This window comes from Proteus sp. NMG38-2 (assembly GCF_020640995.1).
Classification (GTDB): domain Bacteria; phylum Pseudomonadota; class Gammaproteobacteria; order Enterobacterales; family Enterobacteriaceae; genus Proteus.
This window is the reverse complement of sequence record NZ_CP085481.1, coordinates 4,148,143-4,263,485: the sequence shown is the minus strand read 5'-3', so window position 1 is coordinate 4,263,485 and position 115,343 is coordinate 4,148,143. Positions and strand designations below refer to the sequence as shown.

General features: G+C 38.7%; 95 protein-coding genes (1 of these 95 running past the window's edge). 39 read left to right on the top strand and 56 right to left on the bottom strand.

Annotation, left to right across the window (positions count from 1 at the left end):
- Positions 1-1,228 carry the 3' portion of an extracellular solute-binding protein gene (locus LG402_RS19900; RefSeq protein ID WP_166540480.1) on the top strand. Its footprint begins 980 nt before the window's first position, so only the last 1,228 of its 2,208 coding nucleotides appear in the window; its start codon lies off the left edge, out of view; its stop codon occupies positions 1,226-1,228.
- Between the two features lie 58 nt (positions 1,229-1,286).
- Here LG402_RS19900 and ytfE read toward each other — a convergent pair whose 3' ends face one another.
- The 3 genes from ytfE to norV all read right to left on the bottom strand — a co-directional run bounded on the left by ytfE (position 1,287) and on the right by norV (position 4,749).
- A complete protein-coding gene (gene ytfE / locus LG402_RS19895; protein ID WP_227336183.1) occupies positions 1,287-1,949 on the bottom strand; it encodes an iron-sulfur cluster repair protein YtfE in 663 nt (220 codons plus the stop codon).
- Positions 1,950-2,149: 200 nt separating this feature from the next.
- Complete coding sequence (gene norW / locus LG402_RS19890; protein WP_227336182.1) at positions 2,150-3,304, bottom strand: NADH:flavorubredoxin reductase NorW; 1,155 nt, start codon at positions 3,302-3,304, stop codon at positions 2,150-2,152.
- A complete protein-coding gene (gene norV, locus LG402_RS19885; protein ID WP_166540482.1) occupies positions 3,301-4,749 on the bottom strand; it encodes an anaerobic nitric oxide reductase flavorubredoxin in 1,449 nt (482 codons plus the stop codon). Before norV ends, norW begins: the two co-directional genes overlap by 4 nt.
- A 190-nt stretch (positions 4,750-4,939) precedes the next feature.
- On the opposite strand from norV, the gene norR reads away from it, so the two are divergent.
- Positions 4,940-6,454 carry a nitric oxide reductase transcriptional regulator NorR gene (norR, locus tag LG402_RS19880; protein ID WP_166540483.1) on the top strand — a complete coding sequence of 505 codons (1,515 nt, stop codon included), beginning with the start codon at positions 4,940-4,942 and terminating at the stop codon, positions 6,452-6,454.
- A gap of 102 nt (positions 6,455-6,556) precedes the next feature.
- Here the strand turns inward: norR and LG402_RS19875 are convergent, their stop codons facing one another.
- From LG402_RS19875 to LG402_RS19860, 4 genes are all read right to left on the bottom strand, one after another.
- Positions 6,557-7,126, bottom strand: a complete 570-nt coding sequence (locus LG402_RS19875) for a molecular chaperone TorD family protein (RefSeq protein WP_227336181.1) — start codon at positions 7,124-7,126, stop codon at positions 6,557-6,559.
- 80 nt (positions 7,127-7,206) lie between these two features.
- Positions 7,207-8,106, bottom strand: coding sequence for a dimethyl sulfoxide reductase anchor subunit family protein (locus LG402_RS19870; protein ID WP_227336180.1), 900 nt, complete (start codon positions 8,104-8,106; stop codon positions 7,207-7,209).
- Positions 8,103-8,744 carry a DMSO/selenate family reductase complex B subunit gene (locus tag LG402_RS19865; protein WP_166540485.1) on the bottom strand — a complete coding sequence of 214 codons (642 nt, stop codon included), beginning with the start codon at positions 8,742-8,744 and terminating at the stop codon, positions 8,103-8,105. The genes LG402_RS19870 and LG402_RS19865 overlap by 4 nt, the downstream gene beginning before the upstream one ends.
- Positions 8,741-11,161 carry a DMSO/selenate family reductase complex A subunit gene (locus LG402_RS19860; RefSeq protein ID WP_166540486.1) on the bottom strand — a complete coding sequence of 807 codons (2,421 nt, stop codon included), beginning with the start codon at positions 11,159-11,161 and terminating at the stop codon, positions 8,741-8,743. Before LG402_RS19860 ends, LG402_RS19865 begins: the two co-directional genes overlap by 4 nt.
- A gap of 447 nt (positions 11,162-11,608) precedes the next feature.
- On the opposite strand from LG402_RS19860, the gene LG402_RS19855 reads away from it, so the two are divergent.
- The 5 genes from LG402_RS19855 (at position 11,609) to LG402_RS19835 (ending at position 30,106) form a co-directional block, all read left to right on the top strand.
- Positions 11,609-12,394, top strand: a complete 786-nt coding sequence (locus LG402_RS19855; RefSeq protein WP_088495979.1) for an AraC family transcriptional regulator — start codon at positions 11,609-11,611, stop codon at positions 12,392-12,394.
- Positions 12,395-13,489: 1,095 nt separating this feature from the next.
- The gene (locus LG402_RS19850; protein ID WP_227336179.1) at positions 13,490-25,018 is read left to right on the top strand and encodes a hypothetical protein; all 11,529 of its coding nucleotides are present in this window, start codon (positions 13,490-13,492) and stop codon (positions 25,016-25,018) included.
- Positions 25,019-25,098: 80 nt separating this feature from the next.
- A complete protein-coding gene (locus LG402_RS19845; RefSeq protein ID WP_166539170.1) occupies positions 25,099-27,240 on the top strand; it encodes a type I secretion system permease/ATPase in 2,142 nt (713 codons plus the stop codon).
- A 274-nt stretch (positions 27,241-27,514) separates the two neighbouring features.
- Positions 27,515-28,630, top strand: a complete 1,116-nt coding sequence (locus LG402_RS19840; RefSeq protein ID WP_208105085.1) for an HlyD family efflux transporter periplasmic adaptor subunit — start codon at positions 27,515-27,517, stop codon at positions 28,628-28,630.
- Positions 28,631-28,642: 12 nt separating this feature from the next.
- Positions 28,643-30,106, top strand: a complete 1,464-nt coding sequence (locus LG402_RS19835; RefSeq protein WP_166539169.1) for a TolC family protein — start codon at positions 28,643-28,645, stop codon at positions 30,104-30,106.
- Positions 30,107-30,167: 61 nt separating this feature from the next.
- Here the strand turns inward: LG402_RS19835 and LG402_RS19830 are convergent, their stop codons facing one another.
- Positions 30,168-31,658: an MFS transporter gene (locus LG402_RS19830; protein WP_166539168.1), complete on the bottom strand. Its 1,491-nt coding sequence runs from the start codon at positions 31,656-31,658 to the stop codon at positions 30,168-30,170.
- 86 nt (positions 31,659-31,744) lie between these two features.
- Between LG402_RS19830 and LG402_RS19825 the strand changes: the two genes are divergently transcribed.
- Positions 31,745-32,299, top strand: a complete 555-nt coding sequence (locus tag LG402_RS19825; RefSeq protein WP_166539167.1) for a TetR/AcrR family transcriptional regulator — start codon at positions 31,745-31,747, stop codon at positions 32,297-32,299.
- A 64-nt stretch (positions 32,300-32,363) separates the two neighbouring features.
- Here LG402_RS19825 and LG402_RS19820 read toward each other — a convergent pair whose 3' ends face one another.
- Genes LG402_RS19820 through LG402_RS19805 form a run of 4 tightly spaced genes read right to left on the bottom strand, consistent with a single transcriptional unit; the run spans position 32,364 to position 36,046 of the window.
- Positions 32,364-33,119: an ABC transporter ATP-binding protein gene (locus tag LG402_RS19820; protein WP_227336177.1), complete on the bottom strand. Its 756-nt coding sequence runs from the start codon at positions 33,117-33,119 to the stop codon at positions 32,364-32,366.
- Between the two features lies 1 nt (position 33,120).
- Positions 33,121-34,128: an iron chelate uptake ABC transporter family permease subunit gene (locus tag LG402_RS19815; protein ID WP_109409031.1), complete on the bottom strand. Its 1,008-nt coding sequence runs from the start codon at positions 34,126-34,128 to the stop codon at positions 33,121-33,123.
- Positions 34,115-35,077 (bottom strand): ABC transporter permease, encoded by a 963-nt coding sequence (locus LG402_RS19810; protein WP_072068902.1) that lies wholly within the window; start codon positions 35,075-35,077, stop codon positions 34,115-34,117. Before LG402_RS19810 ends, LG402_RS19815 begins: the two co-directional genes overlap by 14 nt.
- Positions 35,078-35,086: 9 nt before the next feature.
- Entirely contained in the window at positions 35,087-36,046 is a 960-nt protein-coding gene (locus LG402_RS19805) for a siderophore ABC transporter substrate-binding protein (protein ID WP_109409029.1), read from the bottom strand.
- A gap of 452 nt (positions 36,047-36,498) precedes the next feature.
- On the opposite strand from LG402_RS19805, the gene LG402_RS19800 reads away from it, so the two are divergent.
- The 6 genes from LG402_RS19800 (at position 36,499) to chbG (ending at position 41,858) form a co-directional block, all read left to right on the top strand.
- Positions 36,499-36,825 (top strand): PTS sugar transporter subunit IIB, encoded by a 327-nt coding sequence (locus tag LG402_RS19800; RefSeq protein ID WP_072068900.1) that lies wholly within the window; start codon positions 36,499-36,501, stop codon positions 36,823-36,825.
- Between the two features lie 93 nt (positions 36,826-36,918).
- On the top strand, positions 36,919-38,277 hold the full coding sequence (gene chbC, locus LG402_RS19795) for a PTS N,N'-diacetylchitobiose transporter subunit IIC (RefSeq protein ID WP_109409028.1): 1,359 nt from the start codon (positions 36,919-36,921) through the stop codon (positions 38,275-38,277).
- A gap of 60 nt (positions 38,278-38,337) precedes the next feature.
- Entirely contained in the window at positions 38,338-38,685 is a 348-nt protein-coding gene (gene chbA / locus LG402_RS19790; protein WP_072068898.1) for a PTS N,N'-diacetylchitobiose transporter subunit IIA, read from the top strand.
- Between the two features lie 46 nt (positions 38,686-38,731).
- Positions 38,732-39,544, top strand: a complete 813-nt coding sequence (chbR, locus tag LG402_RS19785; RefSeq protein WP_208105084.1) for a transcriptional regulator ChbR — start codon at positions 38,732-38,734, stop codon at positions 39,542-39,544.
- A gap of 160 nt (positions 39,545-39,704) precedes the next feature.
- On the top strand, positions 39,705-41,060 hold the full coding sequence (locus LG402_RS19780) for a 6-phospho-beta-glucosidase (RefSeq protein WP_166539164.1): 1,356 nt from the start codon (positions 39,705-39,707) through the stop codon (positions 41,058-41,060).
- Positions 41,061-41,096: 36 nt separating this feature from the next.
- The gene (gene chbG, locus LG402_RS19775) at positions 41,097-41,858 is read left to right on the top strand and encodes a chitin disaccharide deacetylase (RefSeq protein ID WP_227336176.1); all 762 of its coding nucleotides are present in this window, start codon (positions 41,097-41,099) and stop codon (positions 41,856-41,858) included.
- Positions 41,859-41,969: 111 nt separating this feature from the next.
- Here chbG and LG402_RS19770 read toward each other — a convergent pair whose 3' ends face one another.
- The 17 genes from LG402_RS19770 to LG402_RS19690 all read right to left on the bottom strand — a co-directional run bounded on the left by LG402_RS19770 (position 41,970) and on the right by LG402_RS19690 (position 63,182).
- Positions 41,970-42,473, bottom strand: coding sequence for an RES domain-containing protein (locus LG402_RS19770; protein WP_227336175.1), 504 nt, complete (start codon positions 42,471-42,473; stop codon positions 41,970-41,972).
- Positions 42,401-42,802, bottom strand: coding sequence for a hypothetical protein (locus LG402_RS19765; protein ID WP_227336174.1), 402 nt, complete (start codon positions 42,800-42,802; stop codon positions 42,401-42,403). Before LG402_RS19765 ends, LG402_RS19770 begins: the two co-directional genes overlap by 73 nt.
- The gene (locus LG402_RS19760; RefSeq protein WP_227336173.1) at positions 42,799-43,728 is read right to left on the bottom strand and encodes a sce7725 family protein; all 930 of its coding nucleotides are present in this window, start codon (positions 43,726-43,728) and stop codon (positions 42,799-42,801) included. Before LG402_RS19760 ends, LG402_RS19765 begins: the two co-directional genes overlap by 4 nt.
- The gene (locus LG402_RS19755) at positions 43,710-44,600 is read right to left on the bottom strand and encodes a sce7726 family protein (protein WP_227336172.1); all 891 of its coding nucleotides are present in this window, start codon (positions 44,598-44,600) and stop codon (positions 43,710-43,712) included. Before LG402_RS19755 ends, LG402_RS19760 begins: the two co-directional genes overlap by 19 nt.
- 235 nt (positions 44,601-44,835) lie before the next feature.
- Positions 44,836-45,345: an outer membrane beta-barrel protein gene (locus tag LG402_RS19750; RefSeq protein ID WP_166539161.1), complete on the bottom strand. Its 510-nt coding sequence runs from the start codon at positions 45,343-45,345 to the stop codon at positions 44,836-44,838.
- A 67-nt stretch (positions 45,346-45,412) separates the two neighbouring features.
- Positions 45,413-45,964 carry an Ail/Lom family outer membrane beta-barrel protein gene (locus LG402_RS19745; protein ID WP_166539160.1) on the bottom strand — a complete coding sequence of 184 codons (552 nt, stop codon included), beginning with the start codon at positions 45,962-45,964 and terminating at the stop codon, positions 45,413-45,415.
- A gap of 247 nt (positions 45,965-46,211) precedes the next feature.
- On the bottom strand, positions 46,212-46,700 hold the full coding sequence (locus LG402_RS19740) for a hypothetical protein (protein WP_227336171.1): 489 nt from the start codon (positions 46,698-46,700) through the stop codon (positions 46,212-46,214).
- Between the two features lie 17 nt (positions 46,701-46,717).
- Positions 46,718-47,401 (bottom strand): hypothetical protein, encoded by a 684-nt coding sequence (locus tag LG402_RS19735; RefSeq protein ID WP_227336170.1) that lies wholly within the window; start codon positions 47,399-47,401, stop codon positions 46,718-46,720.
- A gap of 24 nt (positions 47,402-47,425) precedes the next feature.
- On the bottom strand, positions 47,426-48,982 hold the full coding sequence (locus LG402_RS19730) for a formylglycine-generating enzyme family protein (RefSeq protein WP_227336169.1): 1,557 nt from the start codon (positions 48,980-48,982) through the stop codon (positions 47,426-47,428).
- On the bottom strand, positions 48,972-50,207 hold the full coding sequence (locus LG402_RS19725; protein WP_227336168.1) for an ABC transporter permease: 1,236 nt from the start codon (positions 50,205-50,207) through the stop codon (positions 48,972-48,974). Before LG402_RS19725 ends, LG402_RS19730 begins: the two co-directional genes overlap by 11 nt.
- On the bottom strand, positions 50,188-50,880 hold the full coding sequence (locus LG402_RS19720; protein ID WP_166539158.1) for an ABC transporter ATP-binding protein: 693 nt from the start codon (positions 50,878-50,880) through the stop codon (positions 50,188-50,190). The genes LG402_RS19725 and LG402_RS19720 overlap by 20 nt, the downstream gene beginning before the upstream one ends.
- On the bottom strand, positions 50,880-52,883 hold the full coding sequence (locus tag LG402_RS19715) for a vWA domain-containing protein (protein ID WP_227336167.1): 2,004 nt from the start codon (positions 52,881-52,883) through the stop codon (positions 50,880-50,882). The genes LG402_RS19720 and LG402_RS19715 overlap by 1 nt, the downstream gene beginning before the upstream one ends.
- A gap of 9 nt (positions 52,884-52,892) precedes the next feature.
- Positions 52,893-53,900: a hypothetical protein gene (locus LG402_RS19710; protein ID WP_166539156.1), complete on the bottom strand. Its 1,008-nt coding sequence runs from the start codon at positions 53,898-53,900 to the stop codon at positions 52,893-52,895.
- A 3-nt stretch (positions 53,901-53,903) separates the two neighbouring features.
- The gene (locus LG402_RS19705; protein WP_227336166.1) at positions 53,904-56,612 is read right to left on the bottom strand and encodes a putative virulence factor; all 2,709 of its coding nucleotides are present in this window, start codon (positions 56,610-56,612) and stop codon (positions 53,904-53,906) included.
- A gap of 2 nt (positions 56,613-56,614) precedes the next feature.
- Positions 56,615-59,599 carry a virulence factor SrfB gene (locus LG402_RS19700; RefSeq protein ID WP_166539154.1) on the bottom strand — a complete coding sequence of 995 codons (2,985 nt, stop codon included), beginning with the start codon at positions 59,597-59,599 and terminating at the stop codon, positions 56,615-56,617.
- Between the two features lie 3 nt (positions 59,600-59,602).
- On the bottom strand, positions 59,603-61,078 hold the full coding sequence (locus tag LG402_RS19695) for an SrfA family protein (RefSeq protein ID WP_166539153.1): 1,476 nt from the start codon (positions 61,076-61,078) through the stop codon (positions 59,603-59,605).
- 580 nt (positions 61,079-61,658) lie between these two features.
- Positions 61,659-63,182: a vWA domain-containing protein gene (locus LG402_RS19690; RefSeq protein WP_227336165.1), complete on the bottom strand. Its 1,524-nt coding sequence runs from the start codon at positions 63,180-63,182 to the stop codon at positions 61,659-61,661.
- A gap of 433 nt (positions 63,183-63,615) precedes the next feature.
- Between LG402_RS19690 and LG402_RS19685 the strand changes: the two genes are divergently transcribed.
- From LG402_RS19685 to LG402_RS19660, 6 genes are all read left to right on the top strand, one after another.
- Complete coding sequence (locus LG402_RS19685; protein ID WP_227336164.1) at positions 63,616-64,395, top strand: class I SAM-dependent methyltransferase; 780 nt, start codon at positions 63,616-63,618, stop codon at positions 64,393-64,395.
- A 19-nt stretch (positions 64,396-64,414) separates the two neighbouring features.
- On the top strand, positions 64,415-65,989 hold the full coding sequence (nikA, locus tag LG402_RS19680) for a nickel ABC transporter substrate-binding protein (RefSeq protein ID WP_166539151.1): 1,575 nt from the start codon (positions 64,415-64,417) through the stop codon (positions 65,987-65,989).
- A gap of 62 nt (positions 65,990-66,051) precedes the next feature.
- Positions 66,052-66,978 carry a nickel/cobalt ABC transporter permease gene (gene opp1B / locus LG402_RS19675; protein ID WP_109409007.1) on the top strand — a complete coding sequence of 309 codons (927 nt, stop codon included), beginning with the start codon at positions 66,052-66,054 and terminating at the stop codon, positions 66,976-66,978.
- Positions 66,979-66,980: 2 nt separating this feature from the next.
- On the top strand, positions 66,981-67,850 hold the full coding sequence (gene opp1C, locus LG402_RS19670) for a nickel/cobalt ABC transporter permease (RefSeq protein WP_109409006.1): 870 nt from the start codon (positions 66,981-66,983) through the stop codon (positions 67,848-67,850).
- Positions 67,828-68,643, top strand: coding sequence for an ABC transporter ATP-binding protein (locus LG402_RS19665; protein ID WP_227336163.1), 816 nt, complete (start codon positions 67,828-67,830; stop codon positions 68,641-68,643). Before opp1C ends, LG402_RS19665 begins: the two co-directional genes overlap by 23 nt.
- A 24-nt stretch (positions 68,644-68,667) precedes the next feature.
- Positions 68,668-69,420 (top strand): ABC transporter ATP-binding protein, encoded by a 753-nt coding sequence (locus tag LG402_RS19660; protein ID WP_166539149.1) that lies wholly within the window; start codon positions 68,668-68,670, stop codon positions 69,418-69,420.
- A 51-nt stretch (positions 69,421-69,471) separates the two neighbouring features.
- On the opposite strand, the gene LG402_RS19655 is transcribed toward LG402_RS19660, so the two are convergent.
- The gene (locus LG402_RS19655; protein ID WP_227336162.1) at positions 69,472-69,900 is read right to left on the bottom strand and encodes a hypothetical protein; all 429 of its coding nucleotides are present in this window, start codon (positions 69,898-69,900) and stop codon (positions 69,472-69,474) included.
- A gap of 437 nt (positions 69,901-70,337) precedes the next feature.
- Between LG402_RS19655 and LG402_RS19650 the strand changes: the two genes are divergently transcribed.
- The 9 genes from LG402_RS19650 to LG402_RS19610 all read left to right on the top strand — a co-directional run bounded on the left by LG402_RS19650 (position 70,338) and on the right by LG402_RS19610 (position 80,600).
- Entirely contained in the window at positions 70,338-71,924 is a 1,587-nt protein-coding gene (locus LG402_RS19650) for an FGGY-family carbohydrate kinase (protein WP_109409002.1), read from the top strand.
- A 50-nt stretch (positions 71,925-71,974) separates the two neighbouring features.
- Positions 71,975-73,621: a signal transduction protein gene (locus LG402_RS19645; protein ID WP_166539148.1), complete on the top strand. Its 1,647-nt coding sequence runs from the start codon at positions 71,975-71,977 to the stop codon at positions 73,619-73,621.
- Positions 73,622-73,631: 10 nt separating this feature from the next.
- A complete protein-coding gene (locus tag LG402_RS19640; protein WP_109409000.1) occupies positions 73,632-74,561 on the top strand; it encodes a dihydrodipicolinate synthase family protein in 930 nt (309 codons plus the stop codon).
- 22 nt (positions 74,562-74,583) lie between these two features.
- Positions 74,584-75,636, top strand: coding sequence for a sialidase family protein (locus tag LG402_RS19635; protein ID WP_109408999.1), 1,053 nt, complete (start codon positions 74,584-74,586; stop codon positions 75,634-75,636).
- 20 nt (positions 75,637-75,656) lie between these two features.
- On the top strand, positions 75,657-76,631 hold the full coding sequence (locus tag LG402_RS19630) for a tripartite tricarboxylate transporter substrate binding protein (RefSeq protein ID WP_227336161.1): 975 nt from the start codon (positions 75,657-75,659) through the stop codon (positions 76,629-76,631).
- A 55-nt stretch (positions 76,632-76,686) separates the two neighbouring features.
- Positions 76,687-77,148, top strand: a complete 462-nt coding sequence (locus tag LG402_RS19625) for a tripartite tricarboxylate transporter TctB family protein (RefSeq protein ID WP_151436395.1) — start codon at positions 76,687-76,689, stop codon at positions 77,146-77,148.
- A gap of 20 nt (positions 77,149-77,168) precedes the next feature.
- Positions 77,169-78,689 (top strand): tripartite tricarboxylate transporter permease, encoded by a 1,521-nt coding sequence (locus LG402_RS19620; protein WP_166539146.1) that lies wholly within the window; start codon positions 77,169-77,171, stop codon positions 78,687-78,689.
- Positions 78,690-78,748: 59 nt separating this feature from the next.
- Positions 78,749-79,753 carry a LacI family DNA-binding transcriptional regulator gene (locus LG402_RS19615; protein ID WP_166539145.1) on the top strand — a complete coding sequence of 335 codons (1,005 nt, stop codon included), beginning with the start codon at positions 78,749-78,751 and terminating at the stop codon, positions 79,751-79,753.
- 256 nt (positions 79,754-80,009) lie between these two features.
- Positions 80,010-80,600 (top strand): DUF4291 domain-containing protein, encoded by a 591-nt coding sequence (locus tag LG402_RS19610; RefSeq protein ID WP_109408995.1) that lies wholly within the window; start codon positions 80,010-80,012, stop codon positions 80,598-80,600.
- A 47-nt stretch (positions 80,601-80,647) separates the two neighbouring features.
- Here the strand turns inward: LG402_RS19610 and metF are convergent, their stop codons facing one another.
- Complete coding sequence (gene metF / locus LG402_RS19605) at positions 80,648-81,547, bottom strand: methylenetetrahydrofolate reductase (protein ID WP_109408994.1); 900 nt, start codon at positions 81,545-81,547, stop codon at positions 80,648-80,650.
- A 277-nt stretch (positions 81,548-81,824) separates the two neighbouring features.
- Between metF and LG402_RS19600 the strand changes: the two genes are divergently transcribed.
- Positions 81,825-82,178: a DUF488 domain-containing protein gene (locus LG402_RS19600; protein ID WP_109408993.1), complete on the top strand. Its 354-nt coding sequence runs from the start codon at positions 81,825-81,827 to the stop codon at positions 82,176-82,178.
- 125 nt (positions 82,179-82,303) lie between these two features.
- Here LG402_RS19600 and glpD read toward each other — a convergent pair whose 3' ends face one another.
- From glpD to gntX, 6 genes are all read right to left on the bottom strand, one after another.
- Positions 82,304-83,797, bottom strand: coding sequence for a glycerol-3-phosphate dehydrogenase (gene glpD / locus LG402_RS19595; RefSeq protein WP_227336160.1), 1,494 nt, complete (start codon positions 83,795-83,797; stop codon positions 82,304-82,306).
- 287 nt (positions 83,798-84,084) lie between these two features.
- Positions 84,085-84,843, bottom strand: a complete 759-nt coding sequence (locus tag LG402_RS19590) for a DeoR/GlpR family transcriptional regulator (RefSeq protein WP_006534541.1) — start codon at positions 84,841-84,843, stop codon at positions 84,085-84,087.
- 38 nt (positions 84,844-84,881) lie between these two features.
- A complete protein-coding gene (glpG, locus tag LG402_RS19585) occupies positions 84,882-85,721 on the bottom strand; it encodes a rhomboid family intramembrane serine protease GlpG (protein WP_109408991.1) in 840 nt (279 codons plus the stop codon).
- Between the two features lie 19 nt (positions 85,722-85,740).
- Positions 85,741-86,067, bottom strand: coding sequence for a thiosulfate sulfurtransferase GlpE (gene glpE / locus LG402_RS19580; protein ID WP_166539143.1), 327 nt, complete (start codon positions 86,065-86,067; stop codon positions 85,741-85,743).
- A 179-nt stretch (positions 86,068-86,246) separates the two neighbouring features.
- Positions 86,247-86,825, bottom strand: a complete 579-nt coding sequence (nfuA, locus tag LG402_RS19575; RefSeq protein ID WP_072068863.1) for a Fe-S biogenesis protein NfuA — start codon at positions 86,823-86,825, stop codon at positions 86,247-86,249.
- Between the two features lie 60 nt (positions 86,826-86,885).
- Positions 86,886-87,578 (bottom strand): DNA utilization protein GntX, encoded by a 693-nt coding sequence (gene gntX, locus LG402_RS19570; protein WP_227336159.1) that lies wholly within the window; start codon positions 87,576-87,578, stop codon positions 86,886-86,888.
- 36 nt (positions 87,579-87,614) lie between these two features.
- Here gntX and bioH point away from each other — a divergent pair, with 36 nt between their 5' ends.
- Positions 87,615-88,388 carry a pimeloyl-ACP methyl ester esterase BioH gene (gene bioH, locus LG402_RS19565; protein WP_166539140.1) on the top strand — a complete coding sequence of 258 codons (774 nt, stop codon included), beginning with the start codon at positions 87,615-87,617 and terminating at the stop codon, positions 88,386-88,388.
- Between the two features lie 43 nt (positions 88,389-88,431).
- On the opposite strand, the gene LG402_RS19560 is transcribed toward bioH, so the two are convergent.
- The 6 genes from LG402_RS19560 to yihI all read right to left on the bottom strand — a co-directional run bounded on the left by LG402_RS19560 (position 88,432) and on the right by yihI (position 94,541).
- A complete protein-coding gene (locus LG402_RS19560; protein WP_166539139.1) occupies positions 88,432-88,902 on the bottom strand; it encodes an OsmC family protein in 471 nt (156 codons plus the stop codon).
- A 180-nt stretch (positions 88,903-89,082) separates the two neighbouring features.
- A complete protein-coding gene (locus LG402_RS19555) occupies positions 89,083-89,313 on the bottom strand; it encodes a FeoC-like transcriptional regulator (RefSeq protein ID WP_072068859.1) in 231 nt (76 codons plus the stop codon).
- 19 nt (positions 89,314-89,332) lie between these two features.
- The gene (gene feoB / locus LG402_RS19550; RefSeq protein WP_166539138.1) at positions 89,333-91,660 is read right to left on the bottom strand and encodes a Fe(2+) transporter permease subunit FeoB; all 2,328 of its coding nucleotides are present in this window, start codon (positions 91,658-91,660) and stop codon (positions 89,333-89,335) included.
- 48 nt (positions 91,661-91,708) lie between these two features.
- Positions 91,709-91,945: a ferrous iron transporter A gene (feoA, locus tag LG402_RS19545; RefSeq protein ID WP_036914344.1), complete on the bottom strand. Its 237-nt coding sequence runs from the start codon at positions 91,943-91,945 to the stop codon at positions 91,709-91,711.
- Positions 91,946-92,356: 411 nt separating this feature from the next.
- Positions 92,357-93,802, bottom strand: coding sequence for a DUF4026 domain-containing protein (locus tag LG402_RS19540; protein WP_166539137.1), 1,446 nt, complete (start codon positions 93,800-93,802; stop codon positions 92,357-92,359).
- A gap of 241 nt (positions 93,803-94,043) precedes the next feature.
- Complete coding sequence (gene yihI, locus LG402_RS19535; protein ID WP_109408983.1) at positions 94,044-94,541, bottom strand: Der GTPase-activating protein YihI; 498 nt, start codon at positions 94,539-94,541, stop codon at positions 94,044-94,046.
- Positions 94,542-94,729: 188 nt separating this feature from the next.
- Between yihI and LG402_RS19530 the strand changes: the two genes are divergently transcribed.
- Together LG402_RS19530 and LG402_RS19525 are read left to right on the top strand one after the other, a co-directional pair.
- Positions 94,730-96,202, top strand: a complete 1,473-nt coding sequence (locus LG402_RS19530) for a glycosyltransferase family 39 protein (RefSeq protein WP_227336158.1) — start codon at positions 94,730-94,732, stop codon at positions 96,200-96,202.
- A 2-nt stretch (positions 96,203-96,204) separates the two neighbouring features.
- Positions 96,205-96,753 carry a GNAT family N-acetyltransferase gene (locus tag LG402_RS19525; protein WP_166539135.1) on the top strand — a complete coding sequence of 183 codons (549 nt, stop codon included), beginning with the start codon at positions 96,205-96,207 and terminating at the stop codon, positions 96,751-96,753.
- A gap of 49 nt (positions 96,754-96,802) precedes the next feature.
- Here LG402_RS19525 and LG402_RS19520 read toward each other — a convergent pair whose 3' ends face one another.
- Positions 96,803-97,114 carry a monooxygenase gene (locus LG402_RS19520; protein WP_166539134.1) on the bottom strand — a complete coding sequence of 104 codons (312 nt, stop codon included), beginning with the start codon at positions 97,112-97,114 and terminating at the stop codon, positions 96,803-96,805.
- 80 nt (positions 97,115-97,194) lie between these two features.
- Positions 97,195-98,553, bottom strand: coding sequence for an NCS2 family permease (locus LG402_RS19515; RefSeq protein WP_166539133.1), 1,359 nt, complete (start codon positions 98,551-98,553; stop codon positions 97,195-97,197).
- Positions 98,554-98,856: 303 nt separating this feature from the next.
- Here LG402_RS19515 and LG402_RS19510 point away from each other — a divergent pair, with 303 nt between their 5' ends.
- Positions 98,857-99,153 carry a DUF1778 domain-containing protein gene (locus LG402_RS19510; protein WP_109408979.1) on the top strand — a complete coding sequence of 99 codons (297 nt, stop codon included), beginning with the start codon at positions 98,857-98,859 and terminating at the stop codon, positions 99,151-99,153.
- Complete coding sequence (locus tag LG402_RS19505; protein WP_227336157.1) at positions 99,131-99,643, top strand: GNAT family N-acetyltransferase; 513 nt, start codon at positions 99,131-99,133, stop codon at positions 99,641-99,643. Before LG402_RS19510 ends, LG402_RS19505 begins: the two co-directional genes overlap by 23 nt.
- 56 nt (positions 99,644-99,699) lie before the next feature.
- Here the strand turns inward: LG402_RS19505 and LG402_RS19500 are convergent, their stop codons facing one another.
- The 11 genes from LG402_RS19500 to greB all read right to left on the bottom strand — a co-directional run bounded on the left by LG402_RS19500 (position 99,700) and on the right by greB (position 109,787).
- Complete coding sequence (locus LG402_RS19500; RefSeq protein ID WP_227336156.1) at positions 99,700-100,452, bottom strand: amino acid ABC transporter permease; 753 nt, start codon at positions 100,450-100,452, stop codon at positions 99,700-99,702.
- 1 nt (position 100,453) lies between these two features.
- A complete protein-coding gene (locus LG402_RS19495; RefSeq protein ID WP_227336155.1) occupies positions 100,454-101,191 on the bottom strand; it encodes an amino acid ABC transporter permease in 738 nt (245 codons plus the stop codon).
- Positions 101,192-101,297: 106 nt separating this feature from the next.
- Positions 101,298-102,137, bottom strand: coding sequence for an ABC transporter substrate-binding protein (locus LG402_RS19490; RefSeq protein ID WP_227336154.1), 840 nt, complete (start codon positions 102,135-102,137; stop codon positions 101,298-101,300).
- Between the two features lie 215 nt (positions 102,138-102,352).
- Complete coding sequence (phoU, locus tag LG402_RS19485) at positions 102,353-103,087, bottom strand: phosphate signaling complex protein PhoU (protein ID WP_109408975.1); 735 nt, start codon at positions 103,085-103,087, stop codon at positions 102,353-102,355.
- Positions 103,088-103,101: 14 nt separating this feature from the next.
- Complete coding sequence (pstB, locus tag LG402_RS19480; RefSeq protein WP_006534565.1) at positions 103,102-103,878, bottom strand: phosphate ABC transporter ATP-binding protein PstB; 777 nt, start codon at positions 103,876-103,878, stop codon at positions 103,102-103,104.
- A gap of 29 nt (positions 103,879-103,907) precedes the next feature.
- Positions 103,908-104,810, bottom strand: a complete 903-nt coding sequence (gene pstA, locus LG402_RS19475) for a phosphate ABC transporter permease PstA (protein WP_210812990.1) — start codon at positions 104,808-104,810, stop codon at positions 103,908-103,910.
- A 1-nt stretch (position 104,811) separates the two neighbouring features.
- On the bottom strand, positions 104,812-105,771 hold the full coding sequence (gene pstC / locus LG402_RS19470; protein WP_166539129.1) for a phosphate ABC transporter permease PstC: 960 nt from the start codon (positions 105,769-105,771) through the stop codon (positions 104,812-104,814).
- A gap of 76 nt (positions 105,772-105,847) precedes the next feature.
- Positions 105,848-106,888 (bottom strand): phosphate ABC transporter substrate-binding protein PstS, encoded by a 1,041-nt coding sequence (gene pstS / locus LG402_RS19465; protein WP_166539128.1) that lies wholly within the window; start codon positions 106,886-106,888, stop codon positions 105,848-105,850.
- Between the two features lie 209 nt (positions 106,889-107,097).
- On the bottom strand, positions 107,098-108,438 hold the full coding sequence (gene envZ, locus LG402_RS19460) for a two-component system sensor histidine kinase EnvZ (protein ID WP_227336153.1): 1,341 nt from the start codon (positions 108,436-108,438) through the stop codon (positions 107,098-107,100).
- Positions 108,435-109,157 carry a two-component system response regulator OmpR gene (gene ompR / locus LG402_RS19455; protein WP_036933800.1) on the bottom strand — a complete coding sequence of 241 codons (723 nt, stop codon included), beginning with the start codon at positions 109,155-109,157 and terminating at the stop codon, positions 108,435-108,437. The genes envZ and ompR overlap by 4 nt, the downstream gene beginning before the upstream one ends.
- A gap of 150 nt (positions 109,158-109,307) precedes the next feature.
- Positions 109,308-109,787, bottom strand: coding sequence for a transcription elongation factor GreB (gene greB / locus LG402_RS19450; RefSeq protein ID WP_006534574.1), 480 nt, complete (start codon positions 109,785-109,787; stop codon positions 109,308-109,310).
- Between the two features lie 180 nt (positions 109,788-109,967).
- On the opposite strand from greB, the gene LG402_RS19445 reads away from it, so the two are divergent.
- The 4 genes from LG402_RS19445 (at position 109,968) to LG402_RS19430 (ending at position 114,496) form a co-directional block, all read left to right on the top strand.
- A complete protein-coding gene (locus LG402_RS19445) occupies positions 109,968-112,310 on the top strand; it encodes a Tex family protein (protein WP_227336152.1) in 2,343 nt (780 codons plus the stop codon).
- Positions 112,311-112,790: 480 nt separating this feature from the next.
- Positions 112,791-113,465: a CsgG/HfaB family protein gene (locus LG402_RS19440; protein WP_166539125.1), complete on the top strand. Its 675-nt coding sequence runs from the start codon at positions 112,791-112,793 to the stop codon at positions 113,463-113,465.
- A gap of 24 nt (positions 113,466-113,489) precedes the next feature.
- Positions 113,490-113,843, top strand: coding sequence for a DUF4810 domain-containing protein (locus tag LG402_RS19435; protein ID WP_166539124.1), 354 nt, complete (start codon positions 113,490-113,492; stop codon positions 113,841-113,843).
- Positions 113,840-114,496, top strand: a complete 657-nt coding sequence (locus LG402_RS19430) for a DUF799 domain-containing protein (protein ID WP_109408968.1) — start codon at positions 113,840-113,842, stop codon at positions 114,494-114,496. Before LG402_RS19435 ends, LG402_RS19430 begins: the two co-directional genes overlap by 4 nt.
- The last annotated feature ends 847 nt before the right edge of the window (positions 114,497-115,343 follow it).

The following is a 115,343-nucleotide window of genomic DNA, read 5'->3' as shown; positions in this document are numbered from 1 at the left end:
GGTTATCAGTGAAGATAAAGCGGATATCAGTCTTAATTTACTGATTTTACCTAGCCCTTCAACCAGTGCATTAAAAAAGCTGTTACCCCATTTTTATCGTCAAACAGGGATTAAAGTTAATTTAGCAATTCACCCTTACGATGAAGTGTATCAAATATTAAGTCAGTTACATTTACACCCATATTATGATTTATTGCGTATCGATATGGCCTGTTTTCCTTGGTTTGCAGAAAGAATATTACAGCCATTAGATAAAATCGGTAATGGATTAACAGACTTATTAAATAATTTTTCACTACCTACTCAGCAGAAATTTAGTGTAGTGAATAATGTTGCTTATGCCATGCCTTTTGATGCCAGTGCTCAACTCCTATTTTATCGCAAAGACTTGTTTGAAGATCCTATTCTAAAAAGAATGTATTACGAAAAAACAGGTAATGAATTAACTGTACCGACAACATTTGAAGAATACGATAATGTGACGCAGTTTTTTACTGAGCAACATGAAGAAGGGCAATTAAATTGCCCTATGGGGGCATCAACAACATTGGGTAGCGCGGGGCTGATCGCAACAGAGTATCTATTACGTTATTACGCCAAAGGTGGATGTTTAATAGGAAGTCATAACATTCCTAGATTAGAAATGCCTTTAGCAGGTGAAATATTAGAAGAATATTTAAAACAGTTGTCGATCACGGAGAATATTCATAATAAGTGGTGGAGTGAGTCGGTTAGACAATTTGAGCAAGGGCATCTTGCTATGCTGATCGCTTATATGAATTTATTTAACGATGTCGCACATAGCAATATTTTACCTAAAACAGGTTTTGCACCTGTACCCGGTGGTATTCCACAATTAGGCGGTGGTGTATTAGGGGTTTCACGTTATAGCCAAAAATCACAATATGCAGAGCAATTTTATCGTTGGCTTTATTCCCCAATGGTTATGGATCACCTTATTTTATTAGGTGGAAACAGTAATCATAAAAATTTCAGCCATAATCAAGAAATTAGCCATCGTTACCCATGGATGACGTTGGCTTATCAAGAAATTAATAAGGGAATACGAGAATCTTCGGTGCCTAATGGTAAGTTATTTAATTTACGACAAGCTGAAATTATTATCGGGCAAGGTATTACTAATGTCGTTAATAATATTATGACGATAGACGAGACTATCGAATATATAAATCAGCGTTTGTTAATAGATACTCAAGGTGAGCGGTAAGATTTACTGATTGTTATAAAAATAGCAGGGGATGATGAAATCCCCTGTGTGTACATTATTACTCGCCCGCTAATGCTCTTGGAAATAATAAGTTGTTTTCTAAGCTAATATGATTCATTAAATCGTCAATAAACTCATTAATACCATTATAAAGTACTCTCCATGTGGTGCAGGCTTCAGGTGGTGGTGTGACGTTTTTGGTAATAAATTTAATCACTTCAACAATTTCACCCGCATCATCATGTTCGTGTTCCATAACACTAATGGGTGCTCCAGCTTGGCTTCCCAATCCATTTTTTATCATAGGAAAGAGAATGCGTTCCTCTTTCATCATATGGCTTGTCAGCTCATCTAATAATAGTGTTAATTGGCGAGCTAATCCTTTAGGGGCAGTCGGTTTTGCTTCATGGACTCGTTCTACTTTTTCTGCTTGTAGAATAAGTTCCGGTAATTGTGCTCTGTGTTTGTCGTGGTAGCGAACAATAATAAAATCAATAATTTCACTCAATGGCGCTTGTCGCCAATCTTTTTCTAATGGTTGTTCTGAAAGGGCAATTAATTTACTTTCAATTTCATCAATGTTGAGTCCTGCTTTCTCTGCAGATTTGCTTAATGTTCTTTTTCCTCCACAGCAGAAGTCGAGATTATATTGGCGGAATATGGCACTGGCGCCGGAAATGGATAGGGCCAGTTGGCCTAGTGGTTGATCTCGTAAGTTCATAGTTTCACCTGTTTATACTCGTCATACTTCAAGTTGTAGCGTTGTTGACTGCGTTCATTCGCACTAGTCACATACTTATGTATGCTCCTAGCGACTCATTTACTTGTCGCCTAGCTACACCTCGAATTATTTAGAGTATCTATTTGCGTCTATTTAAGTTATAGCGTTGCTGATTTTGTTTAGCGATATCACTGTTTAAATTAAGCGGATAGTGCTCTTAATAATGCAAAAGCTTCTTTTACTTGTTCTTCCGTTACCACAAAGGCGCGTAATACGTTGTTATCATCAAAGCCTTTGGCGATAACGCCCGATTGTGTTGTATTAATATTCCACGTTAAGTCATTACGTGCGGTTTCACCGGCAAGATGTAGAGGCATTAACGGTGTTTTCACCCGAATAATCATTGGTGGTAAATTCAGTGGAGTATTATTTTCACCTACGAGTGATTTGGCTAAATGCATCGCACTTAATTGTATTGGCTGTAAAAAGGGTAATAAGTTACCGTTGATTTGTGCACAATCCCCTAAGGCATAAATATCATTATTACTGCTTTGCAGATATTCATTTACCATAATTCCACGATCGGTATGTAAACCCGCAAGGTGAGCTAATTCCATATTGGGTATGAGTCCTGTAGCGGCAATAACGCAATCAACCGTTAATTGATGATGTTGATTAAATGTCGCTAAAATACCGTTATCGGTTTGTGTTAATGACTGTAATGGTGATTTCAGCATTAAGCGTACACCTATTTCAGTAAGGCTTGATTGCAAACGGCCACTGAGATCGGAGGGGATCAAAGAAGATAATAATTGTCCTGAAATATCTGCAAGGATCACCTCTTTACCTGCCCGACTAAAGTCCATCGCTAATTCAGTGCCAATTAAACCCGCGCCTAAAATTAATACGCGCTTAGCTTGGTGAATTTGTGCTTCATAAGTTCGATACTCTTGTTGGCTATTAAGCGTAAACATTAACTCATGGCCCGAAATAGCAGGGCAATAAGTTTTAGCGCCAGTCGCTAATACCAATTTATCGTAATACCATTGCTCACCTTGAGTGCTCTGAATACGTTTTTCATCCGTATTAATATCAACAACTTGCGTATAAGGATAAATGGCTAGTTGATATTGTTGTGCAAACTCTTGGGCTGTTTGTTTGGTTAGATCATCCGCATTTTGAGCCTGACTAATAACATGGCTTAAATCCGGCTTGTTATATTCATCAATGCTATCTGAGGCAATGAGAGTAATGGGAATATCTGCATTAAATTTGCGAATATTTTTAACTAATTGGCGCGCAGCGAAGCCCGCACCAATAATAACAATCCCATTATTGAGAAGATCTGTACTCATTTTGCCTCCTTTGCAAGCGCATCAAAGACATCCTTTCCTAATGAGCATTCAGGGCATAAGAAGCTATCAGGAACTTCACTCCATGGTGTATTAGGTTGAACGTTTTGCATTGGTTCACCTACTGCCGGATCGTAAATCCATTGGCACACACTGCATTGCATACGTGGACCTAAATCGATAGCTTCAACACTTGTGGTAATTTCAGGTTGTGATGAGGCAGTGCAACAAGATTGAGTCGCAGGAAGTGGCGCTAAAGCCCATTGGCGTGCAAGTTCACGGCCATATTCACGACAAATTTCTTGTGCTTGCATATCTGGGCGCCATTTGGTTTTTAGCGCTAGTGCGGTTTCAAATCCAGCATCCATTAAGCGGGTTTGAATACGGTCAACGGCACCACCATTCCAACCATAACTCCCGAAAGCAGCCGCTTTTTTATTACGAAAACGTAAGCCAGTCATCTCTTCAAGCATGGCGGCAATTTTTGGCATCATCACATTATTCATCGTTGATGAACCAACAAGCACGCCCTTAGAACGAAACGCACTGGTGATAATGTCATTTTTATCACTTTTGGCGACGTTATAGCTTTTTACAAACACGTTAGGATCAATTTCATTGATACCTTGTGCAATGGCATCTGCCATCATACGGGTATTGTTAGACATGGTGTCATAGAAAATAGTGATACGATCTTCTTGATAGTCTGCCGCCCATTTTAGATATAATTCAACAATTTGTGTTGGATTATCACGCCATACCACACCGTGAGAGGTGGCAATCATATCGACAGGTAAATTAAAGCCTAAGATTTCATTAATTTTCGGTGTTACAAGGCGGCTAAATGGCGTCAAAATATTAGCGTAATAACGTTGGCATTGTTCAAATAATTCGTTTTGATCAACTTCATCGTTAAACAACCGTTCATCACAATAGTGCTGACCAAAGGCATCATTACTAAATAAAATCGCATCACCAGTCAAATAGGTCATCATACTGTCAGGCCAATGTAGCATTGGCGTTTCAACAAAAATTAGTTGCTTGCCATTACCAATATCTAGGCTATCGCCTGTTTTAACGATATTAAAATTCCATTCAGGGTGATGATGATGCCCATTGATTGAATCAATGGCGTTTGCTGTGCAATAAATCGGGGTATTAGGAATAAAAGACATCAACTCAGTGAGTGCACCCGCGTGATCCTCTTCTGCATGATTAATAATAATGTAATCAATCTCTTCCAGATTAATTTGTGTTCGTAAATTTTGTACAAATTCACGACTGAATTTATGGTCAACGGTATCAATAAGCACATTTTTTTCTTCACGTATTAGGTAGCTGTTATAGCTACTACCTAATAATGTTTTGTATTCAGTGCCATGAAAATCACGAACTTCCCAGTCACGTTGTCCAACCCAATTAACATTATTTTTAACATGAATAGCCATTTTGTGTTGTTCCTTCTCATTAATCTTTTCATCGGGATATGTATTGATATAATCAAGAAGCATGCCAGTTTTTATCTTATTGTTTTAAAACAGTTTTTATTTTCATGGCTATTTATATATTGTCAATATGACTATCTTTATCATGTCAAAATGACCATAATAGCGGTCATAATGACTATGAGGTGTTTTTATGGGTTTTTCTGTTGATGTGTTGGCTAAAATTGCCATTGAATTACAAAAAGATGTTGGTCACCAAGATAGATTTCAGCGACTGGTGACCACACTTCGGCAAGTGCTAAATTGCGATGCCGCGGCATTGCTTCGTTATGAGCCTCATCAGTTTATCCCATTAGCCATAGATGGCCTTGTGCCTGATGTATTAGGGCGTCGTTTTTTACTAGAAGGGCATCCTCGTCTTGAAACTATAGCGCGAGCAGGGGATGTGGTGCGTTTTCCCGCGGACAGTGATTTACCCGATCCTTATGATGGCCTTATTCCAGATAGAGAGCATTTAAAAGTTCATGCTTGTGTGGGATTACCATTATTTGCTGGGCAAGATTTAATTGGTACGTTAACACTTGATGGAATGGACCCTCATCAGTTCGATACTTTTAGTGATGAAGAATTACGTTTAATTGCAGCATTAACTTCTGGTGCATTAAATAATGCATTATTGATTGAGCAACTCGAAAATCAAAATATGTTATTTACGCCAACCAATACGTTTAAGCCCACAGTAAAAACAGAAATTATTGGTTTATCGCCTTCGATGATGCAACTGAAAAAAGAGATAGAAATTGTTGCACCCGCAGATATGAATATTTTGGTGAGTGGTGAAACGGGAACGGGTAAAGAGCTGGTGGTCAAAGCTATTCATGAAATGTCTAATCGTGCAGATAATCCGTTAGTCTATTTAAATTGTGCAGCACTTCCTGAGAGTGTGGCAGAAAGTGAATTATTTGGGCATGTGAAAGGGGCTTTTACCGGCGCAATTAGCCATCGTAGTGGTAAATTTGAAATGGCGGATAATGGAACGTTATTCCTTGATGAAATTGGGGAGTTATCATTATCACTCCAAGCAAAATTACTGCGTGTTTTACAATATGGCGATATTCAACGTATTGGTGACGATCGTAATTTGCGCGTTAATGTACGTGTATTAGCGGCAACGAATCGTGATTTATGGGAGGAAGTATTAGCGGGCAATTTCCGTGCCGATCTTTTCCATCGTTTAAGTATCTTTCCTTTGCATGTTCCGCCATTACGAGAGAGAGACGAAGATATTTTGCTATTAGTGGGTTATTTTTGCGAGCAATATCGTCAGCGTTTTAATCTTACGCAAGTGATTATTAGTCCTGAATTGCGCCTTTATTTATTGCATTATTCTTGGCCGGGTAATGTGCGTGAATTAGAACATACCATTCACCGAGCAATTGTCTTAGCAAGAGCTGGAAATAAAACCGATAGCCTTATTTTACAAATTAGCCATTTTGCTTTAGGGGCTGAAAATCCAGTTCACTCTGCCTCTCAAACATTACCTTCTGAAGAAAAGAATTTAAAAGAAGCAACGGATGAATTTCAGCGGGATTTAATTAAACAAGCATTATTACGTAATAACCAAAATTGGGCGGCAACGGCACGAGAATTATCGCTTGATCCGGCTAACTTACGTCGTTTGACAAAACGCTTAGGGCTAAAATCATAATAATTTTAAAAAGGAATGACCTAAACGAAAAAAGGTAATCTGGGTGCGTGGTCCAAATTACCTTAAATAATTATGTTAGGATGATAAGTTGTTAATAAATTTCTATTTTCTGAATGCGTTCACCGTGATGGTTACCAGTTCTGTTAACGTGCTATAAAATTGGCTATACCCACTCATTTTTAATTTATTTAAATAGTGAGGTAGCCATGTAGTCAAATGAAGGGAAAGTAATTCATTAACTGCGTCTTCCCTTTTTTCTGATGCCAATACCGCCGCTTGAAATAACATCAAACCGATATGATCAACAGGCTCTGGAAAAGGCGTATTTACTTTTAAACGTTCCCGTTTTAAAAACTCACTCAATGCAAGGGTAGAATCCCCTTGTAATAAACCTTCAGGATCTAAATAGACCGCCCCCCAAGGAGGGGCTGGTAAAGCATTAGGGCCAACAAAAAGATTTTGCCATTGAGTTTTTAATTGTTCTGTATCGATAGAAGCAGAATTCATTAAACGTTCACACAGACGGCTTTCAATTTTACAAGGCCACTGCGCTGCAAAATCCCCAGTTTTAAAAAAGTTGAGTGCAGTTTTATTGGTGTCATCATCAGGTGGGAATAAATAACAAATTCCCAATAAATTAAATGCAGCCGCATAATAAGAGAGTCTGCTCATAATTTTTGATACTTCCTTAAAACAAACCCCTATCAATGAGGTTTGTTTTTTTATTATTTAAACGACTTGCTCAATGACTACTAGTGAATTGAGTAGAAAACATAACGCAACATAAAGTCAGCGATAATTGCGATAACACAGCCAAGTACAAAAATAGACTCAGTTGATTTACCTTGATTTTTAGGGGCTAAAAATTTCACTAAACTATAGCCACAAGCCAATACTGCAAAGGTTGCTAAGATCCAGCATGTAGTGCGTAACGAACCAATGGCGTAATACACTTGAATAGGCGATAACGGAAATGTCACCGATTTTTGGCTATATAACGTGCTAGTTAAATATTGCTCATAAAAAGGTTGATACAGTAATCGACCAATTAAGCTAAATGCCATTATTCCCCATAACTGCCATTTCCAGCGTATTGGGAAAGAGTCTTGCGGTATTTCAATACCTAATTTACTTCCTACACGTTGTAATACTTTGATCAGCAAAAAGAAAATAGCAGCACCAAGCGTTAACATAGCTCCGAAGAACATCACGTAAGTGTTAGGATCCATCCATGTCAAAATGGAGGTATGGCGATAAATCGACGCCATGCAGTAAATATCAAATAACCCAATCAGAATACTGGTACTTAATAACAGCATTGAGAGTTTGCGAGTGCGCCAGAGCCATAAAAAAGTTAATCCTAAGCAACCGACAAAAATAGCAGTGACGGCGACTTCACGACTTAGCCAAGCAGAAAAAACATTTCTAATGGCATTAGGGGCATTTAATGGCACACCTAAGTGAGTAATTGAAGCGATAGAGCCTAAACCAGCTAACCCACAAATCACAAATAAGGCTAACAACATAAAGCGATAGTAGCTTTTTGCATTGAGATAATGAGAAAGGCGACGAGCAAAAAGCCCTGTTGTTAGTGCAAGACCAATAGTCGCATTCATCATAAATGTGAAGATTAACAATGACCATTCATTCATTTTCTTTCTCCCTTATTATTAATTCCGTCATTATTGGCACCCTGATGTGGGTTAATAACAAGGTTTGGATGCGTTATTTCAGGAGAAGGTAAACCGGTGACATAATCTAAATCGCCATAGCGTTCACGTAGTTCATCAATAGGACCAAATTGAATTGCACCTAAAGGACAAGTTGCAACACAAACCGGTTGTTCACCTTTTTGCTGTAAATCGATACAAAAGTCGCATTTCGACATCTGTTTGGTTTCTGGATTCATTTGTGGTGCGCCATAAGGGCAAGACCACGCACAAGCACCGCAACCGACACATTTGTCTGTATCTACCATGACAATGCCATCACCTTCACGCTTATGCATTGCTGTTGTTGGGCAGTTTTTAACACAAATAGGGTCGTCACAATGGTTACAAGAGATAGACAACGTGTAAGCAAAGACATTATTGACTAGCGCGCCTTTAGGATTGCGAGTATAACCGCCTCCAGTGATTTCATAGACACGACGAAATTTGCGTCCAACATCAAGATTGTTTTTATCTTTACACGCAACCTGACACGCCTTACAACCTGAACAGCGAGCGCTGTCGATATAAAACCCTAGCTGTTTGTTGCTTATAGCGGGATAAACGATAAATTTACTCATGCTTTTGCTACCTCGACCAATAATGTTTGGTGAGCATTGCCGTGTGCCATTGCGGTGCTACGGGATGATGTTAATACGTTGGCACATCCACCTTGATCTATGCCTTTTGCATCAGGTTGCCACCAAGCACCTGCTTGCAAGGCGACGACACCAGGCATAATTCGTTGTGTTAATTTGACGGGAACCATCGTGATCCCACGTTCGTTATATACTTTGACTTTTTCGCCCTCTTTAATGTTTCTATCTTGGGCATCTAATGGGTTTATCCAAAGTTCTTGGCGCTGTACTTCTTGTAACCAAGGGTTGGCAAATTGCGTTGAGTTTGCGCGATTGCGTCCTTTCCATGTAATAAGTTGTAGCGGGAATTTATCCGTCAACGTATCTTCAGGACCTTCAATGGCAGGCACATAATGAGAAAGCGCAGGGATATCGACATTATTCATGTCATATAAACGTTTAGAGAAAATCTCAATTTTGCCTGATGGCGTTGGGAATGGATTATTCTCGATATCTTGGATATTTTTCTCAAACGCCACATTTTGAGTATGAGGACGATGTTTTAAGAGATGACGACGTTTAACTAATAGCTCTTTAAAAGTTGGAATACCGTCTTCGGGACGTTTAACACTGGCATCATCAACTAAGTATTCAATCCAATCGCGATCAGTCTCTTTACCTTCACTAAATTGTTCGCCCACACCTAATTTATCGGCAACTTCACGTAACCAATCATAGTCAGTACGACGTTCAAATTCAGGCTCGATGACTTTTTCAGAAAGAATAATGTAGTCGCCATAACTCCATGTACCACCGATGTTCCAGCGTTCTAAGAAGCTGGTTTCTGGAAGTAAGATATCAGCGTATTTTGCACTTGGGGTTAGATAGAGATCACTACAAACGATAAATTCTACTTTCGATTCATCTTCAAGTACTTTAGCTGCATGAAGAATATCGGTATTTTGGTTTGTCATGTAGTTACCCGCCATTGAGAAAATCATCTTGATTTCAGTATCAAGTTTCTCGGCGTTCAGTAACCCATTTTGTGGTGTGACTAAATTTTTGTCTTCACACGCTTGTACCCAGTTGGTGATATTGATTTTTGCTTTTACTGGGTTGGTTAATAGGCTTGGCCCTGCGATGGTTTTACGCAGTTCAGAGTTTAAAGCCATACCATAGCCAGCAGCCCAACCACCACGAACACCCACATTACCAGTGATAGTGGCAAGTAATGTCGCACCACGTGCCGTCCGTTCACCACAAATATGGCGCTGAGGCCCCCAACCTTGCATCAATGCTGCTGGTTTTGTGGATGCATATTCGCGAGCTAATTGTTTAATAGTATCTGCTGGCACTTTAGTGATGGTTTCAGCCCATTCTGGGGTTTTCTTAATGCCATCTTTTTTACCCATTAAATAGGCAACTAAAGACTCATTTTCACCCACACCTTCAGGCATTTGGTGTTCATCAAAGCCGACAGTGTATTTATCGATAAAGGCTTGATCGTGCAGATTTTCGCTTACGATGACATACATCATTGCATCCATCATGGCGTTATCCGTTGTTGGCAGTAACGGGATCCATTGATCAGCTAAAGAAGAGGCAGTATCAGAATAACGTGGATCAACGACAATAAATTTAGTGCCGTTTTTCTTCATTTTTTGGAAGAAATGGTTTGAATGACCAAAAATAGTTTCGTTAGGGTTATGACCCCATAAAATGACAAGAGGGGTATTTTCTAACGTATCGAGTGTGCTACCACTAGCGGCAGTGCCATAAGTGTAAGGAGTGACGGCAAGGGTATTTCCGTTACTGACCGAGTGATAGTTTTCCAGAAAACCACCCGTAATATTAAACAGGCGACGTAACATATTCGCGCCAGAGAAAATACCGCCAGTAACCCCTGTGCTTAAGCTGACAAAGCGTGATGCAGGACCATATTGCTGGTTAATGCGCTGCATATTTTGTGCAATAAGGGTGGTTGCTTCTTCCCAAGTGATGCGTTCGAATTTACCTTCGCCTCGTTTGCCAACGCGTTTCATCGGGTATTTTAAACGGTCTGGATGATAGACAAATTTACGATAACCACGGCCTCGTACACAGGCACGCATAATTGGCATCTCTTCATCTAGATCAGCATCTGGGCGTGTACTAATACGAGTGACTTTGCCATCTTTTACATGGGCTCGAATATCACATTTACCGCCACAGTCGAAACTACTGCAAGTTGAAACAACGCGTTCGCCATCTTCAGTTTTTATTGGTTTTACTGGAATAGCGTTGTCTGTTGTCGCAGCAAAAGAGTTTGATGCGAGAAAAGGAAGTGTGACTAATGCTGAGCTCGCTTGAATAAAGTGACGGCGGCTAACATCGTTGAGAATGCTCTTTGTATCACTATCGTGATCGGACTGATTGCTCATAATGAACTCTACCTTAAACATAATAGGCGGATCCCGATATACCCGATACTTGATATAAAGAATGTGCGTGATTTTTCTAGGCTATGGATAAAGGGAATGTCTGGTATCCGCTGCATTATTATTGAATGCATAGATAATTGCAGAATGCTTGAATTAACATCTGCGAGAGGGATAGTAGTTGATTAATCTTTTGCCAACATTCTAAAACCAGACAATGACATTCGAATTTCAGCCTATTTACGAGGGGTGTTAAAAGCTCGTTTTTTGATTGTTAATAGGGTTTGTTAAATAGATATCAAGAAGGTTGAAATTTCACATAAGGTTATTTCATTGTTTATTTAAATATATAACGATTTTAATTATATAGACCATTATTTGCCAGTGTGTAGAGTGTGGGATTACTGCTATATTAAAAAGGACGAAAATAAAAAGAGAGTGGTCTAAACTGTGAGAAATGTACCGTTAAAAAGCGTCGATTCACTTGACCGAGATGTTATTGCGCTGGGTACAGACTATTTGCCCAATACGTTATTAGAAACGCATCAACATCGTCGAGCCCAATTTTTATACCCTGCAACGGGTTTAATTGAAGTAAGTACAGATGATGGTGAGTGGGTTATTCCGCCGTCTTGTGGTGTATGGATCCCTCCAGAAACTGGGCATGAAACTCGCATGTTAGATGTGAGTACTCGAAGCTTATATATCGAGCCTTCTGCAGCACCTCGACATAGCAAACAATGTGAAGTTGTCAGTGTTTCCCCTCTTTTTCGCCAACTCTTGCTTGAAGCCGTAGACGTACCCGCAGAATATGATAAAAAAGGGCGAGATGGTCTTTTAATGCAGTTAATCTTATGTGAATTAGCGAAAGCAAAACCGTTACCATTTTTTGCACCTATTCCACAAGACAGTAAATTAGCTAAATTATGTCGTGATTTTATTCGTAACCCAAAAATAGACTCTTTACCGCAACAGTGGGCAGATAAATTACATAAAAGTGAGCGCTCTTTTAGCCGTTTTTTTCGCCAACAAACAGGAATGTCATTTTCACAATGGCGACAACAAGTCTGTTTATTGAATTCATTAACACAAATCTTATCTGGACGCGGTATTACTGAAATTGCCTTTGACTTGGGTTATAACAGTGCCGGTTCATTCTCGACAATGTTCAAAAAACAGATGGGGCAATCGCCTTCTCATTTTAGTATGGATGCGCTGGATATCGATAGGTTTTAGTTGATATCTATAGCAAATATCTAAAATTTGGTTATCAAATGATCTGTGCTCAGTCTTTTATCTGAGTATTTGACATCTCTCTTATTGGCAAAATTCTAGTAATGTAATGCTGAAAAAAGACGAATAAATCAAGGGATCCTTGTATAAGGAGGCTTTTTGTATATCAAAAAAAGAGTAAATCGAATAATAGATATCTTCTATTAAAAATACATTTGAAAGATAAGGCGATACATACTTAAACAGAATAAAAAGTTAAAGTTTTTAATTTAATAGTGAATTATAAAATATAAATTGGAGTGAATGCGGATAAAAACGAGTAAATATACTATCACATTTATTTTTCTTAAGCGTTTTGTTAATTAAATGTTTCTTTTTTGTTGCTTGATTTTGGCGCTTAAAAATAGGGAGGATTTCTCTTTTTTAATTAAACTTGATCAATGATTTAGTTTTAACTTTTTGAATTGGTTGATTGTTTTTAACTGGTACAATCTCTTAACCTGTTTTTTATCTTTTTTTAAAAAGAAATCACTAAGTATATTTAAATGATAATTTAATATTCTAGGTTTCCATGTATTTATATGGCTGAAAATAGCTCTTCTTATAAAATTTTATTTTTAATCGTATTTTTATACCAAATAAGATTATCTGTTTATGATTGTGTGAGGAGTATATAAATAGATTTTTTTGAAGTGTAAAACATATAAATAAGGTATTAAATTAACAAAAAATATATTTCAGGATTTAAAATTATTTGAAATAGCATTAATTGTGAAAACAAATAATTATATCTATATATATGGCTTGGGTTTTACCTCTAAATTAACATCACCTATCTTTTAAAGACTTTAATTAAATAATATTGCTTATATGATACCGATAAGGTTATTTATATGCCTACTTTCATTTGTTTTTATTAAATTTATAAAAGGATTTCCTTTGTTTTTTTAAAGACAATGTAGGTTAATTTCATATTTAAATATGAAGTTAAGATTACTTAAATATGCATAAGGTGTGTATTTTCATAATCTTATATAAATATAACCAATCCTAAAAATGTAATCCAAAAAAGATTGATTATTAACGGTGAGATTATTTATGAACAATCAGACTGGAAATGAAATAAATATAGAGAAAGGCCAAGTTATAAAAATAAGTCGATCGGAAATAAAAACAATCATTAAAGACGATAATAACCTTATTATTGTTAAAAATAACGGTGAGAAATTAGTTATTAATGATTTTTTTAATACATCTGAAAATTACTTTATTGTAGAAATGGATGGTGTTCAATACAAAGCATCCTTAACACCTAATTCAGATAAATTAGAGCTTATTTTTAATAAATTAGATGATGCAACAGATAGTGAAAATTTATTAGGTTTAACTGGTGGCGAATGGTTTTCTATCGCTATTGGTGCTGCCGTTCTTGGTGCAGGGATTGCAATAGCCTCTTCTTCAAGTAGCAGTAGTGGTGGTTCATCAGATCATGTGACGCCACCACAGCCAACTGAAAAAGAGTTAGCTGAAAAACTGATTGTCGATAAATCATTAGATTTGAAGAAAATCATTGATGCTGCAAAAAGCCTTGTTGATAAAGCTGCAGAAGCAACTGAAAAAGCACAAAAAACAGGTGATGAGAAAGATCTAGATTTAGCGTTAGAAGCTCATAAAGATGCAACCACAGCACTTGCTCTAATTGATAAATTAAAAACTGAATTAAATGAATTAATTGAGCAAGGCGAAAAGCTTAATGTTGATTCAAAAATTATAGATCAAGCCAAAGAGCTATTAACAACGAATACTGACTCTCTCGGTAAAACATTAGATGAGTTAGGTAAGTTATTAGAGAAACTGCAATTAGAGTTAGAGCAGAAAAAGGCGATTGATGACACTGATACGGCGATCGACGATCTGCCGGATGATGCGTCTGAAAAAGAAAAAGCCGAAGTTAAAGCGAAGCTGGATAATGCGGCTGAGTTGATTGGTCAGCAAATTACTGATGCCTTAGCGTTAGCCAAAGCGGCAAAAACTGCGGCGGAAAAAGCGCAAGCCAGCGGAGATAAAGCCGATTTAGCCCAAGCGCAAGCCGACCTAAAAGTGGCGCAAGAAGCCGTTGCTAACGCTGAAGCGGTGAAAGCCAAGTTAGATGCGTTGATCAGCAAAGCGAATGCTAAAGGGATTGATACTGCCGATGCACAGTTGGTGGCAGATAAAGCGCAAAGTCAGTTAGATGACGCCAACAGTGCGCTGAATGCGGCTGAAAAAATCATCGACAGCCTGTTAGACGTCGATGTGATTGATGACACTGATACGGCGATCGACGATCTGCCGGATGATGCGTCTGATAAAGAAAAAGCCGAAGTTAAAGCGAAGCTGGATAATGCGGCTGAGTTGATTGGTCAGCAAATTACTGATGCCTTAGCGTTAGCCAAAGCGGCAGAAACCGCGGCGGAAAAAGCGCAAGCCAGCGGTGATAAAGCCGATTTAGCCCAAGCGCAAGCCGACCTAAAAGTGGCGCAAGAAGCCGTTGCTAACGCTGAAGCGGTGAAAGCCAAGTTAGATGCGTTGATCAGCAAAGCGAATGCTAAAGGGGTTGATACTGCCGATGCACAGTTGGTGGCAGATAAAGCGCAAAGTCAGTTAGATGACGCCAACAGTGCGCTGAATGCGGCCGAAAAAATCATCGACAGCCTGTTAGACGTCGATGTGATTGATGACACTGATACGGCGATCGACGATCTGCCGGATGATGCGTCTGACAAAGAAAAAGCCGAAGTTAAAGCGAAGCTGGATAATGCCGCCGAGTTGATTGGTCAGCAAATTACTGATGCCTTAGCGTTAGCCCAAGCGGCAGAAACCGCGGCGGAAAAAGCGCAAGCCAGCGGTGATAAAGCCGATTTAGCCCAAGCGCAAGCTGACCTAAAAGTGGCGCAAGAAGCCGTTGCTAACGCTGAAGCGGTGAAAGCCAAATTAGATGCGTTGATCAGCAAAGCGAACGCTAAAGGGGTTGATACTGCCGATGCACAGTTGGTGGCAGATAAAGCGCAAAGTCAGTTAGATGACGCCAACAGTGCGCTGAATGCGGCCGAAAAAATCATCGACAGCCTGTTAGACGTCGATGTGATTGATGACACTGATACGGCGATCGACGATCTGCCGGATGATGCGTCTGACAAAGAAAAAGCCGAAGTTAAAGCGAAGCTGGATAATGCCGCCGAGTTGATTGGTCAGCAAATTACTGATGCCTTAGCGTTAGCCAAAGTGGCAGAAACCGCGGCGAAAAAAGCGCAAACCAGCGGAGATAAAGCCGATTTAGCCCAAGCGCAAGCCGACCTAAAAGTGGCGCAAGAAGCCGTTGCTAACGCTGAAGCGGTGAAAGCCAAATTAGATGCGTTGATCAGCAAAGCGAACGCTAAAGGGGTTGATACTGCCGATGCACAGTTGGTGGCAGATAAAGCACAAAGTCAGTTAGATGACGCCAACAGTGCGCTGAATGCGGCCGAAAAAATCATCGACAGCCTGTTAGACGTCGATGTGATTGATGACACTGATACGGCGATCGACGATCTGCCGGATGATGCGTCTGACAAAGAAAAAGCCGAAGTTAAAGCGAAGCTGGATAATGCCGCCGAGTTGATTGGTCAGCAAATTACTGATGCCTTAGCGTTAGCCAAAGCGGCAGAAACCGCGGCGGAAAAAGCGCAAGCCAGCGGAGATAAAGCCGATTTAGCCCAAGCGCAAGCCGACCTAAAAGTGGCGCAAGAAGCCGTTGCTAACGCTGAAGCGGTGAAAGCCAAATTAGATGCGTTGATCAGCAAAGCGAACGCCAAAGGGGTTGATACTGCCGATGCACAGTTGGTGGCAGATAAAGCGCAAAGTCAGCTAGATGACGCCAACAGTGCGCTGAATGTGGCTGAAAAAATCATCGACAGCCTGTTAGACGTCGATGTGATTGATGACACAGATACGGCGATCGACGATCTTCCGGATGATGCGTCTGACAAAGAAAAAGCCGAAGTTAAAGCGAAGCTGGATAATGCCGCCGAGTTGATTGGTCAGCAAATTACTGATGCCTTAGCGTTAGCCAAAGCGGCAGAAACCGCGGCGGAAAAAGCGCAAGCCAGCGGTGATAAAACCGATTTAGCCCAAGCGCAAGCCGACCTAAAAGTGGCGCAAGAAGCCGTTGCTAACGCTGAAGCGGTGAAAGCCAAATTAGATGCGTTGATCAGCAAAGCGAACGCTAAAGGGGTTGATACTGCCGATGCACAACAGGTCGCAGAAACAGCTCAAGCACAGTTAGATGACGCACAATTAGCCTTAGAAAATGCTCAGCAAATCATCGACAGCCTGTTAGACGTCGATGTGATTGATGACACTGATACGGCGATCGACGATCTGCCGGATGATGCGTCTGACAAAGAAAAAGCCGAAGTTAAAGCGAAGCTGGATAATGCGGCTGAGTTGATTGGCCAGCAAATTACTGATGCCTTAACGTTAGCCAAAGCGGCAGAAACCGCGGCGGAAAAAGCGTTAATAAGTGGTGATAAAGCCGATTTAGCCCAAGCGCAAGCCGATCTAAAAGTGGCGCAAGAAGCCGTTGCTAACGCTGAAGTGGTGAAAGCCAAGTTAGATGCGTTGATCAGTAAAGCGAACGCTAAAGGGGTTGATACTGCCGATGCACAACAGGTCGCAGAAACAGCTCAAGCACAGTTAGATGACGCCAACAGTGCGCTGAATGCAGCTGAAAAAATCATCGATACATTGACCACAACCGAAAATGGAGGTGGGAATATTGATGATGGTAACGAAATTATTGATGACTTAGATAAAGATACAGCAACAGAAGAAGAGAAAGCTGAAGCGAAAAAAGTGTTAGATGCAGCTTCTGAATATGTTGTTGCATTGGCATTGAAAGCTGATCTTTATGCTGATATGGCTAAAGCTGCCATTGATAAGGCATTGATTAGTGAGAATAAAGTCGATATTGATTTAGCCAAAACGTTATTAAGTCAAGCCAATGAAATATTAAATACGGCGAAACAAGCAAAAGCTGAACTTGATGTCTTAATTCAAAAAGCTCAAGGAAAAGATATTGATATAACTGATGCTCAAATTGATGCAAATAAAGCGCAGGGACATATTGATGATGCAGCACATACACTAGCGAATGTGCAGTTTATTATTGATATGTTAGATAAAGAAACTAATGGTGAAGATACGAATATCTTGGATAAAACCGATGATATTCTTGAAGATTTACCAGAAGATCCAACTGATGCACAAAAAGAAGAAGCTAAAGCATCATTAAATGCAGCTTCTGATTATGTGGTGGGTCTCGCTGAAAAAGCAGAAATCTTGGCTAAAAAAGCTCATGATTCTGCTGAACAAGCTCTCATTTCTGGCAAAGAAAAAGATCTGAACACCGCGCTTTTATTGCAAGAAAAAGCACAAGAGGCAGTTAATAAGGCTCAAGTCGCTAAAGATAAGTTGGATGCGCTAATTACCAAGGCGATAGCTAAAGAAATTAATACAGATGAAGCCCAATCTGATGCACTTCTTTCACAAGAACACATTGATAATGCCAATGATATTTTAAGTCATACACAAAATATTTTGGATATGGTGAATGACTTACTGAAAGAGCAAGATGCATTAGATAAGGCCAATGATCTGATTGATGATTTAACTGAAAATTCAACACCAGATGAATTAGCTAAAGCAAAAGTATCTTTAGATGCTGCTTCAGATTTAGTGGTTAATTTAGCATCGAAAGCAGAACTTTTATCTAGTAGTGCTAAACTGGCAGCAGAAAAAGCATTGATCTCCGGTAGTGCGAAAGACTTTGCTGCCGCTAAGACATTGTTTGCTAAAGCGGATGAAGCATTAGATAAAGCAAATGAAGCTAAAGCAACATTAGATAGCTTAATTGAAAAAGCACAAAGTAAAGGTGTTGATACAGCGGATGCTCAAATTGATGCTGATAAGTCTCAAATCTCATTAGATGAAGCAACTCAAAATCTAAAAGATACACAGTCAATTCTTGATAAGTTACAACTTATTGATGATGCAAAAGATGCATTGGATAAGGGTACTGAGATTATTGATAATTTAGATGAAAATTCATCAGAGCAAGATAAAGAGCAAGCGAAAGACGCGGTTGAATTAGCATCTGAATATGTTGTTACTGTGACAGAAAATGCACTGATATTGGCTGAACTTGCTAAATCAGCAGCAGAAAAAGCATTCAATAGCGGTAAACAGACTGATCTTGTTGAAGCTGAAGCTCTATTAGAGAAAGCAAAAGTTGAATTCTCTCATGCCGAGCAAATAAAAGCAGAGTTAGACCAACTTATTGTTAAAGCACAAGAAAAAGGTGTTTCAACAGAGGTTGCGTTAGATGATGCTCAACAGGCTCAAACGAATCTTGATACAACGCATCAACTGATTAATGATACTGATGCCATTATCCAAGATTTACGTAAAACTGATGATAAAAATCCAATTGATGATGCTAATAGTATTATTGATGATTTGGGTAAAGATGCATCAGAAGATAAGTTAGAAAAAGCCAAAGAAGCGGTTGATAATGCAGTTAAATATGGCTCTGAATTAGCGCAAAAAGCTGAAGCATTGTCAGAAGCAGCAAAACAGGCGGCAGATAAAGCGGCTATCAGTAAATCTGACGCAGATATTCAATTGGCTTACGATGCAGTCGTTGTCGCTCAAGATGCAATTAAATTAGCTCAAGAAGCGCAACAACAATTGGAAAATCTGATTGAAAAAGCGCAGGCAAAACAAGTTAATGTTCAGGATGCAACGGCAGAATTTATCCTAGCGAATGAACATATTGATAATGCGCTAAATCTTGTGGGTGATGCTGAAAATACATTAGCAAATATCAAAGCAGATCTTGATGGTCAGGGTGCATTGGATGATGCTGAAAAAGGCCTTGATGATCTTGATGAAAACTCAACAGATGAAGAAAAAGAGCAAGTTAAAGAGGTTTTAGACACTGCCTCTGAGTATGTTGTGACGTTGGCTGAGAAAGCACAAACACTCGCTTATGAAGCAAAAGTTGCAGCAGAAACAGCAAGTGAAAGTTTAACATCTGACGATGTATTGGCTGCCAAAGCATTATTAGTAATAGCTCAAGAAGCATTTGATAAAGCAAATGTTGCAAAAGAGCAATTAAGCCAATTAATTGATAAAGCAGAAAGCAAAGGCGTTGATACGACAAATGCTGCTACTGATTTAAACATCACGATTGAGCATCTGACAACTGCAGAAAATGACCTTCTTACTTCTCAAAATATTCTGGATAAATTAACTTCAGACATTACAGAGCCTGCATTAGATGATGCAGATACTGCAATTGATGATGTGATTAAAGATCCAACGGATGAGAATAAGGCTAAAGCAAAAGAGAGTTTAGAAAAAGCGGCTGAGTTGGTGGCTGATTTAGCTAAATTAGCTGAAGAAAAAGCGAATATTGCTAAAGATGACGCTGAAAAAGCTAAAGTATCAGGCAATTATGATGATTTATTGATTGCTGAACAGTCAGTTCGTGATGCGACTCAATACATTGAAAAAGCGCAAAATAGTAAAGATCATCTCGATAAATTAATCGAAAAAGCACAAGGTACAGATATTGATCTCATTGTTACAGAAGCGCTAGCTGATCAAGCTGATACCTCATTACTCAGTGCGAATACTGCACTTAATAATGCGCTTGATATTCTCGATAATTTACATAACCAGGAAGGTGATCCTGATTTAATTGCGAATATCAAAAATACGCTGGATAAACTTGATACTGAAATTCTTCAAGCTCAGAAAAAAGGCATAACAGCGAATAGTCAAATTGAAAAACTATTGGAATCAACATCACCTAAAGAACAAGATATTAAGAATGCGAAAGCAGTCTTAAATGAGTTCACTAAAGCTATTGAAAATGCAGAATTAGCTGATGAGAAAGTAAAAGCTGCATTAGATAAAGCCTTAAAAGGTGGTGTAGGTAGTAATGTTATTGCGAAATATGAAGCGACGGAAGCAGAGCTTTTAGAACGCCTCAATGATCTGAAAAAAGAAGCTAATAACCTGAATAAACAGATTCAGGAAATTGAGTCTCATGTTGTATTTGATGATTTAAATACAGCATTAGATAAATTAGATCCAAAAAATAAAGAAAGTATCAATAATTTCAATAAGGCATTAAAAGCAGCTATTGATAATAACAATGAGTTAGTTCAAGAGCTTACGAGTAAAGCCTTAGAAGCCTTAGAAGCCTTAGAAGCAGCACTAAAACTTGCCGAAATGGATAAGTCTAGCGTTGAATATCAGCAGGCTTTACAAGATGTGAAGTATTTACTTAATACTGCTGATGAGCTGTATACATTAGCTAAAGAGAATACCAGCGACTTACAAAAGACTGTTGAAAAAGCGATTAGTAAAGGCTTAACACCAGAAAATAACCCAGAATTTAAAGAATACATTGCCAATATTAAATACTTTGACAATGAAATCAGCAAAGCTGGGGCAAATATTGCGAAAGCGAAGAATGCTATTCCTGATGAAAAATTACCTGATTTTGAAGGTGATGATATCAGTCAATTAGTTGATCATCTTAAAGATAAAATTGGCTCAGGTGATAGTGACGCCATTAATAAAGCATTGTTAAATGTTGATAATGTTATTAATGCGCAATTAAACGAAGTGATTAAAGCGGTAGATAAAGCACAAACAGCTTTTGATCACGCACAGAAAAATCCAAGTCCTGCTAATGTTAAGAACTTTGATAAAGCAGTAAAAGATGCTCAAGATATTATTAATAAAGCTGAGCTGAATATAGAAAAACTGCACAGTGTCATTAATGATGCGGCAAACATTGATGGTGTGGATCAAGGTTTAATTGAACATGCATTAAAAGGTATTAATGGTGCAAATGATACGATTGGTTCAGCGCAAACTACGTTAGATGGCTTAACTCTGAATGCGATTGATATTGATGGTTTAGAAGATAAAGCTAAAGATGCGAATGATGCAATTAATGATCTGGCTAAAGATAAATCACCAGAGAATATTGAGAATGCATTAGCAAAATTAGGTATTTTCAAAAGCGCACTTGATACTGCATTAAATAATGCAAAAACACTCTCTGATGATGCTTTAATGGCAGCGAAACAAGCTGTTAAAACACCAACTGCAGAAAATATTCTGTTAGCAGAGAAAAAACTGGCTAAAGCGCTAGAAGCCAAAGAACAACTGATTGAAGCAAAAGGCTTATATGATGATGTTGTCAGCAATATTAAATCATCAATCAGTGCCGGTTCTTTACAAGATGCTTTATTGAAAACCTTCACTGGTGTTGATAAGCAGTTTGATGAAACAGAAGCGCTTGTTGATAAACAAAATAATGAATCTGAAGTATTGATTGCTCAAGCAAAAGATAATCAACTTACTGAAGAAGATATTATTGAAGCCTATAACGATGCCAAAGCTGCAATAACTGAAGCTGAGGTTGCTGTTAGAAAAGCGGTTGATAAAGCGGCTGAAGCAAAAGAGAACAACATTACTTCTATTCAGCAAGCGATAGCAATTAAAAATAGTGTCATTGCGGCTCAAGATAGTCTGAATAATGCTAAAGATGCAGTAGCAAATGCTTCTAGTAAAGGTGTTCCAGATTATCTTACAGATCAACTCAACAAGTATTACAACTCACTTGATAACAAGCTTGATTATCCAAAAGGGGTTCTTCAGGAAATTGATGCTTACTCACGTATGTCACTCTCTTTAGAGTTATTAACAACTGCGACAAATGAGTATAAAAAAGCCGATGAGCTACTGAAAAAAGACCCAACTTCGGTAATCAAAGATCCTACCGAGTTCTTATCTATCGTAACGGAAGCAAATGCGTTATTAGCTGAAGGTAAAGAGCGTGCTAATAAAGCGAAAGAGTTGGGATTAGACAGTGCAGGCACGACTTATCTTAATAGTGCAGCGCATACTGCTAATGAAACCAAAGTAAACTTAATGAATGAATTCCATGGACAGTTAGGTGAGCAAGCCTTTGCTGACCTCGATATTGTCATGAGTTTACTGCAAGAGTCTGTGTATAACGCACATATCAACTTAGATAAATCAACGCTTTCTAATCATGCTGTCTTTGAAGAGCAGTACAAAATTGCTATTCGTGCATTAAATGATGCGAAAGTACTATCGGAAGAGTACTCCGCGAAAGGCGTTAAAGACGTTAAATTAGCGTATTACAATTATCAAATTGAAGAATTTAGTAAAGAAATTGAAGGTTTCTCAAAAGCATGGAATAGCATCACTCAACTGACGGAAATGACGAATCAGGCTTATGCCTCTTCAAAAGAGCTGTCAGGTATTAAGAGTGCGAGTGAGAAATATGATGCTGTTCAGAAATTAGCTGCAGAACTGAGTGAAGCTTATCAATTAGTTGAGCAATCAATTATTGATGGTGCACCACTGGATATGGTTCAGGCTAATCTGAATAAACTCAACATTTCAGTCAATAATTTGTCAGCTGAAGATCCAATCGTCGCGGCTCAAATATTAATTGATAATGTTGTTTCTGAAGCGAAAAATATTGAGAAGTTACTCAATGCAACAGATACCAAAGAACAAAAAGATTTAGTTTACAACTCGCTTTATACACAGTTACAAACTGCCAATAAAGTGATGACGGAAGCTAAGTTGTCAGGAACGATTTCGAAGATCAAGCTGGCTGAATTGCAGCAAGATTATAACGATGCACTTAACTCTCTGAAAATGTTTGACCCTTATTTAAGTACGGGAGAAAAAACGCAGAAACCAGCGGGTGCATTGGATACAGCATTGGATATTACTGTTACCAATGACGGTAAAATTCATATCGAAGGAGCCCGACTTGTTGATGGTGCGGTCTTTACATTAGGAGGTAAAGATTTACCGTGGTATAGCGCATGGCTAGGTAATATTTCTGGTACTGTCGATAAAACATTTGGTTCAGGTACTGTTCACACTCGTACAGATGGCAGCAAATACGTTGATATTTTTGTAGATAAAGAAACAGCAAACAATATCAAGTCGAGTGGTAACGATTTAAGTTATCTGTATGGCTATCAAAAAGAGTTAGGAAAAGACACCTCAGATATTAGTCGTAGCTTTAAAGTTAAGGATTCTTCAACACCTAAGAATGTCGAAGCATACATCACTGAAGATCATACGATTATGATCACGGGTGACGGTTTGAAAGCTGGTGATGCCTTTACTCTCTATAAAGTCTCAACAAACCTATTAGGTATACGAGATTTTGAAGAAATCGGTAAAGGGCATGTGGCATTACATAACGGTAAATTTGTGGGTGTGGTGACTGAATATTCTGGCGCACATTCATGGGATACCGTTAAAGGGTTAGGTGATTCAAGTAATTTAGCCATTAGTCGTGTTGGTGTTGGTGAAAATGAATCTTCTAAGAGTGCTTCTTTCGGTAAGAAAGAGTCACCAGCCGAAATTCATAGTGATTTAATAACGGGTAAATATGCTGACATTACCACGAAAGATGTGACAGCTTGGGTAGATAACAAAAAACACCTTTACTTGAAGAGTACCAAATTTGAAGTAGGACAACAGATAAAAGTCTATGATTTTTATGATTATAAGACTGTTGTAGGTACTGGCGTTGTTCAAATGATTGGTGGCCAAAAAGTTGTCAAAATTGAAGGCGTAACAACCGACCAATATCCTGATCTGAAATGGATTTATGCTGCAATCGCTTATGAAGGTGGTCAGTGGGAGCATATTCAAAGTGATGCATTTATTCTTGGCAAAAACTATTTATCTGTACAAGGTAATGTGAATTCAAATACACAAGAGCCACCTACAGACCAAGATTCAAATGATGGCATAAACTTTGATGATATCGATATTGATCCTATCGCACCAACTAAACCATCGACAGGCGACACAGATACTGATGTAGATACCGACACAGATACTGACACAGATACTGATGTAGATACCGACACAGATACTGATGTAGATACCGACACAGATACTGATGTAGATACCGACACAGATACTGATGTAGATACCGACACAGATACTGATGTAGATACCGACACAGATACTGACGTTGATACCGACACAGATACTGACGTTGATACCGACACAGACACTGACGTTGATACCGACACAGATACTGATGTAGATACCGACACAGACACTGACGTTGATACCGACACAGACACTGACGTTGATACCGACACAGACACTGACGTTGATACCGACACAGATACTGATGTAGATACCGACACAGACACTGACGTTGATGGAGAAAATAATCTTGATATCGCGGCATTACTTCAGTTAGGTGAAGCCTCAGAAACAATATCGAATGAACAACAAGATAATGTTGAGTTACCTGAATTAAGTGAATTGTTAACGGATGCAAGTCAGGCCAATATTAATATTGATAATATTGTTCCAGCTTCTCAAGAAACAGAACAGGCAATTCAGTCTCCACTTTTTGTTAGTGAAACGACACATGATGGGAATATTGAATCTCATCAGGTTGCAACACTAATAACAGAGGAAGATATGGGGACAACTCATAATATCTAAATCTATAAAAATAAAATAAATAATTAACATCCTCGTGCCAATACGGCATGAGGATGTTTTTCCCATATTAAGGTATTATTATGGAAAATAGTGAAAATAATAACGCTCATTGCTATTTAGAAAATTATAAAGAAGCGATTATAAATATAGCCAATCATTACCGATTAGATTTTTCACCAGAAAATATCAATATCACGGCTAAATGGTATGAGAATAATATTTCTTATGATGACGTAATTAAATTATTAGCTAGACAATGTTGTTTAGTTGCTAAATTTATAGACAGCAAAAAATTTAAATTCAATGTTTGGTCTTTACCTGTTGTTGTTGAAAGTAATGATGGCAGAGTGGGGATAGTTCAAAATATAAAAGGCAATAACGCGACAATATTATTCAGCGGCGATCATGGTCTAGCTATTGATGTTGATATAGACACACTAAAAGAAAATATAAAAAGAATTGCTATTTTTAGACCAATGGTTGATAGACCTGATCCAAGAGTGGATTTATATATTAAACCGACAGAAAAACATTGGCTATGGCGCATTTTATTAAGAGACGTTTCTCCTTATAAATATGTCATTATGGCAACGTTTATTATTAATGTCTTGGGTTTGGCTGGGATCACTTATTCTATGCAAACCTATGATAGGATTATTCCATCACAATCTTATTCAACGATGTTTGTTTTGGTTGTGGGCGTATTAATTGCTTTTATTTTTGATTATATTCTTAAAATGTTGCGTTATGGAGTGATTGATTTATTAGGAAAAAAAGCTGATTTACGCATGTCAGATCGTGTTTATGGGCATTCTTTAAGGATAAAAGACAGTAATCGCCCACCTTCTACAGGTTCTTTTATTTCTCAGTTGCGTGATCTTGAACAAATTAGAGAAATGATGACGTCTAGTACAGTCGCAGCCATTGCAGATTTACCTTTCTTTCTCTTTTTTCTCTTTATTATTTATATGATTGGCGGAATTATTTGTGTCATTCCATTAGCTGGTTTTTTCTTAATGATAACGCCTGGGCTATTAGCACAGAAAAAATTGTTTGTGCTTGCCAACGAAGCAATGAGAGAAAGCACTCTACGTAGTGGCATGATTGTTGAATCAGTTCAAGGGCTTGATGATATCAAAGCTATGCAGGCAGAGTATCGTTTTCAACAGCAATGGATCCATTATACAAAAACGAGTGCTGAAGCCAGTTTAAAGCTAAAACACCTAACACATAAATTAAGTAGTATGGCTTATTTTATTCAAAACAGTGTGTTTGTGGGGGTGATTTGTATGGGAACCCCTTTAGTGATCAGTGGTGAACTCTCCACTGGGGCACTCGTCGCTTCTTCTATATTAAGTTCCCGAATGATGGGGCCTATTTCTCAAATGGCGAATATTATTACGCGTTGGCAACAAACTAAGGTATCAATAAAAGGGCTGACGTCTATTATGGAATTACCAGTTGATCATCCTACGTCTATTAAAAAAGTCCATTTACCTTTTATTAAAGGCCATTATAAATTAGAGAATATTGGTTTTAAATTTAATCAAAATAGCCCAAATTATGCGATTTATATAAATGAATTAGAAATTAAACCCGGTGAGAAAATTGCGATTATAGGTCGCAATGGTGCGGGTAAATCCTCTTTGCTTTCGGCACTTTTTGGTAAGATGGAATATCAAGAAGGAACAATAACACTAGATAATATTGAATTAAATACCTTAGATCCTTCAGATTTACGTAGAGATGTGGGCTATTTAAGCCAAAATGCTAAGTTATTTTACGGTACTGTACGAGATAATGTGACATTAGGAAATCCATTAGCTACCGATGAGGAAATTTATCAAGTTCTTGAGGAAACAGGTGCTGCTGAATTTATAAATAAATTACCAGAAGGGATTAATTATATTATTCAAGAAGGCGGTATTGGGATATCAGGAGGGCAAAAACAGTCATTATTATTAAGCCGTTTGTTATTGAAAAAACCAACGACTTTACTATTGGATGAGCCAACAGCATCTCTTGATGATATTACTGAAGCTAATTTCATTAAGAATATTGAAAAAACGTCTCTTGGAAAAACATTTATTATTACCACGCATAGAAAAAAATTATTAGAACTTGTGGATCGTATTATTGTTGTTTCGGGTGGCAAAATTGTACTTGATAAACCCAAAGCAGTTGCATTAAAAATGCTTTCAGGAGTAACAGATGAAAAATAAAAAAGATAACTCATCGAATGCAGTATCTCCTGATGAGATGAATAAGTTGGTAAAAGAATTAGAAAGTTTAAATCAACAACACAATCAAGGAATACAACAGACCCAAGAAGAAAAAGTGGGATTTTTTAAACGAATAAAAAATCTTATTGCGGATTATCGTTATATTACGAATAAAAAAGATAAAGATCTCTATCTTATTGAAGACAGTATTGGTGATGCTGCTGAATTTGGTTTGATTGATGATACTAAAGCCAGTAGAGCAAATCGTATTATCATGGCTATCTTTATCTTTTTATTTATTATGGTGATTTGGGCTTATTTTGCTGAAGTTGCCGAGGTGACAAAAGGGAATGGGAAAATTATCCCAAGTTCTAAAGAGCAACTTATTCAATCTCTAGATGGTGGGATTGTAACTAATATTTTTGTGAGAGAAGGGGATATTGTTCAAGTTGGACAAACGTTAGCGACATTAGATTCGACAAGAACAGCATCAAGCCTAGAGGAATCACAGGCAAAATATAATACGGCTTTAGCAACATCTATTCGATTAAAAGCAGAGGTTGAACAACATAAAATAGTTAATTTGGTTTTCCCTGAGGAATTACAAACGCAAACTGAATTAATTAATTATGAAAATAAGCTTTATTTGTCTCGCAAACAAAAACTTACTCAAACACTCGCTAATTTGCAAAAGAGTAAGCACATTATTCGTCAGCAATTAAATATTAATAAAGAACTTGCTCGCCAAGGTGCTAGTAGTACCGTTGAAGTATTAAGATTAGAAAAGGAATTGATTGATTTAGAAAGTAAAACACAAGAATACACTTCGGATTTTTATGTTACTGCGCGACAAGAACTCGCGAAAGTAATGGCTGAAATAGATAGCTTAGCGCCTTTAATTAAAGGGCGACAAGATTTTGTACAAAAAACAACTATGATATCGCCAGTTAAAGGTATTGTGAAGAATATTCAAAATTCAACAATTGGTGGTGTGGTTCCTCCAAATGGTATTTTGATGGATATTGTTCCTTTGGAAGATACATTAATTATTGAAGCTAAGATATCGCCAAAAGATATTGCTTTTATTCATCCAGGACAAGAAGCCAAAGTCAAAATAACGGCTTATGATTATGCTATTTATGGCGGATTAGAGGGAACGGTCAGTGTTATTTCACCGGATACGGTGAAAGATGAAGTTAAAAGTGATGTGACGTATTACAAAATATATATCAAAACCGATAAAGATTATTTAGTGAATAAGGCGGGAAAATCATTTTCTATTACGCCGGGGATGATTGCGTCTGTCGAAATAACAACAGGCAGTAAAACAGTATTACAGTATTTAATTAAGCCATTTAATAAAATTAATGAAGCATTAAGAGAACGGTAATAGGTTAATAAAATGAAAAAAATCAAACATACTGTTTTACTAATAGGGTCAGTTTTGTCATTAGGTGGCAGTGGTATACAACAAGCGAATGCAACATTACAAACTGAACCAGTTAACTCTTTTACTCTAGATATTGTGGATATCCATAAGGAGGTAGAGCCTTCTAAACGTTTTTTATCTCAGGGTGTTACAAAATCAATGAGCGTTGCTGATGCTCAATCTAATGTATTACAACCAATGCAAAAAGCGGAAACAGGTATTGAGAAACAGTCGCTGTCTTCTGTGGTGGAATTAGCGTTAAATTGGCATCCATCATTACGAAATAGTGAATATTTAGCAAGAGCGGCTCAAGATATGGTTGATGGATCGCGGGCAGATTATTTTCCACAAGTCAGTGTAGGAATGGATAACAAGCTCTATGAAAATAAAGATCGGTATGGAAATAATAATAAAGGTTCGGATGTTCGTTTTACCATTAGACAAATGGTGTATGACTTTGGGAAAACATCTACAAAGGTGGATTCTGCAGAAATTTCTTTTGCACGAGAAAAAATAGTTTCTTTAAAAAGCCAGCAAGATCTGATTTATCAAGTCTCACAAGCTTACTTCTATACTTCTCTTTATAATAATTTAGTTAATATTGCACAATTACAAGTGGAAGGTTTTAGTGAGATAGAGCAATTAGCGATGAGCCGTTCTTCATTAGGAGCCTCTACACAAGCTGACTATGTACAAAGTAAAAATAAACTTGTTTCAGCACAAGCATTGCTTTATAGCTATAAAACACAGCAAGCGCGCTGGAATGCATTATTACAAAATTACACAAATAATGCGGTGAGCTATTCTCAAATCCCTTTAATTACTGATGCTCATCTTTCTAATATTTGCTATCAATATGCAGATCATGGAGCAGAATCAACCGATATGTTACTTGCTAAATATGATCATGAACTTGCAAAGAAAAATATGGAATATGCGCGATTAGATAATTTCCCAACAATTTATTTGGAAGGTAACTATCGAACAAATATCAATAAAAATGATAATGTTGATTATGATCCTGATAGAAGAGAGATTAAGCTTAACGTGGATATCCCTTTATTTGAAGGGGGCAGTAAATATTCAAAAATGTCCCAAGCCGCTAATGAATTACTCGCTAGCCAATATCAATATGAAACAATAGCGATTAATACAAAGCAGCAATTAAATGTCGCGTTATCTCAAGTAACGGGTAATTTATCTATGATGAATTCACAAAAAGAAAAAATACAAACAGCAGAAAAAACGAGGGATCTTTATTTATTACAATACAAAAGTTTAGGAACAAGACCATTGATTGATGTATTGAACGCTGAGGGAGATATTCATCAATCTAACATTGAATATATTAATAATGTTATTGAGACAAATTTACAAAGTTTAGATTGCTTATTAGCATCTGGAGAAATTAGTCGCGTTTTAAATATTTCAAATTAGATCATAGCGATACCTTTTCAGTGCGATAAAATATATCAGCCTGAAAAGGTATCGCTTAAAATTAATATAAACGCTTATTGCGCAATATAAATGGCAATATAAAAAGACTTAATGCTGTAATAATTGCGGTAGCAACTAATACCACGAAAAAGGCATTTTCAAAGGCTAAATTTGCCTGAGATATCACAAGAGAAGCTACGTCATTTGGCAACTTTTCTGCCACAATCAGGGCTTCGTCTAAACTGTCATAGACAGCATCGTTGATAGCTAATGAATCAGGTAGTATTAGCTTTAAGGTGTACACGGTACTCATCAAACTGCCCATAAATGTCACCCCAATCACGCTCCCAAGCTCATAAGCAACGTCTTCAATGGAGGCTGCCATTCCCGCTTGTTTATCAGCAACACTTAACATAATGGATGTCGATGCGGTGGTAAAAATAACACCTAAACCAAAACCGATTAAGAATAGACTACCGATTAACACCATTGGCGATGTTGTTTGGTAAACGGCAATTAACCACAGATTTCCCACTAGAGTGAGTAGAAATCCGCTGATGATCAGGCGAATTTCCCCTAGCCGTGTTAAAAAATAGCCCGCTAAAGGGGATGCCAACACAGAGCCAATTGGAATAGGTAAGATCACTAATGCTGCATTTAAAGGGGTAAAACCCGCAACAAGCTGTAAACGCTGACTAAGTAGCAATTCAATACCCACAATGATCACCATAGAAAGCACAGCCATCAAAATCCCGATACTAAAAAAGCGGTTTTTAAATAACCCAAAATCAATCATCGGGTGAGTTTGTTTACGCTGGCGCAAGGAAAATAGCGTAAGAAAAATTACCGCAATTACACCTGTAATAGTGACTTCATTCCACTGTGTATAAGGTTTTCCTAGTTCTTTTAAAGCATAAATAGCGCTGATTAAACCTACTAGGATCAGTGCTGAGCTTAAATAATCAATTTTATGGTTACCATGTCCAGCAAACTTAGGAATAAGCCAAATAGAGAATGGTAATACCAAAAGAACAATAGGGACGTTAATTAAGAAGACAGAACCCCACCAAAAATGTTCAAGCAACATCCCACCAATTAAAGGCCCCAAAGCCGCACCGCCAGAGGCAACCGCAGACCAAATACCAATCGCAATAGCGCGCTCTTGTGAGTCGCTAAAGACTTGTCGTACTATCGACAGGGTAGCTGGCATACTCATTGCTGCACCTACCGCTAAAAAACCACGAGATGCAATTAAGGTCGTTGCGGTGGGAGAAAAAGCTGCACACAAAGAAGCGAGAGCGAATAGCGGTAACCCACAAATAAAGAGTGTTTTATGGCCGATCCGGTCTGTGAGCATACCCGCTGCAGGGAGTAATCCAGCAACAATTAACGGGTAAGCATTCATTATCCATAATTTTTCTGATGCACTGGCGTTTAAATCATGAGTTAAACGTGGCAATGCGGTATAAAGCACAGTTACATCAACAACGATGAGAAACAGCATACTAGATACCAAAAGTAATACTATCCAACGTTTATAATCTTTTATCATAGAAATCTCAGTTATTTTTATGTGTATTATTTTTACTAGCGGCTATAATATAAATCCATACGACCGTATTGAAAAGAGGTTTTTTTATGGGACGTCAAAGAACTATTGATAGAGAAAAATTATTAGAAGCGATCTTCGATATCGTGATGGAACAAGGTGCCGCAGCGTTAACGATTGATACTGTTGCAAAAAAAATGGGGATCTCAAAAGGGGGCGTTCAATACTGTTTTAGTAGTAAAGAAGCGATGATTGATGCGATGTTTGATTTCTGGGAAGAGAGTTATGAAACCCAATTTAACAAGATAGTTGAAAAGGATAATTCTCCTGATAATCGTGTTACTGCACATATCCGTGCAACACATCATCACGATAAAGTCTCTTTTGCCAAAGGCGCGAGTTTGATGGCGGCATTGCTACAGACGCCAGAATATTTACAAAGTACAAAAGAGTGGTATCAACAGCGATTGACAGGGTTAGATACAACAACGGAGGCTGGAAAACGTGCAAGACTGGCTTTTTTGGCGACAGAAGGTACTTTTTTACTGCGTTATTTTGGGCTAATGGATATTGATGACGATGAGTGGCAATCCATTTTTGAAGATATTGATTCTGAGTTACTTCAGCAAGGGAAGAGGCAATAAAAAAGCATGTTGTTAATGAGAAGAACAATATGCTTTTTATTGACGATAATTGGGCTAAATAGAATTAGTAATACATAGCAATTAGCTTATTGTCGATCTCTTTAACGTCAACGGGGGTGTCGAAAATATCTTCGATAATGTCTGCTTTCATGATCTCTTTGGGTGAGCCGTGATAATACAGTTGTCCATTACGCATGGCTAAAATATAGTCAGAGTAAACAGAGGCAAAATTGATATCATGAATAACGATAATAATGGTTTTTCCTAATTCATTTGCGGCTTTTCGCAGAAGTTTCATCATTATTACCGCATGTTTCATATCAAGATTATTCAGTGGCTCATCAAGCATGACATATTCTGTATCTTGGCATAGCACCATCGCAACATAGGTACGTTGACGTTGCCCACCCGATAACTCATCTAGATAGCGATGACGAAATTCAGTTAGATTTAAAAAAGCTAATGACTCATCAATGACTTTTTTATCATTGAGCGTTAAACGGCCTTTGCTGTAAGGATAACGCCCAAAGCCAACTAATTCTTCTACGGTTAAACGACTGACGAACTGATTTTCTTGGCGCAGTATTGAGAGGTTTTTTGCCAGCACATCGCTATCTGTTGCAGCAACATCCATGCCGTTAACACTGACCATGCCACTTTCAGGAATTAATAAACGTCCAATAACAGAAAGTAGTGTGGATTTACCTGCACCATTAGGACCAATGATCGAAGTAATACCGCCACGTTGAATTGTTGTTGTAATATTATCGAGAACGGTTATATCTTGATAATGCTTTGATATTTTGTTGATTTCAATCATATTAAAGTCTTCTTAACACCAAGTAGATAAAGAACATCCCGCCGACAAACTCAATCACAACAGAAAGTGTTCCTGTCATTTTTAAACCATATTCTAAAACTAATTGCCCACCAATTAAGGCGATAGTACCCAGTAAAAAGGCAACAGGCATTAAGAAACGGTGTTGGCTACTGCCACTGATATGGTAAGCAAGGTTAGCGACAATTAAACCTAAGAAGGTTAATGGACCGACTAAAGCGGTCGAAACAGCCACTAAGACAGAAATCAGTAATAAAATATAAGTGGTTTGCTTGCGGTAATTAATACCAAGGTTAATCGCATTCGCTTGGCCTAATGCCATTACATCAAAACTATAGCGCATCCGCCAAAGTAAAATACCGACGACAACGATAATGGCTAAAGCGCAAAAGATAAGATCAGGGGTTGCACGGGTGAAGGTGGCAAACATGCGACCTTGTAAAATGGAGAATTCATTAGGGTCCATCAAACGTTGTAATAGTGTGGCTGAACTACGAAATAACGTACCTAAGATAATCCCAATCATCAGGACTAAATTGATGTTAAAACGTACTGAGCTAAACAACCAACGATAAAGTACAACCGAAAATAGCACCAATAATGTTGATTCTAAAAAGAATTTTGATAAGTTCAACATCCATGACGCGGGCATATCGCCTTCAAAAAAGACAAACACGGTTTGTAGTAACACAAACAGAGCTTCTAAACCCATTAATGAAGGAGTCAAAATACGGTTGTTAGCAATGGTTTGAAACAGAATCGTCGACACACCAGCTGCAAACGCCACCACAATCATGGTGAGAATAATGTAGGCACGGTGAGTCAGAATATAAGAGATATTGCCGTTTAGGTTTATCGTCATAAATAACACAATAGATAATAACGATGCCCCTAATAATAACCAGATACGAGACATGGGCGAAAGGCGCATTTTCTTATGTTCGGCAGCGCCAGTACATTTGCTAATTATGGCTGAATTAACTTTTTGCATAACGTTGCTGCTTTAGTAGTAAAAAAAGGAAAATAACGGCACCCACAGCGCCTAAAATAACACTGGCAGGAATTTCAAATGGGTAGCGAATAAGTCGGCCAATTACATCACACAATAAAACAATCGCACCACCACTCAAGCAAACCCACGGAATGGTTTTACGAATATTATCACCCATCACTAAGCTCACTAGATTGGGGACAATCAAGCCAAGGAAAGGTAATGCCCCAACAACAGACACAACAACACCACTAATCAGTGCAATAATGGATAATCCAATGATCATCACTTTACGGTAATTAAGTCCCACATTAATGGAGAATTCACGTCCCATTCCAGCCACAGTAAAGCTATCAGCAACCCAACATGCCATTAGCGCAAGCACACCGACAAGCCATAAAAGCTCATAGCGGCCTTGTAATACACTTGAAAAATCGCCACTTGTCCATGCGTCTAAAGATTGCAATAAATCGAAATAAACTGCTAAAAAGATAGTCAACGCACCGATAACAGCGCTAAGCATAATCCCCACTAAAGGCACTATTAATGTCGTTTTTAAGGTGATCCTTTGCAGAAGCAACATAAATAATAAAGTACCAAGCAGGGCGAAAACGGTCGCTACCAACATTTTGGTAAAGATGCCAGCCGCAGGAAAGAGCAGCATAACGACTAATAATCCAAGGCTTGCAGATTGAGTGGTTCCCGCAAGAGAGGGTTCGACAAAACGATTCTGGGTTAGCAGTTGCATAATTAAGCCTGCAACACTAATGGCACCACCGGCGAGTAATAATGACAGGGTTCTTGGAACACGACTGATAAAGAAGATATCACGCATATCGGGATCAGAAAAAAGCGAAGCAGGAGTAATATCTCCTGCGCCGACAAATAGACTGATCATTGAGAGGATAGCAACAAGTCCTATCCCCAATGATAAATGGAACGTTTTCATTCAGTTACTTTATTTTTTTTGATCCAGCGCTTGATTGATAGTATCCATTAAACGAGAGTAAGTTTGGATCCCGCCAGAAATATAAATAGAGCTTGCATCAAGATAGATAACTTGGTCTTTATTCCAAGCATTTACTTTTCTGACCAGCGCATTATCAAGGACTTGTTGTGCAGGTTGTGAATCTTCACGACCAATTGCAGCGTCACGGTCGATAACAAACATCCAGTCTGGGTTAAGTTTTAACAGTAATTCAGAGTTGACGATGTTGCCGTGTGAACCTGGGCTATCAAAAACATAAGCAGGTTCAAAACCTAATACATCATAGATAAAGCCAAAGCGAGAGCCTGGGCCATACGCTGATATTTTACCACCACTGACTAACACAACCATCGCTTTACCAGCATCCGGTGTTTTGGCTTTTACAGTATCAATTTTACTATTGAAATCAGCCAGTAATTTTTTGGCTTGCTCTTCTTTGCCAAAAATTTGACCTAATGTTGTTGTGCGTTCAGCAAGGCTTTCGACAAAACGTTTAGGGTCGATATCCATTGAAATCGCAGGCGCAATTTCACTTAATTTTGCATATGCATCGCGAGCTCGGCTACCACTTAAAATTAAATCAGGCGCTGTTGTGCTGAGCTTTTCATAGTTTGGCTCGAATAACGCACCTTCATTGATGTAGTCGTTCGGATTGGTGTATTTTTCTAAGAATTTAGGTAAATGAACATTAGTTTGTGGCAGACCAACAATAGGAGCACCTAATGCATCAATAATATCAAGGGTTTCCATATTCATCACAACCACTTTCTGTGGGTGAGCTGGGATTTCAGTTGTCCCTTGAAAATGTTCAATCGTGAGAGTTTGTTTCTCTGCTGATTGTGCTGTTGATGTGTCTTGAGCGTTATCACAACCAGCGATAACAAGTGAAGAAAGCAGTAAAAACAGTGGGCTTAATGACTTTTTAAACATTCTCTTTCCCATATTGTTGCAACACGAAATAAGACGGATCTTTACAGCAGTGGCTTAAATGTCGATCCACAAAGAAGATGATAATACCATCAAAAGTATAAAGAGTAATGATACTAATTCACATTCTCATAATAATAAAGGGTTAACTTGACTAAAATGGCGAAATTTTGCGAGAGATCATTAAAGGAAAATAGAGAACAAATTTTGTGACGTGAAAGAACTCTTAAGATTATTTGCTCAATTTGTGAAGAGTGTCAAAAGAGCAGGTCAAGGAGAGACAATTCTTAACCTGTAAGAAATATCGTTAACTAGTATCATTGCGTATACTTCATTCAAGCAGAAACAATCCTTATTTTAATCTTACTTCGGTTTCTGTACTGACACAGTAATGAATGCACAAGAGAAAGCCTTGTTATCTCTAGGGTAAATCGTTGCCAACTCAAGAGGGTTTTATGCAAAAGAAATATATTTACTTATTTTGTTCTGCTGGCATGTCAACATCCCTTCTCGTGACCAAAATGCGAGCACAAGCAGAGAAATATGATGTGCCTGTGGTCATTGAAGCTTTTCCTGAAACTTTAGCTGCACAAAAAGGGCAGGATGCGGATCTGATTTTGCTGGGTCCACAAATTAGCTGGATGTTACCTGATATTCAAAAATTACTCCCGAATAAACCGGTCGAAGTGATCGATTCTCTGTTATATGGAAAAGTAGATGGCTTAGGCGTGTTAAAAGCCGCTGTCGCCTCTATTAAAAAAGCATCTGCAACAACAAATTAATTTTATTTTTTTATTATTTAATTTTTTATTCCAGTCAAAGAGCGAATTTTTCAGCAAGCCGAGCAATTAGCGGCATTTAAAGGGTATTTTTCTATGAGTAAGTTCATTGGTTCACTTGAAAAGGTACTCCTTCCTTTTGCGGTTAAAATTGGAAAGCAACCTCACGTTAATGCGATTAAAAATGGCTTTATTCGTTTAATGCCGTTAACCCTTGCAGGGGCAATGTTTGTACTTATCAATAACGTTTTTCTTAGTTTTGGTGATGGCTCCTTTTTTTATTCTCTAGGTATCCGCCTTGATGCGTCAACAATAGAAACACTCAATGGTTTTAAAGCTATTGGGGGGAACGTCTATAACGGTACATTAGGCATAATGTCGTTGATGGCGCCATTCTTTATCGGAATGGCATTAGCAGAAGAGCGAAAAGTTGATCCGATTGCGGCAGGCTTACTCTCTATTGCTGCCTTTATGACGGTAACACCTTACAATGCAGCTGGCGCTTATGCTGTTGGCGCTAATTGGCTTGGTGGGGCAAATATTATTTCAGGTATCATTATTGGTCTTGTTGTGGCTGAAATGTTTACCTTTATTGTGCGTCGTAATTGGGTTATTCGATTACCTGATAGTGTCCCTGCTTCTGTTTCACGTTCTTTCTCTGCGTTAATTCCCGGTTTTATTATCTTATCAATTATGGGGATTATTTCGTGGGGATTAGCGACGTATGAAACAAACTTCCATCAAATTATTTTAGACTCTATCTCAACACCATTAGCATCAATGGGTTCTGTTGTAGGTTGGGCATACGTTATTTTTACCTCTCTACTGTGGTTCTTTGGTATTCATGGTTCACTGGCACTTGCAGCACTTGATAGTGGTATCATGACACCATGGGCATTAGAAAACGTTTCTATTTATACTGAATACGGTTCAGTAGAAGCCGCTTTAGCCGCAGGTAAGACGTTCCATCTCTGGGCAAAACCAATGTTAGACTCCTTTATCTTCTTAGGCGGTACAGGGGCAACACTGGGACTTATTATTGCAATCTTTATCGCATCTCGTCGTGCGGATCATCGCCAAGTTGCTAAACTGGCATTGCCAGCAGGTTTATTCCAAATTAATGAGCCGATTATTTTTGGTTTACCTGTGATTATGAATCCAGTGATGTTTATTCCTTTTATTCTTATTCAACCTATTCTTGCTGCAATTACTGTGACGGCTTATTACTTAGGGATAATCCCACCGGTAACAAATATAGCGCCATGGACGATGCCAACGGGATTAGGTGCATTCTTTAATACTAACGGTAGTATCGCAGCACTGTTATTAGCGCTGTTTAACTTGGGTGTAGCAACACTGATTTATCTTCCTTTCGTTATCATCTCAAACAAAGCACAAACTGAAATTGAGAAAGAAGAGAGTGAAGAGGATATTGCCAATGCATTGAAATTTTAAGTCATAGAAAAAGGAGTGCAGAGGTTTCTCTGCACTTTTTAGAGTCAAAGAGGATATACCATGTTAGATATTGAAAATGCCGTTGATAGCAGTGCTACAGAAGATGAATTTGAAGAGATAATCATGGGTCTTATCATTAATTCAGGCCAAGCACGCAGCGTAGCCTATGGCGCTTTAAAAAAAGCCAAAGAAGGCGATTTTGAAGGCGCTAGAAAGTTAATGGAGCAATCTCGCGAAGCATTAAATGAAGCCCATAAAATACAGACACGTTTAATTGGTGATGACCAAGGTATCGGGAAAACGAAAGTCAGTTTAGTTTTAGTCCATGCACAAGATCATTTAATGACTTCAATGTTAGCTAGAGAATTAGTGACAGAATTAATCGAGTTACATGAAAAGATAAAATAAGGTGAATACTGTGGTGGAGTCATTGAGAGCACAAAGCGAAATACGTATGGTCTATGAAGATCAGCTATTTAATGGCAAAAATTTTCATGTCTTTATTTATAATAAAACAGAAAGTGTCAGCGGATTGCATCAACATGATTATTATGAATTCACCATTGTTTTAACAGGGCGTTATTATCAAGAGATTAATGGAAAAAAGGTTTTATTAGAGCGTGGTGATTTTGTTTTTATTCCCATAGGCTCTCACCATCAGAGTTTTTATGATTTTGGTGCAACACGCATTTTAAATGTGGGAATTAGTAAAGCTTTTTTTGATAAACATTACCTCTCGTTATTACCTGCTTATTTTATCGCTTCACAAGTTTATGAATTAAAAAATGAATTTCTTTCCTATATTGAATCTGTTATTGGCTCTTTGAATTTTCGCCATACGGAATTTAATGAATTTATTGAAATTGTCACCTTTAATGTGGTGAACAGGTTACGACACCATCGAGATAATCGTATTGAAGATGATATTCCTTTATGGCTAAGAGATACCGTAAGCGAGATGCATGACAAACAAAAGTTTGGTGAAAATGCATTGGTTAATATGGTGATGCTATCAGGAAAATCACAAGAGTATTTAACACGGGCAACACGGCGTTATTACGATAAAACGCCTATGCAAATTATTCATGATATTAGAATTAATTTTGCGAAAAAACAGTTAGAAATAACAAATTATTCGATAACCGATATTGCTTTTGATTCTGGCTATAGTAGCCCAAGTCTGTTTATTAAGACATTTAAGAAAATAACATCATTGACGCCAAATAGTTATCGAAAAAATTTGTGCAGTATTAAAGAAACAAACTAATTCATTATTAAGCGTAAAAAATTAATCAATAATAAAGATTGATTTTATTTGAAATAGAGAGAAAGAAGAAAATAAGCTTATTTTTTTCAGGGCTCTTTACGTCTTAATTTCGCCATTAATACACAAATAACAGCATTATTGTGCTGTATGGGAGTATTTTATGAGTCATAAATTAAAAATCGTTACCATTGGTGGTGGAAGCAGTTATACGCCTGAATTGTTAGAAGGTTTTATTAAGCGTTATCATGAATTACCAATCACTGAATTATGGCTGGTGGATGTAGAAGAAGGAAAAGAGAAGCTTGATATTATTTTTGAGCTTTGCCAACGCATGGTAAAAAAAGCGGGTATTCCTTTAACCGTTTATAAAACCCTTAATCGCCGTGAAGCGTTAAAAGATGCTGATTTTGTCACAACACAATTGCGTGTTGGTCAATTGAAAGCAAGAGAGCTTGATGAGTCGATCCCGTTAAGTCACGGCTATTTAGGACAAGAAACTAATGGTGCGGGCGGGCTATTTAAAGGGCTACGCACGATCCCTGTTATTTTCGATATTATTAAAGATGTTGAAGAAATTTGCCCTGATGCGTGGATCATTAATTTTACCAATCCAGCGGGCATGGTGACTGAAGCGGTTTATCGTCATACCAACTTTAAGAAATTTATTGGGGTTTGTAATATCCCAATTGGCATGAAGATGTTTATTACAGATGTTCTTAAGTTAACAGATAAAGATGAACTCTCCATTGATTTATTTGGTTTAAATCATATGGTGTTTATTAAAGATGTCATTGTAAATGGCCAATCCCGTTTTCCTGAATTATTGGATGGTGTCGCTTCAGGAACATTAACCGCAGGCTCGGTGAAAAATATTTTCGATTTACCTTTTAGTGAAGGGCTAATCCGTTCTCTTAATATGTTGCCGTGTTCTTATTTGCTTTATTACTTTAAGCAAAAAGAGATGTTGGCTATAGAAATGGGTGAATACTACAAGGGTGGAGCTCGCGCTAAAGTAGTGCAGAAAGTCGAGAAACAATTGTTTGAATTGTATAAAGATCCTGATTTAAATATCAAACCGAAAGAGTTGGAATTACGTGGTGGTGCCTATTATTCTGATGCGGCCTGTGAAGTGATTAATGCTATTTATAATGATAAACAAGCTGAGCATTATGTGAATATTCCACATCATGGTCATATTGATAATATTCCCGCAGATTGGTCAATTGAAGTGACTGCAATTTTAGGTCGAGAGGGTGCTAAACCTCATCCTCGTTTAACACATTTTGATGAAAAGGTAATGGGATTAATTCATACCATTAAAGCCTTTGAAATTGCAGCCAGTAAGGCGGCTATTAGCGGTGAACTAAATGACGCTTTATTAGCGATGAATTTAACGCCATTAGTACTTTCCGACAAAGATGCAGAGGTGCTTACACGTGAAATGTTATTAGCACATAAAGCACATCTACCTCATTTTGCTAAAGCAATTGCTGAGTTAGAAAAAGCCTCTCATTAATTGTCGGCAGATAAATATAAGTGATAAGGAGACAGAATGGCTGGTTTATTGATTGTGAATGCGGATGATTTTGGGCTTAGTAAAGGCCAAAATTACGGTATTGCAGAGTGTTTTCGCCATGGTGTTGTTAGCTCAACAACGGCACTTGTCAATGCTGAGGGAATTGAACACGCAGCACAATTGCGTCATGAGTTGCCTGGCTTAGGTGTTGGGCTTCATTTTACTTTGACGATGGGTAAACCACTGTCTCCTTTACCTTCTTTAACACGTGAAGGTGTATTAGGGAAATGGGTGTGGCAAATGGCGGAAGAGGGTAATTTACCGCTTGATGAAATTCGTGTTGAGCTTAACGCACAATATCAGCGTTTTATTGAGATCTTTGGTTGTGCTCCCGACCATATTGATAGTCACCACCATGTGCATATGTTTAAGCAAATTTTTCCTATTGTGGCGGAGTTTGCCAAAGAAAAGTCATTACCAATGCGGGTTGATAGACCGTTAGCACAAAAAGAAGGAATTGATACCCAAGGTGTGATAAGTAGTGATGGTTTTGATAGTCAATTTTATGGTGATGAAATCACTCAAGCTTTATTTTTAAAGGTACTTGATGAATCAAAAGCGCGTCATGAGCTCTCTATTGAAGTGATGACACATCCTGCTTTTGTCGATAATCCATTGCGTGCAAGTGGTTATTGTTTTCAGCGTTTAACAGAGTTGGAAGTGTTAACGGATCGCGCTTTAAAGCATGCCATTTTGGAAAGAGGTTATCAGCTAGGAACGTATCAAGATTTAATGTAGTGGGTTTTTAGACAATCGGTGTCTGTGTTTATTCCCTAGTGTGGGTCTTTTTGAATTATTTAGCCTCTATTTTTATAAAGTAGAGGCATTTTTGTTTTATGAAGAAAAAAACTAAGTTGTAATTTTTTCAAACGAATGGACTATTTCTGTTATTTTATAAGATATTGGTTCTTCAATCGTAAAACATAAGTCATCATAAAAAACAAAATTTTTACCCATGCCAAATGAACTTTCAAATATTATTCCATCACAGTTACTAAAACTTTTTAAAAATTCACACAAAAACTGAGTAGGAATATAATCTATATTAGAACTTTCTGGTCTAACAGGTTTGGATAATTCACTAGAAAGCATTTCTAATAAATTTAAAATACTTATAACATTGTTGTATTTCTTTTCATCAAAAGAACATATTGATATTTTTTTTCTTGGAGATGTTAAGTCAATTAAAGAAACATCTTCTTCTAAAATCAGTTTAGATATATAAATAATGCTAGTATTATTAGGTCTAACTTCAGAAATACAAGTTTCTTCGTTATTAGCTAAATATAAGTAGGATATTCCAATCGGATTTGCGTGGCCTGCTGTAGCATTTCTTGCAGGGGGCTTTCCCATTTGCTTATATGACCTAAATAATCTTCTTTTAATAGGTATTTTTTTATTATATATTCGTTTCCTAATATTTCACCAAGTAATTTTTTTGTATTATGTATTTTTTCATTAAAGATATTAAAAGTATTTTGTAGAATATCAGATAATAACTCCCCTTTTTCGCTTTCAACTACAATTCCTAAAAAAGGTTCAAAAAATCGAGATAAATCTTTAGGATTTATTGTAAATGCATTTTCTTTTTTACAATATCCACATCTATCATTAGTATGATTAAGGCCAATAGTTCTAATGATGGCAGAATCATGAAAACAATTAGAACAGCATAGTGTCATTTATCCACCTCAATATTAGAAGATAAATAATTACAAAGAGTTTCGATATGATGCTCAATGGAGATTTTCTTTAGTTGGCCAAGTCCTGGAAAATGTTTTTCATTATATAAATATGCAAGCTCCCTGGTTCCAAGTGTATTATCAAAAGTATTAGGATATGAATTTATAAAATTAATATATCTAGTTAAGGCTTCATGGAACTTACCGCCAGGGTTTGCTGGGCTATTACTTTTCTCAGAAGAAAAGTGTCTAATAAACATTTGGTTATAGTCTTTTTCTATATAAGAAAGGTGTATTGTTACCACATAAGCAGGACCTCCCGTTTCAGAATATTCAGCGCCAACAATTGCATAGTCACTGAAACCAATAACATTCGGTCTAGTCAAATAATTAATATGTAAATTGGAAAAACTTGAACGTTCTTTATAATCAGAATTTCTTGCTTTCTTTTGAAAAGGATCATCTATTAGAATAATGTTATTCTTTAATTGATAAAGTTCATCATCTACAGTTTGTTTTGGAATGATAGAGTAAGTAGCACGATTTAAATATTGGAAGTGTTTTTTCTCAAGGATATCAGCGATAAATATAGCATTTACAGTAGGCAATTCATTAAGTACTAAACTATAGTTAATTGTATTATCTGCTATTTTTGCACATGGGATAAATTTAATCTTATTATCCATTGAAGATAATTGTATAATTAAATTAATACGTTCGTTTTCAAAATCACCTAAGTTTGGATTAATAATAATTATTGGGGTAATATTATTTTCATTTAATTCTTTAATTGTTCTTACTAGTGGTAATAAATTCTTTCTAACTGGCTCTATTATAGGTTTATAAATTTTATTATTTAATAAAGGTGCTAATTCACGTAATGCATTAAGTTCGAACTGCTTACCTCTTATAAAAGGGAAGTACATAAATCATCCTTACTTAGATATAAAGATAAAGTATTTCTAAAAACTTCTTGTTGAGCTGGAGATAACTTGAAGCTAATAGCCGAGTTAATTAATGATGATGGTAGTGATTCGAGCATGGAAAAATTTACTTTTCTATATTTTTTTAGTGCAGCTATATATAGTTTTCTTATGTCATCATTTGATGATTGATTGAAAATAGATAAACAGTGATTAAATAAATACATATTTGATGATGCTATTTTTCTATTTGATAAATTTTCAGCAATATATACGTATTCTGCTTTTCTTAATGAATTAATCATTAGTTCTCTATCAATGTCTACTTTTATTTTATTAGCTTTTCGAATTTCTATCAGTGCATCTCTATTGGTTAATTCAATAATTCCAACATTTTCAGGAACTATAGATATTACTTTTTGAGTATGACTTTTATCACATACAACATATACTTTTTCAAAGATCTTGAGGTAGGTTGATATTTGTTCTGGTAATCGAACTAGAGAATCAAATTTAGTTTTTATTTCATAACAAGTAGTACATCCATTCACGATGACACAATCGGCTTTGTTATTGCCTACTCTCAATTCTGTTATCATGGTTGCGTTGTTATTGTGTTTTTTTAAAAATAGTTTTTGTGCAACAATATTCTTAAAAAAATATTCTGATTTATAATCTTTTTTACATTGTTTAAATGTTGATTCAAAGATATCAGCTATTTTTATAGAGTGATTATTTAATGAAAGATAATTATTGATTAATGTATAAAGAAATGAAAAATCACCTTGAATAATCTTATGAATAGATTGACTCGTAAAAAGTTGTGAAGCCATTTTACTTTTAAGTGAATTGTGTTTCTTTGATCTATTATTCATTTCAATATATATCCGATAATTATTCATAATTAATTATGATTGTATCATAATACTACTCGCTAAATAAAAAACATTTTTTATTAAAATTCATGAGGTTAATTAAATATTTTATATTTAATAACTTGAAAATGAAAACTTTATACTAAATAGGTATAAAATCTAGAGGGTAATCTAATAATTGAGAGAATAATTAGAAAATAGAATTTAACAATGAAATAAAAATTATTCTTATTAATCAAAACCGATAACCAATACTGGCGATAAGTGCTTTGCTTGGATGGCTTTTTCCTTCCATTTTGAAATAACTGCCCTCATAGCCTAAAGTAAGTGTAATATTTTGTGGTGATGTTAACGTGATACCCGTTCCCCAACTTACTGATTCAGATGAGTGATCTTTATTTATATTTTCTGGTGTTTGATAACTCATACCACTTACCCCAATAACGCCGTATAGTTCAACGAAAGGTGTTAATGCATAAGCTGGACCCATTACAAGTGAGGCATAACGTAATCTCTCATTATGAGATAACGATCTGTGAGCTATCGTTCCTGAAAGTTGTAGAGAGATTTTTTTATTCGTATTAGTAAATTGATACTTCATATTGATCCCATTAACTGTGGGTAAATCTTTTATTTTGATATGAGCGTAGCCAATGGAAACTAGAGTATCACTGTTTTTTGCATAAATTGATGTGGTGAAAAATAAAGAAAAAGGTAAGCAAGCTAATAATAAAATATTTTTCATAAATATAGTTTTAAATTATAAGTTAATAGAAAGCACATATCATAAAATAATATGTGCTTAAGTTTATTTAAAAACGATAACCGATATTAGCAATAAAACCATCTAAAATAATTCGATTGTCGGTATCTTTAAATTTAAAACGGCTATTTTCATAACCAAGAGAGATTGAAACCATTTCAGCTGGATTAATGATTAAGCCTGCGCCCCAACTAAATGCATTTTTCTTTAATTTTTTTAATTCTGAGCTTTCAGATTTAAATTGAATTTGGCTCATACCCGCAGTGCCATAAACACTAATAAAATCATTTAGACGTAATGTAGGGCCCGCCATTACAGAGTAATAACGTGCATTGACATCTTTAAAGAAACTATTAACAGGCTTATTCAAATCATATTCATTTTGAGCATAAGTAGCTGTTGCTAAAATACCAAATTGTGAATTTATTTCTTGACGAATAGAAAAGACACCTCCGTGCATTGGATTCTGACCCGCCATTTTGACTTGTGCATAACCCGCTGAAAGTGTGGTTTTATCTAATTTAAAATCATTTTGAGCATAAACAGAAGAGGTAGTTAATAAGCCACTAATAAATAAAGTTGATAATAATTTTGTTTTCATTAGTTATATCCCATAAATAAAAAACGGAGAACGTATTATGAAGCGGGGGGATTATAATAATGAGTTTGTTTTTAATGGAATAAAAAAGAGCACATGTATTTAAATAAGGTTATTTTATTAAAGTGTCTAATTAACTATTAAATAATTAACATAAATTAATTCTAATTAGTAATAGAAATCAATAATAAAATAAAGAAGTAGATATAAAAGGGCAAGGCTCTCTATTACCTAGAGAGCCTTTGAGGATTTATTTAAGACCTAGATCACTTTGTAGACTAATGACTTGATTTTGTAAATTCTCTAATTCAAGCTGTTTTTCCATCACCGATTTTGATGGGTTGTTTTGTGCCGCTTTCATTTGCTTATCAATTTCATTGATCTGCTTTTGAATATCATTTTGCCCTTTGGTTTTTTGGCGAATTTGATTTAACAGATTATTCATTGATTGACTTAATGCACGTTGACTAGCTTGTTTACTTTTTAGATCTGCATTGGTCTGTTGTTTTTCTTTCTCAATGGCAGCAAGAACGGCTTTAAACTCGGTGTTTAATGCTTGTTCATTACCCAAAATCGCTTTTTTTTGTTCAATGCGATTGTCATAAGTCCCTGAATAATTACAGTTAAATTTGGTAATTATACTGACATCACCCGTTGTTGGGTCACAATCAGCGGGATTGGTGACACAACCGCTTAAGAGTAAGGTCATGCCAACAAGGGAAAGAGGTAAAAATTTCATTATCATCCTTTTTAACGTTAACTAAGTTTTATTGCTGTACGTTGGGTATAAAGGCTATCAAGTTCTTCCTGTAAAGAGGTTACTTGTTGTTTCATCCCATTGATTTGTTTATCAAGCTGTGCCGTCTTTAGGCCATCTTGACGACTTTGCGCAGCGATATCACGCCATTCAGCTTCACGTTTTTTCATATCGGCTAAACGAGAGCGAAGTGCTGCAATATTGGCATCAATGCCTTTTAATTGTTTTTCAGCAGCGGCTTTATTAAGGCGTTGTTGTTTCATATCTTGCTCAATTTTTGCCAACGCTCTTTTATCGTCGTTGATTACGGCTCTTGCCGTATTTGAGGCACTTTGTAGGCGTTGATTCTCTTTTTTCACATCCTCTATCATCGAGTTGAGCATTTCTTCTTTCGAGGCGTAGTTTTGGCGCTTATTGTCTAAATAGGCATTTGCACCAATACCGACACCACAACCTGCGACCGCCGCGATAATCATACAGGCGCCTTTGTTATCAACATTAGCTACTAGGCAACTTAATGCACCAATAGCTGCACCACCAGCACAAGCCCCAATGCCAGATTTACTGAAAAACTCCATATCACTGTTATTTTTCAAACGTGGATCAGCACCACTATTACTTTGACACCCTGATAAAGCAAGTACGGCACTAATGCCAAGTACAGCCATGAGTCGTTTATTCATACCACACCTATCCCAAAGTCTCTGTTATTGTTTTTTGCACGCTTCAAGCCATTCATTCCGTGAAACTTTACCGTTAGCCCAATATCCTTGGAGTCCCTGCATATATGTTGAAAGGTACGTATTTAAATTCGATTTACCTCTGGCTTCCATTAATTGGCGTACAACGTCAATTTGCGGTTTAACTAAAGAGGCATCATATGTGGTTGCCATATCCACTAATGTGTCTGCGTAATAGCTCACAACAAAGTCGAGCGTTTTTTTATGTTCGTTAACTTGCTCTTGACGTCGTTCACATGTGGCATCTTTAGTGCCTGGAGGGCAGTTTTTTTCATGTAATGCGATTAATCTGTCATAGAACTCGCCATCATCTTTTAATTTGGTGCATAAAAAAGCACCTAATTGTAGTGAGGTTCGGATGGCTTGATCTCGTTGTTCATCTCGTAGTTGTGCATTTGCCCGCAAGCTATTTTTTAATTCAGCTAACTGTTTTTTCAATGCTTCATCTTGTACTTGGGTCGAGAGTGTATTTAGGCTATTGATAGAGTTATCGCTATTAGTTTTTGAGTTGTTGCTTGCTGGTTTCTCATTGCCTAATTGCTGCCACTCTTTTTCTATCTCTTTGATTTTATCGCGAGATGTTAATGCTGGAGCAACAATGGCTAAACGAAAACCAGTATATTTATTTTTATTCGCACCCGTATTGGTGTAATAAGGCTCTTCTTGACGCCATGAACTGCGCATATCACTCTCTGGTGTTAGATAACTACCACCACGTACAATAAATCCACCTGCTTGTCCGTGTAAGCGGTCGAGTTTATTTAATCTAAAAGGCTCAAACATCATTTCAGCAACATTACCCAACATATCATGTAAGCCTAATGGGTTGGGTGATAACAAACCGGTGAGTTGTAATGAACCGTTAGAGGATTGACTGCCTGCTGACCAAATATAATTTTTGGTACCTTCTGGCATTGGAAAACGCACATCACGAAACTCGGAGGCTGAGACTTTTAAACCGCCACGTGCCGCAAATTCCCATTCCGTTTCTGTCGGTAATCTTGCAAAACCTTTTGCGCCATCTTCAACGGGTAATGCTTCTGGATGATGGCTTCTTAGCCATTGATTATATTGATCAGCGAACTGCATGGCTTCATACCAGCTAATATTCACTTTCGGTAAACGTAATTTATTTGAGGCAACCGGACACTCTTTACCATTAATGGTACTTTGCATGGCGTTATATTGCAGATCGGTAACGGGATATTTCGCCATAAGGTAATAACGGCCTTTTTCTTTGCCTTTTAGTGGGAAGCTACCCGCAATATGTTCAGCTCGTGATTGCTCTAAATAACCCCATTCATCACCTTCTTGCCCTAAAGTTACGCTGTAGTCTTGTAAAGGCTGGCTGAGAGGGATAGTAACTTGGCGAAAGACCATTGAACCTTCACAAGGGAAAGGCAAGATCACATCATCAGGTAAGGCTTTTTGGTTAACGAATTTGTCATCCCATTTGGCCGATGCCGTAAAACTGCTAGATAACAGCGCGAATGATAAAGTTAAAAGCGATAAATTAAATTTCACGTAAGCTCTCCGCAGGTTCAATTGAAACGGCACGTAATGCGCCAATACTTGCCACCACTAAGGCCACAAGTAAGGCACTGCACATAGCAATCAATAAATCCCCCAATGTTAACTGGCAAACAAAGGCTTGTTCAGGTAAATGGGTGCCTAATAATGTGGTAAATAAGGTGCTACCAATGCCATAAAGCCCAAGGGCTAAAATAAAGGCAACGCTCGTTAATAACAGTGCTTGCAATACAATATATAAAGAAACAGCAAATTGACGAAAACCCAGCAGGCGTAGGACTGCCATATCTTTGCGTTTACGGTCAATATTGGCAAGAAAGGCACCAATTAATGAGGCAATACAACCTAATAGTGAGACCCAAGCAATGACAGAGAAAATAACGTTAAGGACATAACTGATTGCTTTTACAGAGTCTATTTGGCTTTTTTGTGTCATCACATCAATGTGTTGTTGTCTAAACCAATCATCTAGTGGTGCAATGGCATCTAAATTTTTTGCATAAAGGCGAGCTTTAGCAAACTGGGTTCTTGGTTTTGCCTCAACACCTTGTGTAATACCAAAAAGAGGGGCTTGATAACCATCTCGGTAATCTTCCATCGCCACTAAAACATCAAGAGAAACAAAGGCTGCAGCTCTTGAAAATTTACTATCACTGATAATGGCAGCAACAGTAAAGGTACGTTTGGCACGTTCATTGACGCCATTAAGCTTACGGCTGATAAATAAGCGCACACTATCGCCTACATTCGCCTGTAGTTTTTGTGCAGCATTGGCAGAGAGCACTAATGTGTCTACATTTTGGGGTATAGCCACACCCTCTAATAAAGGATCGTTCTCTGCTGTTGGTATGATTTCCGCATTATCAATAAAATGTTGTCCATCAATCATAATATCGGCTTGTGTGTTTAAGCTACGTGTTAATGGGATAACAAAACGTACTTCATCTTTCTGCGCAATATTATTAAACCAACTTTGTGGATAATTACCATTGCCTAACATACGTATTTCAAGGTTACGAGGATCATTTAGCAGTTGATTATGAAGCTGCGTCACGATGCCATTCTTTAACCCAAACAGCAGTAGCAGTGGTGCAATAACCGAGACTAAAGAGAACACAATACATAATGCGACTTTGCGATCATAAATTAAGTCGCGCCAAGCGAGTGAGCTGAGTAAGCCTAGGCGATTAGGATTGGCGCTATTGTTTGATAAAGACACTACCGCCTCCTTCGAGTTGTGCATGATAGTGGCTAAACCCAAAACGCTCGACTAAAGACCAATCGTGGCTAACAACCAGTGCAGAGATCTCCAGTTGTTTTACCATCTCTACAATGAGTGCATACAGCGCTTGCGCATTATGGGGATCAAGGGCTGCTGTGGGCTCATCAGCAAGTAATAAAGCGGGCTCGTGTGCAATGGCGCGAATAAACGCTGCGCGTTGGCGCTCACCAATGGAGAGTTGGCGAGGAAGACGAGTTAACAATGGGCGTAATTGCAGATGGTCAATTGCGTGATCAAGCCAAGCGGAGTGTGGCGTTAATCCCAGCATTTTGCGAGGTAATTGAATATTTTGCATGACGGTTAAAAAGGGAAGTAATCCGCCACTTTGGAGCATAAAACCCAATTTCTCGGCACGTAATGATGCGAGTTGTGTCTGCTCATTACTCAACACCGCTTGCGTGATAATTAATTCATCACCGAGTTGAAAATGGGTCAATTCATCTGGGCGTAAGATCAACCCTATCATTTCTAATAAGGTACTTTTACCACAACCACTTAATCCGGTTAGCGCGCCGATTTCCCCTTTTTCAAGCGTCAATGAAGGAAGCGCAACACGAAAACCATGTTGCGCATCACCGCGCGTAATTGCCATACCTTCAATCTGGATCATTAAGGTAGGTTTTCCAGTGGAACAGGGTAAACGTGATCGCGCGGATCACTTTGTGGTGCAAGGGATATCCAACGATCAACATCTTCATTATAACGTTGATAGTATTGTAATTTTGTATTGAGACGACGGATAAACTTCTCTTGCTCAAGGCCATCCCAGCTTTTCCATGTCTCTTCATCTAAGCCTAAAACTTCACTTAAATAAGGTAGATTTTCTACGTATTCACCCAGTAAACCCATTTCACCCAATTTAGTCGCAGAACCTTGTTTGATTTGATTAGGATCGTTACCCATAGTGGCGGCAATTGAACGCAAATCAGCAAACATATTGTCAGGTGAGATCAAACCTTCGTTAGCCGCATTAACAATTTTTTTCATCACGTCACTTAAATCGCTAAGCTCACTTTTGGTCAATAACACTTGTACTTCTGTTGTTGGGATATTTTGCTGTAATAAATCTCGATCACTTATCCATGCTTTAAAGACTGGAGGTGCTTTTGTGCCCTGTTTTTCACCTAAATACGCTAAACGCATGGCATAACCTAAATCATGCGCATCGTTAAGTAAGGTATCAGTTTCTTTATTTTTGCTATAAGTGGGATCGGCATTTAATGCACTGCCTACAGTGGCTTCACCACGATAAGCAGTTTGAATTTGCGTGGTTACAGCAGTTGCTAAACTGTCTACCATACGACCAAAACTATTTACATCTCCTGAGTTGATAGGGTAGTAAAGCGATTTGTGTAAGAACGGATTAAGCGTTAATGCTTCATATTGCGCTTGTGCCGAAGCATGATTTTTTGCTCCTGACGGGGTTTTTAAATGCAGAGTATAAAGTGCAACACCACGATAAGCGGCTTCTTGGCGAATTTGTTCAGCATCAAGTTTAGTTGATGACAGAGGATCATCTCCCGTTAATGCGCCCGCGTCAGTGATTAAAATAACGTAGCGCGCACCAAAGCGTGTCCAATCAACACCATCAAGGGCTTGCATGACACCAGCATAAGCATCTTCATCAAAACGACTACTTGAGACTTTAGCTTGGCGTAATTCTTTAACTTTATTTAAGAAATCAGGGCCATCTTTTACGTCATTGGGGTTTACAAACATTTTGCTATCGTATTCCAATGCGGGAACGGCTTTGATATTAGAGCGAAACGCCACTAAACCAAATTTTACCTTATCCAACATGTTGTCTTTTTCGACTTGTGCATAAACTTTCTGAATCGCTTCTTTGGTTCTATCAATGTAAGGATCCATTGATATTGTCGAGTCGATAACAAACACGACAGCCGCAGAGAAACCTTGCATCATATTGTCAGCATCTTTGCTGTCTGGTGTTGCTGGTTTTGTATTGTTTGCAGTTGCATTCGTATTCTGTGCGTCTTTGCTGTCTTTGGTTTGTGAAGAGACAGATGCCACATTGAGCACTCGCACTTTATAGCCCGCATCAGTAAAGACTTCATCTGAGCCTAATACAGGTAGCAGATAAAAATTACTTTTTTGATCAATCATATAATCAGGCTCTTTAGCTAAAACAGCCGGATTAACTTTTTGATTTTTGATATCAGCTAAAAAAGGTTGATACTGCTTTTCGGGAGTAGGGTTTTCAAGTAAGCCTTCAACCGTTTGCTTATCTTTGAAAAATAGCATTGGGTTACGACCCGCAGGGTTAGTAAAAGCCAGCGTTAATTGCATTTTCCATTCAGATGTGCAGCTTGCATTCATCCAACCGCTAATATGACCCAAGCTATCAGGACCGACTTGTAGCCACTCATTGGCGCCTTGTTTTTGACGCTGATATACATAAAAACGGCTAAATGCAGGTTGTTCTTTACCTGCTGCGCCAATTGTGTCCGCCACTTGGCAACCTGGGTAGGTTAATACACGCTGATAGAGAGTCTTTTTACCCTCTTGTAATAGCGGTTTTTTCTCTTCAGCACTTGCCGGTGCTGTCAGAATTAAACCACTGAGAATAAGAGTAAGCCAATGCGCCTTTTTCATACGACTTTCCTATTTTTTCAGTGCTTCAAGACGCGCTTTTGCGTCACGGTTTTGTGAGTCATGATTAAGAACAGCTTCGTACCAATAGATGGCCGTTTCTTTGTCTGCACCAAAGCAACCTTGTGCTGACGCGGTTTCTGGATCGTATTCACGAGCATAATTTAGTGCGATTTCAACATCACCTGATTGTGCTTTATATGCATATAAACGCTGAGCAACGTCACATTGATTGTTCTGTTTAGCTTGTTCAATCGTTGTAAGAATAGTTTTGCTATCTGGTTGGCTCTGTATACAACTTTGTACAAAAGCGAGCGCCGTACCTGATTTCATATTTTCAACACTACACACACTTGGTGTTGATGGTTCTGGTGTCGGTTGTGGCGCGGGGTCGCCTGCTGGATTGCCTCTTAGTAAGAAGAACCACGTTAAGATACCCGCTAAAATTAAGATCAAGATAATCGCTAAAATTAAACCAATTTTAGATTTTTTCGGTGTAGGTGGTGTCGGCCGTTGTGGCGGTTCATCTACCTTAATTTCAGGAATAATCGGCTCAGGTTCAGGCTCTTTGACTGCTTCAGGCTCCGGCTCCGGTGATGTTTCGATAATAGGAGTTGGTGGAACGGCTTGAGTATCTAATGTCGCCGTTGATTTTAATGCTTCACTTTGACCTTGTGCTTGTGAGGCTAACACACCATCACGAATACGTAATCGGCCAATATCTTGTGTTTCATTATCGTCTTTTAACGTAAATTGATAGGCCATTTGTAAGTTGCTAACAAGGGGATCAACTAACGTTTTATCAAGAACGATTTGATAGCCTTCCTCGGCATCTTCAAGAGAAAGCTGGTGGAAAAAAGCATTACCTACCCACTCCCCTTTATCATTTAAGAAATAGCGATCTTGGTTACGCTGAATGCTTAAATAAACAGGGGAAGCATCACCTTCCCAATTTCGAATACTTAATACCGCAAAGCCAGGACGAGCAGGTTGTACGGGTTTTAATTCTGGATTAAACACGAATTATGACTCCACGACGGATGATTTCATGGTTTGAATGATTTGGCCTAACTGTGCGTTTTGTTCAGCACTGATTTCTCTTCCTGCTGAATGTCCTGCATTCTCAGTAATAATCGCCGATAAAGCGATAAGCCAATCAATTACAAATAAAAGGGTATAGTTAACAGGGTTAGTGGGTAAGCGGACTAAACGCTCATCATCACCCCATTGCACGCTAGTGTTATCGGGTCTTTCAAAGATCTTATGACCTGCATTGATTTTGCTATCTGGCTTCTCAACACCGTTATCTTTGAAATTAAACCAAGTAATAAAATCACCCAATACATTATAAACGCGAGAGGATTGCTGTTCGGCTAAGTCATCACGACGGGCAATGGCTTCTGTTCCTGCCAAAGTTTTCAACATACGTTGTTCAACACCAAGACGATTGATAGCTGTAATAAGCTCATCGACTAACAGCACCATAATTTCTTGGTCGATGCCTAGGTAGGTTAATAATGTACTGTTATCAGGCAGACTACGTAGATGATTTATCCATAATGCCATCACTTTTTTAGGGTAGGTAACCTCATTGCCGTGGCCTTTGGGGGCTTCATCTTCTTCTGGCACCAAAGAGATTGGCGCATCGCTAAAGAGATCAAAAGTCGGTTGTTCCATAGCGGCAAAGGCAGAAACTGGGGCCTGTGTTGCTTTTTTGTTGTCTGAAAGAGTATCGACAACCTCTTTTTCCTGCATATACAGGTCGTAGAGAGATTTACGAGAAGGCAACAGGTAGTCTAGTAATGCACCTTGTAAATAAGGGCGACTTTGCATAAAACGCAAAATAGTCGCGGCATTACGGCGTTTTACCTGTAATTCCTCTTCACCACCTGATTGATACCATTTTTCAAGATGATGACCGATTAAATCACGTTGAATTTCTTGCAGTTGCTCACTGATACGTTCAAGTTTTAGTGATTTTAAGGCAACGGTTTCAAGATAATCAGCAAGGCGTTGCATACCACCATCGTTAAGCGACAACATGGCATCCCATGCTTGGTCTGGTTCACGAATATAACGTTGGACAGTTTCATCTTCAGCAAAGGTTTTTTTCATCAGATGTAATTGTGAAACACTGTCTTCATTTAGAACTGTTTCTTTACCATTACTGATTTGAATAAACGGAGTGGGTACGCCCGGTTTACGTACTAAAAAGGTGTTATTAAACGCTTCACCATTAATCCAATCTGATGACATCCATTCATATTGACCAAAGCGCTCTAACATCGCCATTTTTATCATGCCACCTTTACCCCATGATTGGCGTAATAACGCTTCATTCATGGTTAAGGAGTTGGTAATACGCATATCAAACATGGTCATTGCCCAAATCAAGCCAGAAGGGCGTTTAGCACGAGTTTGTGCATCTTTACCTTGCGTGTTATTGATCCATTCTGTGAGTACGGCACCGACTTCTTTTACATCGGATTGTTTGTTTGATGCGGTACACACCACCAGTACATTCATTTCTTGGTTATCGGTATAACGCTCAAACAGATAAGCGACTTTACCCCGAAGAATAAGTTGAGCGAGTGGGTTTGCGCTATCATCATTGACTTGACGGCGCACATCCGCCATGGTTTCAACCCCTAAACGTCCGCGATAACCCGGAAAATCTAGTAGCTCAACCTGTTCAAACAGCGTTTTGCTTGGTGCATCTAATAATGGTACGACTAATTCAACGGTGAGTGCGGTCAGTTCCGCTAAAGAAAGGGTTACAGGGGCATCAATACGATCACCATGAACAGGGCAAATGCTGATCTGGCTATCATTGGCAGTATTGAGACGCTCTAGCATATCTACGTTCATAATACTGTCGTTTTGTACTAACACACCGTCTTGTTCTTTGACTAAAGAAGAAAGTGGAGCCAAAACTAATGGTGCATTGCCTAAAGAGGCAAGTGTGGTACTAAAACGCTGATAAGCCGATGTCAGTTCTGCAATGTCGCCCCATAACACTGAAAATAACTTAGCACGTTGGGCTATGCTGAGATAAGGAGCTAATTCAATCGCTTTAGGCCAATAGGTTGTTGCTAATTTCTTCTGGCTTTTTTCGGCGTGACGTTGCAGATAATCCCATAATGAAACGACATCATCGTGCGTAATACCTGCGACAGTTGTGGCACTACACTGTGAACTTAATGAATTGATTAAACTAGATATTTTTTCTTCATCTAATTCAAAATCAATTTTTTCCTGATTAAAGTCATACAGGTAAGCATTAGCAAGGATCTTAACAATTTCAATTTCGCTAAAAAGGTGTAGCTCTACTGGAAACTCTTGCGTACCTTTCGTTGCTTTGCGACTAAAGCGAGTGACTAATCCTGTAGCCTCTTTGCCGCCACCAGGTGGGTTGATATGGTCGATAAAATCAAGTGTTTTACCTGACATGCTGGTTCTTAAACGACCTTCTTGTCCCGCAGCAAGGGCTGAAATCAGGTACGATTTTCCTGCTTGAGACAGACCAAAGAAGCCGACTGACATTGGACGTTGGGTCGCTAAGCTGAGGTTCTTTGCCATATTACGGCTACGACGCAGGCGATAGATAAGGCTATCTGCTTCTGTATTTAAACGAGGTGCATTACCTCTTACTGCGCTAACCCAATCAATGGCTTTGCCTGCACCTTGATAAATGGCATCCCATTTAGCTGTTAACTGTTTTTCATCCATCATATTCATTTACCTAGTACACTCCCGCTATCCAGCCAATAGGATGTTTCACCAATACCACTGTCTGCTAACGTATTGAGTTTGAAGCTTAAACCACTCTTATTAACGCCACCTTTACCATTAATGAGCTCCATTTCTTCAATACGTAATTTTTCAGATTTATTGTCATTATTATGGCTAGAGGCTCCGCGCTCTTCTCCTAGCTTGATATGCAATACGCTGTCTTCTTGGCTTAATTGTTGTGCCAATTTCGGATTTTTAATGCGTAATGTATAGAGTGGCGAGGCTGGCCAACGAGCATTATCTAATTGACGGAAACCTAAACGTATCCCGCCTCTGACTTCAAAATAGGTATCTGGATCAGGCTCAAACTTATCCTGAATATCTCGGTAATAAACGTCATTATCAGAAATGGTGTTGTTATTATCCAACATCCCTAAATAACGCACTGTTGAGTAAGTTTTAAAATTACCTGTTGAGAAATAGAAGTTGAGCAAACGTGCATTTTCAGCCATTAAACACAACATCGCACCAACCGCAGCGGTTGATTTTGGATCATCAATGCGGCCTTTTTTGTTAAACGGATACCAACCACCCGTTTTGTAACCATGTAATGGCAATATACGAGAAGGTGGTACAGGTTGTAATACTTTTAACAGTGCTTGAATACCTGGTAAGCGAGAAGGGCGGCCTGTAAGTAGTAAAACATCACAGGAGTAGTAATAAAGCACCTCACACAGTGCTTTTAAACTACGGGTGATGTTAATACGTTCACCTGAAATAAATTCAGCGTGTAGTTGTGTAAAGTTAATTTGCACTGGCACATTCAAGATAGAGAAACTATCTCCGCCACCTAACTCTTTATTGGCGGCATCGTCAATATAACGTCGCACATGCTCTGTTGGTTGAACATTTAGCAATTCACCAAAGGTGCTGTTAATGCCTTCATGAGGCACTAATGGATCGAAGTTTTCGTATTGGCTTAAAATACGTAATCCAATTGGATTGAAGATTTGTAAGGTAAGCTGTTGGCGCAACACTTGCTGACCCGCATCTAAACCTTCACTACCAAAAAGAGAAGACATTAGGGCATCGGCATCAGAAATACCCGCGTCTGTTAATGCGGTGCGTAATGCTGGCAAAACACACATCTGGATGATATCTAATAAAATATCATCACCCGCAATTTTGAATCCTTCGCGGAATAATTGTGTTGGAATAATTTTGACGTTACTTCCTGTTCCCGTATCCAGTTTATAGCGAGTGATAACGAGATCGGTTGTGCCACCACCAATATCAATTGAGGCAATTTTTAATGTGCTATCACCCGTTAATGCGCGGTTATCTTCACGCACTTGGCTGGCAAAAAAGGCTTCAGTACGCTCACCAAATTTAATTTGTGTTTCGTTGTAGAGATAAACTAATTGACCACAAGTGGCTTCATCCCACTTAACGTGGATATTAGGCATTGGTATGCGACATTGGGTATCTTTGCCATCAAAATTCAGTTTTTCGTCAGTCGGATCCCAATTCATTGCTTTCCAAATTAAGCCTAATGCGTTTTCCATGCATGTTTCAAAAATAGCACGCTCTGGTTTTGGCATTGCGGGTGGAATAGTCAAAATGATATTGCGTAATTGACGAGGCGCACTTGCGTGACTCATTTTAAGACGCTGAGCCGGGCTGTTCATTTGCGTTAATGCCTGAGCTAATACTTCGGTTAACATCATGGTCATTAATGAACTACGTGTGTAGTTTGGCGTAAAGACAGGCATGCGAAAGTCAGGCTCTAAACGGAATAACGGTTCACCATGATCGTTAAGCAGATAGGTCATAGGTACAGCAGTTGCCAATGGTTCTCTGTCTGTTTGACCAAAGGAGCGACTAAAGCGCCAACCTGGAGAATACGGCGAATCATCCCATAAATAACGTTTAGGGCTTGAAATACCTGTTGAGCCTTCGGTTCCTAAGCGTTGTGCCGCCATGCGGTTAGCTTCAGGGCCAACGCGACCAATAGTTGGCCACATAAAGGCATTATTTCTCCCACTACTGACTGAAAAGTCTTGTTTACCAAATTCCGCTTGCGCAAATTCAACACGGCTTTCAAAAGGCTCGTTGTAGATTTGATAAGGGTGGCTTAAATCACGCAATGTCATTTCATAAAGTTGAGTTAACCCTTTATTATCATTGATATGATCTTCAATTAAGATCCCACATGTACGTGAGTTACCCACATCAAGAATAAGGTCAACTTCAATGGCAGGCTCTTGTGGTTTGGTTTCATTAATTTTGATCTCAGGTAAGTGGAGTTTCTCACCTAAGATATTGAGCAGATTGAGATAATGTGCTTGATGTTGAAACTCTTTAATCGCTTCTTCAAGTTCATCATGGTATATCTTAGTGACTGCTAGTGCTCTTTCACTAAAGACTTCCTTTAACCAACCATCAATCCAAGGTGTTTCAAGGAAATTTTCTACCTCATAACCTAGATAAGCTAGTGCAAAAGCAACACCAGAACGAACATCTTCTTCGTTTGGTGCTAGATAAGCCGTATTAGTGCGATTGGGTTCAATGCGAGTATCAAAAGCCACTACAATGCGATGTGTATGCCCGTCTTCATCTGGCTCTGGCAGTTGGTGAAACATCATTCTCACCCAGTTATCAGGGCCTTGAGAGAATGAACGTGGCGGATTAAAGCGGAAAAATGGTACTGGTAACCAAGTGTCATTGAGTAAATTTAATGACTCATCAAGAGAGAAGCTAAATTCTGCTTCTCTAGGCGTTTGTGGTTGATTTTTCGGCGCTGGATAAAGATAGTTATCGTCTCGCTCATTGTAGATGAGTCGCATTAACGGGCCGTTTTCACCTTTTTTAACAAACTCACCGTACTCTTTGCGCTGTGGTAGCGTAAAACCAAAATCCAGAAACTGAATATTGCTGTCACGGATAAGGGTAATTTTATCTTTATAATCGGTCAGTGGCGCTAACATGAATTAATTATTCTCCCGCTTCATTGATAATGGGAATGGCTGACTGTTCTCATATTTCCCTTGGCAATCAGCAATATTTTGGCTTCCTGGTTGGCAAATAATATTTGGCATCAAATAGTTTGAGCCATCACTACACAGAGCCTGACCTTGGTTATTTATATTCAGTCCACCTTGATTGACGGCTGCGTTAACAGGGGCTTTGCAGGTCACGCCATCACTGCGTGTCATGACGACTTGTCCTTTGCCATTATCTAATTGATAGTTCAGGCTCAGTGGTTTACCTGTTTTTTGATCTTGAATACCTGCACCTGCTTTCCATTGGCCATTAAGGAATTGGGTTGAGCCATTGGCTAACGCATTTGCAGGAATAGTCAGTGGTGTTGTGTTATCAGCCGTGGCTGGTGGTGTGACATCTGGTGGTGCATTAGGATCAACCGGAGGGTTAGCAGTATTGTTCTCATTTCCTGCATTTTGAGGAGTATCTGTTTTCGGTTGCTCATTTTGTGTTGCGGGATCAACAGGAGGCACATTTGGTTGTTGTGCCTCATCGGGCGTTGTTCCATCGGGTAAAGCACCTTGGTTATTATCTATTTGAGGATCAACCACGGGTAAACCAGTATTAGGATCAACTATTGCACCGTTCCCATCAGTGCCATTAATCACATTTCCATTGGCATCTACGGTGCCTAATGTACTTGTGTGAGCTGTACCTGTTGGAACACCAACGGTGTGGCCATTAGTGACCACAGTAGGGACTTTTGGCTTCTCAAGCGTAGGATCAGGTAGCTTAGGCGCTTCAATATCTGGCGTTTTAATATCGACGGTTGGTAATGTCGGTGTTGAGAAACAGCCTCTTAAGAAGAAAATAGCGAGTAGTAGTAATAATAAAGGTAACAGCCACCATAAAAAACGCCACCAAGGGCGCTTTGTGTCAGTAATGATGACTTTTTCTTGTACGGGTGGAATGGCTGTTGATGTTGGTGCTATTGTCGCAACAACGGGTTTTAAGCAAGCAACAGGATCAACTCTTAGTTGTTGATTGGCGCTGACAAATCCCCAAAAGGTAATAATCGGTTGGCCATCAACAATAAAAATATGGTTTTCGTCAGGAAATTGGATTGTTTTACTGAGGAGTGCGCCAAAAAGCTGACTTTCTTTATTTCCATCCCTCTTCTGTTCTTGTTCGCTAAAGGCGATTAAATCATCTTGATTTTTTTTCAGCACAGCATAAGCGGCAGTACGCTCTTCTTCTGAAGCCGCAGACCAAGGGATAACAGAGCCGTCAATCGGTGAATACCAGTCAATACGTTCGCCCGTTTCATTTGGCTGAGGAATGGCAAGGCATTGAGAAATATGTGCCTTTCCTCTTAAACGCAAAGTTTCACGTAGCTGCAGTGCAGAGATATAAACAGCCTGTCCATTTTCTCCCATAGGGAGGTAACTTTCTAATTTACCACTTCGTAAGAATGCTTTATTCACGACGATCATTCCGCTAGGCAAGATTATCTATGGGTAAGTTGGCTTATCCGTAAATAGGCTTTAAGGCTAAAAATAAAGATATAAAATTTATATACATTTTATATTATCAGAAATTGGGTGTCTATCTAGCGGATTATTTAGGGTTAATTAACTGATTATTATTAAAGACTTTTTTATTTTTCTTGAGTAAAAGAGGAATATTGAGATAACGATTATGATAATTAAATAATGACGTTACAGGTTGCGCTATATTTTCTTAAATATACGGATAAAATCACCGATATATTGGTTTTTGCATTAAAAAATAATGAAATAGAAGAAAAAAAAGACAAAATATAAAAAGGTAAACCATCAGATAACATTTGGTCGCTGTGATAGTAATCACAAAATAGGTTTATTCTGAATAATGAGTGAATAAGAAAAGAAACAAAATACGCAATTAAAGAAGGGTCTTAAATAGATAAGATATAGCACCTATTGGCTTCAATATAATAATAAATTATGCGTAATAGGTGAAAAATTTCACCCTCAATGTTGAAACAAAGAGGGTGAAATAAATATTAAAAACTGTAATCAATCATTATTTACAGTTCTTCGGAATATAATCTTCAATCGCTTTTCGAGTCATTAAACTGACCTCATTGGCATTACGCGCAGTGAAGACTTTACCGCCCGTTGCATTTGCCACACAGTTGCCTGCGCCGGTGCCTAAAATATCAACAACGTTAATTACGGCGCGAGGGTGGGCACGTTTTAAAGTTCTGGCTGCTGCGCATGGATCTTGATCGCAAGACTCTAAACCGTCAGATAACAAGACAATAATAGTGTCACGATTATTGCCTTTGATTAGAGAACCCGCTCGTTGAATAGACTCGGCTAATGGTGTGCCACTATCAGGTTCAATACGTTTAATGTAGTTAAGTAATTTTGAGCGTTCATTGCCACCATAAGCAGGACTTGATTTCACTACACCGCAATCTGATGCCACAACGGTAGTAATTTTCATATCTGAAGGAATACTATTAATAATCTTTGTTGCTGCATTTCTTGCCACAGTGATCCGACGAGGTTCGGCATCATAGCCCGCGAAGAGTTTTCCTGTGTTTGCAATAAAGTCTAAATCATCTTCTGTTAAGCTCATACTCAACGCCATTGAGCCTGAAGCATCAAAGATAATAATCACTTGTGGTGCCAGTTCTGGTGGGCGATCTACTGGACACATTTGTTTTATCTTACTGGCTAAGCGATTTTCACAGGTTGCATTCGCTGTCTTTTCTGTCATCCCCGCTTTTTTTAATTCATCTTGTACACAAGCTTCTAGTGGCGTGAGTTTTTTCACAGGCACTGGTTTGGGCACAGGTTTTGGCTCAGGAATGGGTTCCGGTACTGGAACGGGTTCAGGGATCGGCTCTGGAATAGGCTCTGGTACAGGTTCTGGCTCTGGAATAGGCTCTGGCTCAGGTGCAGGTTCTGGTGGTATTACGACGGCAGGTTTTTCTTCCACAACAGGAGGAACAGCCTTGGGATCAAAACACCCTTTTAGCCAAGATGCCAATAAAATTAAAAACAGCAAGAATAAGAAGAGTAATAGCCAACGTAACCAGCGATTGCGTGTTTTGGCTGGCACATTAGCAAGTGCGGCACCCGCAGCCGCGGCACTTGCACCGGCGGTAACTTGTGCAATCGGTGGTGGTAATGGGGTTGTTCGTGGCCACCATGTAATAACAGGTTGCCCATTAATCACATAGACACTTTCACTATCAGGCAGTGTTGATGCCGTATCTAAAAGGTGGCGCTCTTCATCTGTAATTCTGTTTTGCGAAGCTAATAGCGCGGTTTGCGTTTTAATATCGTTAAGGCGTTCATCTAAAATGCGTCTTATCTCTTGTTGTTCTTGGCCTTGTAACGAGGTCAAAGCAACAGGATTACCAGAAACAGCAGAATACCATTCAATGACATCATCCGATTTCTTTTCGGGCGTGGCAAATAGCGCTCGATACTTAGTCGGAAAATGTTGTGTCAGCAATTGGAGTAACTGCTGTTGATGAGTTAAGGCAAAATCGGCGCGGGTAATATCAGCCGTTAATCGTGAAATTCGATTCATATTTTAGAGAGCCTTCGTGACGGCTATATTCGTTTAAAGAGAGAAAATTAAGATATCAATATTACTGACTATAACGGTTTTATTAAAAAGGTGAAATTAAAGCGTTCATTTTTTTAATCTAAGGCAAAATAAATTTTTATAGCACTTAGGCTTTAGTTTATTGCTAAATTCGCTCAATTTATTTCTCTATTTTAACAGGCAAAATAATCTATTTGCTTATTTATCTTTTTACCCCTTAGGATGGCGCCTTTATGTTAAAGGCGAAGATTACAAATCAGCCAATTCTCACCATTGAGTGCTGATGAATATTGATATAGCACATAGAGTATCGACGGGTTACAAGGTATGTTACCCACACTATAAAATAGCCAAATCATTTGCTTTTGAGGGAATTTATTCTCCCTCTTTACGTTGATACAACCGTAGGTTTCTGATGACAAATAAAATAAATAATAACCCATTACTTAATGATGTAACTCGTTACTGGAATATCAGAGCAGAAAGTTATAGTGAGTCTAATCAACAAGAATTGCTGAGTGAGAAACAACAAAAATGGCGTCATTTGTTATTGGGACATGTTAAGGAGGGTGAAACTTTAAAAGTATTAGATATTGGAACTGGCCCAGGCTTTTTTGCCATTTTATTAGCGTTATCAGGACATGATGTCACGGCAATTGATGCAACGGAAGGCATGTTGCAGGAAGCCAAACAAAATGCACAAACACACAAGGTAAATATTCAATTTATTCGTGGCGATGTACATCAACTGCCTTTTGCCAATGAACAGTTTGATCTTGTTGTCAGCCGTAATGTCACTTGGAATTTAAAAGCACCACAAGTGGCGTATTCAGAATGGTTTCGTGTATTAAAGCCTGGCGGTAGTTTAATTAATTTTGATGCTAACTGGTATTTACACCTTTTTGACGAGACTTATTGGCAAGGTTTTGTCGCAGATAGAGCTCGTTCAATAGAAGAACAAGTTGAAGATCACTATGTGAGTACAGATACAAAAGAGATGGAGCGAATTGCCCGTCAACTTCCATTAAGTCAAATAAAACGTCCTCAATGGGACATTAATACGTTGCTAGAGATTGGTTTTAATCGATACATGATAGATACTCGCATTGGTGATTTTGTGTGGAATGAAGAAGAAAAAATTAATTATGGGTCAACGCCGATGTTTATGATCCACGCACAAAAAAACAACGCATAAATAATGAAAGGAGAATAACGTGAAGCCTTTATTTTCGGTGATCCCAACCCTGTTATTAACACTTGCATGTGCATTTCCAGCACTTGCAGATCAAAGCAATAACATACTGGATTATGCCAGTACAAAAGATATTCGTGATATTAATCCTCATCTCTACTCTGGTGAGATGGCAGCTCAAAACATGGTATTTGAATCTCTTGTATTAAATACCGAAAAAGGTGTTGCTCCTTATTTAGCGGAACGTTGGGATATTTCCCCCGACGGCAAAAGTTATACCTTTTATTTACGTCATGATGTGACCTTTAGTGATGGCGAACCGTTTAATGCCAAAGCTGTAAAATTAAATATTGAAGCCATATTAGATAACTATGAACGACATGCATGGTTAGAGTTAGTTCGTCAAATTGATAGCGTTGAAGTTGTTGATGAACTTACCGTTAAATTAAATTTAAAAAACCCTTACTACCCAACATTAACTGAATTAGGTTTAACTCGCCCATTCCGCTTTATTTCGCCCAATTCATTTATTAATGGCAAAACAAAAACAGGTGTTGCGAACTATATTGGTACGGGGCCTTGGGTATTAACTGAACATAAAAAAGACCAATACGCAGAGTTTAAAGTTAACCCAAATTATTGGGGAGAAAAACCTGTATTAAATGGGGTAATGTGGCGGGTGATCCCAGACAGACAAACGATGCTACTTTCGCTACAAAAAGGGGATATTCAGCTTATATTTGGTGCTGATGGTGACATGTTAGATATGGATTCATTTGAAGCTCTTATGGCATCAGATAAATTCAAAACTGAAATGAGCGCCCCAATTGCATCTCGCGCTATTGTGTTAAACAGCAGTCGTCCAATGACATCAAACCAACATGTTCGCCAAGCATTACAATATGCCGTCGATAAAGAGGGGATTGCACAAGGTATTTTAGCGGGTAGTGAAAAAGTCGCTGATAGTTTAATGGCGCGAAGCGTGCCTTACTGTGATTTTGCTTCCCCAACCTATATTTATCGTCCAACAAAAGCGATTGATCTATTAGAAGCTGAAGGCTGGGTATTACCAAAAGGTAAGACTATCCGTGAGAAGCAAGGTGAGAAATTAGAGCTATTGCTCTCTTATAATGTGAATAACGCAGTAGAAAAAGAAATTGCCGAACTTATTCAAGATGATTTTAAAAAGATTGGCGTTGGTCTGACTATTTTAGGTGAAGAGAAACAAGCTTATTTAGATAGACAAAAAAATGGTGATTTTGATTTGCAATATTCGCTTTCATGGGGAACACCTTACGATCCAGCTTCCTTTGTTTCATCTTTTAGAATACCTGCTCATGCCGATTACCAAGGACAAAAAGGATTAGCGAATAAAGCACAATTAGATGCCATGATTGGTGAGCTATTAATTACACCTGATGAAACACGACGTCAGGAATTATATAAAACCTTATTTACGTCATTAGCTGATCAAGCGGTCTATATCCCATTAACCTATTCACGTACTAAGGCTATCCATCGCAGTGAATTAGAAAATGTTGGCTTTAATCCGTCTCAATATGAAATACCGTTTGAAAAAATGTATTTTAATCCGTAATTAAAACGCTCACTTAGATAAGTGTGGCACCTTATATGAAAGTGCCACACTGATTAAATCTGATGCTACGTTATATATTCTGGAGAGTGTTGGCGATATTTCCGCTGGCACTGATGATTTCATTTATTGCCTTTATTCTGTTGGAATTGGCGCCGTCTGATCCTGCGGAAGTCGCATTACGTGTCAATGAAATTGTTCCAACCCCTGAAGCGATTGATGGTATGCGTCATGAGTTAGGCTTAGATAAGCCTTTCTTTACCCGTTATTTTTTATGGTTAATGGCAGGGTTTCAGCTCGATTTTGGTACTTCTTTTCTTACTAGAACCCCAGTTATTCAAGAGATGCTAAGGGCATTACCTCCAACGCTTTGGTTAGCTTCAACGGCTTTATTCTTTACGATTATTTTGGCACTGCCTTTAGCATTGTGGTGTGTGGCTAAACCTCAAAGTTTTACAGATAAATGCATTCGTTTCATTGTGTTTGTTTTAACGGCTATACCTAATTATTGGTTAGGATTGCTATTGATTTGGGGAGTCGCCGTTTATTTAGATTGGCTTCCTGTCAGTGGAATGTTATCGCCACAATCTGTTATTTTGCCTGCATTAGCGCTTTCTTTAGGGTACATCGGTACTTATTTACGGCTGTTAAGAGGTGCGATGTTAAACCAATGGCATCAGCCTTATGTCTTTTATGCCAAAGCGCGAGGATTACCTGACAACCTTATTTTACGTCGTCATATTTTACGAAATTCGCTGTATTCCAGTTTAACGGCATTGGGTATGAGTATTCCAAAGCTAATTGCTGGTACAGTCGTGATTGAAAATATTTTTGCATGGCCGGGAATTGGGCGACTATGTATCAGCGCCATATTTGGTCGTGATTATCCGATGATACAGGCCTATATTTTATTGATGTCACTGCTATTTCTCTTTTTTAACTTTTTGATGGATGTCATTCAAATGATGGCTGATCCGCGGTTAAGGAGATAATTATGTGGCAACTGTTTTGGCAACGACTTGCAAAAGATAAAAGTGCGCAATTGTGTTTATTGGTGATCACAATTGTGGTCATCGCTGGAATATTTGCACCTTGGTTAGCACCGCATGATCCCACATTAACCTCAATACGTTTGAAATTTAAGCCTATGAGTTTTGATTATCCGTTAGGTACGGATAATTTAGGGCGCTGTATCTTTTCACGATTATTGTTTGGTGTAAGAACCACGGTATTTTATGCCTTATTAGCTATGAGTGTGACATTAATCATTGGCTGGCTAATGGGCATGTTAGCTGGATTTTTCCATGGAAAAACAGACACATTGATTATGCGATTATGTGATGTGGTTTTGTCATTTCCTGCAGAAATTATGATCTTAGCATTAGTGGGAATAATGGGGCCGGGTATTGGTAATATCTTAATTGCCGTTATTTTAGTGAAATGGGCATGGTATGCCAGAATGATCAGAGGGGTTGTTCGTCAATATTCACACCGTAATTATATTGCTTACGCCCGTGTGATTGGTGCGCCTTCTCATCATATTTTACGACGTCACTTATTACCGGTGACTTTTGCTGAAACTATCGTCTTAGCATCAACCGATATTGGCAGTGTTATTTTAATGATCTCGGCGCTCTCTTTTTTAGGGTTAGGCGTACAACCACCGACCCCAGAATGGGGAAATATGCTCAGTGAAGCAAAAAATGTCATGGTATTACATCCAGAACAGATGTTGCCTGCGGGGATTGCTATCACTCTTGTTGTCACAGCCTTTAACTTTTGGGGTGATTTTTTACGTGATGTGTTTGATCCCGATAATCGCCAGTCAGTAGGAGAAAAGCATGAACAACTTACTGACGCTTGAGCATGTTTCTGTTATTCATCAAGAAAGCGGAAAAAAGCTGATTGATGATGTCTCTTTCTCGATAAAGCAAGGACGCACATTAGCGATTGTCGGAGAAAGTGGTAGTGGAAAAAGTGTGATCAGCAAAGCCATTATGGGATTACTGCCTGAACAATTAGCAATATCAGGGGAGATTTTTTTTGCAGGAAAGAAAATCAGTGATGAGGCCTTTTCTCAACATCGAGCTTTATTGGGAACATCTTTAGGTTTGATTGTTCAAAATGGCATGAGTGCGTTTGATCCTTTGATGAAAATAGGCAAGCAAATTAGCCAAACGTTAATCTACCATTTTTCCTATACTAAAAAGCAAGCTCTAGAAGAAACTCAGTTGGCATTATCTCATGTTTTTCCTCATCAATTTCAATCTATTATACAGGCGTTCCCTCATCAATTAAGCGGCGGACAACTACAACGAGTGATGATTGCGATTGCGCTCGCCTTGTCACCTAAACTATTAATTGCTGATGAACCCACAACAGCACTTGATGCACCTCTTCGTCGAGAGATTTTAAAATTGCTCCAGCTTGTCGTAACGACTCATCACTCAACGCTGATTTTTATTTCCCATGACTTAGGGCTCGTGAATGAAATTGCCGATGATATTATCGTGATGCAAGGGGGAAAAATGGTTGAATTTGGTGATAAAACAACCGTTTTAACATCTCCAACACAGGAATATACGCGTTATTTAATTAATGCACGGCGACAGCTTTCGTTGCGTTTCGAGCAATTGATTAATAAAAAAACATATTAATATCATCATAATAAAAGAGACGCTATGTTATTAAACGTTGAGAATATCAGTAAGTTTTATACTCAAAGGAATAACACTTTATTCGGTGAGAAAGTGAAGGTTATTGATGCTCTTTCTTTTAATATAAATACCCAAGAAACTTTTGGTTTAGTGGGGGAAAGTGGCAGTGGTAAAAGCACCTTAGCACGTTTAATTTGTGGATTAGAATTACCAGATAGTGGTGCTATCTATTTGAATAATAAATCAGTGACAAAACGACTTCATCGTCAAGGTATTATTAGTATTGTTTTCCAAGATTATACAACATCCGTTAATCCCACATTAACGGTTGGCGAAATTATTGCTGAGCCAGTAAAAATAGTGGACCCAAGTATTCATCATCAGGCATTAGAAAAGCTGATTTTTGCTTTTTTAGATAAAGTGGGATTACCTAAAAATTGTTATCGGCGTTATATATATGAACTGTCAGGTGGGCAGGCACAACGGGTATGTTTATGTCGTGCATTAGCTTCTTACCCTAAATTGATTGTATTAGATGAAGCGCTTAGCTCGTTAGATATTCCTACCCAAGTACAGATATTAGATTTATTAAAACAGTTAAAAGAAGAATTCCAATTATCTTACCTTTTTATCAGTCATGATATTCAAACGGTTGCTTACTTTTGCGATAAAGTTATGTTCTTTTTACAAGGTAAGAAAATTGAATTATGTGAGGTAGATAATCTAGGTAATGTTGCGCATGATTATTCTAAAAAACTTATTCAATCTGTTATCTAATTAATAAACAGCAATACTTTTAAGTATTGCTGTTTGCTGAATTTAATCTATTTAGAGATTATTCATTAAGTGTTCTTGAACGGCTTTTGCATCATTTGAGGCATTGAAATCAATACCGAAATTTAGCGTACCTTCTTTGAGTTCAATACTATGAGGCGTTGCTTTAGAACAGGTGATATTCTGTATTTTTTCTTTTACTGTTTCTTGGGCGATTTTAGAGCTTTCACAGGTATTTATTACACCTTTTAGTCCTTCACTACAATAACTATCAACCCCTGTTGTTTTTAAATCATCAGCAGTAAATGCAGACCAATCAAAAGCAACTTTTATATTGGCATCACAGCTTTTATTTAAATCAACAACACGAGATTGAATATTCTCTTCAAATTTTTGGTGTAATTCTTTTTCTGCTAATGTCGCTGAAAAAGCAGAAGAGGAAATAAGCAGTAGAGAGAGACTGACAGCAATATTTTTCAACATGATCAAATGCTCCAAAAATGAATATATAAATTTAAATTAACTTATTAAAAATAAAACAATGGGAAGTTATAACAATAGGAAGATGATTATTTTTAGTACTTTACTCTTTTTTGAATAATATTTTTAATTATTAGTGAGATGTCTTTTAATAAAATCATTTTATGATAAGCCTATTAATACTTTAATAGGTATTTTTACTCAGTCATTAATTAAATGTTCGTTATATTTATAACGAACATAATCGATTCAGTACTTCATTTAAATTATCAATAAAGTGAAATAAATAAATTGCCATTAAAATCAACCGATTAAATTATTGATGTAGATCTGCATCACAAACCAATCTTATTGTGATTGTTTTTTCATCATGCTCGAATTAACTTGCTAACTCGAAGTAGCAAAAATTAGCATAGCGTTAGCAAATGATGAGGGTTCGCATGGAACAACAATATTTTATTGGCGTTGATGTTGGCTCAGCCAGTGTCCGTGCAGCGGTATTTGATAGCAATGGAAAGCGTTTAGGCTTTTCTGTTCGCCCTATTGCCCAATTCCGTCCTAAAACGGATTTTGTTGAGCAATCATCCACCGATATTTGGCAGCAGGTGTGCACTACCGTAAAAGAGTCGGTGGCGTTATCTGCTATTGATCCTATCCATGTGAAATCTATCGGTTTTGATGCCACTTGTTCTTTGGTTGCTGTGGATAAAGAAGGTAAAGGACTTTCTGTTTCGCCAAGCGGTAACGCTGAACAAGATATCATCATGTGGATGGATCACCGGGCTGTACAAGAAACGGTCACCATCAATCTGACCAATGATCCTTCACTGCGATATGTCGGTGGTGAAGTGAGTATCGAAATGGAATTGCCGAAAATTCTGTGGTTAAAAAATCATTACCCAGAACGTTATCAAAATGTATGGCGATTCTTTGATTTAGCTGACTTTTTAGTTTGGAAAGCAACATCAGGAGATGTAGCAAGTACCTGCACATTAACCTGTAAATGGAACTATTTAGCACATCAGGGACAATTTAGTGAGAGTTTGTTAGCCGATGTAGGTTTGGATGAATTATTAGAAAAAGTACCACAAACCATTCTGGCATTAGGTGAACAAGCAGGTTGTTTAGATGAGGCGGTTGCCAATGCATTTGGCTTGCACACAGGGGTCATTGTTGCTTCAGGCATTATTGACGCACATGCAGGTGGCTTGGCATTAACAGCATCACAACCTGAAGGTAGTTTGGCAATTATCAGTGGTACGTCTAACTGCCATATGATTGTGAGCCAATATCCAATTATGGTACCCGGCGTTTGGGGTCCTTATTTTGGCGCGATGTTACCCGAGTTATGGCTAAACGAAGGCGGCCAAAGTGCTGCTGGTGCGTTAGTTGAATGGTCTATCCGCCGTCATGAATCATGGGCTGAATTAGAGCAAGAAGCGAATGAAAAAGGCGTTAACTACTATGCCTTATTAAACGAAGCTGTCGCTGAATTGGAAGAAAATGAACAATATCCAACCACACAGTTTCATGTTTTAGCTGACCATCATGGCAATCGTTCTCCGCGCGCCAATCCTGCGGCAAAAGGCATGGTAAGCGGGTTAACACTGGAAAGTGGTCGTGTTGCATTGGCTCGTTATTATCTTGCGACACTGCAATCTATTGCTTATGGCACACGCCATATTATTGACACACTTGAAGATGCTGGACATCAAATCAATCGCATCGTGATGTGTGGTGGAGCAACGAAAAATCCATTGTGGCTACGCGAATATGCCAATGCGACAGGTCGTGAAATTCATTTAGCACAAGAAGAAGATGCGGTGAATTTAGGGGCTGCATTACTAGGTGCTGTAGCGTGTAAAGCCTTTGATGATTTCTCAAAAGCTGCCAGTGCAATGGTGAGAGAAGGTGGCATTATTACACCAGATAGCGACACGTTTGCCTTCCATCAAGCTAAATATCAAGTTTATTTGCAGATGTATCAAGATCAGCAACGTTATAACGAAATGATGTCAGATTGTTGACCACAAATTTTTCCGATTATGAACCGAGTTTACCTTACCAGGGATATCTTATGTTGAACTTAAATCTACCAAAATTACCGACAACCATCACAGCAGGTCAAAAAGAGATCCTGATGGTCACTAACGCAGACTTACGCGAGCCTGCAAACGTAACGTGCTGGCCTGTACAGAAAAAATTTGAAGATAAACTGGCCGCAGCATTAGAAGCGCAAGGTTACAAAATGAAGCGTGCTCATGAAATTAGTGAAGCTCGCGGTCATGGTTTTATCAGTAGTCAGCGTGAAGGTTGCGACATGTTTGCCGCTATCGATCCTGATGCGCCAGTTATTGTGTTATTAACTGCATGGCAATATTCACACCATATTGCCTCTTCATTAGCACACCATCGTGGTCCTATTTTACTGCTGGCTAACTTTGATGGTACATGGCCGGGTCTGGTAGGAATGTTGTGTTTAGCGGGCACGATGACCAGTTTAGGTAAAAATTATTCACGTTTATGGTCAGAAGAGTTTGAGGATGAATTCTTTGTAGATGGCTTAGCGACTTGGTTGAAATATGGTTATGTAAATCATAAGCTTAGCTATCTTACGGATATTGCGCCAACACACAGGGTAATGGCGACGGAAGCTGGCGAAGTGGGTCGTAAAGTCGGCGAATACATAATTAAAAATAAAGAAATAATAGGTTTGTTCGATACATTCTGTATGGGAATGATTAACGGGGTCTTCCCACAACAGGCCATGATCAATATTGGTATGCCAATTGAATCCCTTTCTCAATCTGCGTTACTGGTCGAAATGGCGAAAGTACCGACAGAATTAAGAGAGGCATGTTTACAGTGGTACGAAGATAACGGGATGACGTTTATGTTTGGTCAAGATGACAAAACTGAACTCACTCGTGAACAGGTGATGGAGCAGTGCGCCATGATGATCGCAATGGCGCGTTTCGTAAAACGTTTTGGTTTAACTGCGGTGGGTGTGCAATATCAGCAGGGCTTAAAAGATTGTTGCCCAGCGTCTGACTTTGCCGAAGGTGCTATCGGTTCAACAGCACGTTTCCCACTACCAGATGAAAACGGCGAGATTATCTGCCCTAATACGCCAATTCCTTGTATCAACGAAGTGGATATGGGTACGGCTATTCCTCAAACGATGTTATGGCGTTTATTAACATCATTAGGATTACCAGCAGAAACCACATTGCATGATATTCGTTGGGGTAGTGAGTACGAAGGAACATTCTACTGGGATATGGAGATTTCAGGATCAGTTCCTTTTGAACACCTCAAAGGTGGCTTAAAAGGTGCAACAGGTTATCGTCAGCCTGCGATGTTCTTCCCTAAAGGGGGTTCAACTATCGCAGGTCAAGGTAAAGCAGGGCGCTTGTTATGGGGTCGTGCACACTATGAAGGCACTGATGTGATTATGCATATCGGTACGGGTGTGGCGGTAGAATTACCTGAAGCAGAATTTGAACGTCGCCGTAGAGCAACCAACTACGAATGGCCATTATTAAACTGTACGTTAGATGGCGTAACGCGTGATGACCTTATGGCGGGACATCAAAGTAATCACATTACTGTGGCTTACATTGATGAAGATAAATTGGCGTTTGTGCTTAAAGCCTTTGTTGCTCAAGCATTGACTCAAGGTATTCAAGTAAAAGTGGCAGGTGATGCCATTAACCTACTGTAAGGAATTGATGATGAGCCAGCAAAAATACGTCGGTGTTTGGCCTGTTATGCTAACCCCTTTTGATGCCAAAGGGGAGATTGATTGGGCGTCGTTAGAGCGCCTTGTAGACTGGTATATCGATTCTGGTGTACATGGACTCTTTGCCGCCTGCCAATCAAGCGAAATGTTTTATTTAAGTGATGAGGAAACTCAAGCGCTTACCCGCTTTATCGTTGAAAAAGCAGATGGAAGAGTACCTGTAGTAGCTTCTGGTCATACTGCAACCGCATTAAGTCAGCAAAAAGAACAATTGCAGGCAATGGCGGGTACCGGTGTCGATGGCGTCATTATGATCAGTAATCGCTTAGCGCTTATTGGTGAGTCAGATGATAAAGCGCTGGAAACATTACAGGTCTTAACCAATGTGGTGCCAAAAGAGATTGATTTGGGCATTTATGAATGTCCTCATCCTTACAAACGCCTGTTATCTGAAGAGATTGTAGAGTGGTGTGCGCAAAGTAATCGCTTTACCTTTATCAAAGATACGTGTTGTTCTCTACCAATGATAGAGCGTCGTTTGGCATTATCAAAAGGAACTCGCTTGCACTTAGCCAATGCGAACAGTCAAACGTTATTAGCATCATTCCAAGCGGGATGTCAGGCATATAGCGGTGTTATGGCCAACTTCCATCCAGAGCTTTATGTTTGGCTTTATGAAAATTGGAAGGATAAACCTGAGCAGGCTGCCGTATTAGCTGATTATTTATCAACAGCAGCGATGACCGAAACACTGGATTATCCAGCATGCGCTAAATATCATCAGCGCCTGATTGGTAACTTCAGCACTCTGGTCTGCCGTTCCCGTAATAGCAGTCAGTTTGAAAACTCATTTTTCCCTTCTGCCGTCAATAGCATGACTGCATTAGGTGAAAACATGAAAAAATGGCTTTCGTTAGATTAATTTAGGACACAGGAGTAGGAATATGCCTTTCGTGATGAAGGAAACTCAGTTTGTGCTTGATAACGCACATTCACTTTTTAATCACTGCCATGCTTCAACGATTGTGCGTGTGCCTAACTCTGAGCGTTTGTTAACCGCTTTTTTCGCTGGTGATAAAGAAGGTAGCGGTAATACCGCTATCTGGCTGGCGATAAAAGAGGGCGATCATTGGCAGCACGCTCAACCTGTTGTTAAAAATCCGGGTGTTGCGCACTGGAATCCAGTTTTACATGTTGACCCATCAACAGGTAATATCTGGCTGTTTTATAAAACGGGTCCCGATGTACATAGTTGGACGACCCAATACGTTATCTCGAAGGATGGCGGAAACAGCTGGAATTTACCGAGTGAATTGGTTTCTGGTGATGTAGCACCTAGAGGTCCTGTGAAGAACAAAGTATTAGTGATGTCGAATGGCGAGTGGTTGGCACCAGGATCGGTTGAGGATGACCAGTTCTGGGATGCGTTTGTCGATATATCAAGTGACAATGGTCAACACTGGTTGCGAGTGGATATTCCGATTGAACACCATAAAGGTGGGCAAACGGAACATGAAATCTGGCAGGGTTTAAAGGACGATGCCTTATGGGAGACTGATCTACAACGCGTTTTTCAATGGGATGGCGTGATACAGCCAACACTATGGGAATCCCAGCCTGGGCATGTGCATGCCATGATGCGGAGTACGCGCGGTACTATTTATCGTAGCGATTCAACGGATTATGGGCGCAGTTGGTGTCCGGCTTATGCAACAATATTACCAAATAATAATAGCGGCATTGATGTCGTCTCCTTCGCAGATGGTCAACTGGCATTGGTGTATAACCCGAATTCAGGTAACTGGAGCCGTCGTTATCCCATCTCTGTCAGTCTTTCATCCGATAATGGCAGTACTTGGTCTGAACCATTCGATTTACTCGATGGGGAAGGCGAATTTTCATATCCGGCTATTATTGCTGAAAACAATACCCTACACGTGACCTTTACTTGGAATCGAAAAAACATTGTTTATCAGCAGTTAATGGCTACTCAATAAAAATGTGGAGAAAGGGTTTTATGAAAAAGAGTCTACTCGCAGCGTTGGCGATTACGATGACACTGGGCATGGGGAATGCAGTTGCCCAACAGTTAACGTATCCTACAAAAAATATTGATGTTGTCATCCCGAAAAATCCGGGCGGTGGTACTGATACTTCTGCACGTACTATTGCAGAATTTGCTAAAGATATCATGCCTGCTGGTCGTATTTTTGTTCCTATCAACAAACCAACAGGTAATGGTTTAACAGGTCTGATTGAAGTCGCTAATGCGCGTCCAGATGGCACAAAATTAGTCATGACAACAGTTGAATTGGCAATGTTCCCTCACCAAGGGAAATCGCCAGTGACTTATAAAGACTTTACTCCGATTGCCACGACTATTGCAGATCCTGTTGTATTAGTCGTCAATGCTAATTCACCTTATAAAACACTACAAGATTTTGTGGATGGTGCAAAAGCGAACCCAGGAAAATTGAAAATTGGTAACTCCGGTATGGGCGCTATTTTCCATCTTGCAGGTGTGAATATTGAACGTACTACAGGAACTAAATTTAACCATATTCCTTATAACGAAGGTACAGGTCCCTCAATTGCAGCTTTATTAGGTGATCATATTGATGGCGTATTAACTACACCCGGCGCAGTAAAATCACACGTTGATGGTGGCTTATTACGTGTTCTGGGTGTGATGGACGAACGTCGTTTCCCTCTTATTCCAGAAGTACCAACATTCAAAGAAGCACTGAAGTTAGATACCAATGTGAAAATGCGTGCTTGGGCTGTATTAGCAACAACAGCGGGTGTACCTGATAACGTGAAAAATGAGTTAGTTGGTGCATTCTCTGAAGTAGTGCAAAAACCAGCTTACCAAGAAGCGTTGAAAAAACAAGGTATTATGCCTGTGTTTATCACAGGTGATGATGCTTACCAAATGATGAAAGAAGACCACGAAATGTACGCTGAGCTCATCGCGGCGACACTGAAGAAATAATAGTGATACCACCCTGTCCGTTTAGGCGGATAGGGTTGGTCAGGGAGATCCCGACATGACAAAAAGTAATACCATCATCGGTGCGATTTCAGTAGTTTTTGGGCTACTTATTATCTACCTCTCCCGTGATATGAGCATATTTGACGAGTATGGTGTACCTGGGGAGCGTTTTTGGCCCTATGGTTTAGCTATCTTGTTTATTTTACTGGGGATTTTTCAGTGGATCAGTGTCATTATAGATAAAGCAAAACACGTCCACCGCTCTGTTGATTTAAGTTCGACGGCTGTTAAACGGGCTTATGGTTTAGGATTTTTATTAATATTCTACGCAGTAGGCTTATATTTCTTAGGATTCATTATTTCATCATTGCTCCTTATCCCAATCATTATGTGGTTGATGAATGAACGCAAAAAGATCTCACTTATCGTGGTTCCTATTGCGATTGTGGTGATGTCGTATCTTTTCTTTGAACTCCTGTTCAATTCACCTCTACCAATCCCTGTTTTTCTTGAGTAACGCAGGAAAGGAGCTTTGATATGGAAATATTAGATGCATTTATGATTGTTTTCAGTTTGGAAACATTCACAGTACTACTGTTAGGGGTATTCGCAGGTATTGTTATCGGTGCATTACCTGGCTTAACAGTCAATATGGGAATTGCATTGCTACTCCCATTAACATACTCCTTCCAAGGAATGACAGGGATATTATTGTTATTAGGAATGTATTGTGGTGCCGTTTATGGTGGCTCCATTACTGCGATACTGATTAGTACGCCGGGTACTCCCGCTTCTGCTGCAACGGTGTTGGATGGTTATCCAATGGCGAAAAGAGGTGAAGCAGGGCGAGCACTGGGTTTATCCACCATGGGTTCTATGTTTGGGGGGATATTTAGTACGATTGCTCTGATTGTAATTGCACCTCAGTTGGCTAAAGTTGCAATAGGTTTCTCTGCCGCTGAGTATTTTGCACTCGCTGTATTTGGCATAAGTATTATTACCAGTGTATCATCGCAATCGATTATCAAAGGATTAATGGGCGGTGCAATTGGGTTAGCTATCGCAACAGTTGGTCTTGATCCGATGACATCGGGTATGCGATTTACTTTTGATACTGTGTACTTAATGGGCGGGATCTCCTTTATTCCGATCCTCGTTGGTTTGTTTGCTTTCTCTCAAGGTTTAATTAGCTTTGAAGAAGATTACCGTGAACGCCGTCAAAAGAACCCAGAAGGAAAAGTGAGTGCGCGTATTCACCGTGTATTACCAACATGGTTAGATTTTAAACGCGTATTACCGACGTACTTACGTTCATCAGCGATTGGTACTGGTGTGGGCGTTATTCCTGGTGTGGGTGGCGATATCTCTTCATTTATTTCTTATAATGAAGCGAAGCGTTGGTCAAAACACCCTGAAGAGTTCGGCCATGGTTCACCAGAAGGCGTTTCTGCGCCAGAAGCGGGTGCTAACGCAGTAACGGGTGGGTGTATGGTGCCATTAATGACCTTAGGTATTCCTGGTGATGGTGCGACTGCCATTATTATGGGTGCGTTTATGGTGCAAGGGTTGGCATTAGGACCTCAGCTCTTTACGGATAACCCCGTTGAAGTCAACAGCATTTTTATTGGCTTAATGGTTGCGAATATTTTAATGGGCATTTTAGGTTTCTTATGTATGAAACTTTTTGTCCGAGTGATGGATGTACCTCGTCGCGTATTAGTTCCTATCATCTTTGTATTGTGTAGCATTGGGGCTTATTCTGTTAACCACGATATTCGCGATGTGTTTATCATGATGGGAACGGGGCTTCTTGCTTATATATTGATTAAGCTAGATTTCTCCATGTCACCAATAGTCATTGGTATCATTTTAGGGCCAATGGCGGAATCTAACTTACGTCGAGCATTAACAATGTCTCAAGGTGATTTATCGATTCTGTATACACGCCCGATTACAGCGACATTCTTAGGTATTGCGATATTGACGTTGATCCTACCGATTATTGGACCTTCGTTAAAAGCAATGTGGAAGAAATGCCGAGCTAAACCTGCTCAGTAAAGGTTAACTGGCCCTCATCATTACGATGAGGGCAATATCAATGATGGAATATTAATGTAATGGCAAAAACAGTTGAACAGATTGCAAATGACCTGAATTTGTCTATTACCACAGTCAGATTGGTATTAAATGGCAAAGGTGATCAATACCGGATCAGTGCAAAAACACAAAAGAAGATAGCAGACTATGTTGAGGTATTTGGCTATACCGTCAATCATGCGGCTAGAAGTTTAAAGCTGAATAAAACAGATACCTACGGATTGGTTATTCCTCGTCTTTCTAACCCGTTTTTTGCCGCGTTGGCTGAAAAATTAGAGATGCATTGTCACCAAATTGGTTGCCAGCTAACAATTAGCTGTACCTATGGTGATATCAAAAATGAAAATAAACTCGTCAAATCAATGGATGAACGTAATGTTGATGGTATTTTCATTGTTTCATCTAGTCGCAAAAATCAGTTACACCATGTGAAACATCGTCAAAAACCCCTCGTTTTCTTAGATAGAGATTTTTCTGTGAGTGACGCTATTTGTGTCGCCTCAGATAACTGTGACAGTGGAGCCCAACTGACCAGAGCAATGATAAAGCTAGATGCGCCAATCCATTTTTTTGCGGGAGATGCATTACTGCCCACGATTGCAGCGCGTTTGCGCGGTTATGTGCAAGCGATAAAAGGGCATTATGGCGATGATAGTCGTGTCACGGTCTCTTATGCAGAACATAATACGACCAAAGATGGCGAACAAATGATGAAACAGTATTTAGAGCAACATCAGCAAATACCGACTCATTTTATTGCCTCATCACTGCCTATTCTTGAAGGTCTATTGAGTGTTATTCGTCAGCGTGAAGGCGTTATTCCTGCTCACCTTCATATTGGTACCTTCGATGATCATGTGATGTTGAGCTTTTTACCTAATAACGTGTGGTCAATGAAGCAAGATGAGGCTTTATTGGTCGAAAAAGCCTTTGAAATCATGTCTGCAAAGATAGCAGGCACCACAGTTAAATCCCCTGCATTAATAAAAACACAGCTTATCGAGCGCCTAATTTCTAACCAGTAAGTCAATTAAATCGCTTATTCGCCTCACTTTGTGAGTAGATTAGCAAGATTTATTGACTCATCACTGTATAAATAAAATACAATAGGAACATTAGTCTGTTCGTTTTATTGTTATTCTTTTTTTTACTTTTATAAATGCGCGCTACTCTATTGATAGAGCTTTAACAAAAATAAGGGCTCTTGATTATCTGCGATCAGAGGCTCATAATTTAAGCGGATAGTTCCATTTTATTAATATAAAAGGATATTAAAGAAAGATGAACGATGATGTTGACCGATGTCCTGAGTGTGAAGTAAGGGCATATTATACGAATGATTTTGTTCGTGTTTATCAAGCCTATTCTAATACTATTGCTCAGAGCGCAGTCGCAAACGGAACATTTGTTTCGCCCCCTTTTAGTATGACCCGTATGACTTGGGTAAAACCTTCCTTTCTTTGGATGATGTACCGTTCTGGTTGGGGACGTAAAGACGCTAATCAAGCTTCTATTCTTGCGGTTGATATTACACATGAAGGCTTTCAAGAGATGCTGACTCAAGGTGTTGTGAGTCATTTTGATCCAGATCGCTATACTAGTGCTGAAGCTTGGAAAGAAGCATCAGAAACCAGCAATATCCGCATTCAGTGGGATCCTGAACGTGATATTTATTTGAATCGGCTCAGTTATCGCACCATCCAAATTGGTTTGCGAAATCAAGCAGTTGAAAAATATTGCAAAGAGTGGATTGTGAATATTACGGATATTACCGATAAGGTACATAAAATAGATGCTTGTATTGCTAATGGTGATCTTGATACCGCATACAGCCTATTGCCAGTTGAAAAACCGTATCACTTTGGTGAATAATTCATCAGAATGTCACCCCGCTTTATTGGCGGGGTAATTGTGTCAATTTATGCTCTAACAAGTTCAGGACGAACACCCAGTGTGTGGCAAATAGCATAGGTTAATTCTGAACGATTAAGCGTATAAAAGTGAAAATCTTTTACTCCTTCACGACTTAAAATTTTCACCATATCAATTGCAATTGAAGCACCTACCAGACTACGGGTTTCAGGATCATTCTCTAATCCATCAAACATTTTATTCATCCATCCTGGAATTTTTACATTGGTTAAACCCGCAAAGCGTTTTAGCTGTTTAAAATTAGTCACGGGTAGAATACCCGGTACAATTTCCACATCAATTCCTGTTGAAACACAGCGATCGCGAAAACGTAAATAACTTTCCACATCAAAGAAAAATTGAGTGATGGCGCGATTTGCTCCCGCATCTACTTTTCTTTTTAAGTTAATTAAATCCGCTTGTGCACTTTTCGCTTCAGGATGCACTTCTGGATAAGCTGCAACAGAAATATCGAAATCACCCACACCTTTGAGTAAGTGAACTAAATCGGTGGCGTACATCTCTGGTTTTTGTGTGTTATCGGGCAAGTCTCCGCGTAATGCGACAATATGACGAATGCCACTTTGCCAATAATCCTGTGCGATATGTTGTAGCTCTTCGCGGCTTGCATCAACACAAGTTAAGTGTGGTGCTGCTTCTAATCCTGTGCGTTCTTTTATTCCTTTAATAATAGAGTGTGTTCTATCACGCTCTCCTGAGTTTGCACCATAAGTCACAGAAACAAAGCTCGGTTTTAAGGTATTTAAACGCGCAAGAGATTGCCAAAGGATATTTTCCATCTCTTCGGTACGAGGAGGAAAAAATTCAAATGAAACTTGGATCTGGCCATCTAATTCAGCAAGATTTTGGTTAAGTGCTTCATGTTGGCTTGCGTGATAAAAGCTCATACCTGTACCTCATCAATCTTTCACTGTGTTGTTATTTTTATTTAAGTATCACTACTTATTTACCCATCTAACCATTTAGACGTCTAGATGTAGATTCTCTTAATTAGGTTATTTAGTCAACAACTATTCACCCTGTTTTTGATGAGGATAATTCAATCAAAAGGAGAGAAAATTTCATGTTGAAAAAGGCTCTATGATGAAAATGAGCGTATTGAGAGATCAATCTTCTCATTTTTCTTCTACAATAAAGCTAACTAACGTATTGATGAGAAGCGAAATGATCACTTGTAAACGTGTTTATGATGATAAAGACGGTGAGCATGAAGGTTATCGTGTGTTAGTCGATAGGCTCTGGCCAAGGGGCGTGAAAAAGACAGATTTTCATTATGATGAATGGAATAAAGGTGTCGCGCCTTCGACTGAATTACGAAAATGGTTTCATGGCGGAGGGGGAGATTTTACTGAATTCACGCAACGTTATACGCAAGAATTAATGGCTGTACCTGAACATTGGCAATCGCTTGTCGCAATAGCCAAAGAGCAACCGTTGGTATTACTTTATTCAGGTAAAGATAAGCAACAAAATAATGCGACAGTATTAAAAGCTTTTTTAGAAAAACAGCTTAAATAGGTATCAACAGGTTATATATTGATTTTCTTACTGTGAAAAAAAGAAAAAAAAGTGGCGCGGTATTAGGCGCCACAAAAATTGCTAATAAAAACATCGAACAGAGTCAGAGAATATTTTTACTACTCTTATACAGTGTGTGTATTTGCCAATAGCCATTGACTAATACGTTGTTTTTGCTCGTCATTTAGCCACATGCCGAGTTTAGTACGACGCCAAATAGCATCATCAACTTCGATAACCCACTCATGTTTCACTAAATAACGTAATTCTGCTTCATACAGATTATGACCGAAGTTTTCGCCCATGCTGGCCAAATCAGTAATGCCTTCAAGCAATAACTCGGTGTTGCTACCATAAGTGCGGGCAAAGCGCAGTGCCAGTGCTTCTGGTAACCAAGGATGACGTTGACGAATTAAACGTGAATAACCATCACGATCACAACCTTCTAAATTACCGCCTGGTAATTGACCATTTTTAGTCCACGGTTTACCCATGTTAGGGAAGTAAGCAACAAGTTTATCAACAGCATGCTCACCTAATTTACGATAAGTCGTTAATTTACCACCAAATACAGATAACAGTGGTGTTTGGCCATTATCATCATGCACATCTAAGGTGTAGTCACGGGTAATCGCTTGTGGTGAATCTGATTCGTCGTCACATAATGGACGCACGCCAGAGTAATCCCACACCACATCTTCTTTAGTTAACTGCTTTTTAAAGTGATCGTTATAGACTTTCAGTAAATACTGAATTTCGTTGTCATCAATAGCGACATCTTTAGGATCGCCTTTATATTCAACATCCGTAGTACCGATGATAGAGAACTCATCCATCCAAGGAATAACGAAAACAATACGGTTATCTTCGTTTTGTAAAATATAAGCTTGTGGTTCGTTATGAGCACGAGGAATAACGATATGGCTACCTTTAATTAAACGGATACCATAAGGTGATTTCAGTTTTAAGCCTTCATCAAATAAGGTTTTAACCCAAGGGCCTGCTGCGTTTACTAAGGCTTTCGCTTGGTAGAGAGATGTTTCACCTGTACGTAAATCTTGTGCTTCTACCATCCATACATTATTTTCACGCCAAGCGCGGGTTACTTTTGTGCGTGTGCGCACTTCACCACCACGACGGACGATTTCTTGTGCGTTGAGTACCACTAAACGTGCATCATCAACCCAGCAGTCTGAATATTCAAAACCGCGTGTTAATTCTGGTTTTAAAACAGAGTTTGCACCAAATTTAATGCCTTTACTGCTTGGTAGGCTTACTCGTTTTCCTAAATGATCATAAAGGAACAGACCAATACGGATCATCCAAGCTGGGCGTAAGTGTGGTTGGTGTGGCAGGCGAAAGCGCATTGGAAATGCGATATGTGGTGCTAAGCGTAATAACACTTCACGCTCTGCCAGAGCTTCGCTAACTAAGCGGAATTCGTAGTGTTCTAAATAACGTAAACCACCATGAATAAGTTTAGAGCTCGCGGAAGATGTCGCACTTGCTAAGTCTTGAGCTTCCAGCATAAGTACTGAAAGGCCTCGGCCAGCTGCATCCGCCGCAATTCCAGCGCCGTTTATTCCGCCGCCGATGACAATCAAGTCTTGAGTTTTCATAACATCCTCCTACGAATGCGCGAAACAATTCTTTAATGTTCGTTTTCGCTCATAATTGTAATGAAGTTTGATGAAAATGCCAACTATATAACTGATAAAAAACATAACCGCGTGATATGGATAACAATTTATTATCATATCCACATGGTTTGTGGGCTTATTGAAAATAAGCAACATTGTTAATGTATTAATAAAAAAGAGAATAAATAGAAGGAGTTAATTGAATTTGATGGTGAATTGATAAAAAAAAGTACCTAAATAGGTACTTTTCGAGGGCGTTTATTCAATTAACATAATTCGAGTTGAACGTTGTGCTGTTCAACAATTTTCTGGATCCCTGCAGGTGGCTCTTGATCGGTAAATAAGTAATCGATCAGATTCATATTGCCTAAATTTACCATCGCATTACGACCAAACTTAGAATGGTCAGTCACCAACATAACACAGCGCGAGTTTTCGATAATTGCGCGTTTAGTGCGAACTTCGTGGTAATCAAATTCAAGCAATGAGCCATCCATATCAATACCACTTATCCCTAAAATGCCGTAATCAAGGCGGAATTGAGAGATAAAATCAAGTGTCGCTTCACCAACAATCCCTCCGTCTCGTGTACGCACTTCACCACCGGCAAGGATCAAACGAAAGTCTTCTTTGCCCATCAGTAACGTTGCCACATTGAGGTTGTTAGTCACGATACGGAGGTTTTTGTGGTTAATTAATGCATGTGCGACAGCTTCGGGTGTTGTACCGATATCGATAAACAGTGTTGCACCATCAGGAATTAAGCTCGCCACGCGTTGTGCGATACGTGATTTTTCATCAGACCACATGATTTTACGATCATGATAAGCCGTATTCACGGAGCTTGAAGGTAATGCCGCACCACCGTGATGGCGTTGGATTTTGTTCTTTTCCGCTAATTCATTTAAATCACGTCGGATTGTCTGTGGGCTGACTTCAAAATGCTCCACCAACTCTTCAGTGCTGACATAGCCTTGTAGGCGTACCAGTTCAATGATGGCATCATGTCGTTGCGTTTGCTTCACAGGTATCCCCTAATGTTAAAAATATCATGTTAATTTTATTATGATCTACGAGATAATTGATGTCGATTATCCCACAAAGCCATCAATAAGCCGATAAGGAAGCCTGCAAAATGTGCAGCATTTCCGATAGAGTCACCTAAAACGCCCATATAACCTGCAACAATCCACAGAATTGAAAAAACGATTAAACCTGTTGGGGCGCCAATACCTTTTTCTGGATTACGTATTCCTGTTAAACCGACATAGCCAATTAATGCGTAAACAACACCAGAAAGCCCACCAAAGTTGGAATCTGTAAACAAGGATTGTGCCCAATTACTAAAGAGCGCAGAAACGAGCATGATCACAAATAATTTACCGGTACCCAATCGCTGCTCTGTTTGACTTGCGAGATACCACCACATAGCAAGGTTGAAGGCGATATGCATCAGTGAAAAATGAATAAACGCCGGAGTAATATAGCGCCAGACTTCAAAGTTTAAGCTCTCTTCATAAGGCCATGCTAAATGGAGCATGACATCATAGTCGCCAACTACTTGTTGCCAGATAAAAACGAGGATACATAAAATAATCACCAGCACCGTTAGTGGGCCTGAACGTTGCACCATATTTTTTATCGAAAAGGCAGGGCGATATTTAATACCTGTATTTTTCGGATCACCGGTTTGCCAACTTGCGGCTTGATAGCGTGGATGAAAAGGCTCACGTAGAAACGTGTTAAGTTCTTTTTCAACCATTTCTAACTGATGTTGGTCTTCTAACCAAAGAGAGATTTGCTGATTTTCATTTTTTGCGTGAATTCGCACACCTTTAGTTGCCATGTAATTGACAAATAAATCAGCAGCTTGAGGGTTGGAAAGCGTAATAATGTGGATCATTGACAAAACTCATCCGTCGTTATTGCAGAGACGTTATCGCTTGTGGAAACTCTCTTTGCCATGCTTCAAAACCACCATTAATACTATAAACGGTTTCAAAGCCCATATTAACTAGATATTGAGCTGCCCCTTGACTGCTGTGGCCGTGATAGCACATCACCATAACAGGAACATCAAAGTCAGCATCTTGTAAAAATTGATTTAGCGTTTCATTGGTGAGATGAAATGCATTTGTTGCATGACCAAAACGATAACTCTGAGGATCTCGTACATCGACTAAAATAGCTGATTGAGATACCCAGAATTGATAAGCTTGTTCAATGCTAATAAATTGAAACTTATCCATAATTGTCTTATTTATTATATTGTTAGTTAATTTATTTGTTCTGAGCGAGAAAACGATACATTTATCATAACGCCAAATGGGTAAAGATGACGTAACGCTTTGTAAATGATTATTTTAATACAAAAATCCCCCATGATATCAGTGCAGGTGAATATCATAGGGGACTTAATACTGAGGGATCAGTAGTAGGAGTGCTCGCCACGTTGGTGTTCAGTTAAGTCTTTCACACCTTTTAATTCATTAGGGAACAGGTTTAACAGTTCTTTTTCGATGCCATCTTTTAAGGTGACATCAATCATTGAACAACCGTTACAACCACCACCGAATTGTAAGATAGCATAGCCATCTTCAGTGATTTCCATCAGACTCACGCGACCACCATGACCCGCTAATTGAGGGTTAATTTGTGATTGCAGTACGTATTCAACACGCTCAATTAATGGTGCATCAGCATCAACTTTACGCATTTTTGCGTTAGGTGCTTTTAGGGTTAATTGTGAGCCTAGTTGGTCAGTAACAAAATCAATTTCTGCATCTTCTAAGAAAGGTGCGCTGATGTCATCAACATACGCAGAAAGTTTTTCGAACTTTATTTCAGTATCGTTTGGCTCTACAGCATCAGGTGGGCAGTATGAAACGCCACATTCAGCATTAGGTGTGCCTGGATTGATAACGAATACACGAATTTGGGTGTTGGGTTCTTGGTTAGCCAGTAGTTTGGCAAAATGCGCCTGTGCGGCATCAGTAATAATAATCATATCGTCTTGCTCAATAGTTGACTGTTCTGGTTGGTTATCATACGCCCAATTGGCGGTTAACTACAAGGTTCGACAAATCGCCCATACCTCAACAGAGCGTGCTCCCGCACGAAATAACAAGGGTACGATGGAATTTAATGTCGCACCAGTAGTGATAACATCATCAATTAGTGCCAGATTTTTCCCTGATACCGACACTGTGTTATTTAATACAAATGCATGTTTTAAATTTTGTTGCCTTTGCTTGGCATTAAGATGCGTTTGCATCAGTGTAGCACGAGTTCTTATCAGGGTATTCGGTTGATAAGCACAATTTAACCACCTTGCCAAAGGCTTAGCGATAGCTTCTACTTGCTCAAAGCTTCTAGACCAACGGCGATGACGATGTGAAGGAACGCTAATTATTCTGTCAGGTTTCTGCACTAAATTTTCTCGTCGATGTGAGAACCATCGCAATAGAAAAAGTCGTGCAAGACATAAGGCTATCTGAGGGCGAGGTTGATATTTATAAAGGTGTAATAATTTATTTAATGGCGGTTGATAGTCGGTGACTGTCAACATCTGTTTCCATAGCGGTGGTGATTGTAAGCAACGCCCACACAACATCATAGAATGATGAGAAGGATATAAACAGCAAGGGCAACGATTTTGTTGTTTTGGTAGATGTCGAATACAACTCGAACAAATGCCTTTAGTATCATAAATTAAGGGTTGACGACATAGCCAACAATATCCTGCTATTGTTATCCACATAATGAACATCCTTGTAAAAGAGAAGAGAGCATAGCAATGAATAAACTGTATTGGCAGACAATTGGTGAAGGAAAAACGCATCTTGTGCTATTACACGGATGGGGATTGAATGCAGAGGTCTGGCAATCATTAATATCGCGACTAAGTTCGCATTTTACACTGCATCTTGTTGATTTACCGGGTTATGGACGTAGCCAAGGTTTTCCTGTTCTCACATTAAAAGAGATGGCTGACATTGTTTTTGCTAAAGCGCCTGCTAATGCCATTTGGTTAGGATGGTCTTTAGGTGGATTAGTCGCTAGCCGTGTTGTTTTAGATAATCCCAATAATGTGCAAGCGCTGATTACAGTGGCTTCTTCACCTTGTTTTGGTGCTCATGAGGATTGGCCGGGGATCAAACCTGAGGTTTTAAAAGGATTTGAACAACAGCTAAATGAGAATTTTCATCGCACAGTTGAGCGCTTTTTAGCACTGCAAACATTGGGCACACAAAGTGCCCGTGAAGATATGAAAGCATTAAAATCAGTGGTGTTAGAACAACCACTCCCTTCTGTTGAAGTGCTTAATGGTGGATTGGAAATTTTGCGTACTGAGGATTTGCGAGAAGAATTGAAAACGTTGAGTTGTCCTTTTATTCGTTTTTACGGTTATTTAGACGGTTTAGTTCCTCGAAAAGTGGCCGGATTATTAGATACTTTTTATCCACATTCACCGTCTGTTATTTTCCGTAATGCGGCTCATGCACCGTTTATTTCACATCCTGATGAATTTGCTCAAGCGTTAATTGAAGCTTGTGAAATAACATCATAGTTATCACCCAAAACTGCCCATATTTGAGGGCAGTTCTGAGAGTTTATAACGCTATATTTTCAATGTGGTTTTCGACACTATAAGATGTTTCACAAATCGGTGGATTTTTAATAGTGTCAAAAACAGGGCAAGTGCGTTCAATAAAAGCGATAAATGCAGCAATCTCTTCTTCACTATTATCGGCTTGAATAAAAAAATGTGTCGTAATTTTACTAAAGCCCAATTTGGCCTCTTTATTTTTTCCCGTAAAACCATCGGTATCTAATTCACCTTTAACTTCAATGCGAATATCGTTGAGATTAATTTTATGCATACGCGCAAAGCTTTTGGCGACAATCCCCTTACAAGCCCCTAATGTACCTAATAATGCTTCAACAGGATTCATTGCACTGTCTTTTCCACCTAATGACAAAGGTTCATCAAGTAAAAATTGAAACTGGCGTGATGCACATTGCATCTGTAATCCGCCTTGTTTGCCGGTCGTAATGGTCGATGAAAATTCAGTTATTGGCATAATTTTATATTCTTATAAAGTGAAGTAATAACAGACGTCTTTACGTCTATACTAAAGGATTATGCCGTGATAGTTAGGAAAGTAAATCATTAAATAGGAAGATGAAAATGATTCATCTTAAGCATTAGATAAAAACCCCTACATAAAGTAAGGGTTTTTATAATGGCATTTATCAATTTGTTAGGTTAATTGATAAAGCTTTGTCTGGCAGGCAGTGGCTTCAGGGCAACTTTTACAGCTACCCGTAAGACACTCTTCAACATCGACTTCTTGAAGTTTACCCATCAATGTGAGCCGCTCTAACATTGCTTGCACCAACGGTTCAGGCATATTGAGTTGATGGCTGATAAGACGGGCATCGGCTCGACCATTAAGGGCGATACAATCACGTACTTCTATCAAACTGGCCATCTGAACTTTCCTTTGTCACTTAGTGACAACTACCTTTTGAACAACATTGTTTAGCCAATGAAGGCTTATTGCTTAAGTTAATTGTTAGACGACTACGAGCATTACGCAACAAGATAAATAGAATTAAGTTAAAGATCACCACGGCAGCAATGGTTATGCCACTACTTTGCGGATGCTCACTAAAGGTTGCGACTTGATAGAACAGCGCTGACAATGAGTAAGCAATATTTAATCCCCAAAGAATAGAGAAGGTCATCCAGCCACGGCTTGTTTCACGAGCAATAGCACCCATTACTGAAACACAAGGGACATACAGTAAAACAAAGATTAAATAGCTGTATGCAGCAATGCCAGAGCCAAATTTAGCCCCCATGGTACCCATAGTGCCGGTATCCATTTCACCATCGCCTTTACTTGCTTCAATTGGATTAGAAAGTGCAGCTAGGGTAAAGGTCTCTTTTAAGCTATCCCACGTTTCACCAAAGGCGTCACTAATTTCACCCCAAAGATCGAATTCTTCAGGATCAAAAGGCTCGTTCACAATGCTTTCCGCGGTATAAAGGGTATTTAATGTTCCCACAACCACTTCTTTTGCCATCGCCCCTGTTACTAAGCCTACCGTTGCTTGCCAGTTATCGTTATGAACACCAATAGGTTGTAATAATGGAGTGATCACTTTACTGACCGATGCCAAAGCAGAGTCATTGATGTTATCGGCAGGTTTACCTGAGAAGGTAAAGCTATTTAATGCACCGATAAACATACTGGCAATAATGATGACTTTACCTGCACGTACCACGAAACCTTTTAGACGTTGCCATGTTTGCATGAGTAACGTTTTTAGGTGAGGAATGTGATAAACAGGCAGTTCCATCACGAAAGGTGACGCTTCACCGCGCATAATGGTGTGTTTTAGCAGTAAGCCTGTGAGGATAGCAACCACAATACCTAAAAGATAAAGTGAGAAAACAACACTGGCACCGTTTTTACCGAAGAAGGCCGCCGCAAATACCGCAAAGATAGCTAAACGAGCACCACAAGACATAAATGGTGCCATTAATACTGTGATTAATCGTTCTCTTGGAGCATCGAGGGTGCGCGCACCCATAATGGATGGCACGTTACAACCAAAGCCGACAATCAGCGGTACGAATGATTTACCCGGCAGACCCAAAGCCTGCATCAATCTATCCATAACAAATGCGGCGCGAGCCATATAACCTGAATCTTCAAGGATGGATAAGAAGAGGTACATCATCCCGATTTGTGGCACGAGTGGAAGAACAGTATTGATACCACCACCGACACCTTGTGCAAGGAAAATGGTTAACCATTCTGGGAAGTTAAAAGTTGCACCAATCCATTGAATACCATGGATAAAGATGGCTTCAGAACCTCCCTCAAAAGCAGGTTGTAATGCACCACCGATGTTAATCGCCAAAACGAACATTAAATACATGACAAACAGGAAGATAGGTACACCTAACCAACGGTTTAATATCACTTTATCGATATTTTGAGTCAGGATGTTTGGCTTAATAGATTCCATATTAATCACAGTATGACAGATGCGCTCAATATTTTGATAACGGGCATCCGCAATGACTAATTCTGGTTCATTATTGTGCTCATCTTGAATTCGCTGACGAATTGCTTTGATATCTTCGGTGGTAACTTGAGCACGTTGATGGGTATAAATATCCCCTTCCAAACACTGTAATGCCATCCAACGGCGTTGCTGTAAATTAAACTCATCATGATTAATTTTTTCAGCGAGTGCCTCGACTTCATTAAGTAACCATAATGGGTAAGACGTTAGTAGTTCTTGTGGTTTTTTCTTTTCAGCAGGGAAAGTATCAATCGCTTCTTTGAGCTTATCCATTCCCGATGCTTTAGTTGAAACCATTGGAATAACAGGGCAACCCAGTTGTTCAGACAATGCTTTGATATCAATTTGCATATCTTGATGTTCTGCAATATCGAGCATGTTTAATGCCACAATGCAGGGAATGCCTAACTCAAGAAGTTGTAATGTCAAATAAAGGTTACGTTCAAGATTAGAGGCATCAACAACGTTAATCAGCATGTCTGCTTCATTACTTAAAATGAAATGACAGGCAATTTGCTCATCAAGTGATGTCTGTTCTGAGATTGTCGTTAAAGAGTAAGTGCCGGGTAAATCGACGAGCTCAATTTTATGATTTGTCGTTGTGAAACGACCAACTTTGCGTTCGACCGTCACACCCGCCCAGTTACCTACGCGCTGGCGAGAGCCTGTTAACTGATTAAAAAGTGTCGTTTTACCAGCATTGGGGTTGCCGATAAGGCCTATAGTGAGAGGAGTCATAATAGTGGTGCCAATAGTTGTCTTGCCTGGTTGAATGAGAAATAACGATTATTTTTCGTTATGAACCACTTCGCTAAGGTTGATAAGTGCGAGATCTTTTTTTCTCAAAATGAGGGATACTCGGTGCGTTTCTATTTGAATAGGATCACCCAGTGGTGCGATACGAATAACGTTAAACACAGCGCCAGGCAACATACCTAAAGATAACAATTTTTGCCTGTATGCAGGGCTAATCTGAGGTGAGTAGCTCAAGATTTTATAACTGTGATTTGGGATCAGTGACATAAATCGTTCTTCCACGAATATTGATACAAAAAATAATGATACTGATAATTATTAACGTATATAAAAATTCACATAATAAGAGTCAGGATAATTATAATAAATATTTTTAATGCTAATGAGAATTATAATTATCTTTATTGGGTATAATTTAGCCTACTCTACACTTATCCACACTTGATTTAAATCAACCAGAGAAAAGATATTGGGAGGAAATCAGACTGTTTTCTCTATCTGTTACTAGACAAAAACAAAATGTGAAGAGTTGAGATGTCAATGTAGCAACAAAATAACAATCAATTAATAATGTTAACTGGTCACCAGATGAAAGTAGATTTTACTGAAATTTAAAAACGGGTTTCTCATCATGATTAAATAAGAAACCCGCATTAAAGGCGTGAGATTGTTAGCTAATTAGTGAGTTTGCTGGTGGCTAAAAAGCTGGTAAATATTGTTAGGGGTATAACTATCATCTTCGAATGAAACGACCCAATCAGTAATTAAATCTATATTGATGGGATAGATTTCACCTTCTTGCATCTCTTTAACATAAAATGGCACGTTGAGTAATTTGGCATAAACAGTGTCACCATCACGAGACTGTGGCACAAACCACATATGTTCAAGCTCTTTTTCTTCCTCTTCACCGTAAGGAATACCGAATTTGATCATAAATTGCCAAGGGTTTTCGGTCTCTTCGGGTTTTTCTTTACCTAATAATTTCGAAAGAAAACCGTTCTTTTTTTCGACAGGTGGTTGATTGTAGTTATCAAACATAGAAACAAAGTATTCCCAGCGTCGTTTGGCTTTTTCAGACATTTCATAGGTTTCTTCATTGCTACGTAGTAGCATCATGGCTTGCTGCTCTTCATAACCTTTAAAGAAGGTTTCTAAAACAGGATTTTCTTCATTGGTTCTAAATAGCATAGATGAAGGGTGTTGGTGATACTCGTCACGATCGGCTAGATCACCTAAGAAAACGCCGTTTGGTGCGCCTTCAGTGTCGTAACGCATCTCTTCTAAAGATCTAAGGTTTTCGAGAGGTGTTGATTGATTAATATGGCGGATACCTTCTTCAAAAGGTAAGGCAACAAGATACTCTAAACCTGATGATGTTTGCCCACAAAGCATTGGTTCACCAAATTCGATTTGGCGATGATTAATACTGTTGTTAACAAAGCAGCGGAAGAGATCAGGGATACCATAGTAAGATTCAAGCATACTTGGAATAACTAAATCGACTTCAGTTAAGCCACAGCGTGCGAGCCCATGAGTATGGAACCAAAACATGGTTGGTGGATCATTTTCTGTGTCATAGACAGCATGAATAACATATAAGCTTTCTACTTCAGGATAGAGATCGGGGGTTTCTAATTGAAAGCGGATCCACTCTGGTGATAAGGCTTTACCTGCTGCTGATTCATCTAATGCTAAAACCATTTCAGGAGCAATGATATTTAGAAAATTCAGTTGATGGCGGTAACTTGCTAAGGGATGCAACGCCTCAGTAAATAGCGTTTCTAATAATAAATCTTGAGTTGTGGCATTTGCGTGCGCTAATAATTGCGGGGTAAGTTCATCTGTTGAATACATTGGGCGTATTTCATAATCTTCATCTCTAGGGTAAAGACAGACAAAAAAATGCAATTCATTATCGCCATGTTGGCAACGATAGAAAAAACCATCATCAATATTTTCACTCAGATAATTGATTTCACCATCAGTATAATCCGTCTGCTCTTCTAGGCGTTGCTCAATAAGTGCATAGTTTAGTGGCTGTGCAGGAAAAGCCACTATACGAGAGGGCACTTTTTCTCCTTGCCCGGCTGCGATATCTAAGTACTGCTGTCTGTTATCCATATTTCTTATCACTCGTATATTTATATTAAAGATGGAAAAATAGAATATCAGGGATGATAAGAGAGGAATAGGCGGAGTTATCTGAGCTTGATAGGTTTGTTTATGTCATCACAAGAAAAGGGTATTTTCAAACATAAATCAAATATGAAAAAATAGATCGTATATAAAAATTAATGGATATCAATAAGTTATTGATATCCATTAGATGTAAGATAATCAAAGAAAATGATTAGCCTTTTGATTATTTACCTTTCAGTAATTGCATGATGTCTTCAGTTTTTTCTTCATCGTCATCATCTTCAAACTCAATACCAAGTTCAACCATTAATTCGTCAATGCGATCAAGGGTTTTCTCAGTATAAGCCTGTTCTTCAGCATTAAGTTTTTCACCATTTTCAAGGCGAGACAGTAATTCATCTAAACGAGCATCGTTTTCTAACAAGTCTAATTCTTGTTCAGGTGTTAAACGAACCGGCTCTGGTTTGATAGGCGCGGGTTTTTTCTTCGTCACTTTAGGTGCATCACCGACAATCAGAGGGATTGGTTTTTTACTACCAATACGTGGATCTTTCGGTGCTGTATTTTTAGTTTGGTTTTTATTTTCCATTTCCTGCTGACGGTTACCAGCAGGATTGCCGCGGTGTTTCTTTTGACGTTTGCGTTCACGTCCTTCCGCGTTCAGCTCTTCACGTGTTTTTTTACGTGTTTTTGCTGCGGGCTTTCTTTTAATCATATTCATAATGGTAACTCGGTAGTGATCTTCTTGGTTGCGCAATCTATCAGAAACAAATTTTCAATAAAAGCGCAAATTTAAGACAATTTAATTTTTGCTCACGTACAATGTGCGGTTCATTTCACTATACTTTACTGTGTTGTGACATTCTTTAATAACAAAATTAAATTTATCAACTTAACTTTCTATTTATTATGACATTATCATCTGCGCAATTGCGTAAACCGGTATATTGGTGGGTTATTGGCTATGCGGCACTGTGGATCTTAGTCAGCTATCTTTTTGACCCTACGGTGCCTTATGATGCCGTAGAAGCGGTCAATTGGGGCACCAATGGAGGTTGGGGTTCCCCTAAAAACCCTTGGTTTGTTGGCTTTATAATGTCACCTGCTATTTATGGCGGTGTCGATTTTAGCTTTTATTGGTATTTTATCCACTTTATTGTGATTGCCATTGGGTTATTAGGTGTCTGGAATTTAGCTTATAAATTGACACGCAACACTAATCTTGCATGGTTTGCCATGTTAGGGCTTAATTTATCTGGCATTATTAACTTCGATATTATCCCTTATAACGATAACTATATTCTAGTCGGTTGCTGGGCTTGGGCTCTTTATTTTTTCCTCTGTGCAATCAATGACAATCAAAAATATTGGATTGGTTTTGCTATTGTTATGGGTATTGCCACAATGGGGAAATACTCATCACTAGCTTTTATGGGTTCTGTCTTCTTATTAAGCCTATTTGTCCCTAAAGTGCGAGTGAGCTATCGTTCACCTTATTTTTATTTGGCGATTGCGATTTGGTTTGCTTTTGTTATCCCTAATTTTATTTGGTTATGGCAAACCGACTTTGCCGCGTTTAAATGGGTTGATTCTCAAATAGAGAGCCGTTTTAATTTGCGTACAACGCGTGCTGCACTGACGGTTTTTTATCCTATTATCTTGATGTGGGCAATATTACGTCTTTATGGTGGTCGATTAAGTTGGTCTGCATCTTCAGATAGTCAATTATTGAATTTTATTTTGTTATTCCCATTAGCAATTATTTTTACTTGGTTTAGCTTTCATGAAGGTGGCCGTATTACGGAGTGGTTACAGCCATTTATGTCGATAGCGACTGCACTTTTTGTGGGTTCAATTAGTGTCATGCCTAAGCGTTCATTGCGTGGTGTATTGTACGGTTTAGGTGTGTTTGGCATGTTGGTTGTTTCTGGCTATACCGTCGTACAAGCAGCTAATGTGCGTAATGCGGGTCAAAAATTTATTGGTATCAAAACATTTGTGCAAGAGGTTGAACAAGCTTGGCATCAACATTATCACACCCCGTTAGCGTATGTGGGTGGTGAATATATGCATGAATGGGTAACTTTTTATGGTAAAGATAGGCCTCTATCTTCACAGCCTTGGATATTAGAAGAAAATGTGCAACCACCTAATATCTATAATCGGCATATCACGCTTCAACAATTAGAAGAGAAAGGCGTCGTATTGATCAGCGAAGTGGGCTATTACTGTGAAAAAGCCTCTTTTGATAAAGGATTAAAATACTGGCCAAGTTTAAAAATAGTTGATACTCAAGAGATAATGTTTCGTTCTGAGCCAAATGCTATTGCAGAGCCCGTTTGTATTGCACTTGTAGCTCCAAGGACTCATAAGGAAAAGTAGAAATGCGTTACGCTGATATTCAGGTTGAAACACCAAGATTGATTTTACGTCCCTTTAAAATGGGAGACGCTGAAAATTGGTTTAATATTATGAGTTCACCTGAAGTCACTCGCTACTGGAGCCATCTTCCTTGGCAATCACTGCAAGAAGCGCAAGAAGATATCATTCAAGATATTACGCATATGGAAAGAAAAGAGTATCTGCGCTTAGCGGTAATAGAGAAAGAGACGAATACACTAATGGGAATGTGTGTTTTCTTTAATCATTATTCTAGTTCTCGACGAGGCGAAATAGGGTATTGCCTTGATACACCATATCAAGGGAAAGGGATCATGAAGGAAGCCATGGTTGCGTTTATCACGTACCTACAAACACATTTATCTGTTCGTCGTTTAGAAGCGGATATTCATCCGAATAATAAAGCATCAGCTGCTTTATTAGCGAAGTTAGGTTTTGAACAGGAAGGATATCTTAAACAGCGTTGGATAGTGGGTGATGAGGTTTCTGATTCTATTGTTTTTGGTTTGTTATTGCCCACAAAAGCAGAGTAATTGCAGAAAATAGAAAGGCACAAGTGGCATATAACACTTGTGCTTTTAGCTACTTAGCCAAAAAATAGGCTTGATTTTTTAAGCTTAAAGTTTGGTTTACTGCAAAAATATCACCACGTATTTCTGGAATACCAAACGATTTTAACCGAGCGCTATGTTTCTCTAAATAAGCTTGAGCATTTTCTTCTGAATCAAAAAGATAAATCCCACCTGCTTTTTGGGTTTCTTTATTTTCAGTCCAAATTTTCCAAATAAAGCCAGGCTCTTGATTGATTGATGCAGATAATGCATCCATAGCTTGTGTCATTTCATCTCCGAAAGGACCATGATAAGGGAAATCTACTTGTAAAAGTACGTGCATAATCACCTCTTTTCTTATAAAAAACGGCACGTTATTGGTGCCGTTTTATCTGTATCATGATGATCTTAATTTATTGAATATTAGAATAAAGAATTCAAATCAATCACATGAGTATCAATCAGCAATATTTTTAAAATAAATAGCAGTGAAACAATCACAACACATAGATTAATTTCTTTCCAGCGGAAAGTACCCACTTTCATAACACAATAAGCAATAAAGCCTAGTGCGATACCTTCTGTAATTGAGAAGCTAAATGGCATCATGACTGCGGTGATAAAAGCAGGAACGGATTCTGTTAAATCATCCCATTTCACGCGTGTAAGGCTGGATGTCATTAATACACCCACATAAATCAGTGCACCTGCTGTCGCATAGCTTGGCACCATACCTGCTAGTGGTGATAAGAAGATAGCGAGTAAGAAAAGAATACCCACAACAACTGCAGTTAAACCTGTGCGACCACCAACAGAAACACCAGAAGTACTTTCGATAAAGGCGGTTACGGAAGATGTTCCCATTGCAGAGCCTGCAACAGAACTTAAGCTATCGACGTATAACGCTTGTTTCATTCGTGGAAACTTACCTTTGTCATCAGTTAAACCTGCTTTATCAGTAACACCAATTAATGTGCCTGAAGAGTCAAATAGGTTAACCAACATAAAAGCAAAGATCACGCCAGAAAGACCGATATCTAAGGCTCCCATAATATCAACTTTACCAACAACGGTGGTGATAGAAGGAGGAACAGCAAAGATACCTTGATATTGAACATCACCTAAAAGAAGACTAATTACAGTGGTGATAACAATTGAGATAAGAATGGCGGCATGAATATTACGAGCAGCAAGAATAGCGATAATAAAAAAGCCTAATGCACCTAATAATACGTTATGAGAAGCAAAATTACCGATAGTAACGATAGTGTCATTATTAGGAATAATAATACCGGAGTTTTTTAAGCCCATCATGGCGATAAAAAGACCGATACCGCTAGTAATACCAACACGTAAGCTCAGTGGAATATGGGCAATTATCCAGTAGCGAATACGAAAGAGAGTCAGTAAAAATAGCCCTACTGCACCCCAAAAGATCGCACCCATAGCGACTTCCCATGAGTAACCCATAGCACCAACGACGACGAAGGCAAAGAATGCGTTTAAGCCCATCGCAGGTGCAACGGCAATAGGTAAATTTGCCACTAATCCCATTAAAATACTGCCGAAAGCCGCAATTAAGCAGGTCGTCACGAAGACGGCTTTGATATCCATATTGGCAGCAGCAAGAATTTGAGGGTTAACGAAGATAATATAAACCATCGTTAAGAAAGTCGTGATACCCGCAATCAGTTCGGTGCGAGCGTTTGTGCCGTGTTCTTGTAGCTTAAACAGGCGTTGGAGCAAACCCTGTGATCCAGAATTTGGTGATGACATGCTCATAGACAAAAGATCCCAAAAAAAATGTTTTTCGCTTTATCCTACACAAATAAAACAATAACTGCACCTAAAAAAGTAATCGATTGCGTAGAGCGCTACAGCGAAGGCATTAAAAATAGATGGAGATATTTAATAAACTAAGTGTAGTTTAGTGCTAATAATTGTATGACGTCAAAATGGCACATTTTATTTACTTTGTTAAAATTTGATCATATTATCTTGCTTGAAAAGTGAGCTGTTTTGAAGTTTTACTAGTTTTATAAATAACAGCTATTAAATAAGTTTTAATAAAGAGGTGGAGGAATTATGCCTACTTTATCAAATGAAAGGATCACAACACGTATTAGCCCCGAAATGAAAATTTTGTTAGAAAAGGCTTTATCATTATCAGGTTATACGAGTTTAAATAGTTTTATTGTACAAGCAGCTATTGCTGAAGCTAAACGGCTAATCGAGCAAGATATGCGTATTAAACTTTGTCAGGAAGACGCTTTAGATTTTATTAATGCATTGGAAAAACCAATCGAAATAAATGATCGCTTCCTTCGTGCCGCGCGCAAGCATAAGGAAACAATTCTTGATGAAAATAAGTCCTCTGAATAGAAAAATACATGATAGAACATCTTTTGATTGTGGCGATAAAACACTTAATAACTACTTGAAAGCAATATCCAATCAATATCATGAAAAAGATTTAGCACGTACTTTTGTATTAACAAGTGAAATCGAGCCTACAAAAATTAAAGGATTTTATTCATTAGCATTGTGTACTATCGATTTAGATGAATTACCGCAAGAAATCGGGAAAAAATATCCCAAAGAGCTCTATTGCGTATTAATCGGGCGGTTAGCAATTAGTCAGCAGTATCAACGCCAAGGTTTAGGATCTATTTTATTAGTTGATGCTGTAAGAAAAGCAATAAATTCATCTGGTAATATTCCGATACCCATGATTATCGTAGATGCAAAGCATGATATTGCAAAAAGTATGTATCAAGGATTAGGTTTTTCTTCATTTAGCCAAAATGAATATCGTTTATTTATGACTATGGCGAATGCTAAAGCGGTAATCAGTCTAGTTGATAATGAATAAATCAATTATAAAGAGACTAACTTATTCTATTAAAACAATAAGTTAGTCTCTTTTGTTTATCCCATTTCTTTCTTAACAAATGATTGTTGTTTAAACGGCAACACTATCTGCCAAAAAGGGCGCTTTTCTTTTTGTGTGGAAAATAATTTCGCTACTCTATTGGCAATAATTTCCAATGAAAAACAGAGAATAAAATAGATAAAAGCAACGAATAGAAAAACTTCCATTGGATAAACCATACTGCGGTTATTAACTTGGGTCGCTAAGAATGAAAGTTCACCTACACCCACCACATAAGCTAATGAAGTATCTTTAATTAAGGCTATCCACTGATTAATAAACGAAGGCACCATCATGCGTAATGCTTGTGGTAATACGATATACCACAACACTTGCCAGCGATTAAAGCCTAACGATAATCCTGCCTGCCATTGCCCTTTTCCAATCGCTAAAATACCGGCTTTAACGCCATGCGCAATATAAGACGATGTAATTAAAGCCAATGCACAAATTACGGTGGTGATTTCAGGTATTTCCATTCCTAATACTACGGGCAATAAAAAATAGACCCAAAATATCAACATAATGACAGGAATAGCGCGGAAAAAGCCTAAAAAAGCTGCGAAAAGGTTAACCCAGACACCTCTGAGCATAGCCAAAGCAATGCCACCTAATGTACCCAAAATAATTGATGCAATACCTGCAATGATACTGATAAAGACGGTCAGTGCTGCACCTTCTAAAGGTCCATCAGGATAAGCACCAAAGAGTAAGTACTGCCAGTTATCAGCAATAACAGTAAAATCCATCTTAATATCCTTGTGCTAATTTACGTTGCTGATGCCATTGACCCCAAGCTTCCATCAATGCGATTGCTGCAATATAGAGAACCGTTGCAACACCAAAGGCTTCAAAGGTACGTAAAGACTCTGTTTCGACTTGTCTTGATGCGTAAGAAAGCTCTGCAACACCAATAGCCATAGTTAGTGATGAGTTTTTTATCACATTCATGTATTGACCCAGCAAAGGGGGTAGAGCAATACGAAAGGCTTGAGGCAGGATCACATAACGCATAGATTGCCATTGTGTTAAACCTAATGCCAAAGAAGCATATTTTTGCCCTTGTTTAACACCTTGAATACCAGCTCTTAGCTCTTCGGCAATAAACGGGGTTGAATAAAATGTCAGACCCACAATGCCCGCTAAAAACTCAAAAGAAGGCCAAGAAAGCGCCACACCTAAAAATGCAATCTCATGAGATGTGTTTAACCATATCATGGCGCTTTGTGGCAGAATTTCTCCAGATGCGAAATACCAAAAAAATAGTTGTACTAACAGTGGAGTATTACGAAATAGCGATGTATAAGCCGTGGCTAACCAGCGTAATGGTGCAAAAGTGCTGTCTCTTGCAGCACTAAGGGCAAAGCTCATTAATGTTGCAATGACAATAGTCCAAAAAGAGATAAGCAAGGTGATTAAAAAACCACTCCAAAGCCAACTTAAATAGTGTGGCTCAAGAAGGTAATGTGATAGAAATTGCTCAAACATATAATAGGCCTATTGTAGACACCAAACCCCGCAAAGGCGGGGTAGGTGTTTTAATAAAGGAATAACTTTATTTTGATGAAAGAAGAAAGTTATTACGCTTTAAAGATCAAGATTGTGGTGTTTGCTCTGATAGTGGGGCAAATTTAAAATCACCACGAGGTTGAGCTGATTTTGTTTCAGGGCCAAACCAACGATTGTAGATCTCGTCTGCTTTACCTTCTTTTTCCAATCTTAATAGGGTGTTATTGATTTCATTAATTAAACGGTCTTCACCTTTAGCCGCTGCAACTGCTTGGTATTCACGGGTGATGCTAAATGATGACACTTCAAAATCGGCTTTAATTGCATCAGGAAGATTTGCTAATAAACCCACTAATTTTGCATCGTCTTGGGTGATGGCTTGTACGTTACCGTTACGTAATGCGGCGAAAGCCAGTGGTGTATCGTCATAAGAGATAACTTTGGTATTGGGATAGCGTTCACGTAGCGTAATTTCTTGAACAGTACCTTTATCTGCACCAATACGTAGTGAGTGAATTTGTTCTGGGTTAGTTAAAACCCCTTTACGTGCAATAAATTTTTGTCCGGTTGCAAAGTAAGGAACAGAGAAGTCAACTTGCTTAGCGCGTTCGTCGGTAATGGTGAAGTTAGCTGCGATTAAATCGACTTTCTTAGAGCTTAACAGTGGAATACGGTTTGCTGGGTTTGTTGGACGCAGCTCCAGTTTTACACCTAGATCTTTGGCTATTTCATTGGCGATATCCGCATCATAACCTGCGAGCTTTTTGGTTTGAGGATCAATAAACCCAAAAGGAGGATTGCTGTCAAAAATCGCGATACGTACTACACCTGCTTTTTTTATATCATCAAGTTTATCAGCTTTTGCAATACCAGAGAAAAGCACAGAGCCTGCAATTAATGCGGTTGCCAAAACACGTAGTTTCATTATTCACCCCAAAGAAAAGAATTATCATCGTTATGTTGGATATCACGCTATCAAGTTGATCTAAGTTCATAAAATAATAAAAATTGATATGGATATACTTTTAAGGAATAAGGTGAGGAAAAGCGTTGAGCTAACACGGTATTAAATTTATGAGGGAATAAAAAAACAGCGACATAATTATCGCTGTTTGTAAGAAAAGAGAAGAAGAGAGAAATTTATTTGGTGGTATTGTTACCATCACTTTTTGTTAGCATTTTTTCTACTTGGTCTCCCCCTAAATGGCGGAAATCATGACCTTTTACATAATAGAAAATAAACTCACAAATATTCTGACAACGGTCGCCAATGCGTTCAATAGAACGAGCACAAAATAAGGCGGTTAACACACTGGGAATAGTGCGAGGATCTTCCATCATATAAGTCATTAATTGACGAACGATACCTTCATATTCGTTATCAATTTTGGCGTCTTCACGATAGATACGCACTGCTTCATCCAAGTCCATACGCGCAAAGGCATCAAGAACATCGTGAAGCATTTGTATCGCATGTTGGCCTAAAGATTCTAAACTGACTAATAATGGCTGATGTTGATGTGAAAACTTTTCAAGTGCTGTTTTACAGATTTTTTCAGCAACATCACCAATACGTTCTAGCTCAGCGATCGTTTTTGATATCGCCATAATTAAACGTAAGTCACTGGCTGTTGGCTGGCGTTTAGCAATAATTCGCATACACGCATCATCAATAGCGACTTCCATCATATTGACGTTATGATCACCTTGAATAACTTCATTTGCCAGTGCTTGGTCTTGATTGTGCATTGCCATAATGGCTTTTTTCAGCTGTTCTTCAACAAGCCCACCCATCACCATCAGCTCAGTACGGATATGCTCTAACTCAGCATTAAATTGACCAGAAATATGCTTATTGTGATTTAAATTATCCATTTATTGCCTCGTTATCAGCCATAACGCCCAGTGATGTAATCTTCAGTTTGTTTTTTCGCAGGACGCGTAAATAACGTATCCGTATCGCTAAATTCAATTAACTCGCCTAAATACATAAATGCAGTGTAATCAGAACAACGTGCCGCTTGTTGCATGTTATGTGTCACGATAACCACGGTATATTCTGATTTGAGTTCGCTGATAAGCTCTTCAATACGACCTGTTGAGATTGGATCAAGTGCTGAACAAGGCTCATCAAGTAACAAAACTTCAGGACGAATAGCGATACCGCGCGCTATACATAAACGCTGTTGTTGACCACCAGATAGACTATATCCACTCTGATGTAATTTATCTTTGGTTTCGTTCCATAATGCGGCTTTTGTCAAAGCCCATTGAACACGTTCGTCCATATCAGCGCGAGATAACTTTTCGAATAAGCGTACACCAAAAGCGATATTGTCATAAATTGACATCGGGAAAGGGGTTGGCTTTTGGAACACCATTCCGACTTTGGCGCGTAATAGCGCAATATCTTGTTTATCTGTCAGGATATTGTTGCCATCTAGTAGAATTTCGCCTTCTGCACGCTGTTCGCCATAAAGCTCATACATTTTATTAAAAGTACGCAGTAAGGTTGATTTACCACAGCCAGAAGGGCCGATAAATGCAGTCACCTTATTTTTGGCAATATCTAAAGAGATATTTTTCAGCGCATGGAATTTACCGTAGTAGAAGTTCAAATCACGAACTTGAATTTTATTTCCCGCGTTATCATTAGCCATAATCATTCAACGTCTCTCTTGCTTAACTTTCTGCGTTAACCGTGCTTGCGTTTAGCAAACAGCACGCGCGCGATAATATTGATAAATAGAACACAGAGGGTGATAAGTAATACGCCAGCCCAGGCAAGCTCTTGCCACTGTGCAAAAGGACTCATGGCGAACTTAAAGATAGTCACAGGTAAGTTAGCTATCGGTTCGTTTAAGTCTGTGCTCCAGAATTGATTTGATAGTGAAGTAAATAACAGTGGCGCAGTTTCACCTGCAATACGTGCAATCGCTAATAACACACCTGTGATAATGCCTGATACCGAGGCTTTTAAGGTGATTTTAGAGATCATCTTCCACTTTGGTGTTCCTAATGCATAAGCAGCTTCGCGTAAACTATCAGGTACTAACTTCAACATATTTTCAGTGGTACGAATAACGATAGGAATTTGCAGTAAGGCAAGAGCAATAATACCTGCCCATCCTGAAAAGTGCTGCATCTGTGCGACCACAATAGTGTAGACAAAGAGCCCGACAACAATTGATGGTGCTGACAGCAAAATATCGTTAATAAAGCGAGTGGTTTCAGCAAGCCATGAGCGACGGCCATATTCTGCAAGATAAATCCCTGCAAGAATACCTAATGGCGTGCCAATCACTGTGGCCCAAAGAATGAGTAATCCACTACCGACAATGGCGTTCGCCAATCCACCACCGTCAGTATTTGGCGGCGGTGTCATTTCGGTGAAAAGCGCAAGGGACATACCATCAACGCCTTTTGTGATTGTTGAGAATAAAATCCACGTTAACCAGAAAAGACCAAATGCCATAGTAGATACAGATAAAAACAGTGCGATACGGTTTTTTTGACGACGCCAAAGTTGGCGTTTATGACGTACTCGCAGTTCGCTCTCTGTTTGAACTTGTAATGAAGAAGGGGATGTTTTAGACATATTAACGCGCTCCTTCATTCTTAGATAAACGTAATGTCATAAACTTAGAAATCGCAAGTACGATAAAGGTGATGACAAACAGGATAAGCCCTAATTCCATTAATGCCGCAGTATGTAATCCCGTTTCTGCTTCAGCAAACTCATTGGCTAATGCCGACGTGATACTGTTACCTGGCATAAATAGCGAGGCAGAATCTAATTGGTAGGTATTACCGATGATAAAGGTCACCGCCATGGTTTCACCTAAGGCACGGCCTAATCCCAACATAACGCCACCGATGACACCGTTACGGGTATAAGGTAGAACGATATTCCAAATTACTTCCCATGTTGTACAGCCAATACCGTAGGCTGATTCCTTCATCATGACAGGTGTCTGTTCAAACACATCACGCATCACAGAGGCGATATAAGGAATGATCATGATAGCGAGGATAACCCCTGCTGCTAAGATACCAATACCAAAAGCAGGGCCTGAGAAAAGCTCGCCAACGATAGGAATAGAAGAAAGCACATTGCCTACCGGCTCTTGGAAATAGGTTGCAAACAGTGGTGCGAAGACAAACAGTCCCCACATACCATAAACAATACTTGGGATAGCCGCGAGTAACTCAATCGCAATACCTAATGGGCGTTTTAGCCAATTAGGTGCTAATTCAGTGAGGAAAAGGGCAATACCAAAACTGACAGGAACAGCAATAACCAGTGCGATAATTGACGTTACAATGGTGCCGTAAATAGGCACTAATGCACCAAACTCCTGTGCTGGTGGGTCCCACTCTTTTGTCCATAAGAATGAAAGACCAAACTGCTGAATACTTGGTAATGAGGCAAAAATCAGTGAAACAATGATACCTGTTAAAAGCAAAAGCGTAATCAACGCAGCTAGACGGACTAGTGCGCTGAAAATAACGTCCCCTCGTTTACTAGGGGCCTTTATTACCGTTGTGTGCTCGGCCATAAAGCCTCTTTTAATTTATTACCCCCTGTTAGCAGGGGGTGAACGTTAACTTATCTCTTAATGGTTACCGGTTTTATTAGTAAATCGGTTTGCCATTACTGTCTTTAATACTTGTTTTCCATGCAGCACGAATTTGTTCTACAACTTCTGCAGGTAATACTGCGTAATCTAGATTTTTCGCTTCTTGATTACCTTTGTCATAAGCCCAGTTGAAGAAATTCAGCACTTCTTTACCTTTTTCTGCATTTTGTTGTTTTTGATGCACTAAGATAAAGGTGGTTGAAGTAATCGGCCATGCGTTTTCACCTTTCTGATTAGTCAGGTCTTGTGCAAAGCTTTTGCTCCAATCAATTTTTCTTGCTGCGGCACTAAAGCTGTCTGCTGTTGGTGCGATTGCTTCGCCATCAGCTGTGACTAATTTAGTATAAGCAAGGTTGTTTTGTTTCGCGTAAGCATATTCAACATAACCAATTGAACCTGGTACACGTTGAACGAATGCAGCGATGCCATCATTTCCTTTACCACCTAAGCCTGTTGGCCATTTTACGGTAGAGCCAGCGCCTACTTCATCTTTCCATGCGCTATTTACTTTTGATAAGTAGCTAGTGAAAACGAAAGAAGTTCCAGAACCATCAGCACGACGAATAACCGCGATATTCTGGTCTGGTAATTTTACGCCTGGATTGAGTTTTGTGATGGCAGGGTCATTCCATTTTTGGATCTTGCCTAGATAGATATTACCGATAGTGTCGCCATCTAAGGTCAGCTCACCTGATTTGATACCAGGAATGTTTACAGCCATAACAACGCCACCAATCACGGTAGGGAATTGGAATAAACCGTCAGCTTGTAATTTGTCGTCTGTTAATGGTGCATCAGAAGCGCCAAAATCAACGGTGTTTGCAATGATTTGTTTAACACCACCAGAGGAGCCAATGCCTTGGTAGTTAATTTTGTTACCCGTTTCTTTCTGATAGGAATCTGCCCATTTAGCATAAACTGGGGCAGGGAACGTTGCGCCAGCACCAGTCAGCGAGGTCGTTGCCTGCGCAGAAAGAGCGGTCATTGAAAACGCAGCGGCAATGACACTAGTCAGGGTGGTACGCATCAGTTTCATAATCCCTCCTGTGGGATAGGTAGAATAATTTTCGACATCTATCAACTTCGGTTACGGTACGCACAGACAATAGGTCAGTTAGATGACAATTAAATGTCTTAATTGTGACAGTTTTATGACAAAGTAAAAAAATGATGAAATATTTAGAGGGAGAAGAAAAAATAGAGCAAAAGTAGCGGAATAAAAAAGGGCTTTATCAGAAAGAAAAATTAATCATCCTCATCATCACGCTCTTTTAATGGAAAATTAGCACGGATAAGTAATCCACCTTTAACGCTATCATCAAGTTCAACATAACCACCGTGAGCATCCATAATACGGCGAATAATGGATAACCCTAAACCTGCACCTGTCGAGCTACGCGCTTGTTCACCTTGAACAAAAGGTTGGAAAAGACGTTGTCGGTCTTCTTGTGGAATACCGGGGCCGTCATCTTCGACTTGAAACCATGCATATTCTTCATTTTTTCCACTTGAAACACTTATCCAGCCATGGCCATAGCGGGTCGCATTTACAATCATATTGGCAAGTGCTCGTTTCACAGCGATAGGATTAGCCGTAATATTAATGGGTTCAGGATGAAGATGATCTTCACTTATTTTACCTGAATTAGATTCAGCCGAAATGACTTCTTGTAATAGATTATTCATATCGCACAGTTCTAAAGACATCTCTTTACCTGTGCGCATATAGTCTAGAAACTGGCCAATAATGGCATCGCAATCTTCAATATCTTTATTGATAGAGTCAGCAAGATAGCTATCCTCTGGGCTCATCATTTCAGTGGCAAGGCGAATACGGGTAAGAGGTGTACGCAAGTCATGACTGACACCAGCCATAACGAGTGTTCTATCATTATCTAATGAACGAATACCCGATGACATCTGATTAAATGCGCGAATGATTGATCGCATTTCAGAGGAGCCAGATTCAGGAATAGGTGGTGGAATAACCCCTTTACCGATACGACGTGCAGCATATTCTACTTCATTGAGTGGGCGATTTTGAAAACGGTTATAGAGCCAAAAAAAAGCGACAATGATGATAATAAAAATAATCGCTTGTCGATAAACTGGCAGTAGGAAATTTTGCCCTAACTCAGTGAGAGGAACACGGATCCAGAGAGAGGGGGAAATATGTGTATTAACCCATAAAACAGGGTATTCCAGCGTGTTTTCAATCCAAATTTCAGTTTCTCCACCCAGATATTCAGACATCTGTTCACTTAAATCGTCATCGATTTTAGCCCAATAAAGTCCTTCCTCAAGTGCGGCCTCTTTATCAAAAAAAGAGATACCTAATTCGCTATAGATTTTATTGCGTAAAGCCGGGGAGATTTTGAGTGGAGTGCCATCAACTAAAATAAGTTCTTCAGGCATTAATGTGCGTATTTCATACGCTAAAACTTTATTAAATTGCTGAAGGCTTGGCCCAACAATAAGGTGCTGTACAACGATATAACTGGCTATCAAGCTAAAAAAAAGTAGCGAGATAACCAGAAATAACGAACGTGTCAGTTTATTGTGAGGGGAAAGCCTCAGCCTTCTCATTGAGCACTGGTTCCATCAGGAACAAAGACGTAACCAAGACCCCAAACTGTTTGAATATAGCGAGGATGTGTTGGATCCTCTTCAATCATTCGGCGTAAACGAGAAATTTGAACGTCGATTGAACGTTCCATAGCACTGTATTCGCGACCACGAGCAAGGCTCATTAATTTGTCACGAGAAAGAGGCTCACGAGGGTGAGATACCAGTACTTTTAATACAGCAAATTCACCACTCGTTAGAGGCATATGCTCTTCTTCATGGAACATTTCCCGTGTACCAAGGTTTAGCTTGAATTTACCAAAAGAGATAATGGCATTATCTTGTGAAGGAGCACCCGGCAATTCGTTCGCTTGACGGCGAAGTACTGCGCGAATGCGAGCCAGTAATTCTCTTGGATTAAATGGTTTTGAGATGTAATCATCAGCACCAATTTCAAGCCCAACAATTCTATCAACCTCTTCCCCTTTTGCTGTAACCATAATAATAGGGATAGGGTTGTTTTGGCTTCTTAAGCGACGGCAAATGGATAAGCCATCTTCACCTGGAAGCATTAAGTCGAGCACGATAAGGTGGATAGATTCGCGAGTGAGCAGACGATCCATTTGATCAGCGTTTGCAGCAGTACGGATTTGAAAACCCTGCTCTGTCAAATAGCGCTCTAATAGTGAACGTAGACGTAAATCATCATCCACGATTAGCACTTTATAACTTTCTTGCATTTTTTTAAGCTCCCGAAGTGCAAATGCTTTTGTTAGCGAATTCTATCATCGTTAAGAATATTAAACCAAAACCAAAGAATAAATGTTAATAATTTATAGATAAAACTTGTTCTTTAGTGATAATAAAGGTAATAAATCTATTTATTTGTCTTATTCCGAATGATATTTGATAGATAATACGCAGTAATTAACTTCACCACCTGGTGTTTGCACACTAATTTCATCATCAACTTGTTTACCAATGAGAGCTCGGGCAACAGGAGAATCTATAGAAATCCACTGTTTTGCCGGATCAAACTCATCAGGCCCCACAAGTCTGAAAGTTTTGACATTTTCGTCATCATCTTCAAGCGTGACCCAAGCACCAAAATAAACTTTTCCTTCTTGGCGAGGATCGGGGTCAACAATTTTTAGCTCATCAAGACGTTTTGATAAAAAGCGAACACGTCTGTCAATTTCACGTAACCGCTTCTTTCCATAAATATATTCAGCATTTTCTGAACGGTCACCTTGTGCCGCTGCCTCTGAAACTGATTGTGTGACACGAGGGCGCTCTTCTTTCCAAAGATATTTTAGCTCTTTGTCTAAGGCATACCAGCCATCACGAGTAATATAGTTACTTTTTGCCATTACGAATTAAAACTATCATCAACATTGAATTTCATAAAGATACTATAGCGTGAATGATAAATTAATCTGTTATTTTCCTCATAATTGTCGAGTGTAATCGGAAATTTGCCAAATTTTTTTAGTGTGGCGTGTGTATAATAGCCCTCTTTAAAATTATTCCTCTCGGTAGGTAAATATATTATGAATGAATCATTAAGCCGAATTATTGCAGAAGAGCTCACGGTTAAGCCTCAGCAAGTCCTTTCGGCCATAACGTTACTGGATGAAGGGAATACGGTGCCATTTGTTGCCCGTTACCGTAAAGAGGTCACTGGTGGGTTAGATGATACGCAACTACGTCAGTTAGAAACTCGCCTTAGTTATTTACGAGAACTCAATGATCGTCGCCAAACCATTTTAAAATCAATTGAAGAACAAGGAAAATTAACACCTGAGTTACGTTCTTCAATTAATGAAACGCAAAGTAAAACAGAGCTTGAAGATCTTTATCTTCCTTATAAGCCTAAACGCCGTACTCGTGGACAAATCGCCATTGAAAATGGGTTAGAGCCCTTAGCAGACTTGTTGTGGAATGAGCCACAAAATAACCCAGAAGATGTAGCAACCGCTTATATCAACGCAGAAAAAGGCGTGAATGATACTAAAGCCGCTTTAGATGGTGCGCGTTATATTTTAATGGAGCGTTTTTCTGAAGATGCTGGATTATTGGCGAAAGTTCGTCAATATTTATGGAAAAATGCACATCTTGTTTCCAAAGTAGTGGAAGGAAAAGAAGCCGAAGGTGCGAAGTTTAGTGATTATTTTGACAGTCATGAGCCGATTGCCAATGTTCCTTCTCACCGTGCGTTAGCCATGTTTCGTGGTCGTAATGAAGGTATTTTACAATTATCACTTAATCCTGATCCGCAATTTGAAGAAGCACCTAAAGAAAGCTACGGTGAACAACTGATCACAGAGCATTTAGGATTACGCTTAAACAACCAACCAGCAGATAGCTGGCGCAAAGCGGTTGTAAGCTGGACTTGGCGTATTAAAGTTTTAATGCATATTGAAACAGAATTGATGAGCCAATTACGAGAAAAGGCGGAAGAAGAAGCTATTAATGTTTTTGCTCGAAACCTAAATGATTTACTGATGGCGGCACCTGCGGGTATGCGAGCCACTATGGGGCTTGATCCTGGTTTACGTACCGGTGTGAAAGTTGCCGTTGTAGATAGCACTGGTAAGTTAATTGCAACCGATACGATTTATCCACATACAGGCCAAGCTGATAAAGCGGCTGCCAGTGTCGCGGCGTTATGTATTAAGCATAATGTTGAACTGGTGGCGATTGGCAATGGTACTGCTTCTCGTGAAACCGAACGCTTTTTTGCTGAAACAGTAAAACGTTACCCAGACGTCAAAGCACAAAAGGTAATTGTGAGCGAGGCGGGAGCGTCCGTATATTCTGCATCAGAGCTTGCTGCTAATGAATTTCCTGATTTGGATGTGTCTATTCGTGGTGCGGTATCTATCGCTCGCCGTTTACAAGATCCGTTGGCTGAGCTTGTAAAAATTGATCCTAAATCAATTGGTGTTGGCCAATATCAGCATGATGTTAGCCAAACATTATTAGCCAGAAAACTTGATACTGTTGTTGAAGACTGTGTGAATGGTGTTGGTGTGGATTTAAATACAGCGTCAGTACCATTATTAACGCGAGTTGCGGGGCTTAGCCAATCTATCGCTCAAAATATTATTAATTGGCGTGATGAGAACGGCCGCTTTATTGATAGAAAACAGTTACTCAAAGTCGCACGCTTAGGGCCAAAAGCCTTTGAGCAATGTGCAGGATTCTTGCGCATTCGTGATGGTAAAAATCCGCTGGATGCGTCAACAGTTCACCCAGAAGCGTATCCAGTTGTTGAAAATATCCTGCAATCTACGCAGCAAAAGATTGACGATTTAATGGGAAATAGCGCTTTGATCTCACAGGTTGATGCAAGAGCGTTTATCACAGAGCAATTTGGTCTACCAACAATTAATGACATCTTAAAAGAGTTAGCAAAACCAGGGCGCGATCCTCGTCCTGAGTTTAAAACTGCGACTTTTGCTGAAGGTGTCGAAACAATGAATGACTTAGTTAGTGGCATGATCCTTGAAGGAACCGTGACTAATGTGACTAATTTCGGTGCATTCGTTGATATCGGTGTACACCAAGATGGCTTGGTTCATATCTCCTCTTTAGCTGACCGATTTATTGAAGATCCGCATACTGTGGTAAAAACAGGTGATATTGTTAAAGTCAAAGTTCTTGAAGTTGATTTAGCTCGTAAACGTATTGCATTAACTATGCGTTTAGATGAAGTTGCTGGTGATAGTGAAAATAGACAATCATCACCGAGTAATAGTAATAATCACCCTAGAAATAATAAAGGGCAGAAGCCAGCTCGTAATAACCGCCAATCAACAAATAGCGGTAATAATGCGGGAAATAGTGCAATGGGTGACGCGTTAGCCGCTGCATTTGGAAAAAAACGCTAATAACACATTTATGGTTATGGTGTTAATGAGCTAGAGGCTCTAACGTTGTTGAATGTGGTGTCATGAATATTGATGGCACCACATTTTTTTATTTTGCCTTATTCAAGCTATTTTCTAATAACAAAACATTGATAAAGAAGAGTGCAAACTAAATATCCTCTCATTTACTTTTTATTTTTAATCGGTTTGGTTTTAATCTGACTTAAGCGATATTAAAAAAATAATAAATAAAGTATTCTCTATTTCATCTCTATATTTATTTATTATTGTTTTTATCATCTATCTTCTATTCTCCCCATCGCTGATTACCTTTATATTATAAATATGAGTTGATCGTCTTATAACCTTATTACTAATAAGGTTTTTAAGTGAACTTCTATGAGCTAAAACTGAAAACCATTTTTTCTGTTTATATCAACTCTATTTTAATTAATAGAATGAATATCTATAAGTTTATTTCACCTTTATTAGGTTATTAATATGAATTTAAATAAATTATCGCTTGGCTTGATTTTAGTTTCTGCAACATTACTTGCAGGGTGTGCTTCAGAGTCTTCTCGCTCTTTAGATGTTGCTAAAGTTGCAACCTATAACACGACTTATACAGGGACAAAAAGCGCTATTTCAATTGGTAAGTTTGATAACCGTTCTAGTTATATGAATGGAATATTCTCTGATGGTGTTGATAGATTAGGTAATCAATCCAAAACCATTTTAATGACACATTTACAACAGACAGGGCGTTTTAATGTATTAGATAGAGCTAACTTATCTGAATTAAAAGAAGAAGCGGGTATTAAAGGCCAAAGCCAGCAATTAAAAGGTGCAACCTATGTTATTACTGGTGATGTCACTGAATTTGGTCGTAAAGAAGTGGGTGATCGCCAATTATTTGGTATTTTAGGCCGCGGTAAAACTCAAGTTGCTTATGCCAAAGTGAATTTAAACGTTGTGAATGTAAACACATCAGAAGTGGTGTTCTCATCTCAAGGTGCAGGTGAATATGAACTTTCTAACCGTGAAATCATCGGGTTTGGTGGAACAGCAAGCTATGACTCAACACTTAACGGTAAAGTGCTTGATCTCGCTATTCGTGAAGCGGTTAATAATTTAGTGGCTGGTATTGAGAGCAATGCTTGGCAGCCTTCAAAATAATGCTCATTTTATAAGGATATAACAATGTTAAAATCATTAATGAGCCTTGCTTTTGGCGCACTATTATTAACAGGGTGCGCAAGTGGCCCTAAACCGCTTTATAACTGGGATAGCTATCAACAAGTGGTTTATCAACACTATCAACAAAGTGAAAGTGACCCTCAAGCACAGATTGATACATTAAAGAAAAGTATTGAACTTTCCCGCGCTAAATCATTAGGTATTCCACCAGGATTACATGCACATTTAGGCATGTTATATGGTGCAACAGGTGCATTAGATTTAGCGATGGCTGAATTTAATGAGGAAAAAGCACTTTACCCTGAATCAGCAGAATTTATGGATCGCCTGATGAAAAACAAAGGAATGCAAAAATGAGTCGTTTATTTGCTTTAATGTGTTTTGCGTTTGCGTTGGTATTAACGGGTTGTGCTCAACCTGTCAAAACAGATTACACCGCCTTTAAACAAAGTAAGCCAAAAAGTATTTTAGTTTTAGTGCCACAAAACCACACAACAGAGGTTGGTGCGGGGCATAGTTTCTTATCTCAAGTGACGTATCCTTTGGCTGAAGCGGGCTATTATGTTTTCCCAGTTGCGGTCGTTGAAGAGACATTTAAGCAAAATGGTCTATCAATGGCTGGAGATATTCACGCAGTAAGTCCGAATAAATTGCGTGAAATCTTTGGTGCTGATGCGGTTTTATACTTAGATATCACTGAATTCGGCACGTCATACCAAGTTATTTCCAGTGATACACGAGTCACTGTTAGCGCTAAACTTGTTGATCTCCGTAATGGTGGTGTGTTGTGGAGCAGTTCTGCAACCGCATCAAGTACAGAGACAGAAAGTTCATCAAGTAGCTTAGTGGGAATGTTGGTTTCTGCTGTTGTGAATCAAATCGTTAATACCGTTTCTGATAAGAGTTACCAAATTGCAGGAATAACCAGTGTGCGGTTACTTTCAGCAGGTAAAGCAAATGGTATTTTATACGGCCCTCGCTCACCTAATTATGGTAAAGAAGCAAAATAATTTAATGCTATAAATTAACCATAATAAAGAAAAAGGCTCTGTTTTATGTGATCATAATAAACAGGGCCTTTCTATTTGTTATTATCAAATAATAATAATTCTTATTAGCTATTAAAGGAATGCAGATATTTTAATCAAAGAAATTAGATTAATAACAAAGAAAATAAAATAGAGGGTTATTTTTATTGAAAAGAGAAACCATCCTTGGTTGCTAGTCCGTTTCCTTCCATGGTTAATAATCCATAATTCGGGTATATAAAAGAGACTGATAAAATAAGAGAATGGTCAATTAAAATAAGATAAGGTATGGGGGATGCTATCTTTCCTTGTAATATAGCGACCTTTATTCTTTAAATGACTCTCAAATTTAAATCAAAACACGACTGAGTTGGATATTAATCAATGTTTTGTCCTAGGGTATGTAATATTATAATTTAGGTAAAGATATAATTATTACTATTATTGCAACCATCGAATTACGAGAGAATAAAAAAATAATAAAATTAATATAACGAGATATTTAATTAATTTAAATCGTATTTTGAGTAATATATCGTTTTAAACTCTGGGTAAAAGTTGAGAAGCGTTATTTTAAAATAATAAAGCTTAACTAACATGTTGAATAAACTTAAATTATTCATGAATATCTTTAATGAGTAAGACTATTTTTATGTAATGTGATTTATATCACATATTGTATTCAGGCCGGATAGCCTATGAATAAGAAGATAAGGGGATTTATACGATACCCCTTTCGATCATATTCAGTTCTCGATTTATTGGTTACACTATTATTTCAGATATTCATAATGTCTGTTTGCTGGTATGAGATATCAGCGGTTCACTT

Excerpts from the sequence above, each read along its gene's own strand:
- ytfE (WP_227336183.1), bottom strand. The coding sequence starts at position 1,949 with ATGAACTTACGAGATCAACCACTAGGCCAACTGGCCCTATCCATTTCC.
- norW (WP_227336182.1), bottom strand. The coding sequence starts at position 3,304 with ATGAGTACAGATCTTCTCAATAATGGGATTGTTATTATTGGTGCGGGC.
- norV (WP_166540482.1), bottom strand. The coding sequence starts at position 4,749 with ATGGCTATTCATGTTAAAAATAATGTTAATTGGGTTGGACAACGTGAC.
- norR (WP_166540483.1), top strand. The coding sequence starts at position 4,940 with ATGGGTTTTTCTGTTGATGTGTTGGCTAAAATTGCCATTGAATTACAA.
- LG402_RS19875 (WP_227336181.1), bottom strand. The coding sequence starts at position 7,126 with ATGAGCAGACTCTCTTATTATGCGGCTGCATTTAATTTATTGGGAATT.
- LG402_RS19870 (WP_227336180.1), bottom strand. The coding sequence starts at position 8,106 with ATGAATGAATGGTCATTGTTAATCTTCACATTTATGATGAATGCGACT.
- LG402_RS19865 (WP_166540485.1), bottom strand. The coding sequence starts at position 8,744 with ATGAGTAAATTTATCGTTTATCCCGCTATAAGCAACAAACAGCTAGGG.
- LG402_RS19860 (WP_166540486.1), bottom strand. The coding sequence starts at position 11,161 with ATGAGCAATCAGTCCGATCACGATAGTGATACAAAGAGCATTCTCAAC.
- LG402_RS19850 (WP_227336179.1), top strand. The coding sequence starts at position 13,490 with ATGAACAATCAGACTGGAAATGAAATAAATATAGAGAAAGGCCAAGTT.
- LG402_RS19845 (WP_166539170.1), top strand. The coding sequence starts at position 25,099 with ATGGAAAATAGTGAAAATAATAACGCTCATTGCTATTTAGAAAATTAT.
- LG402_RS19840 (WP_208105085.1), top strand. The coding sequence starts at position 27,515 with ATGGCTATCTTTATCTTTTTATTTATTATGGTGATTTGGGCTTATTTT.
- LG402_RS19835 (WP_166539169.1), top strand. The coding sequence starts at position 28,643 with ATGAAAAAAATCAAACATACTGTTTTACTAATAGGGTCAGTTTTGTCA.
- LG402_RS19830 (WP_166539168.1), bottom strand. The coding sequence starts at position 31,658 with ATGATAAAAGATTATAAACGTTGGATAGTATTACTTTTGGTATCTAGT.
- LG402_RS19825 (WP_166539167.1), top strand. The coding sequence starts at position 31,745 with ATGGGACGTCAAAGAACTATTGATAGAGAAAAATTATTAGAAGCGATC.
- LG402_RS19820 (WP_227336177.1), bottom strand. The coding sequence starts at position 33,119 with ATGATTGAAATCAACAAAATATCAAAGCATTATCAAGATATAACCGTT.
- LG402_RS19815 (WP_109409031.1), bottom strand. The coding sequence starts at position 34,128 with ATGCAAAAAGTTAATTCAGCCATAATTAGCAAATGTACTGGCGCTGCC.
- LG402_RS19810 (WP_072068902.1), bottom strand. The coding sequence starts at position 35,077 with ATGAAAACGTTCCATTTATCATTGGGGATAGGACTTGTTGCTATCCTC.
- LG402_RS19805 (WP_109409029.1), bottom strand. The coding sequence starts at position 36,046 with ATGTTTAAAAAGTCATTAAGCCCACTGTTTTTACTGCTTTCTTCACTT.
- LG402_RS19800 (WP_072068900.1), top strand. The coding sequence starts at position 36,499 with ATGCAAAAGAAATATATTTACTTATTTTGTTCTGCTGGCATGTCAACA.
- chbC (WP_109409028.1), top strand. The coding sequence starts at position 36,919 with ATGAGTAAGTTCATTGGTTCACTTGAAAAGGTACTCCTTCCTTTTGCG.
- chbA (WP_072068898.1), top strand. The coding sequence starts at position 38,338 with ATGTTAGATATTGAAAATGCCGTTGATAGCAGTGCTACAGAAGATGAA.
- chbR (WP_208105084.1), top strand. The coding sequence starts at position 38,732 with ATGGTCTATGAAGATCAGCTATTTAATGGCAAAAATTTTCATGTCTTT.
- LG402_RS19780 (WP_166539164.1), top strand. The coding sequence starts at position 39,705 with ATGAGTCATAAATTAAAAATCGTTACCATTGGTGGTGGAAGCAGTTAT.
- chbG (WP_227336176.1), top strand. The coding sequence starts at position 41,097 with ATGGCTGGTTTATTGATTGTGAATGCGGATGATTTTGGGCTTAGTAAA.
- LG402_RS19770 (WP_227336175.1), bottom strand. The coding sequence starts at position 42,473 with ATGGGAAAGCCCCCTGCAAGAAATGCTACAGCAGGCCACGCAAATCCG.
- LG402_RS19765 (WP_227336174.1), bottom strand. The coding sequence starts at position 42,802 with ATGACACTATGCTGTTCTAATTGTTTTCATGATTCTGCCATCATTAGA.
- LG402_RS19760 (WP_227336173.1), bottom strand. The coding sequence starts at position 43,728 with ATGTACTTCCCTTTTATAAGAGGTAAGCAGTTCGAACTTAATGCATTA.
- LG402_RS19755 (WP_227336172.1), bottom strand. The coding sequence starts at position 44,600 with ATGAATAATAGATCAAAGAAACACAATTCACTTAAAAGTAAAATGGCT.
- LG402_RS19750 (WP_166539161.1), bottom strand. The coding sequence starts at position 45,345 with ATGAAAAATATTTTATTATTAGCTTGCTTACCTTTTTCTTTATTTTTC.
- LG402_RS19745 (WP_166539160.1), bottom strand. The coding sequence starts at position 45,964 with ATGAAAACAAAATTATTATCAACTTTATTTATTAGTGGCTTATTAACT.
- LG402_RS19740 (WP_227336171.1), bottom strand. The coding sequence starts at position 46,700 with ATGAAATTTTTACCTCTTTCCCTTGTTGGCATGACCTTACTCTTAAGC.
- LG402_RS19735 (WP_227336170.1), bottom strand. The coding sequence starts at position 47,401 with ATGAATAAACGACTCATGGCTGTACTTGGCATTAGTGCCGTACTTGCT.
- LG402_RS19720 (WP_166539158.1), bottom strand. The coding sequence starts at position 50,880 with ATGATCCAGATTGAAGGTATGGCAATTACGCGCGGTGATGCGCAACAT.
- LG402_RS19715 (WP_227336167.1), bottom strand. The coding sequence starts at position 52,883 with ATGAAAAAGGCGCATTGGCTTACTCTTATTCTCAGTGGTTTAATTCTG.
- LG402_RS19705 (WP_227336166.1), bottom strand. The coding sequence starts at position 56,612 with ATGATGGATGAAAAACAGTTAACAGCTAAATGGGATGCCATTTATCAA.
- LG402_RS19700 (WP_166539154.1), bottom strand. The coding sequence starts at position 59,599 with ATGTTAGCGCCACTGACCGATTATAAAGATAAAATTACCCTTATCCGT.
- LG402_RS19690 (WP_227336165.1), bottom strand. The coding sequence starts at position 63,182 with ATGAATCGAATTTCACGATTAACGGCTGATATTACCCGCGCCGATTTT.
- LG402_RS19685 (WP_227336164.1), top strand. The coding sequence starts at position 63,616 with ATGACAAATAAAATAAATAATAACCCATTACTTAATGATGTAACTCGT.
- opp1B (WP_109409007.1), top strand. The coding sequence starts at position 66,052 with ATGCTACGTTATATATTCTGGAGAGTGTTGGCGATATTTCCGCTGGCA.
- opp1C (WP_109409006.1), top strand. The coding sequence starts at position 66,981 with ATGTGGCAACTGTTTTGGCAACGACTTGCAAAAGATAAAAGTGCGCAA.
- LG402_RS19665 (WP_227336163.1), top strand. The coding sequence starts at position 67,828 with ATGAACAACTTACTGACGCTTGAGCATGTTTCTGTTATTCATCAAGAA.
- LG402_RS19660 (WP_166539149.1), top strand. The coding sequence starts at position 68,668 with ATGTTATTAAACGTTGAGAATATCAGTAAGTTTTATACTCAAAGGAAT.
- LG402_RS19655 (WP_227336162.1), bottom strand. The coding sequence starts at position 69,900 with ATGTTGAAAAATATTGCTGTCAGTCTCTCTCTACTGCTTATTTCCTCT.
- LG402_RS19650 (WP_109409002.1), top strand. The coding sequence starts at position 70,338 with ATGGAACAACAATATTTTATTGGCGTTGATGTTGGCTCAGCCAGTGTC.
- LG402_RS19645 (WP_166539148.1), top strand. The coding sequence starts at position 71,975 with ATGTTGAACTTAAATCTACCAAAATTACCGACAACCATCACAGCAGGT.
- LG402_RS19640 (WP_109409000.1), top strand. The coding sequence starts at position 73,632 with ATGAGCCAGCAAAAATACGTCGGTGTTTGGCCTGTTATGCTAACCCCT.
- LG402_RS19635 (WP_109408999.1), top strand. The coding sequence starts at position 74,584 with ATGCCTTTCGTGATGAAGGAAACTCAGTTTGTGCTTGATAACGCACAT.
- LG402_RS19630 (WP_227336161.1), top strand. The coding sequence starts at position 75,657 with ATGAAAAAGAGTCTACTCGCAGCGTTGGCGATTACGATGACACTGGGC.
- LG402_RS19625 (WP_151436395.1), top strand. The coding sequence starts at position 76,687 with ATGACAAAAAGTAATACCATCATCGGTGCGATTTCAGTAGTTTTTGGG.
- LG402_RS19620 (WP_166539146.1), top strand. The coding sequence starts at position 77,169 with ATGGAAATATTAGATGCATTTATGATTGTTTTCAGTTTGGAAACATTC.
- LG402_RS19615 (WP_166539145.1), top strand. The coding sequence starts at position 78,749 with ATGGCAAAAACAGTTGAACAGATTGCAAATGACCTGAATTTGTCTATT.
- LG402_RS19610 (WP_109408995.1), top strand. The coding sequence starts at position 80,010 with ATGAACGATGATGTTGACCGATGTCCTGAGTGTGAAGTAAGGGCATAT.
- metF (WP_109408994.1), bottom strand. The coding sequence starts at position 81,547 with ATGAGCTTTTATCACGCAAGCCAACATGAAGCACTTAACCAAAATCTT.
- LG402_RS19600 (WP_109408993.1), top strand. The coding sequence starts at position 81,825 with ATGATCACTTGTAAACGTGTTTATGATGATAAAGACGGTGAGCATGAA.
- glpD (WP_227336160.1), bottom strand. The coding sequence starts at position 83,797 with ATGAAAACTCAAGACTTGATTGTCATCGGCGGCGGAATAAACGGCGCT.
- glpG (WP_109408991.1), bottom strand. The coding sequence starts at position 85,721 with ATGATCCACATTATTACGCTTTCCAACCCTCAAGCTGCTGATTTATTT.
- glpE (WP_166539143.1), bottom strand. The coding sequence starts at position 86,067 with ATGGATAAGTTTCAATTTATTAGCATTGAACAAGCTTATCAATTCTGG.
- nfuA (WP_072068863.1), bottom strand. The coding sequence starts at position 86,825 with ATGATTATTATTACTGATGCCGCACAGGCGCATTTTGCCAAACTACTG.
- gntX (WP_227336159.1), bottom strand. The coding sequence starts at position 87,578 with ATGTGGATAACAATAGCAGGATATTGTTGGCTATGTCGTCAACCCTTA.
- bioH (WP_166539140.1), top strand. The coding sequence starts at position 87,615 with ATGAATAAACTGTATTGGCAGACAATTGGTGAAGGAAAAACGCATCTT.
- LG402_RS19560 (WP_166539139.1), bottom strand. The coding sequence starts at position 88,902 with ATGCCAATAACTGAATTTTCATCGACCATTACGACCGGCAAACAAGGC.
- LG402_RS19555 (WP_072068859.1), bottom strand. The coding sequence starts at position 89,313 with ATGGCCAGTTTGATAGAAGTACGTGATTGTATCGCCCTTAATGGTCGA.
- feoB (WP_166539138.1), bottom strand. The coding sequence starts at position 91,660 with ATGACTCCTCTCACTATAGGCCTTATCGGCAACCCCAATGCTGGTAAA.
- feoA (WP_036914344.1), bottom strand. The coding sequence starts at position 91,945 with ATGTCACTGATCCCAAATCACAGTTATAAAATCTTGAGCTACTCACCT.
- LG402_RS19540 (WP_166539137.1), bottom strand. The coding sequence starts at position 93,802 with ATGGATAACAGACAGCAGTACTTAGATATCGCAGCCGGGCAAGGAGAA.
- yihI (WP_109408983.1), bottom strand. The coding sequence starts at position 94,541 with ATGAATATGATTAAAAGAAAGCCCGCAGCAAAAACACGTAAAAAAACA.
- LG402_RS19530 (WP_227336158.1), top strand. The coding sequence starts at position 94,730 with ATGACATTATCATCTGCGCAATTGCGTAAACCGGTATATTGGTGGGTT.
- LG402_RS19525 (WP_166539135.1), top strand. The coding sequence starts at position 96,205 with ATGCGTTACGCTGATATTCAGGTTGAAACACCAAGATTGATTTTACGT.
- LG402_RS19520 (WP_166539134.1), bottom strand. The coding sequence starts at position 97,114 with ATGCACGTACTTTTACAAGTAGATTTCCCTTATCATGGTCCTTTCGGA.
- LG402_RS19515 (WP_166539133.1), bottom strand. The coding sequence starts at position 98,553 with ATGAGCATGTCATCACCAAATTCTGGATCACAGGGTTTGCTCCAACGC.
- LG402_RS19510 (WP_109408979.1), top strand. The coding sequence starts at position 98,857 with ATGCCTACTTTATCAAATGAAAGGATCACAACACGTATTAGCCCCGAA.
- LG402_RS19505 (WP_227336157.1), top strand. The coding sequence starts at position 99,131 with ATGAAAATAAGTCCTCTGAATAGAAAAATACATGATAGAACATCTTTT.
- LG402_RS19500 (WP_227336156.1), bottom strand. The coding sequence starts at position 100,452 with ATGGATTTTACTGTTATTGCTGATAACTGGCAGTACTTACTCTTTGGT.
- LG402_RS19495 (WP_227336155.1), bottom strand. The coding sequence starts at position 101,191 with ATGTTTGAGCAATTTCTATCACATTACCTTCTTGAGCCACACTATTTA.
- LG402_RS19490 (WP_227336154.1), bottom strand. The coding sequence starts at position 102,137 with ATGAAACTACGTGTTTTGGCAACCGCATTAATTGCAGGCTCTGTGCTT.
- phoU (WP_109408975.1), bottom strand. The coding sequence starts at position 103,087 with ATGGATAATTTAAATCACAATAAGCATATTTCTGGTCAATTTAATGCT.
- pstB (WP_006534565.1), bottom strand. The coding sequence starts at position 103,878 with ATGATTATGGCTAATGATAACGCGGGAAATAAAATTCAAGTTCGTGAT.
- pstA (WP_210812990.1), bottom strand. The coding sequence starts at position 104,810 with ATGTCTAAAACATCCCCTTCTTCATTACAAGTTCAAACAGAGAGCGAA.
- pstC (WP_166539129.1), bottom strand. The coding sequence starts at position 105,771 with ATGGCCGAGCACACAACGGTAATAAAGGCCCCTAGTAAACGAGGGGAC.
- pstS (WP_166539128.1), bottom strand. The coding sequence starts at position 106,888 with ATGAAACTGATGCGTACCACCCTGACTAGTGTCATTGCCGCTGCGTTT.
- envZ (WP_227336153.1), bottom strand. The coding sequence starts at position 108,438 with ATGAGAAGGCTGAGGCTTTCCCCTCACAATAAACTGACACGTTCGTTA.
- ompR (WP_036933800.1), bottom strand. The coding sequence starts at position 109,157 with ATGCAAGAAAGTTATAAAGTGCTAATCGTGGATGATGATTTACGTCTA.
- greB (WP_006534574.1), bottom strand. The coding sequence starts at position 109,787 with ATGGCAAAAAGTAACTATATTACTCGTGATGGCTGGTATGCCTTAGAC.
- LG402_RS19445 (WP_227336152.1), top strand. The coding sequence starts at position 109,968 with ATGAATGAATCATTAAGCCGAATTATTGCAGAAGAGCTCACGGTTAAG.
- LG402_RS19440 (WP_166539125.1), top strand. The coding sequence starts at position 112,791 with ATGAATTTAAATAAATTATCGCTTGGCTTGATTTTAGTTTCTGCAACA.
- LG402_RS19435 (WP_166539124.1), top strand. The coding sequence starts at position 113,490 with ATGTTAAAATCATTAATGAGCCTTGCTTTTGGCGCACTATTATTAACA.
- LG402_RS19430 (WP_109408968.1), top strand. The coding sequence starts at position 113,840 with ATGAGTCGTTTATTTGCTTTAATGTGTTTTGCGTTTGCGTTGGTATTA.